General features: G+C 35.3%; 103 protein-coding genes and 4 tRNA genes (2 of these 107 cut by a window edge). 43 read left to right on the top strand and 64 right to left on the bottom strand.

Annotated features, from left to right (window positions below):
* Together galE and ACZ1JT_RS07790 are read right to left on the bottom strand one after the other, a co-directional pair.
* Positions 1–189, bottom strand: partial view of a UDP-glucose 4-epimerase GalE gene (galE, locus tag ACZ1JT_RS07795; RefSeq protein ID WP_465093277.1) — the start only. The gene continues 828 nt to the left of window position 1, outside the view; 189 of the gene's 1,017 nt are visible here — the first part of the coding sequence; the start codon lies at positions 187–189; its stop codon lies off the left edge, out of view.
* 18 nt (positions 190–207) lie between these two features.
* The gene (locus ACZ1JT_RS07790; protein ID WP_465093276.1) at positions 208–1,338 is read right to left on the bottom strand and encodes a DegT/DnrJ/EryC1/StrS family aminotransferase; all 1,131 of its coding nucleotides are present in this window, start codon (positions 1,336–1,338) and stop codon (positions 208–210) included.
* A gap of 99 nt (positions 1,339–1,437) precedes the next feature.
* Between ACZ1JT_RS07790 and ACZ1JT_RS07785 the strand changes: the two genes are divergently transcribed.
* The 3 genes from ACZ1JT_RS07785 to ACZ1JT_RS07775 all read left to right on the top strand — a co-directional run bounded on the left by ACZ1JT_RS07785 (position 1,438) and on the right by ACZ1JT_RS07775 (position 5,281).
* Complete coding sequence (locus ACZ1JT_RS07785) at positions 1,438–2,676, top strand: 3-deoxy-D-manno-octulosonic acid transferase (protein WP_465093275.1); 1,239 nt, start codon at positions 1,438–1,440, stop codon at positions 2,674–2,676.
* 38 nt (positions 2,677–2,714) lie between these two features.
* Positions 2,715–4,883 (top strand): S46 family peptidase, encoded by a 2,169-nt coding sequence (locus ACZ1JT_RS07780; RefSeq protein ID WP_465093274.1) that lies wholly within the window; start codon positions 2,715–2,717, stop codon positions 4,881–4,883.
* Positions 4,884–5,065: 182 nt separating this feature from the next.
* Positions 5,066–5,281, top strand: coding sequence for a hypothetical protein (locus ACZ1JT_RS07775; protein ID WP_465093273.1), 216 nt, complete (start codon positions 5,066–5,068; stop codon positions 5,279–5,281).
* A gap of 202 nt (positions 5,282–5,483) precedes the next feature.
* On the opposite strand, the gene ACZ1JT_RS07770 is transcribed toward ACZ1JT_RS07775, so the two are convergent.
* Positions 5,484–7,010 carry a GH3 auxin-responsive promoter family protein gene (locus ACZ1JT_RS07770; protein WP_465093272.1) on the bottom strand — a complete coding sequence of 509 codons (1,527 nt, stop codon included), beginning with the start codon at positions 7,008–7,010 and terminating at the stop codon, positions 5,484–5,486.
* Between the two features lie 87 nt (positions 7,011–7,097).
* Between ACZ1JT_RS07770 and ACZ1JT_RS07765 the strand changes: the two genes are divergently transcribed.
* Positions 7,098–7,895 (top strand): DUF2797 domain-containing protein, encoded by a 798-nt coding sequence (locus tag ACZ1JT_RS07765; protein WP_465093271.1) that lies wholly within the window; start codon positions 7,098–7,100, stop codon positions 7,893–7,895.
* A gap of 33 nt (positions 7,896–7,928) precedes the next feature.
* On the opposite strand, the gene ACZ1JT_RS07760 is transcribed toward ACZ1JT_RS07765, so the two are convergent.
* Together ACZ1JT_RS07760 and sppA are read right to left on the bottom strand one after the other, a co-directional pair.
* Complete coding sequence (locus tag ACZ1JT_RS07760) at positions 7,929–10,565, bottom strand: AsmA family protein (protein ID WP_465093270.1); 2,637 nt, start codon at positions 10,563–10,565, stop codon at positions 7,929–7,931.
* A 102-nt stretch (positions 10,566–10,667) separates the two neighbouring features.
* Positions 10,668–12,434: a signal peptide peptidase SppA gene (gene sppA / locus ACZ1JT_RS07755; protein ID WP_465093269.1), complete on the bottom strand. Its 1,767-nt coding sequence runs from the start codon at positions 12,432–12,434 to the stop codon at positions 10,668–10,670.
* A 124-nt stretch (positions 12,435–12,558) separates the two neighbouring features.
* Between sppA and folK the strand changes: the two genes are divergently transcribed.
* Entirely contained in the window at positions 12,559–13,686 is a 1,128-nt protein-coding gene (gene folK / locus ACZ1JT_RS07750; protein ID WP_465093268.1) for a 2-amino-4-hydroxy-6-hydroxymethyldihydropteridine diphosphokinase, read from the top strand.
* Positions 13,687–13,696: 10 nt separating this feature from the next.
* Here the strand turns inward: folK and ACZ1JT_RS07745 are convergent, their stop codons facing one another.
* Both ACZ1JT_RS07745 and ACZ1JT_RS07740 read right to left on the bottom strand, forming a co-directional pair.
* Positions 13,697–14,230, bottom strand: a complete 534-nt coding sequence (locus ACZ1JT_RS07745; protein ID WP_465093267.1) for an RNA methyltransferase — start codon at positions 14,228–14,230, stop codon at positions 13,697–13,699.
* Between the two features lie 67 nt (positions 14,231–14,297).
* A complete protein-coding gene (locus tag ACZ1JT_RS07740) occupies positions 14,298–14,819 on the bottom strand; it encodes a DUF1573 domain-containing protein (RefSeq protein ID WP_465093266.1) in 522 nt (173 codons plus the stop codon).
* A 123-nt stretch (positions 14,820–14,942) separates the two neighbouring features.
* Here ACZ1JT_RS07740 and mutS point away from each other — a divergent pair, with 123 nt between their 5' ends.
* From mutS to ACZ1JT_RS07710, 6 genes are all read left to right on the top strand, one after another.
* Entirely contained in the window at positions 14,943–17,549 is a 2,607-nt protein-coding gene (gene mutS, locus ACZ1JT_RS07735; RefSeq protein WP_465093265.1) for a DNA mismatch repair protein MutS, read from the top strand.
* A gap of 141 nt (positions 17,550–17,690) precedes the next feature.
* A tRNA-Gly gene (locus ACZ1JT_RS07730) sits at positions 17,691–17,763 on the top strand.
* 16 nt (positions 17,764–17,779) lie between these two features.
* Positions 17,780–17,864, top strand: a tRNA-Leu gene (locus ACZ1JT_RS07725).
* Positions 17,865–18,089: 225 nt separating this feature from the next.
* A complete protein-coding gene (locus ACZ1JT_RS07720) occupies positions 18,090–19,655 on the top strand; it encodes an OmpA family protein (RefSeq protein ID WP_465093264.1) in 1,566 nt (521 codons plus the stop codon).
* 7 nt (positions 19,656–19,662) lie between these two features.
* Positions 19,663–19,791, top strand: a complete 129-nt coding sequence (locus tag ACZ1JT_RS07715; protein ID WP_465093263.1) for a hypothetical protein — start codon at positions 19,663–19,665, stop codon at positions 19,789–19,791.
* A gap of 59 nt (positions 19,792–19,850) precedes the next feature.
* Positions 19,851–20,189 carry a YegP family protein gene (locus ACZ1JT_RS07710; protein ID WP_465093262.1) on the top strand — a complete coding sequence of 113 codons (339 nt, stop codon included), beginning with the start codon at positions 19,851–19,853 and terminating at the stop codon, positions 20,187–20,189.
* Between the two features lie 35 nt (positions 20,190–20,224).
* On the opposite strand, the gene clpX is transcribed toward ACZ1JT_RS07710, so the two are convergent.
* The 8 genes from clpX to ACZ1JT_RS07670 all read right to left on the bottom strand — a co-directional run bounded on the left by clpX (position 20,225) and on the right by ACZ1JT_RS07670 (position 28,536).
* Positions 20,225–21,457, bottom strand: a complete 1,233-nt coding sequence (gene clpX / locus ACZ1JT_RS07705; protein ID WP_465093261.1) for an ATP-dependent Clp protease ATP-binding subunit ClpX — start codon at positions 21,455–21,457, stop codon at positions 20,225–20,227.
* A 34-nt stretch (positions 21,458–21,491) separates the two neighbouring features.
* Entirely contained in the window at positions 21,492–22,154 is a 663-nt protein-coding gene (gene clpP / locus ACZ1JT_RS07700) for an ATP-dependent Clp endopeptidase proteolytic subunit ClpP (RefSeq protein ID WP_465093260.1), read from the bottom strand.
* 81 nt (positions 22,155–22,235) lie between these two features.
* On the bottom strand, positions 22,236–23,561 hold the full coding sequence (gene tig / locus ACZ1JT_RS07695; protein WP_465093259.1) for a trigger factor: 1,326 nt from the start codon (positions 23,559–23,561) through the stop codon (positions 22,236–22,238).
* A 115-nt stretch (positions 23,562–23,676) separates the two neighbouring features.
* A complete protein-coding gene (locus ACZ1JT_RS07690; protein ID WP_465093258.1) occupies positions 23,677–24,018 on the bottom strand; it encodes a phage holin family protein in 342 nt (113 codons plus the stop codon).
* Positions 24,019–24,089: 71 nt separating this feature from the next.
* A complete protein-coding gene (locus ACZ1JT_RS07685) occupies positions 24,090–25,649 on the bottom strand; it encodes a G-D-S-L family lipolytic protein (protein WP_465093257.1) in 1,560 nt (519 codons plus the stop codon).
* 18 nt (positions 25,650–25,667) lie between these two features.
* On the bottom strand, positions 25,668–26,927 hold the full coding sequence (locus ACZ1JT_RS07680) for an OmpP1/FadL family transporter (RefSeq protein WP_465093256.1): 1,260 nt from the start codon (positions 26,925–26,927) through the stop codon (positions 25,668–25,670).
* A gap of 128 nt (positions 26,928–27,055) precedes the next feature.
* Positions 27,056–27,823, bottom strand: a complete 768-nt coding sequence (locus ACZ1JT_RS07675) for an alpha/beta fold hydrolase (RefSeq protein ID WP_465093255.1) — start codon at positions 27,821–27,823, stop codon at positions 27,056–27,058.
* Entirely contained in the window at positions 27,823–28,536 is a 714-nt protein-coding gene (locus ACZ1JT_RS07670) for a pyridoxine 5'-phosphate synthase (RefSeq protein WP_465093254.1), read from the bottom strand. The genes ACZ1JT_RS07675 and ACZ1JT_RS07670 overlap by 1 nt, the downstream gene beginning before the upstream one ends.
* A 93-nt stretch (positions 28,537–28,629) precedes the next feature.
* Between ACZ1JT_RS07670 and ACZ1JT_RS07665 the strand changes: the two genes are divergently transcribed.
* The 8 genes from ACZ1JT_RS07665 to murI all read left to right on the top strand — a co-directional run bounded on the left by ACZ1JT_RS07665 (position 28,630) and on the right by murI (position 36,885).
* Positions 28,630–29,289: a CBS domain-containing protein gene (locus ACZ1JT_RS07665; protein WP_465093253.1), complete on the top strand. Its 660-nt coding sequence runs from the start codon at positions 28,630–28,632 to the stop codon at positions 29,287–29,289.
* A 7-nt stretch (positions 29,290–29,296) separates the two neighbouring features.
* Positions 29,297–30,181, top strand: a complete 885-nt coding sequence (locus ACZ1JT_RS07660) for an NAD kinase (protein ID WP_465093252.1) — start codon at positions 29,297–29,299, stop codon at positions 30,179–30,181.
* Positions 30,182–30,327: 146 nt separating this feature from the next.
* Positions 30,328–31,011, top strand: a complete 684-nt coding sequence (gene porG / locus ACZ1JT_RS07655; protein ID WP_465093251.1) for a type IX secretion system protein PorG — start codon at positions 30,328–30,330, stop codon at positions 31,009–31,011.
* 1 nt (position 31,012) lies between these two features.
* Entirely contained in the window at positions 31,013–31,753 is a 741-nt protein-coding gene (locus ACZ1JT_RS07650) for an isoprenyl transferase (protein ID WP_465093250.1), read from the top strand.
* The gene (gene bamA / locus ACZ1JT_RS07645) at positions 31,686–34,427 is read left to right on the top strand and encodes an outer membrane protein assembly factor BamA (RefSeq protein ID WP_465093249.1); all 2,742 of its coding nucleotides are present in this window, start codon (positions 31,686–31,688) and stop codon (positions 34,425–34,427) included. Before ACZ1JT_RS07650 ends, bamA begins: the two co-directional genes overlap by 68 nt.
* A 35-nt stretch (positions 34,428–34,462) precedes the next feature.
* Positions 34,463–35,503 carry an OmpH/Skp family outer membrane protein gene (locus ACZ1JT_RS07640; RefSeq protein ID WP_465093248.1) on the top strand — a complete coding sequence of 347 codons (1,041 nt, stop codon included), beginning with the start codon at positions 34,463–34,465 and terminating at the stop codon, positions 35,501–35,503.
* Positions 35,504–35,527: 24 nt separating this feature from the next.
* A complete protein-coding gene (locus tag ACZ1JT_RS07635) occupies positions 35,528–36,037 on the top strand; it encodes an OmpH/Skp family outer membrane protein (protein ID WP_465093247.1) in 510 nt (169 codons plus the stop codon).
* Positions 36,038–36,102: 65 nt separating this feature from the next.
* Positions 36,103–36,885, top strand: coding sequence for a glutamate racemase (gene murI, locus ACZ1JT_RS07630; RefSeq protein WP_465093246.1), 783 nt, complete (start codon positions 36,103–36,105; stop codon positions 36,883–36,885).
* Here the strand turns inward: murI and ACZ1JT_RS07625 are convergent.
* Together ACZ1JT_RS07625 and ACZ1JT_RS07620 are read right to left on the bottom strand one after the other, a co-directional pair.
* Positions 36,882–37,400, bottom strand: coding sequence for a gamma carbonic anhydrase family protein (locus ACZ1JT_RS07625; protein ID WP_465093245.1), 519 nt, complete (start codon positions 37,398–37,400; stop codon positions 36,882–36,884). The two genes, murI and ACZ1JT_RS07625, sit on opposite strands and share 4 nt — an antisense overlap.
* Positions 37,401–37,454: 54 nt before the next feature.
* Positions 37,455–38,456 (bottom strand): PorP/SprF family type IX secretion system membrane protein, encoded by a 1,002-nt coding sequence (locus tag ACZ1JT_RS07620; protein ID WP_465093244.1) that lies wholly within the window; start codon positions 38,454–38,456, stop codon positions 37,455–37,457.
* Between the two features lie 208 nt (positions 38,457–38,664).
* Between ACZ1JT_RS07620 and ACZ1JT_RS07615 the strand changes: the two genes are divergently transcribed.
* The 4 genes from ACZ1JT_RS07615 to ACZ1JT_RS07600 all read left to right on the top strand — a co-directional run bounded on the left by ACZ1JT_RS07615 (position 38,665) and on the right by ACZ1JT_RS07600 (position 42,779).
* Positions 38,665–39,564 carry a NifU family protein gene (locus tag ACZ1JT_RS07615; RefSeq protein WP_465093243.1) on the top strand — a complete coding sequence of 300 codons (900 nt, stop codon included), beginning with the start codon at positions 38,665–38,667 and terminating at the stop codon, positions 39,562–39,564.
* Between the two features lie 93 nt (positions 39,565–39,657).
* A complete protein-coding gene (locus tag ACZ1JT_RS07610) occupies positions 39,658–39,861 on the top strand; it encodes a dodecin family protein (RefSeq protein ID WP_465093242.1) in 204 nt (67 codons plus the stop codon).
* A 53-nt stretch (positions 39,862–39,914) separates the two neighbouring features.
* Positions 39,915–41,933 carry a thioredoxin domain-containing protein gene (locus ACZ1JT_RS07605; RefSeq protein ID WP_465093241.1) on the top strand — a complete coding sequence of 673 codons (2,019 nt, stop codon included), beginning with the start codon at positions 39,915–39,917 and terminating at the stop codon, positions 41,931–41,933.
* A gap of 3 nt (positions 41,934–41,936) precedes the next feature.
* A complete protein-coding gene (locus tag ACZ1JT_RS07600) occupies positions 41,937–42,779 on the top strand; it encodes a mechanosensitive ion channel family protein (RefSeq protein WP_465093240.1) in 843 nt (280 codons plus the stop codon).
* Here the strand turns inward: ACZ1JT_RS07600 and tsaB are convergent, their stop codons facing one another.
* The 3 genes from tsaB to ACZ1JT_RS07585 all read right to left on the bottom strand — a co-directional run bounded on the left by tsaB (position 42,780) and on the right by ACZ1JT_RS07585 (position 46,178).
* The gene (gene tsaB / locus ACZ1JT_RS07595; protein WP_465093239.1) at positions 42,780–43,448 is read right to left on the bottom strand and encodes a tRNA (adenosine(37)-N6)-threonylcarbamoyltransferase complex dimerization subunit type 1 TsaB; all 669 of its coding nucleotides are present in this window, start codon (positions 43,446–43,448) and stop codon (positions 42,780–42,782) included.
* A gap of 81 nt (positions 43,449–43,529) precedes the next feature.
* Complete coding sequence (locus ACZ1JT_RS07590; RefSeq protein WP_465093238.1) at positions 43,530–44,840, bottom strand: efflux RND transporter periplasmic adaptor subunit; 1,311 nt, start codon at positions 44,838–44,840, stop codon at positions 43,530–43,532.
* A 3-nt stretch (positions 44,841–44,843) separates the two neighbouring features.
* Positions 44,844–46,178 (bottom strand): TolC family protein, encoded by a 1,335-nt coding sequence (locus tag ACZ1JT_RS07585; protein WP_465093237.1) that lies wholly within the window; start codon positions 46,176–46,178, stop codon positions 44,844–44,846.
* A gap of 149 nt (positions 46,179–46,327) precedes the next feature.
* Between ACZ1JT_RS07585 and ACZ1JT_RS07580 the strand changes: the two genes are divergently transcribed.
* Entirely contained in the window at positions 46,328–47,719 is a 1,392-nt protein-coding gene (locus ACZ1JT_RS07580) for a DUF4403 family protein (protein ID WP_465093236.1), read from the top strand.
* A gap of 58 nt (positions 47,720–47,777) precedes the next feature.
* Here the strand turns inward: ACZ1JT_RS07580 and ACZ1JT_RS07575 are convergent, their stop codons facing one another.
* From ACZ1JT_RS07575 to ACZ1JT_RS07485, 19 genes are all read right to left on the bottom strand, one after another.
* Entirely contained in the window at positions 47,778–47,930 is a 153-nt protein-coding gene (locus ACZ1JT_RS07575; protein WP_465093235.1) for a hypothetical protein, read from the bottom strand.
* Positions 47,931–47,997: 67 nt separating this feature from the next.
* Positions 47,998–48,537: a DUF420 domain-containing protein gene (locus ACZ1JT_RS07570; RefSeq protein WP_465093234.1), complete on the bottom strand. Its 540-nt coding sequence runs from the start codon at positions 48,535–48,537 to the stop codon at positions 47,998–48,000.
* A complete protein-coding gene (locus tag ACZ1JT_RS07565) occupies positions 48,537–49,163 on the bottom strand; it encodes an SCO family protein (RefSeq protein WP_465093233.1) in 627 nt (208 codons plus the stop codon). Before ACZ1JT_RS07565 ends, ACZ1JT_RS07570 begins: the two co-directional genes overlap by 1 nt.
* 2 nt (positions 49,164–49,165) lie before the next feature.
* On the bottom strand, positions 49,166–49,816 hold the full coding sequence (locus ACZ1JT_RS07560; protein ID WP_465093232.1) for a hypothetical protein: 651 nt from the start codon (positions 49,814–49,816) through the stop codon (positions 49,166–49,168).
* 76 nt (positions 49,817–49,892) lie between these two features.
* Positions 49,893–50,243 (bottom strand): cytochrome C oxidase subunit IV family protein, encoded by a 351-nt coding sequence (locus ACZ1JT_RS07555; protein WP_465093231.1) that lies wholly within the window; start codon positions 50,241–50,243, stop codon positions 49,893–49,895.
* 21 nt (positions 50,244–50,264) lie between these two features.
* A complete protein-coding gene (locus tag ACZ1JT_RS07550; RefSeq protein ID WP_465093230.1) occupies positions 50,265–51,242 on the bottom strand; it encodes a cytochrome c oxidase subunit 3 in 978 nt (325 codons plus the stop codon).
* 44 nt (positions 51,243–51,286) lie between these two features.
* Positions 51,287–51,868, bottom strand: coding sequence for a cytochrome c oxidase subunit 3 (locus ACZ1JT_RS07545; protein WP_465093229.1), 582 nt, complete (start codon positions 51,866–51,868; stop codon positions 51,287–51,289).
* A gap of 2 nt (positions 51,869–51,870) precedes the next feature.
* Positions 51,871–52,785, bottom strand: coding sequence for a heme o synthase (cyoE, locus tag ACZ1JT_RS07540; RefSeq protein ID WP_465093228.1), 915 nt, complete (start codon positions 52,783–52,785; stop codon positions 51,871–51,873).
* Positions 52,786–52,934: 149 nt separating this feature from the next.
* A complete protein-coding gene (locus ACZ1JT_RS07535) occupies positions 52,935–55,049 on the bottom strand; it encodes a gliding motility protein RemB (protein ID WP_465093227.1) in 2,115 nt (704 codons plus the stop codon).
* 15 nt (positions 55,050–55,064) lie between these two features.
* Positions 55,065–55,808, bottom strand: a complete 744-nt coding sequence (deoC, locus tag ACZ1JT_RS07530; RefSeq protein ID WP_465093226.1) for a deoxyribose-phosphate aldolase — start codon at positions 55,806–55,808, stop codon at positions 55,065–55,067.
* A 45-nt stretch (positions 55,809–55,853) separates the two neighbouring features.
* Positions 55,854–56,234: a VanZ family protein gene (locus ACZ1JT_RS07525; RefSeq protein WP_465093225.1), complete on the bottom strand. Its 381-nt coding sequence runs from the start codon at positions 56,232–56,234 to the stop codon at positions 55,854–55,856.
* On the bottom strand, positions 56,224–56,604 hold the full coding sequence (gcvH, locus tag ACZ1JT_RS07520; protein ID WP_465093224.1) for a glycine cleavage system protein GcvH: 381 nt from the start codon (positions 56,602–56,604) through the stop codon (positions 56,224–56,226). Before gcvH ends, ACZ1JT_RS07525 begins: the two co-directional genes overlap by 11 nt.
* A gap of 64 nt (positions 56,605–56,668) precedes the next feature.
* Entirely contained in the window at positions 56,669–63,895 is a 7,227-nt protein-coding gene (sov, locus tag ACZ1JT_RS07515; RefSeq protein WP_465093223.1) for a T9SS outer membrane translocon Sov/SprA, read from the bottom strand.
* Positions 63,896–63,898: 3 nt separating this feature from the next.
* Positions 63,899–64,480: a Holliday junction branch migration protein RuvA gene (gene ruvA / locus ACZ1JT_RS07510; RefSeq protein ID WP_465093222.1), complete on the bottom strand. Its 582-nt coding sequence runs from the start codon at positions 64,478–64,480 to the stop codon at positions 63,899–63,901.
* 92 nt (positions 64,481–64,572) lie between these two features.
* A complete protein-coding gene (locus tag ACZ1JT_RS07505) occupies positions 64,573–66,867 on the bottom strand; it encodes an NADP-dependent malic enzyme (protein WP_465093221.1) in 2,295 nt (764 codons plus the stop codon).
* Between the two features lie 63 nt (positions 66,868–66,930).
* Complete coding sequence (gene queG, locus ACZ1JT_RS07500; RefSeq protein WP_465093220.1) at positions 66,931–67,857, bottom strand: tRNA epoxyqueuosine(34) reductase QueG; 927 nt, start codon at positions 67,855–67,857, stop codon at positions 66,931–66,933.
* Positions 67,858–68,880 carry a Holliday junction branch migration DNA helicase RuvB gene (gene ruvB, locus ACZ1JT_RS07495; protein ID WP_465093219.1) on the bottom strand — a complete coding sequence of 341 codons (1,023 nt, stop codon included), beginning with the start codon at positions 68,878–68,880 and terminating at the stop codon, positions 67,858–67,860.
* Between the two features lie 54 nt (positions 68,881–68,934).
* Positions 68,935–69,240, bottom strand: a complete 306-nt coding sequence (locus ACZ1JT_RS07490; protein WP_465093218.1) for a GNAT family N-acetyltransferase — start codon at positions 69,238–69,240, stop codon at positions 68,935–68,937.
* Positions 69,233–69,460 carry a (4Fe-4S)-binding protein gene (locus tag ACZ1JT_RS07485; protein ID WP_465093217.1) on the bottom strand — a complete coding sequence of 76 codons (228 nt, stop codon included), beginning with the start codon at positions 69,458–69,460 and terminating at the stop codon, positions 69,233–69,235. The genes ACZ1JT_RS07490 and ACZ1JT_RS07485 overlap by 8 nt, the downstream gene beginning before the upstream one ends.
* A 90-nt stretch (positions 69,461–69,550) precedes the next feature.
* Here ACZ1JT_RS07485 and ACZ1JT_RS07480 point away from each other — a divergent pair, with 90 nt between their 5' ends.
* The gene (locus ACZ1JT_RS07480; protein WP_465093216.1) at positions 69,551–70,999 is read left to right on the top strand and encodes an APC family permease; all 1,449 of its coding nucleotides are present in this window, start codon (positions 69,551–69,553) and stop codon (positions 70,997–70,999) included.
* Positions 71,000–71,368: 369 nt separating this feature from the next.
* On the opposite strand, the gene ACZ1JT_RS07475 is transcribed toward ACZ1JT_RS07480, so the two are convergent.
* From ACZ1JT_RS07475 to ACZ1JT_RS07440, 8 genes are read right to left on the bottom strand one after another with little or no spacing between them, the layout of a single operon-like run.
* The gene (locus ACZ1JT_RS07475; RefSeq protein WP_465093215.1) at positions 71,369–73,171 is read right to left on the bottom strand and encodes a cytochrome c oxidase subunit I; all 1,803 of its coding nucleotides are present in this window, start codon (positions 73,169–73,171) and stop codon (positions 71,369–71,371) included.
* A 34-nt stretch (positions 73,172–73,205) separates the two neighbouring features.
* The gene (locus ACZ1JT_RS07470; protein ID WP_465093214.1) at positions 73,206–74,351 is read right to left on the bottom strand and encodes a cytochrome c oxidase subunit II; all 1,146 of its coding nucleotides are present in this window, start codon (positions 74,349–74,351) and stop codon (positions 73,206–73,208) included.
* A 20-nt stretch (positions 74,352–74,371) separates the two neighbouring features.
* Positions 74,372–75,733: a quinol:cytochrome C oxidoreductase gene (locus ACZ1JT_RS07465; protein ID WP_465093213.1), complete on the bottom strand. Its 1,362-nt coding sequence runs from the start codon at positions 75,731–75,733 to the stop codon at positions 74,372–74,374.
* A gap of 21 nt (positions 75,734–75,754) precedes the next feature.
* Entirely contained in the window at positions 75,755–76,306 is a 552-nt protein-coding gene (locus ACZ1JT_RS07460) for a c-type cytochrome (RefSeq protein WP_465093212.1), read from the bottom strand.
* A 9-nt stretch (positions 76,307–76,315) separates the two neighbouring features.
* Complete coding sequence (locus ACZ1JT_RS07455; protein WP_465093211.1) at positions 76,316–76,843, bottom strand: DUF3341 domain-containing protein; 528 nt, start codon at positions 76,841–76,843, stop codon at positions 76,316–76,318.
* A gap of 6 nt (positions 76,844–76,849) precedes the next feature.
* Complete coding sequence (gene nrfD / locus ACZ1JT_RS07450) at positions 76,850–78,256, bottom strand: NrfD/PsrC family molybdoenzyme membrane anchor subunit (protein WP_465093210.1); 1,407 nt, start codon at positions 78,254–78,256, stop codon at positions 76,850–76,852.
* Between the two features lie 37 nt (positions 78,257–78,293).
* A complete protein-coding gene (locus tag ACZ1JT_RS07445) occupies positions 78,294–81,347 on the bottom strand; it encodes a TAT-variant-translocated molybdopterin oxidoreductase (protein ID WP_465093209.1) in 3,054 nt (1,017 codons plus the stop codon).
* Between the two features lie 30 nt (positions 81,348–81,377).
* Positions 81,378–82,685, bottom strand: coding sequence for a cytochrome c3 family protein (locus ACZ1JT_RS07440; RefSeq protein WP_465093208.1), 1,308 nt, complete (start codon positions 82,683–82,685; stop codon positions 81,378–81,380).
* A 209-nt stretch (positions 82,686–82,894) separates the two neighbouring features.
* Here ACZ1JT_RS07440 and ACZ1JT_RS07435 point away from each other — a divergent pair, with 209 nt between their 5' ends.
* Entirely contained in the window at positions 82,895–83,284 is a 390-nt protein-coding gene (locus ACZ1JT_RS07435; RefSeq protein WP_465093207.1) for an SPOR domain-containing protein, read from the top strand.
* Positions 83,285–83,339: 55 nt separating this feature from the next.
* Here ACZ1JT_RS07435 and infB read toward each other — a convergent pair whose 3' ends face one another.
* Genes infB through rimP form a run of 3 tightly spaced genes read right to left on the bottom strand, consistent with a single transcriptional unit; the run spans position 83,340 to position 87,883 of the window.
* Complete coding sequence (gene infB / locus ACZ1JT_RS07430; RefSeq protein WP_465093206.1) at positions 83,340–86,102, bottom strand: translation initiation factor IF-2; 2,763 nt, start codon at positions 86,100–86,102, stop codon at positions 83,340–83,342.
* Positions 86,103–86,159: 57 nt separating this feature from the next.
* Complete coding sequence (gene nusA / locus ACZ1JT_RS07425; RefSeq protein ID WP_465093205.1) at positions 86,160–87,404, bottom strand: transcription termination factor NusA; 1,245 nt, start codon at positions 87,402–87,404, stop codon at positions 86,160–86,162.
* Between the two features lie 14 nt (positions 87,405–87,418).
* Positions 87,419–87,883 carry a ribosome assembly cofactor RimP gene (rimP, locus tag ACZ1JT_RS07420; RefSeq protein ID WP_465093204.1) on the bottom strand — a complete coding sequence of 155 codons (465 nt, stop codon included), beginning with the start codon at positions 87,881–87,883 and terminating at the stop codon, positions 87,419–87,421.
* Between the two features lie 167 nt (positions 87,884–88,050).
* Here rimP and ACZ1JT_RS07415 point away from each other — a divergent pair, with 167 nt between their 5' ends.
* Positions 88,051–88,875 carry a universal stress protein gene (locus ACZ1JT_RS07415; protein WP_465093203.1) on the top strand — a complete coding sequence of 275 codons (825 nt, stop codon included), beginning with the start codon at positions 88,051–88,053 and terminating at the stop codon, positions 88,873–88,875.
* A 50-nt stretch (positions 88,876–88,925) separates the two neighbouring features.
* On the opposite strand, the gene ACZ1JT_RS07410 is transcribed toward ACZ1JT_RS07415, so the two are convergent.
* Together ACZ1JT_RS07410 and ACZ1JT_RS07405 are read right to left on the bottom strand one after the other, a co-directional pair.
* A tRNA-Gln gene (locus ACZ1JT_RS07410) sits at positions 88,926–88,996 on the bottom strand.
* Between the two features lie 67 nt (positions 88,997–89,063).
* Positions 89,064–89,134, bottom strand: a tRNA-Gln gene (locus ACZ1JT_RS07405).
* A 165-nt stretch (positions 89,135–89,299) separates the two neighbouring features.
* On the opposite strand from ACZ1JT_RS07405, the gene ACZ1JT_RS07400 reads away from it, so the two are divergent.
* Positions 89,300–92,533: a glycosyltransferase family 117 protein gene (locus ACZ1JT_RS07400; RefSeq protein WP_465093202.1), complete on the top strand. Its 3,234-nt coding sequence runs from the start codon at positions 89,300–89,302 to the stop codon at positions 92,531–92,533.
* A gap of 68 nt (positions 92,534–92,601) precedes the next feature.
* Positions 92,602–93,252: a polysaccharide deacetylase family protein gene (locus ACZ1JT_RS07395; protein WP_465093201.1), complete on the top strand. Its 651-nt coding sequence runs from the start codon at positions 92,602–92,604 to the stop codon at positions 93,250–93,252.
* Here ACZ1JT_RS07395 and ACZ1JT_RS07390 read toward each other — a convergent pair.
* The gene (locus ACZ1JT_RS07390) at positions 93,249–93,545 is read right to left on the bottom strand and encodes a thioredoxin family protein (RefSeq protein WP_465093200.1); all 297 of its coding nucleotides are present in this window, start codon (positions 93,543–93,545) and stop codon (positions 93,249–93,251) included. The two genes, ACZ1JT_RS07395 and ACZ1JT_RS07390, sit on opposite strands and share 4 nt — an antisense overlap.
* Before the next feature lie 73 nt (positions 93,546–93,618).
* Complete coding sequence (locus ACZ1JT_RS07385; protein ID WP_465093199.1) at positions 93,619–94,848, bottom strand: metallophosphoesterase; 1,230 nt, start codon at positions 94,846–94,848, stop codon at positions 93,619–93,621.
* Between the two features lie 157 nt (positions 94,849–95,005).
* On the opposite strand from ACZ1JT_RS07385, the gene polA reads away from it, so the two are divergent.
* The 10 genes from polA to ACZ1JT_RS07335 all read left to right on the top strand — a co-directional run bounded on the left by polA (position 95,006) and on the right by ACZ1JT_RS07335 (position 104,270).
* Positions 95,006–97,846: a DNA polymerase I gene (gene polA / locus ACZ1JT_RS07380; protein ID WP_465093198.1), complete on the top strand. Its 2,841-nt coding sequence runs from the start codon at positions 95,006–95,008 to the stop codon at positions 97,844–97,846.
* Between the two features lie 49 nt (positions 97,847–97,895).
* Positions 97,896–99,200, top strand: coding sequence for a serine hydrolase domain-containing protein (locus ACZ1JT_RS07375; RefSeq protein WP_465093197.1), 1,305 nt, complete (start codon positions 97,896–97,898; stop codon positions 99,198–99,200).
* Between the two features lie 140 nt (positions 99,201–99,340).
* Complete coding sequence (rplM, locus tag ACZ1JT_RS07370; protein ID WP_465093196.1) at positions 99,341–99,796, top strand: 50S ribosomal protein L13; 456 nt, start codon at positions 99,341–99,343, stop codon at positions 99,794–99,796.
* The gene (rpsI, locus tag ACZ1JT_RS07365) at positions 99,796–100,182 is read left to right on the top strand and encodes a 30S ribosomal protein S9 (protein WP_465093195.1); all 387 of its coding nucleotides are present in this window, start codon (positions 99,796–99,798) and stop codon (positions 100,180–100,182) included. Before rplM ends, rpsI begins: the two co-directional genes overlap by 1 nt.
* 138 nt (positions 100,183–100,320) lie before the next feature.
* Positions 100,321–101,085, top strand: coding sequence for a 30S ribosomal protein S2 (gene rpsB / locus ACZ1JT_RS07360; protein ID WP_465093194.1), 765 nt, complete (start codon positions 100,321–100,323; stop codon positions 101,083–101,085).
* 101 nt (positions 101,086–101,186) lie between these two features.
* Positions 101,187–102,008, top strand: a complete 822-nt coding sequence (gene tsf, locus ACZ1JT_RS07355) for a translation elongation factor Ts (RefSeq protein WP_465093193.1) — start codon at positions 101,187–101,189, stop codon at positions 102,006–102,008.
* Between the two features lie 92 nt (positions 102,009–102,100).
* Positions 102,101–102,763 carry a queuosine precursor transporter gene (locus tag ACZ1JT_RS07350; protein WP_465093192.1) on the top strand — a complete coding sequence of 221 codons (663 nt, stop codon included), beginning with the start codon at positions 102,101–102,103 and terminating at the stop codon, positions 102,761–102,763.
* On the top strand, positions 102,756–103,319 hold the full coding sequence (locus ACZ1JT_RS07345; RefSeq protein ID WP_465093191.1) for a DNA-3-methyladenine glycosylase I: 564 nt from the start codon (positions 102,756–102,758) through the stop codon (positions 103,317–103,319). The genes ACZ1JT_RS07350 and ACZ1JT_RS07345 overlap by 8 nt, the downstream gene beginning before the upstream one ends.
* Before the next feature lies 1 nt (position 103,320).
* On the top strand, positions 103,321–104,055 hold the full coding sequence (locus ACZ1JT_RS07340) for a YoaK family protein (RefSeq protein ID WP_465093190.1): 735 nt from the start codon (positions 103,321–103,323) through the stop codon (positions 104,053–104,055).
* Positions 104,052–104,270 (top strand): VF530 family protein, encoded by a 219-nt coding sequence (locus ACZ1JT_RS07335; RefSeq protein ID WP_465093189.1) that lies wholly within the window; start codon positions 104,052–104,054, stop codon positions 104,268–104,270. The genes ACZ1JT_RS07340 and ACZ1JT_RS07335 overlap by 4 nt, the downstream gene beginning before the upstream one ends.
* Positions 104,271–104,273: 3 nt before the next feature.
* On the opposite strand, the gene aat is transcribed toward ACZ1JT_RS07335, so the two are convergent.
* The 3 genes from aat to ACZ1JT_RS07320 all read right to left on the bottom strand — a co-directional run bounded on the left by aat (position 104,274) and on the right by ACZ1JT_RS07320 (position 106,269).
* Positions 104,274–104,897 (bottom strand): leucyl/phenylalanyl-tRNA--protein transferase, encoded by a 624-nt coding sequence (gene aat / locus ACZ1JT_RS07330; protein WP_465095281.1) that lies wholly within the window; start codon positions 104,895–104,897, stop codon positions 104,274–104,276.
* Positions 104,898–105,011: 114 nt separating this feature from the next.
* Positions 105,012–105,386 carry a DUF3127 domain-containing protein gene (locus ACZ1JT_RS07325; protein ID WP_465093188.1) on the bottom strand — a complete coding sequence of 125 codons (375 nt, stop codon included), beginning with the start codon at positions 105,384–105,386 and terminating at the stop codon, positions 105,012–105,014.
* A gap of 10 nt (positions 105,387–105,396) precedes the next feature.
* Positions 105,397–106,269, bottom strand: coding sequence for a flavin reductase family protein (locus ACZ1JT_RS07320; protein WP_465093187.1), 873 nt, complete (start codon positions 106,267–106,269; stop codon positions 105,397–105,399).
* A 137-nt stretch (positions 106,270–106,406) separates the two neighbouring features.
* Here ACZ1JT_RS07320 and ACZ1JT_RS07315 point away from each other — a divergent pair, with 137 nt between their 5' ends.
* On the top strand, positions 106,407–107,561 hold the full coding sequence (locus ACZ1JT_RS07315; RefSeq protein WP_465093186.1) for a sensor histidine kinase: 1,155 nt from the start codon (positions 106,407–106,409) through the stop codon (positions 107,559–107,561).
* A 34-nt stretch (positions 107,562–107,595) separates the two neighbouring features.
* Here ACZ1JT_RS07315 and ACZ1JT_RS07310 read toward each other — a convergent pair whose 3' ends face one another.
* Positions 107,596–107,985, bottom strand: coding sequence for an HIT family protein (locus ACZ1JT_RS07310; protein ID WP_465093185.1), 390 nt, complete (start codon positions 107,983–107,985; stop codon positions 107,596–107,598).
* Between the two features lie 14 nt (positions 107,986–107,999).
* Positions 108,000–108,476, bottom strand: a complete 477-nt coding sequence (greA, locus tag ACZ1JT_RS07305) for a transcription elongation factor GreA (RefSeq protein ID WP_465093184.1) — start codon at positions 108,474–108,476, stop codon at positions 108,000–108,002.
* A gap of 159 nt (positions 108,477–108,635) precedes the next feature.
* On the opposite strand from greA, the gene ACZ1JT_RS07300 reads away from it, so the two are divergent.
* Positions 108,636–109,058 carry a Rieske (2Fe-2S) protein gene (locus ACZ1JT_RS07300; protein ID WP_465093183.1) on the top strand — a complete coding sequence of 141 codons (423 nt, stop codon included), beginning with the start codon at positions 108,636–108,638 and terminating at the stop codon, positions 109,056–109,058.
* Positions 109,059–109,114: 56 nt separating this feature from the next.
* On the opposite strand, the gene ACZ1JT_RS07295 is transcribed toward ACZ1JT_RS07300, so the two are convergent.
* From ACZ1JT_RS07295 to ACZ1JT_RS07275, 5 genes are all read right to left on the bottom strand, one after another.
* Positions 109,115–111,274, bottom strand: a complete 2,160-nt coding sequence (locus ACZ1JT_RS07295) for a TonB-dependent receptor (RefSeq protein WP_465093182.1) — start codon at positions 111,272–111,274, stop codon at positions 109,115–109,117.
* A gap of 226 nt (positions 111,275–111,500) precedes the next feature.
* Positions 111,501–111,902 carry an alternative ribosome rescue aminoacyl-tRNA hydrolase ArfB gene (gene arfB / locus ACZ1JT_RS07290; RefSeq protein WP_465093181.1) on the bottom strand — a complete coding sequence of 134 codons (402 nt, stop codon included), beginning with the start codon at positions 111,900–111,902 and terminating at the stop codon, positions 111,501–111,503.
* Positions 111,903–111,904: 2 nt separating this feature from the next.
* On the bottom strand, positions 111,905–113,464 hold the full coding sequence (locus tag ACZ1JT_RS07285) for a DUF4301 family protein (RefSeq protein ID WP_465093180.1): 1,560 nt from the start codon (positions 113,462–113,464) through the stop codon (positions 111,905–111,907).
* Positions 113,431–114,048, bottom strand: coding sequence for a nicotinamide riboside transporter PnuC (gene pnuC / locus ACZ1JT_RS07280; protein WP_465093179.1), 618 nt, complete (start codon positions 114,046–114,048; stop codon positions 113,431–113,433). The genes ACZ1JT_RS07285 and pnuC overlap by 34 nt, the downstream gene beginning before the upstream one ends.
* A gap of 10 nt (positions 114,049–114,058) precedes the next feature.
* Complete coding sequence (locus ACZ1JT_RS07275; RefSeq protein WP_465093178.1) at positions 114,059–114,784, bottom strand: phosphoglycerol geranylgeranyltransferase; 726 nt, start codon at positions 114,782–114,784, stop codon at positions 114,059–114,061.
* Positions 114,785–114,984: 200 nt separating this feature from the next.
* Here ACZ1JT_RS07275 and ACZ1JT_RS07270 point away from each other — a divergent pair, with 200 nt between their 5' ends.
* Positions 114,985–115,272 (top strand): hypothetical protein, encoded by a 288-nt coding sequence (locus ACZ1JT_RS07270; protein ID WP_465093177.1) that lies wholly within the window; start codon positions 114,985–114,987, stop codon positions 115,270–115,272.
* A 2-nt stretch (positions 115,273–115,274) separates the two neighbouring features.
* Positions 115,275–115,343, top strand: the 5' end (the start) of a protein-coding gene (locus tag ACZ1JT_RS07265) for a group III truncated hemoglobin (RefSeq protein WP_465093176.1). Its footprint extends 321 nt past the window's final position; the window shows 69 of its 390 coding nt (coding positions 1–69); the start codon lies at positions 115,275–115,277; its stop codon lies off the right edge, out of view.

The following is a 115,343-nucleotide window of genomic DNA, read 5'->3' as shown; positions in this document are numbered from 1 at the left end:
TTTTTTATCTCGTAAATCTATTTTTTCAAATAACGGACGGATCTTAGTTATTTTCTCAATCCCATCTAATACTTCTATAGAAGAATTGGAAAGATTATCAACCACAATAGTTTCGTAGCCCATATTTTGAAGCTCCACAACCGTATGCGACCCTATAAAACCCAAACCTCCTGTTACTAGTATTTTCATTATTTACAAATAGTAAGCTTATTTAAAAAACTCTAAAACTGAATCGGTGATAAATTTAATCTGATCCTCTTCCAATTCGGTATGCATCGCTAAAGAAATCACTTCATTAACCAACTGGTTTGTAACCGGAAAATCTTCTTCGCGGTAACGAGCATCCAAATATGCTTTCTGACTGTGCAATGGAATCGGATAATAAATAGCGCATGGCACGCCTTTACTTTGCAAATGTTCCATTAAAGCATTACGATCAGCATCAACAATACGCAAAGTATATTGATGAAAAACATGATCATCACCATTTATGTCGAATGCAGGCGTTACAATGTTTTTATGGTTTGCAAAAGCCGCATTGTATTTTGCAGCTGCATTTCTTCTAGCTGCATTATATCCATTCAAATGAGGAAGTTTTGCATTCAAAACCGCAGCCTGAACACTGTCTAACCTGGAATTAACCCCAACTACATCATGATGATAACGCACGTACATTCCGTGATTAACAATACCTCTCAATGTATGCGCTAAAACATCATCATTTGTAAAAATTGCTCCTCCATCACCATAACAGCCTAAGTTTTTTGATGGGAAAAACGATGTTGAAGCCACATGACCAATAGCCCCTACTTTCTTTTTATCTCCATTGCTATAGGTAAAATTAGCTCCGATAGCCTGGGCGTTATCTTCAATAACATATAAATTATGCTCTTTTGCCAATTGCATAATCGCTTCCATATTAGCTGCACGACCAAACAAATGAACCGGAACAATAGCTTTGGTTTTTGGTGTAATCGCTTTTTTTATAGCTTCAATCGAAATGTTCATGGTATCCCTATCAACATCAACCAAAACTGGTGTTAATTGCAATAACGCAATAACTTCAACTGTAGCCGCAAAAGTAAAATCAGCCGTAATAACCTCATCACCGGGTTTTAACCCTAACCCCATCATTGCGATTTGCAAAGCATCGGTTCCATTTGCACACGGAATCACATGTTTTACATCTAAATAATCCTCTAAAGCTTTTTGAAACTGATGAACTTGTGGACCATTAATATAGGTTGTTGTATCTAAAACTTCTTGAATCGAAGCATTTACAGTATCTTTTATTCTATCGTATTGACTTTTTAAGTCAACCATTTGTAATTTTTTCATTTGAAAAACATATTTGAAACAAGCAAAAATACGAATTAAAGTAGAATGATTTATGGATAACGAAAAGAAACCGTATTTTAGCACAACAAAAGAAAAGCTATGTTTTTTTGCTACAATCTATTGGTTCATTTTGTTGGTTTTTTACTGAAAATCATATCCGTTTTCAGTCCGAAAATCAAACTTTTTGTAAACGGTCGTAAAACGGTTTTTGAAACACTTAGTTCAAAAATAACTGATTCCGACAAAACTATTTGGTTTCATGCTGCTTCATTAGGCGAATACGAACAAGGCTTACCCGTTATGGAAGCCCTGAAAAAACAGTACCCTAATCACAAAATGATTCTAACATTCTTTTCGCCTTCTGGCTATGAAGTTCGCAAAAACAATCCAATTGCCGACGTAACGGTATACCTTCCATTAGACACCAAGAGCAATGCGCAACAGTTTTTAAACCGTGTTCATCCGGAAATGATGTTTTTTATCAAATATGAGTACTGGCCGAATTACCTCAACGAACTCAAAAAGCTAAACATCAAAACCTATTTGATTTCTGGTATTTTCAGAGAAAAACAAAGCTTCTTTAAATGGTATGGCGGATTTTACCGAAACGCCTTAAAAACCTTCGATTACTTTTTTGTACAAAACGAAAACTCAAAAAAACTATTACAAAGTATCGGATTTGCCAATGTGAAAATATCGGGCGACACTCGTTTTGATCGTGTAGTCTCGATTCTGGAAAGAGACAATTCACTTGATTTTATCAAACAATTTAAAAACAACAGCACCACAATAGTAATTGGGAGTTCATGGCCTAAAGACGAAGAAATGCTTATCGACTTTATCAATCAATCTTCCAACGTGAAATTTATTATTGCACCACACAATATTAAATTTGAACAAATTCAAAATCTGAAATCTAAAATCACTAAAAAAACAGTTTTATTCTCCGAAAAAGAAACTAAGATTTTAGAACAATTTGATGTTTTCATTATTGACACCATAGGAATCCTGACCAAAATTTACAGTTATGCCGATATCGCTTATGTTGGCGGCGGATATGGAAACCCTGGAGTTCACAATATTCTTGAACCTGCAACTTTTGGCGTGCCTATTGTTATCGGCCCCAATTACTCTCACTTTGCCGAAGCTACAGCGTTAGTAAACATGGGTGGTTGCTTATCGGTTGCTTCATCCACAGATTTAAAGCAAACTTTCGATTTGTTACTTCAAAATGAAGACGAACGATATGAAAAAGGGCATATTTGTAGCACTTTTGTACAAATGAATAAAGGAGCCACTTCCACAATAATGAACTACATTTGTAACATTACCTTGTAAATACAAACCTATATTATTATAAATCACAATTAAATACTATGAAATTTTTAAGACTTCTAATTATTCTATTCGTTCTTCCCACTTTTGCCCAACAAGGCGGAATGTGGATTCCTTCGTTACTTAAAGGAATGAATGAAACTGAAATGAAAAATTTAGGAATGAAAATCTCAGCCGATGATATTTATTCTGTAAATCATTCTAGCTTAAAAGATGCTGTTCCTCATTTTGATGGTGGCTGTACCGCCGAAGTAATCTCTTCCAAAGGTCTTTTATTAACCAATCACCATTGTGGATACGACAATATTCAAAGTCATTCTTCGGTTGAGCACGATTATTTAACCGATGGTTTTTGGGCTATGAAAATGGAAGACGAATTGCCTAATAAAGACCTATTCGTAACTTTCATTGTTCGCATTGAAGACGTTACCAATAAAGTTCTAGAAGGTGTTTCTAATTTACCTTCGGAAGCAGAAAAACAAAGAAAAATTCAAGATAATATTTCGATGTTAAGCAAATCGTTACCCAAAGAATCTTGGCAAGAAAACAGCATTCGTACGTTTTACGACGGAAACCAATATATTTTATTTGTAACAGAAACTTATCGTGATGTTCGATTGGTAGGCGCACCACCTTCTTCTATTGGAAAGTTTGGTTCCGATACCGACAACTGGGTTTGGCCTAGACACACAGGTGATTTTTCATTATTCAGAATTTACGCAGATAAAAACAACCGTCCAGCAGAATATTCTAAAGATAACGTTCCATACAAACCAAAACATTTCTTCCCAGTATCCATCAAAGGAATCCAAGAAAACGATTTTACCATGGTTATGGGATACCCTGGAAGAACACAGGAGTACTTACCTTCTTATGCTGTAGATCAGATTATGAATTCGTTAGATCCGGCAAGAATTGAAGTTCGTGATCGTGCTCTTAAAGTTCAGGACGGATTTATGCGTAAAGACAACGCTATTAAAATTCAATACGCCTCTAAATATGCATCCGTAGCCAATTATTGGAAAAAATGGATTGGTGAAGTGAAAGGTTTAAAAAAATCAAATGCTATAGGCATCAAACAAAAATTCGAAAAAGACTTAACTGACAAAATCAATAAATCAGGCAAACAAGCAGAATACGGAAACCTGCTATCTGATTTCAAAACCAATTACGAAGCCATTGCGCCTTACGCATTAGCACGTGAATATTATTCAGAAGTAGTACTACGAAATACAGAAATTTTAAATTTCGGTTATCGTTTATACCAATTGGAACAAATTTATAATGCAAAAGGTGAACAAGCATTTAACGACCGCAAAAACAATTTAATTGCAGGGTTTGAAGGTTTGTATAAAGATTTTAACGCTAATGTAGATGAAAAAGTTTTTGAACAACTAATCGATTTATACGCCAACAAATCTCCAAAACAGTTCTTACCATCAACCTTAAACAATATCAATCCGTCGCAATTATCGGCTGATATATTCAAAAACTCGAAATTAACCAACTACAACGGGCTAAAAGAGTTATTAAACGGCGATGCAAAAACTGTTTTAGAAAAACTAAACGAAGACAAAGCCTATGCCTTAGTTAAATCGATTGCAGAAGCATACGCTAAAAATGTAGCGCCTAAATACGATGAAATGAATCTTAAGAACATCGCTTTACAACGCACATACATGAAAGCGATATTAGAATTAAGTCCAAGATCGGCTCGCATCTTCCCAGACGCAAACAGCACATTACGTGTAACCTATGGTAAAGTAAAAGGGTACAAACCAAGTGACGCAGTAGTTTACGAGCCGGTAACATATTTAGATGGTGTAATGGAAAAATACATTCCAGGCGATTATGAATTTGATGTTCCTCAAAAATTAATTGAATTGTACAACACAAAAGACTTTGGTCAATATGCGGCAAAAAACGGTAAAATGCCAGTAGCTTTTATTGCAACCAACCACACAACCGGTGGTAATTCTGGAAGTCCTGCTCTAGATGCACAAGGAAATTTAATTGGTTTAAATTTTGACCGTGTTTGGGAAGGAACTATGAGCGATATTCATTACGATCCGGCAATTTGTCGCAATATCATGGTCGACATTCGCTATGTTTTGTTCGTTGTTGACAAGTATGCGGGTGCAAAACACCTAATTGAAGAGTTAAAATTGGTAAAACCAACAAAAAAAATCAAAAAAAAGGCAAAAAAATAACTTTTTAACTTACAGTTCTTTATGGTTTTAAAAGTCAGAAAACCCAGCAAAATAAAGCACTTTATAAAATAGCTAAAAAAAAATATTGCCTCTTGAAAAAAATATTTTGCAAAAGATATTATCGTATTAAAAAATTTATATCTTTGCTCCGAATTAATAATTAACCTTTATAATTTAGTAAGATGAAAAAAGTTGTTTTAAGCTTAGCATTAGTTGCTACTATGGCAGTTGTTTCTTGTAAAGAAAACAAAACTGAAGAGCCAGTAACTGAAACTACTGAGGCTGCTGTTGAGGCTACTACTGAAGTAGTTGATTCTGCTGCTGCTACTGTTGACTCTGCTGCTGCTGCTGCTACTGAAGCTGCTCCAGCTGCTACTGAAGCTCCAGCTGCTCACTAGTATTTAATACAAGTAAGAAAAAATAAGTCCCGATTAGATCGGGACTTTTTTTTTTGCCTTTTATTCAACTAGCAATTCTGCTTATTTTCCTTTTTTTCTTTATTTACATCACAACGCCAAGGTCCGCAACGCAAACGCTTTGGCCCGCATGACTGCAAAAAGCTGCCTAGCAAAAGGATTACAATTATCTTTTTCATATTTATTAAATTATTTCTGAAAACTGCATTGCTTTCAATTGTTCCAAATAATCTCTTTGATTTGACAACCTAGGTATTTTATGCTGACCACCTAACTTATCTTGCTCTTTCAACCAATCGTAAAATAAATTTTCACGAGCCACATTCAAAACCAAGCGATTCAGTGTCATACTATTGTATCGTTTAGCTTCATAATCCGAATTTAAAGACTGTAAACACTCGTCTAATGTAACGGTAAATTGCTCAACATTTTCAGGAGCATTACGAAATTCAATCATCCATTCATGTGCCCCTTTCTCTTTTCCATCCATAAAAATTGGCGCAACAGTATAATCGATAACCTCAGCACCCGTTAACTGACATGCTTTAGCAATAGCCATATCGGTATTTTCCACCATCAATTCTTCACCAAAAACATTAATATGATGTTTCGTTCTACCCGTTATTCGAATACGATACGGATTAACAGATGTAAATCGAACCGTATCTCCAATCAAATAACGCCACAGCCCAGAATTAGTTGTAATAACCACTGCATAATTTTTATTTAGCTCTACTTCAGATAAGCGTATTACCCTCTGGTTTAAAGTTCCAAAAGTATCCATCGGAATAAATTCATAGAAAATACCATAATCCAGCATTAACAATAAATCACTGGAATTGTTCAAATCCTGAATTGCAAAGAATCCTTCGGAAGCATTGTAAATTTCATAAAATTTAAAATCCGATTTAGGCAACAACTTTTTGTACTGCTCTCGATAAGGCTCAAAAGCAACTCCTCCATGAAAATACACCTCAAGATTCGGCCAAATTTCCAACAGATTTTCTTTGCCGGTTTCTTCCAATATTTTATTTAGTAAAACCAGCATCCAAGAAGGAACACCTGCAAAACTCGTAACATTTTCATTTTTTGTTTCCTGAATAATTGCTTTTAATTTGGTTTCCCATTCGCTCATTAACGAAACTTTATTGCTCGGCGTACTACTAAACTCAGCCCAAAAAGGCATATTTCCAATTAGTATCGCAGACAAATCCCCAAAAAACGTATTATTATCTTCATACAGCTGCTTACTTCCGCCCAAACGCAGGCTTTTTCCGGTAAACAATTCCGACTCTTCATTGTTATTCAAATACAAACACAGTAAATCTTTACTCGCCTTATAATGACAATCCTCTAGGGCTTCATTACTCACCGGAATAAATTTACTCTTTGCGTTGGTGGTTCCGCTCGATTTTGCAAACCATTTAATTGGAGAATTCCAAAACACATTTTGTTCCCCTTTTCGTGTCATTTCTATCAAAGGTTCAATCTCTTCATATGTAGAAACCGGAACGCGTTCAGAAAAAGTTTTATAACTTTTAATAGAAGAAAACTCATGCTTCTTCCCAATAACAGTATTTTGTGCGGTACGAAGCAATGTAAACAACAACTCTTCCTGAACCTCATTCGGATACTTTAAAAAAAGTTCCATCTGATGAATTCTTTTCTTCAGTATCCAAGAAGCAATTGAATTTATAATGGTTAGCGGCATTTGTAATAATTATGAATTATGAATTGTAAATTATACCTTTACAACATTACCAAATATAGCAAAAATTAACATCCAATTTACTCAAAAATGACTTACGAAGGCGTGTTGACAAAAATGGAAACAGAGTTCGCTGAACCTATTCAGTACTATCTGGTTTTCGAAAATAGTTTTTTAAACATGAATCAGTTGTTAAACAAAGAACTTGACATTCGTTTTCAAGGCTATCAGTGTTTAAATTGTGGTAAAAAGAAGAAAATATTTCGTCAAGGATTTTGCTACGATTGTTTTATGTCGAGCCCGGCAGTTGGCGATTGGATAATGAAACCCGAGCTTTCTACGGCTCATCTTGACATTGAAGACAGAGATCTGGAATATGAAAAACGAGTTCAATTGCAACCGCATATTGTGTACCTAGCACTTTCCAGCGAAGTAAAAGTAGGTGTTACTCGTAAAACACAAGTTCCAACACGATGGATTGACCAAGGAGCTATAGAAGCTATTCCTATTGTTGAAGTTCCCAACCGTTACTTGGCTGGAATTACTGAAGTTGCTTTAAAAAATCATTTCGCAGACAAAACCAATTGGCAAAAAATGCTGAAAAATGAAATCCCAAACACGGATTTAATTTCTGAAAGAAGCAAACTCAAAGAATTACTCCCACTAGAAGTTCAATCGTATTTCGATTCTACTCCAGAAAAATTATACCATTTAAACTATCCCGTACTGGAAAATCCTAAAAAAGTAAACAGTTTAAATTTAGACAAAAGCCCTGAATACAAAGGAAAGCTAACCGGAATTAAAGGACAGTATCTAATTTTTGCAGACGGCACTGTTTTCAATATTCGAACGTTCGAAGGCTATGTTGTAAAAATAAGTTTATCATAACATAAAAAAAGCCCCAAACATGGGGCTTTTTTTTTATGGTGTTTCTTGTTTAGGTTCTTCTTTTTTCTTTTTACCAAACAAATCTTTAATAGCGCTCGTTGCCGTATTTTTGATATTGTCTTTTACTTTAGGAACGGTAGTTTTAGTTGTGTCCTTAGGTGCAGCTGCATCTGTAGTTGTACTATTATCTTTAGTACCGCCACCAAAAAGATTTCCTAATGCCGTTGTTCCTTGGTTCATCAACTTATCTTTTTGATATTGAATAAGCTGATTGGTCACATTGGTAACCGCCTGTTTCATATCTGTTGAAATTTTCGGACTCTTAAAATTACCCGTCATTGTTGCATTTACAGGCACATTATCTAATTTTCCTTGCTCAGCAGGAGTTAATTTTGCTAACAACTTGCTTACTTCAGGACCTAAATATTTTGCAGGAACATCAAATTTTAAGTCATAATTCATGGATTGATCAAAACCATGTGTACCGCCAACAGTAACTTTAACATCTTGGTATTTCAAATCGATTGGTTTCAAATTAACCTTACCATTACTAAACGACAATGCCGCTTTTACATCGTTCAAGTTTAATTTACTTACATCGATAAACTTCACATTAGAAGACAATGATGATAGTAATTGCGAGTTTTGTGAATTCACTTTTGTACTTAACAATTGCCCTAGTAAATCACCAGAAACTGTTTTTAAATCGGGTGTCATTTCAATCGCATCTAAATTACCCGACAAATTAATGGTCGAATTCAATTTACCTTCAATTACACCCGCAATCGGCGCGATTGATTTCAACATATCCAACTGTGTAAACGATTTAGCAATATCAACTTTATCCAACCCTAAATTCATTTTAAATGTTGGTGTTTTTCCTTTGGTCGACACAACTCCGTTTAAGCCAATAAATCCATCGAAAATACTCGTTTTAACATTCTGCAAAGTAACCGCCTCATCTTTGATAATCATTTTACCTGAAACCTCTTTTAACGTCAAGTTATCATACACAACCGTATTAGCTTTTGCTGTAATGGCACAATCTAAAAACGCAGGGATTTTAACAGCTTCTTTTTTTGCAGCACTTCCAGAAGAAGGTGCCGTTGGTGTCATAAAATCGCTAACTAAAAGCTGATTGGAATTCATATTGAAATTTCCTTTTAAAATTTGATTTTTAAAAACAAATCCGTAGAAATTATCCAAACTTCCGTTAACACTCAAATCGGATTTACCTGTTTTAAGATCAAGCTGATTTAAACGAATTTGATTTGGGTTGAAAGCCACAACAGCTTGCGAAATTTGAACCGGTTTGGCCATTTCTGGACCTGTATAATTAAATCCAGTTAACGTAATGTTACCAGAGTTCTGAATGTTTTGATACTGACTGGTTTCAACCGATTTCATGTCGAACTTCGTAACTACATCGGCTTTTAAAATTCCTGATAACGGCTTGTCTAACTTAACCGGATAAGCTTTAGTTACATTCGCTAAATTAACTACACCTTTCAACTCGGCATTAACTAATGCATTTTCAGCTATATTACGAATGTTTGCTTTAGCATTAAACACATCTTGATCGATGCGGAATGACAATTTATCCAAATTAACATAGGTATCGTTCATCAAACCGGTTTCATTAATAATCTTAGTATCTATTATGATATTTTGAACCGATTTTGGCAAATCAGGATATTGAAACGAAGCATTATTAGACGCAATCTCAACATTGAATTTCGGAATTGTAGTATCGGTCAATTCGCCATTTACCTTACCATCAACTGTAAACTCACCCGTAGTTTTTACACCTTTCAAATTTCCAGCATAGGCTTCTGGAATTAAACCCAAAAAGTTTTTAAAATCGGAAGTTGGTGTTTTAAATTTCAAGTCGTACACCTGACCCTTTTCTACCATTTGAATAAACCCAGAAAACTCTAAAGGCAGCTGATTAATTAGTGCTTTATTGTCTTTAAACTCATATTTTTGATTTTTCAAATCAATTCCTAAAATAGCATCAAGACTTAAGGCTACATTCTTCATGTAGTTAACTTTGTCCATATCTAAAGACAGATTAGCCGTGGTTTTGGTATTTAAATCCAGTTTTTCCTGAGCAAAATTCCCAGTTCCTTCATGGTTTAAATTAGCAATAACCATTTTAATTTTCGATTTTTCATCGATATAGCTGAAACGTAAATTTTCTACCGAATATTTTTGAATATTCATGGCAAAAGGTTTGCTATCTGATTTTTCTTCAGGCTTATTGTCTTTTAAAGCAATATCAAAATTACCAAGACCATCTTTATTGAAAATGATATTAACCACACCGTCTTTAGATGAAAATCCTTCAATATTCATAGCTTCACCTTCGCCTTTGAACAATTCTTTTACAGACATTTTCAAATTTACTTCTCCAGCGTACAAAAGTGTATCACCTTCAAAAGGTGCTTTGTTGATAATACTTAACTTATCAATTGTCACACTGGCATTGGGGAAATTTTTAAACAAACTTAAAGCAACGTCATCAAATGCCACTTTAGCATCTACGTTTTCATTAATGGTTTTAGCCACCAACTCTTTAATTTTATCTTTAAATAAAAATGGCGCTGCGGCCAAAGCTATTATAACAACCAATAACGTAATACCGGTTATTTTTAAAATTTTCTTCAACATAATTATTGTGAATTTATCTTACGAAATTACTACAAAAATTAAACCAACTTACTTAATGAAAACATAAATAAGTTGGTTTGACAAAAAAATAATATGGATAGACTATTGGATATTCAACTCAAAAGGCATAACTACCTGATTTCCTTTGCGTTGATTTACTTTTCTGATTTGATCTAAAATTTGATAATTTTCTTCGCCTAATTGTTCTTTCAACAAAGTTTCTCTGGATTGAAACATTGAAATTCCCGTAAAGCTACTAAACAAATCTTCGAAGGTTTTTTCGTATTCTGGGTAATTTTTAAATTTATAATCTTTAATTTTTGCTAATGTTGCCGCGTGCTGAATTGCTGCATCCATCCCACCAATTTTATCAACTAACCCTATTTTAATTGCATCGGCTCCTGTCCAAACTCTACCTTGCGCAATAGCGTCTACTTGTGCAGTGGTCATTTTTCTGCCATCAGCAACTCGTTTCAAGAAAGTGTTATAAATATGTTCGATACTTTCGGTAACATAACCTTTAAAATTATCATCTATCGGCTCAAAAACACTATACCCAGATGCATTGGCATGAGTTTTAACTTGTTCAGCATTAATTCCCCATTTTGTTGCCAGCGGTGTAATATTTGGCAACATGCCAAACACACCTATAGAACCTGTGATTGTATTTTGTTCAGCAAAAATGGTGTTGGCATTACATGAAATATAATACCCTCCTGAAGCCGCTAAATTACCCATAGATACTACAACAGGTTTTACTTTTTTAGTCAATTCGATTTCTCTCCAAATCAATTCTGACGTTAAGGCACTTCCACCCGGAGAATCAACTCTAAGCACGATTGCTTTTACACTTTCATCGTTTCGAGCATCTTCTAAGGAACGTCGCATTGAACCTTCACCTATATAGTCTACATCACCTTCACCCGATTTAATTTCACCCTGTGCATAAATGATAGCGATTTTATCTTTTTTACCAAAATCAACACTTGAAGTTGCCACATTTTTAGCATAATCCAGAATACTCACTTTATTGTATTCTTCATTTTTATCAACTTTCAACGCTTTACGAATCCCGTTATGGTATTCATCTTCGTAACCAATCTTATCGATTAAATGTTTTTGAAACGCTAATTCTGGAGTACGAGCACCTAATGAATTTGCAATAGAATTCAAACTATCTACTGGAATTTTTCTGCTTACTGAAATATCATTTACAACAGTATTCCAAATCGAATTAAGCAACACCGACATCTGTTCGCGATTCGCTGGGCTCATTTCGTTTTCTAAAAAAGGTTCAACAGCACTTTTGTATTTTCCATGACGAATCACTTCCATTTTCACTCCCGCTTTTTCTTGAAAATCTTTAAAAAATAAAATTTCAGCAGATAATCCTTTAAAATCAAGTTCTCCAACAGGATTTAAATAAATGGTGTCGGCCACAGAATTTAAATAATATTCCTTTTGCGAAAACGCATTAGCATAAGCCACAACAAATTTTCCGGTTTTTTTGAACTCCTCTAATTTTCTTCGGATTGCCTTGCTTTGTGCCAAACCAATAACCGATTCGTCATTTAAAATTGAAATTCCTTTGATATTATCATCGGTTTTCGCGGCTTCCAAAGCATTTAACACATCTGAAACTCCGTTATGTTTTGAATCGAAATATTCGAAATCGGTAAATTTAAATTGCCCTCCATAGTCATGAGTTACGTCTTTTAGATCCAATTCTAAAACCGAATTATTCTCAATTCGCACTTTATCCCCATCACCCCCAAAAAGAGCTCCGATAAAAAGCATTCCAAAAAAGAACAGCATACAAAAAACAAACAATCCGACAACTGTTGCCAATACATTTCCTAAAAATCTCATTGTAATTTATTTTAAGCAATAAGTAGCTAAAATGTTAAAATTGTTACAGCTTAAAAATCAAATAAGTTATTAACAGTGACTAAAAAAGCAAGCATTTCTAAATTAGTTTTAGTTATTTTGCCTTATGCTCAGCCAGAATAAGATTGTAGTATCAATAGGAAGTAATCAAGGAAATCGTTTGGAGAATATTCAAGCGGCTATTGCATTGATTCACAAAACTATTGGCACCGTAATAAAAACATCAAAGCTATACGAAACACCATCATGGGGTTTTGAAAGTGATGCTTTTTACAACTGTGCTGTCTTGGTACATTCGTCATTTTCTGCAGAAAAGATATTACACAAAATGCTTGAAGCCGAGCAAAAACTGGGAAGAATACGAAATAATGCCGAAGGCTATCAAGCGCGAATTATTGACCTTGATATTATTTCATTTAATGAAGAAATAATTGAGACCGAATCGCTTTGCATTCCGCACCCACAAATGCAAAATCGTTTATTTGTTTTACTTCCGATGGCGGATTTGAAAACAGATTGGAAACATCCAAAATTCAACAAAACACTACCCGAATTAATTACTACCTCACCAGACGATAGTGATTGCAAAATAGTGTCCGATTTACCATCACCAATTGAAAGCATCAATTTACGCCCGTATAACTACATCGCTATAGAAGGTAATATTGGCGCTGGAAAAACAACGCTATCTAGTAAGATTGCCGAGGATTTTAATGCTAAACTAGTTTTAGAACGCTTTGCCGACAATCCTTTTTTGCCAAAATTTTATAAAGATCAAAATCGGTATGCATTTCCATTAGAAATGTCGTTTTTGGCCGATCGTTATCAACAATTATCAGATGATCTAGCGCAATTTGACTTGTTTAAAGATTTTATTGTTGCGGATTACCACATATTCAAATCGTTAATTTTTGCAAAAGTCACACTTGCAGAAGACGAATATCGATTGTATAAAACCATGTTCGATATTATCCACAAAGAAATGCCTAAACCAGACATTTACGTGTATTTGTATCAAAACACCGAACGATTACTCACTAATATTCGCAAAAGAGGCCGATCGTACGAACAGGAAATCCCAGCCGAATATTTAGAGAAAATCAATAAAGGTTATTTGGATTACATCAAAACACAAACCGATTTAAATGTGGTAATTGTTGATGTTTCTGAAATGGATTTTGTTAACAATCAAGAAGATTATATAAAAATCCTTGAAGCACTACATTCAAAATAAGCTATCGAAGTTACAGCTTTGTTAGTTTTTGGAACAAATCCCAAACCACAATTCCAGCACTAACTGAAATATTCAATGAATGCTTGGTTCCCAATTGCGGGATTTCGATCACACCATCACATTCATGAATAGCATTTTGTGATACGCCTTTCACTTCGTTTCCAAAAACCAAAGCATACTTTTTATCTTTTTCTAACGAAAAATCATTCAACATAACTGAATTTTCAACCTGTTCAATGGCATACACCGCAACCGTATCCTGCTTAAGTTTTTGAATAACTTCTAGAACATCTTTAGCATATTCCCACGAAACGGTTTCAGTAGCACCTAATGCTGTTTTATGAATTTCTTTGTTTGGTGGCACTGCAGTAATTCCACACAAATAAATTTTTTCAACTAAAAAAGCATCAGAGGTACGAAAAACAGAACCTATGTTGTGCAAACTCCTAATATCGTCTAACACTATAATTATAGGCGTTTTATCGGCCTGTTTAAATTCTTCAACATTTTTACGTTCCAGTTCGCTATTGGCTAGTTTTCTCATATCTGTGCATTAAAAAAGCCCTCAAAAATAATCATTTTGAAGGCTTTCTATAGAATTTCAGCAAAAATTAGCTTTTTACTTCTTGTATTTTATTTACATCTTCTTTAACAGCCGGAGCTTTTACCTCACCTTTGATAGTAAGTACTTTTGGTGTATCAGAAACATTAGTTGTTAAAGTTACATTTTTAGAGAAACCTCCAACACGGTGTGTATCGTATTTTACTTTAATAACCGCTTTTGCTCCAGGTGCAATTGGCTCTTTTGGAGCTTCAGGCACTGTACAACCACATGATCCTTGAGCGTTTTTAATAATTAACGGTTGATTTCCGTTGTTAACCAAGACAAATTCTCTTTGTCCGTTAGCATCTTGATCGATAACGCCATAATCAATCACTTCGTTTTCAAAAACCATTCCTGGTCCTTCAACAGTTGGCATTGCAGCCTTAACTTCTTTTGCAGCTTTTTTAGCCTTTTTAGCTTTTCTGCTTTTTCTTAATTCTGATTTCGCTTTCGATTCAGTTGTTGCTTCTTGAGCATTTGCCGCGATTCCAAAAACAAAGAATGCAGCCAATAGTACTATTTTTTTCATAATAAGGTGTTTTAGTGTTTTTTTGAAAAACAAATCTATCAAAAAAAACTAATCAAATAGCATACCAAATTGACTTTTAACATTATAAACTTCATGTATATTTGCAAATAAACCGTAATTAGAATGTCTGCTAAAGAAAAAACACCCAAAGAGACCCCTTTAATGAAACAATACAACGAGATAAAAAGCAAATATCCCGATGCGTGTTTATTATTTCGAGTAGGTGATTTTTATGAAACTTTCGGAGAAGACGCCGTAAGAGCTTCAGGCATTTTAGGCATTACTTTAACCAAAAGAGGTGCTGGTTCTGATTCTGAAACGGCATTGGCTGGTTTCCCACATCATTCTTTAAACACTTATTTGCCTAAGCTGGTTAAAGCTGGGCTTCGAGTAGCCATTTGCGATCAATTGGAAGACCCAAAAATGACGAAAACGATTGTGAAAAGAGGTGTAACCGAATTAGTAACTCCTGGCGTTGCATTGAACGACGAAGTTTTACATTCTAAATCAAACAACTTTTTAGCATCTATTCATTTTGGTAAAAAAAATATAGGCATTTCATTTTTAGATGTTTCAACTGGAGAATTTCTTACGGCTCAAGGAAACGCAGAGTACTTAGATAAATTGCTTCAAAATTTCAATCCGAGTGAAGTTTTAGTTCAAAAGCATTTTAAAAACCAATTTAAAGAAAGCTTTGGGGAAGAATTCCACACTTTTTATTTAGAAGATTGGATTTATAAAGAAGATTATGCTTTTGAAAGTCTAACCAACCATTTCCAAACAAACTCACTAAAGGGATTTGGCATTGAAGAATTACAGGAAGGCATTATCGCTTCGGGCGCTATCTTGTATTATCTTTCCGAAACACAGCACAACAAAATTCAGCACATCACAAACATTCATCGCATTGCAGAAGATGCGTATGTATGGATGGACAAATTTACCATTCGAAATTTAGAACTTTACCACAGTTACAATCCAAATGCCGTTACACTATTAGATGTAATAGACCGTACGCTTTCGCCAATGGGAGGGCGATTGTTAAAAAGATGGCTCGCATTACCTTTAAAAGACGCTGCAAAAATTCAAGGTCGCCATGAAGTAGTTGACTATTTTAAAGCCAATCAAGAAGTATTACAGCAAATGCAGTATCAAATCAAACAAATTTCCGACTTGGAACGTTTGATTTCAAAAATTGCAACCGGAAAAGTTAGTCCAAGAGAAATGGTTTATCTATGTAATTCGTTAGATGCAATAATTCCGATGAAAATTGCCGCCTTAGAAAGCACTAACGATGCACTAAAAACCATTGGAGACAATTTACACGCGTGTGATTTATTACGAGAAAAGATAAAAACCACTTTAAATCCTGATGCGCCAGTTGCCATTAACAAAGGAAATGCAATAGCAAAAGGAATACACCCAGAATTAGACGAACTCCGAAATATAGCTTTTTCAGGCAAGGAATACTTAGAAGCATTGGAAATTCGTGAAAGTGAAAAAACAGGTATTCCATCATTAAAAGTTTCATTTAATAACGTATTTGGCTACTATATTGAAGTTCGAAACACCCACAAAGACAAAGTACCATCCGAATGGATTCGAAAACAAACTTTAGTAAGTGCCGAACGCTATATCACTGAAGAACTAAAAGAATATGAAACCAAAATTCTAGGCGCTGAAGAGAAAATTCACAAATTAGAAACCGAATTATTCGAACAATTGGTGCAATGGACTGCCACATATATCAAACCGGTACAATTAAACGCAAATCTAATTGCGCAACTTGACTGTTTGTGCTCTTTCACCCAATTAGCTATCGAAAACAATTACGTACGACCAGAAATAGATGAAAGTTTTGAATTAGACATCAAAAATGGTCGTCACCCTGTTATCGAAAAACAGTTACCTGTTGGAGTACCTTATATCTCCAATGATGTTTTTTTAGATAATGAAACACAACAAATCATAATGATAACCGGACCTAACATGTCGGGTAAATCGGCTATTTTACGCCAAACTGCATTAATTGTCTTGTTATCACAAATGGGAAGTTTTGTCCCTGCTGAAAATGTACGCATGGGAATAGTGGATAAAATTTTTACGCGCGTTGGTGCCAGTGATAACATTTCCATGGGCGAATCGACCTTCATGGTAGAAATGAATGAAACCGCCTCTATCTTGAACAACATTTCGAACAGAAGTTTAGTTTTATTAGACGAAATTGGTCGTGGAACCTCTACATACGATGGCATCTCTATTGCCTGGTCTATTGCAGAATACCTACACGAACATCCCAACAAACCCAAAACCCTTTTTGCTACACATTACCATGAACTCAATGAAATGGAAACTACATTTGAGCGTATTCAAAATTTCAATGTTTCGGTAAAAGAATTAAAAGACAACGTGCTTTTCATTCGAAAATTAGTAAAAGGAGGAAGTGCTCACAGTTTTGGTATTCATGTCGCTAAAATGGCCGGAATGCCTCAAACTGTAATCAGCAAAGCACAAAAAATCTTAAAAAAACTAGAAAAAGACCATTCCAGTGAGGCGCTTTCCGGAGTTAAGTCTGAAAAAGATGAATTGCAATTAAGTTTTTTCAATTTAGATGATCCACTTTTGGAAGAAATCAAAGAAGAAATAGTAAATTTAGACATCAACACCCTTACTCCAGTTGAGGCTTTGATGAAATTGAATGAAATAAAACGCATGTTAGGTAAAAAATAATTAATTTTAAATCGTTATATTTCAATGAAATAACTTTTTTTAATTATTTTTTTCAGCATAAAGTCTTGCAAAATTAAATTTATATATTACATTTGCACTCGCAATACGAAAGTAGTGCAGTTCTTTTGACAAATTGATAATGCGAAAATAGCTCAGTTGGTAGAGCGCAACCTTGCCAAGGTTGAGGTCGCGGGTTCGAACCCCGTTTTTCGCTCAATTCCAAATATAATGCTCGAGTGGTGGAATTGGTAGACACGCTGGACTTAAAATCCAGTGGACATTATGTCCGTGCGGGTTCAAGTCCCGCCTTGAGTACAAAAGCCTTAAACAAATTGTTTAAGGCTTTTTTCATTTTAATACTTTTCTTACCTCGTTTGTTATATTTGTAAACAATTTATTTTGTTTTGTTAAATTACACTTAATCGTTTATTTGTGTATTTTATCGATTTCTTAATGATTATATAATATAAGGTGTACCTTTGCACTCGATTTTAAGGATTATATAAAAAATACTTCCAAAACAAATAATATATCAACAAAATGAGAACTAGAGTTTTGTTATTTTTAGTAACTGTTTTAACACCTGCAATGCTTATCGCACAAGGAGGACAAAACGTTCAAAAAAGCAACGCAGCCTTAACCACTGCAAAAATTGAGACCACTGGTCTTAACTTCATCACTAACGATTCAGGAATCAATACTGAACTTTCCGAAATCGGTTCAACCTTTTTTATGGACAAATACTTAGTATTATCTAACAAAAAAAGAGGTTTTGCCAAAGTAACAGTTAACGAAAACAACACAGCAAACAACAACTTGTTTTGTGTTAACATTGACAAATACGGAAATTTATCATACCCAATTGTTTTTTCAAGAATTTTAGATGCTGAAACAAACGAAGGTGGTGTTGCTTTTTCACCAGACCAAAAAACAATGTATCTAACTCGTGCTAAAGCTGAAAACACAAATCAATTTGAATTGTATAAAGCAACTTTAGATTTAGAAATCAAAGGGTACTGGAAAGATGTTCAAAAACTTGACATTAACGGTGATTACTCTATCGAAACACCATACATGAGTGTAGATGGTACAAAAATGTTTTTTGCCTCTGATATGAAAGGTGGATTTGGCGGATTTGACATTTATGTGGCTGATGTATTGGCTGATGGCACAATAACCAATCCGGTAAATTTAGGCCCGACTGTAAATAGTGCTGCAAACGAGAAATATCCTTACGCAAACGGAAGATATCTATATTTTTCCTCTGAAGGTCATGAAAATTACGGCGGATATGATGTTTTTAGAACATCGATTACTGAAACCGGAATAGCAAACCGTTGTAATATCGGAAACACTTTAAACACCGCTAACGACGAAGTAGCTTTCATTTTAAGCGCACCCACTAAAGGTTATATTTCATCAAACAAAAACAGCAATAACGAAGACTACAACGTATACAAATTTGAAGTAACACGTTTAGAACAAAAATTAAACGCTACTGTTGTAGAACTTAAAACAAAGACAGCATTACCAAATGCGCAAGTAATCGTTAAAAACGAATTTGGAGAAATTGTTAAAGAAACAACTTCAGATGATAATGGAAAAATTGCTTTTGCAGTTGAGCCACTTACACAATATACAATTGTTACGAAAAAAGACGGTTACGATGTAAACGAGAAAATTTTCAAAGCTTGGAGTAATACCAACAACAATTACAGCGATGTAATTGCCATGAACCAAACCAAAGCAGAAATCATTGAGAACGCTATTGTAATTGAGAACATTTATTTCGATTTCAACAAAGCTACAGTTAAGAAAGAATCTGAATTATCTTTAAACAAGATTATTGAAGTATTGAATGCAAATCCAGAAATGAAAATTGCAATTAATGCACACACTGATGCAAAAGGTTCTGATAAATACAACATGACTTTATCTGAAAAACGCGCCAAAGCTGCTGTTGACTACTTAGTTAAAAAAGGTATTGCTAAAGATCGTTTAGAGCACAAAGGATATGGTGAAACACAATTGAAATTCAACTGTGGAGACAACTGTTCTGAAGAACAAGACAGCAAAAACAGAAGAATTGAATTCCTTATCAAATAAATTCATGATGAAAAAGATAATCGCAATTGGATGTATCGGATTATTATTTACTTCTTGCTCAAGCGGATGGAGCTGTAAAGCACGATATGTAAAATCTGACATTCAAAAAACAAAAACAACAAAATCTGTTGCTTAACAAAAAAGTCCCGAAATATCGGGACTTTTTTGTTAGTTTTACCCCAATAAACAATCAAAATGGGCACCTTTGTAATTAGCAAGAAAGAGAATGGTTTATTTAAATTTGAGTTCAATTCCAGAAAAGGAAAAACTTTACTGACCAGTCAGAGTTACAAAAGCAAAGAAGACTGCACTGAAGATATTGCGTTATTGAAGAAAAAATGCGAATTACTATCCTTTGTAAAATTCAAAGCACCATCGGGCAAATTCTTCTTCAAGCTAATTTTAAACGGTCATATACATGGTATTAGCAGAAAATTTACCACAGAGCTTTTATTAAGCAAAGGGATTGACGAAATTAAAAATGGTTTTATTATCTCTGAGATATTAGATTTCTCTGAAGAGATATTTTTTTAAAAATAAAAAAGTCCCGAATTATCGGGACTTTTTTATTACGATGCAGCTTGTAAACGCTGCAATAAATTTTTACTTAAAGAATGCTCTGCATAATCGCGATCAATAATAAGTTCTTTTTCATCTGAACCTGGTAAATCGTACATCGCATCTGTTAGAATTGCTTCACACAACGAACGCAATCCTCTAGCGCCTAATTTATATTCTAAAGCCTTCTCAACAATAAAATCCAAAGCTTCATCATCAATGCTAAACGCAACATCATCCATGGCAAACAATTTAGTATACTGTTTGATAAGTGCATTTTTTGGCTCAGTTAAGATAGCTCTAAGCGTAGCTCTGTCCAAAGGATCCATGTGAGTAAGCACGGGTAAACGTCCAATAATTTCAGGAATCAAACCAAAATCTTTAATGTCTTTTGGAATAATGTATTGTAATAAGTTTTCCTTATCTATAGAATCTGAACTTTTAGACGAACCATATCCAACCGCTTGACGGTTTAATCGTTTCGAAATAACACGTTCGATACCATCAAAAGCACCACCCGCTATAAAAAGAATATTTTGTGTATTAACTTCTACAAACTTTTGATCTGGGTGTTTTCTACCTCCTTTAGGCGGCACATTTACAACAGTTCCTTCCAAAAGCTTCAATAACGCCTGTTGCACCCCTTCTCCGGACACATCTCTAGTTATTGAAGGATTATCACTCTTACGAGCAATTTTATCAATCTCGTCGATAAAAACAATACCTCGCTCAGCTTTAGCCACATCATAATCGGCAGCTTGAAGCAAACGCGTAAGTATGCTTTCAACATCTTCACCCACATATCCAGCTTCTGTTAATACGGTAGCATCAACTATTGCCAATGGAACATTTAACATTTTAGCAATTGTTTTAGCTACCAATGTTTTACCTGTTCCGGTTTGACCCACCATAATAATGTTGCTCTTTTCGATCTCAACCTCATCTTCCAACTGCTTTTGCATCAATCGCTTGTAATGATTGTATACCGCAACCGAGAGCACCTTTTTGGTTTGCTCTTGCCCGATGACATATTGATCTAGAAAAGCGCGGATTTCCTTTGGCTTACTTAAAACCAAATCTGCCAGCAATCCAGCGCTCCCGCTTTGCTTAAGCTCTTCTAACACAATACCATGAGCCTGTTCAATACATTTATCGCAAATATGGGCATTAATCCCAGCAATTAATAAATTAGTTTCCGGCTTTTTCCTTCCACAAAACGAACACTCTAATACTTCCTTAGCCATATTATCCTTTTCTATTTCAGCAAGTTACTGAAATTTATTTATTTCTCGTCAAAACTTCATCAATCATGCCGTATTCTTTTGCTTCTTCGGCAATCATCCAATAATCACGCTCACTATCTTTGTACACTTTATCGAAAGGTTGTTTTGAATGTGTTGAAATAATTTGATACAATTCATCTTTTAATTTCAACATTTCTTTCAAATTAATTTCCATATCGGTAGCCACCCCTTGAGCACCTCCTGATGGTTGGTGAATCATCACTCTTGAATGCGGTAAAGCAGAACGCTTACCATCGGCACCAGCACATAATAAAACTGCCCCCATAGAAGCTGCCATTCCAGTACAAATTGTAGCTACATCCGGTTTTACAAACTGCATGGTGTCATAAATTCCTAAGCCTGCATAAACACTACCACCTGGCGAGTTGATGTAAATACTAATATCTTTAGAAGCATCAACACTTTCTAAAAACAACAATTGCGCCTGAATAATGTTTGCCACATAATCATCAACGCCTGTCCCTAAGAAGATAATGCGATCCATCATTAAACGTGAAAAAACGTCCATAGAAGCCACATTAAGTTGACGTTCCTCAATAATATAAGGCGTCATACTTCCTACAATTTTATCGTAATATAAGCTATTCACCCCATGGTGTTTTGTAGCATATTTTTTAAATTCTTTTCCGAAATTCATCTTGAATACAATTTATTTTAGTTAAAAAAAGCGTCAAACTCAAAGTCTGACGCTCAAATATAACTATTTTTTTGCGAAAATTTATTCGCCGTACATTTCTTTAATAAAGTCTTGGTATGAAACTTCTTTCGACTTAGCAGAAACCTTGTCTTTAAATAAGTTTACCATTTTTTCACTCATGATTTGCTCCGAAAGACGTTTTACTTCATCTTGGTTTGACAACACGCGAGCAACAATATTTTCAACATCAGCATCAGTTGGATTCATTTGTCCGAATTGTGCCATTTGTTTTTTGATTAATGTTGACGTAAATGCTTTCAAATCGTCAAAAGTAATTTGCAGATTGTTGTCAGTAATGATTTTTCCTTCAATTAACTGATAACGCAATCCACCTTCAGATTTTGCATATTCTTCTTCAGCTTGCTCTTCCGTTAATGGATTTTCACCTACCGTTTGAATCCATTTTTTTAAGAAACCAGCTGGTAAGTCAAATTTTGTGTTTTCGATTAAAAATTCAGTAACATCATTTAAGAATTTTTGATCTGCTTGAACAGCAAATTGTTGCTCTGCATCTTCTTTAATTTTTCCTTTTAAAGCTTCAACAGAAGTTACGTTTCCAGCACCAAACAACTTATCGAATAATTCTTGGTTCAATTCAGCTTTTTCAGAAGTATTGATTTCTTCAATTGTAAAATTAACTTCAACATCTAAACCATGAACATCATCATGATCCACTTTTAGATAATCCATTAATTTATGGTCATCATCAAAAAGACCTTTAGTTCCAACAGTAACTACATCACCAACTTTTTTTCCGATGAATTTTTTAACATCCGTTTTTCTTTTGAAAATATCTAAATTGATGTTTGTAGGATTGTTAATTCCTTTTTCTTCGTTTGAAAAAGTTCCACGTAAATCGTCACCTTCTTCAACTTTATCTTTAGAAATTAATTTCCCGTATTGTTTTTGAATACGCTCTACTTGCTCGTCTAACATTTTGTCGTCGGCAACGATAGTGTATTTTGTAATTTTATTTTTTGCAGCTAAATCTACTTTAAAATCTGGAGCAAGTCCTAATTCAAATTCAAATTTGTAATCATCTGCATCCCAGTTGAAATCTTCAGTAACTTTAGGAAGTGGATTTCCTAAAATATCTAGTTTTTCTTCAACCAAATAATTGTTTAATGAATTTTGCAACAACTTGTTCACTTCATCTAAAAGAACAGCCTTACCATATTGTTTTTTAATCAAGCTCATAGGCACCGCTCCTTTACGAAATCCTGGGATGCTTGCATTTTTACGGTAATCTGCTAACACTTTTTCCACCTGGTCTGCATAATCTTGTTTTGTAACCTCAACCGTTACTACTGCATTTAACGCGTCTACGTTGTTTCTTGTAATATTCATTATTCTATATTTTTTACATACTAAAATTGGGTTGCAAAATTATAGAATTTTTACAACCCAACCAAGTTTTTAACTCATTGTCTTTCAATGAAATTAAAATTATTTAAAAACGCAATTAATCCTTTACAAAAAGATTTAAAAACCACTGACTTAAAGACAGGATTACACTAAAAATAAAAGCGTGAATAAAAGAGTCTACTCGAAACTCGTCTATCAAATAATCGGCAAGCAAAACCATACCTGCATTAATAACTAAAAGAAATAATCCTAGCGTTAAAAGTGTAATTGGTAATGTAAAGAAAACCAAAATAGGCTTTAAAAAAGTATTCAACAAACCCAACACCACAGCTACAATTAATGCTGCTTTAATACTATCGACATGTATGCCGGGAAGAAAATGTGCTAAAACCACAATTAATACTGTGGTAATCAACAAACGAATTAATAGATTTTTCATAAGAATAAATTAAAGTATAAAAATAAAAAAAGCGCTGAAATATCAGCGCTTTTTAATAAACTTATTCAATATTAGTTCGTAGGAACAATATGTATTCCAGGGAAATATGAAGGGTTATGCAATGGAATATTGGCATGATAATGTGCATTAATCACCTTGATAATTTCATTTGCAATTACCGCATATCCTCTAGCATTAGGATGTACCCCATCTAACGAAAATAACACTTGACCTTCTGTAGTCGACCCACTGAAATAATTAGCTGTATACATCTGACCTGTTTCAACGCGTAATCCACTAACCAAACGGTTCATAATTGCATTCATATCAGCAACTGCCAATCCGTTTGCATTAGCTATTGCAACAATCGAGTTATTGAATGCCATAGTTGCATTTGAAATTGCAGTTTTTTCTGTTGGAATTAAAACCCATTTATCAGCTAAAGGATAAGTTACACCATTAATATTAGCTGGAGCTGGAGCAGATGCATTAGTTGTTCCAATATAAGAAGACGCAGGCAATACGATTAAATCATCAGCCGCAGATTGTCTTGCTTTTCCAAAAATAGCACCAAAAGCAGCAGCCGTTGGAGCTCCTAATGATGGTGTTAAAGCAGCAGTAATTTCAGCAGATCGATCAATAGCCATCTCATCTGTAATTAATACTGGATTTGCAGACGTAGTAGACAACAAGCGAACACGCCCTGGCTCACCATAAGCAGAAAAAATACCATTTAAAGGACCATACAATTGCACATTTAACATATTAATGTTAGCGTCTCCTCCAAGTGCAGCAGGCGACAATGGTTTGTAAGGTACCGTTGTAAAATATGGAATTGATGTTACACTAGGAATTGTACAAACAACCCCTTTAGCTCCACCAGAAGTTAATGTAGTAATAATTGTATTGTAAACACTAGCAAAAACATTAGCGTTAGTAATATCATTACCACCATAAGTTGCAGGATTTAAATTACCAGCAGCATTTTGATCAACACCAGCTCCACCAGAAGTAGCGAAAGCCAATACGTCGTTAGCACCAATCCAGTTCGTAAAGAAAGTTGGATTCATACTCATAGCATCACCTAAAACGGTTGCTGTTGGAGAAGTTGCATGTCTCACAAAGTATGGGTTAGCCATACCAAGAGAAACCACCGCAACATTACCGTATCCAGAAGCCAACAAATGGAAAGATTTTGCACCAGGAACACCCATGTTATTATAAGCAGTGGCCTGTAAATTAGAAACTTCAATTGTTGGAGTTCCAACTAAATTTTCAGGTCTTTGATCTCCCGCATCAATAACTAATCTTGTTGTAGCAATTGGAATACCCCCTAAAGTTAAACCTCCTAAATTATCAACATCGTCAGCATATGAAGGCTGTGTAAAAGAACCACCTCCAACAGCAGCAAATTTTTGCGCCAAAAGATTTGGATATGAATTCATTTGACCACTTTTATATACAGTCCCATCCATATAACCAGCTGTCAATGAATTACCCACCGCAACATACGTTGAGAAATCAGCATCACCAGCAGTATAGTTTGCAGTTACATCGTTTTCAAATTCGGGCTCACACGAAGCAAATCCCATAGCTGCCAATACAGCTAAATATATAAATTTATTTTTCATTTTACTTTTCATTTAGAATTAGAAACTATAAGTCAAACCAAGTCCAGGTGCAAATACAGAAGACTTATATGTTCCTTTAAAAGGAAGATTATCTCCAGTACCAGCTGTTGGATCTACATAATGATCGTAAGAATTTTGTATCTCATCAAAATGTAAATACAAGAACGAAGCATCAATTCCTAGTTTTTTGTTAAACTGGTATGTTAAACCTCCTGTGAAACCCATCGCATCATTACGAGGTGTTTCTGGTGCAAAATAACCATCTTGAACAGGACTTTCATCAATATACCAACCACCTCTAAAAGTAAACTTATCGTTTGCTTTGTATTGAGTACCTACTCTATATGTATTAGTATTTTTATAATTTCTTGGATTTACAGATTTAGGCACATTGTTGTCGAAATCAACAATTAATGCATCATAAACTTTCCATAATGTTCTGTTGTAATCAAATGCCACCAACCATTTTTTAGTTAGATTTAACGATAAACCTGCAGTAATTTCAGCTGGCAAAGGTAAATTTGCTGAAAAAGTAGTGTTAGTGAATGTTCCTTGTGCAATTGGTGGAACATCGTTAAATGTAGCATCTCCTCCACGAGCTTTCATGATAATTTCAGAACGATAGTTAAATCCTAAACGCATTTCTTTACAAGGATTAAACATAAATCCAGCAGTATATCCCCAAGCAGAAATACCTTTTGCATCTAAAGTAACATCAGAAGGTTGTCCGTTATTAGAAAGAAGTGGATTTGGCGATAAATTTCTATTAAATTCAACAGAACCCGTTACATAAATTGGACCTCCACCAAAACTAAACTCATCACTAACTTTAACTGCAACTGTTGGTTGAATATAAATTGCTTTCAAGTCGATATTGTTCACCAAATGTGCTCCAGCCCAATCTTGATCCCATTTAACAGCACTACCATAAGGTGTGTAAACTGCTAAACCAGCCGTTAACCACTTATTAATTTTATACGATGCATACACATTAAATGGTGTACCCATATTCTCTGTAGAAGCCGTTGTGTTATACTGTTCGTTTTTAAAATTTGTTTTTGCAAAAAGTGCACTTGCTCCAACTGATAAATTAAATTTATCCTCTAAAAAAGCTAATCCGGCAGGGTTAAAAAATGCCGATTCAGCACTATTAACTACAGCAACACCAGTGTGCCCCATTGCCATTTGTTTCTGACCTTGCAAACTCACACGATACCCTCCTGCGAATGCCGTAGTACCTGCTAAAGCCATTAAAGTTAAAGATAATAGTTTTCTCATAATGTAATAAATGTGTTAGTTTTTCTTTCGCTTTTAATAAAACTCATCCAAATTTATAACAAAATATGGATTTTACAATTTTTTTAAGAAAAATGTTATGCTTTCATACTACTTCCTAAAAAAGCCTGTTATTCCTTTAGGTAATCCAACGTAAAGGCATAAAAATCGGTGGGATTTTCGGCATGCAACCAATGTCCAGAATTTTTCACAGTAATAATCTCAGACATTGGAAAATGGTGTCGAATTGTTTCAAAGTCGGAATCCAATATATAATCCGATTTATCTCCTCTCAAAAACAAGGTTGGTTTGTCAAAACGATTTTCAAAAGGCAAAGCCTCACCAATCATTTCAACCTTTCTATTAAACACATCTAAATTAAATCGAAACGCCAATTGCCCTGGTTCTTTCCAATACAAACTTTTTAAAAGAAACTGTCGCGTTCCAAAATCGGAAACATATTCTGCCAACATTGCTTCAGCTTCGGCCCTATTAGGCTTCGTGTCAAAATCTACCGCATTCAAGCCCGCCAATATTTTTTGATGATGTGGTGAATAATACTTCGGCCCAATATCTGCAACAACTAGCTTTTCAACCCGATCTGGAAATTCGGTAGCCAACAACATTGCAACCTTACCCCCCATAGAGTGACCTATTAATTGCATTGTACCTATTTGGTGTGTATTACAATAGGCTATTACATCATCCACCATACTTTGATACGTGAATTCTTCACTATGAGGGCTTTTTCCATGATTTCGCATATCCAACATATGAACTTGAAAACCATTTGCTGCAAACTGAGTCCCTAAGGTCTTCCAATTGTCAGACATTCCCAAAAAACCATGAATAATCAACAAAGGTTTTCCCTCTCCTTCAATTCTCGAATACAATTCCATTATTTCAATCTTTGCAAATACATATTAATCACATTTTCTAGGCCTAAGTATATCGATTCTGAAATTAGGGCATGACCGATAGAAACTTCTAACAAATTAGGTATGTTTTCCTTGAAAAATTTAATATTATCCAGACTCAAATCGTGTCCGGCGTTAATCCCTAGTCCCAACTCGTTTGCCAGTATAGAAGCTGTGACATAAGCATCAATTCCATTTTTATTTCCTAAACCATATTGATGAGCAAATTCTTCGGTATACAATTCAATTCGATCTGTACCGGTGGCTTTAGCACCTTCAATCATTTTTAATATCGGATCCACAAAAATTGACGTTCTGATTCCATTTCTTTTGAACTCCGAAATCACATCCTTTAAATAATCTTGATGCGTAATCGTATCCCAACCCGCATTTGATGTTAACGCTCCAATAGCATCCGGAACAAGCGTAACCTGAGTAGGCTTGCACTCCAAAACCAAATCAATGAAATTATGCTGTGGATTTCCTTCAATATTATATTCTGTATGAACTACCGAAACCAAATCTCTAGCGTCTTGATATCGTATATGACGTTCATCGGGTCTTGGATGAACTGTTACTCCATGCGCCCCAAATTTTTGAACATCGCGAGCCACTTGCAACAAATCAGGCACATTTCCACCTCTGGCGTTACGCAACGTCGCTATTTTATTAATATTTACTGATAATTTTGTCATGTTAAAAAAATTTACTTACAAAAATACAAAGTATATTTAAGCTGGAATGTCCTAATTTTTGATTATTTTGCAGTCGATTTCGATTTTAATTCTATGACAGAAATTACAGACTACATACTCAATGAAATTAATCCTTTGAATGTTGGTGACAGCATTGGAAACGCTCAGGATATTTTTTTAGAATATCCTTTCTCACATTTTCCCGTTACCGAAGAAGGTATTTACATCGGATGTATTAATTCGGAAGATGTTGAATTGCTGGATGCCGCTAAAAAGGTAAACGATTTTCGCTATAATTTTGAACGCTTTTTTGTTCGTAATACCATGAGTTGGCTAGATGTACTGGAAGTTTTAGCCAAAAACGAAGCTAATATCGCACCCGTACTAGACGAGAACAACACTTACATTGGGTATTATGAAATGGCCGATGTTATCAAGTTTTTTCATGATACCCCATTCGTAAAAGAAAACGGAAATATTTTAATTGTTGAAAAAGGCGTTCGTGATTACAGTATGGGCGAAATAGCTCAAATTGTTGAAAGTAATAATGCTAAAATTCTAGGAGTCTTTATTTCATCTATACACCAAGACAAAATTCAAATTACTGTTAAAATAAGTTTAGGCGGCATTAACGAAATCATCCAGTCGTTTAGACGATACAATTACGAAATTATCAGTGACCATCAAGAAGATGCATATCTAAAAAATCTAAAAGACCGTTCCGATTACTTGGACAAATACTTAAATATTTAATTAAGAAATGAAATTAGCGTTATACGGACAAACTTGTCAAGAAAACACGAAAGATATTATAGCCCGAATTTTAACTGTTGCTGCAAACAACAATGCAGAAATTGTTTTTGAAGCTAATTTCCATTCCTTACTTCTTGACAAAAAAGCATTAGACCAACCAAAATCTGTTTTTAACAATCATTCCGAATTAAACGACGATTTTAAATTCTTCTTAAGTCTTGGAGGCGACGGTACTATGTTGCGCGCAGCTACTTTTGTAAAAAGCAAAAACATTCCTATTGTAGGTATTAACGCCGGAAGACTAGGATTTCTAGCTAATGTTCAAGAAGAAGCCATTGAAAAACTATTACCGTTACTTTTCTCAAACACCTATAAATTATCACAACGAACTTTATTAAGTCTGGAATGTTATCCTGATCCTTGTGATATTTTTGATTTGAATTTTGCATTGAACGAAATTACCGTAGCTCGAAAAAACACCACCTCAATGATTACCATTGAAACCTGTTTAAACGGAGAATACTTAACTTCATTCTGGGCTGATGGTTTAATTATTTCAACACCTACAGGATCAACAGGATACAACTTAAGTTGTGGCGGCCCGGTTATAGCACCAGAGTCGAAATGTTTGGTTATTACCCCAATAGCACCACACAATTTAAACGTACGCCCATTGGTTATTTGTGATGAAACCGAAATAAAATTACGTGTATCCGGCAGAGAACCCCAATTTTTAATTTCCATGGATTCAGGAACAAAGGCCATTGACAATCATAACGAAATCTACATTAAGAAGGCACCATTTACGATTAACCTTGTCGAATTTCCAAACGAAACCTTCCTCAAAACCTTACGCAACAAACTGCTTTGGGGCGAAGACAAGCGCAATTAATATTTTTATCCCCAAAAATACTACACTGGCTTTCTATGCGTTTAATAATAACAAATTCAAAAAATCAACATTATTAAACGTGAAAATATAACAATAGCAACGGTTTAGAAATCAATATTCTTATATTTGCACACTATTTTTAAAAAATGAACAGACTTATAACTGTAATTTTCTTTCTTTTGCTGTTTTCTAAAGTAGACGCTCAAATAAATGAATTGGGTATATTTTTAGGAGGAAGCAACTATATTGGAGATGTTGGAGCAACAAATTACATTGCGCCGAAAGAAATGAGTTTGGGTCTTTTGTACAAATGGAATCGAAGCACAAGACATTCTTGGCGTTTTTCATACAACCAAGCTAAAATTTCAGCAAACGATGCTAATGCTGATGCACCTTCACGTAAAAAAAGAGGGTTTAGTTTTGAAAATGAAGTGAAAGAGATTTCGGCAGGTTTAGAATTCAATTTTTTTGATTTCAACTTACATGAAAGCGGAGCAATAACAACTCCATATGTACATACAGGGCTTAGTTATTTTCAATATGATGAATTGTATGTTGTAAACGGACAAACAAAAATTGATAAAAAGGGATATGCTTTGGCAATTCCAATGACGGTTGGGATAAAAACCAGACTTGCCGACAAGTTTGTTTTAGGAATAGAAACCGGTGTTCGCTATACATTTACAGACAATCTGGATGGAAGCAACCCGAAGAAAGATGAGTTAAAACAGTTTCAATTTGGAAACTTGAACAGTAACGACTGGTATGTATTTACCGGAATAACATTGACGTACACTTTTGGTGTAAATCCATGCTATTGTGCAGAATAAAATGAGTTTAAAAGAACAAATAAATACAGATAATTTACCCAAACACCTAGCCATCATCATGGATGGAAATGGTCGGTGGGCTAAACAAAAAGGAATGCTCCGCGCTTTTGGTCACGAAAACGGGACTAAAGCAGTACGCGAAACGGTTGAAACGTGTGCTAAACTCGGAATCGAAAACCTAACATTGTATGCTTTTTCTACTGAAAACTGGAATCGCCCGAAACTGGAAGTAGACACTTTAATGCGTTTATTAATTTCTTCGCTTAAAGGTGAAATCACAACACTAAAAAACAACAACATCAAACTAAACGCAATTGGTAATTTAGAAAGCCTGCCCAAAGGGGTTCACAAAGAACTAATTGATGTTATTGAACAAACAAAAAACAATACAAGAATGACATTAACACTCGCGTTAAGCTACGGATCTCGCGAAGAAATTGTTAATGCCGTGAGAAAAATAAGCGATAAAGTTAAAAATAACATAATTTCAATAACCGATATTGACGAATCAATTATTAATCAGCATCTTTACACGCAAAATTTACCAGATGTAGATTTGGTAATTAGAACCAGTGGTGAACAACGAATCAGCAACTTTTTGCTTTGGCAAATCGCTTATGCTGAATTCTTTTTTACTGAAGTTCTATGGCCCGATTTTAGAGAAAAAGATTTGTATGAAGCAATTATCAGTTATCAGAATAGAGAAAGAAGATTTGGAAAAACGAGTGAACAAATTAAATAATACCAAAATGTTTCAAAAAGCAACAAAACTATTTTTTGCTGTTTTACTATTAGGAAATATATCCATTTTAAAGGCACAAGAAAACAATACTCTTGAAGCTGGAAAACAATATATACTTGCCGATATTGAAGTAACCGGAAAAATAAGCTACAACAAACAAACCGTAACCACTTTTACCGGACTTGAAAAAGGACAAACTATTACCGTACCTGGAGATGAAATTAGTCAAGCCATAAAAAAACTATGGAAACTTGGTCTGTTTAACGATATCAACTTCTATGTAGACAAAGTCCAAAACGACAGTATTTATCTAGAATTAAACATCAACGAATTACCTAAACTGAATGATGTAAAATTTGTAGGAGTAAAAAAAGGCAAAGTTGAAGGCTTGATCAAAGATAATGATCTTAAAAAAGACAAAGTGGTTAATGAAAACCTTCTAACCACTACTAAAAACTACATCGAAAACAAATACAAAAAAGAGGGGTATTACAACACTAAAGTAACAATAAACACCATACCTGATTCAACCGACACCCGTGTAAACATGGTGGTTTCGGTAGATCGCGGTAAAAAAGTAAAAATTAACGCCATCAATTTTACAGGAAATTCGCAAATCAAAGACTCAAAGCTTAGAGGTGCGATGGCAAATACCAAAAGAAAAGGATTACTTAATCCTATGCGAGTATTCAAATCTTCAAAATTTATTAAAGAAAAATACAACGAAGACTTAACTGCTATCGTAGACAAATACAAAGAAAAAGGATATCGTGATGCTCGTGTTACAGAAGAAACTGTCAACTACGACAAAGAAAAAAACACGGTTGACATCAATATCAATATCGAAGAAGGCAAAAAGCATTATTTTGGAAACATCCGTTTTTTAGGGAATACCATATATAACAATGAACAATTGGAAAACACCTTAGGTATTAAAAAAGGTGATGTTTACAATGGAAAATTACTAGACGAACGTATTTCAAATAAGAAAAACCCTGACGCAGACGACCTTACAAACATGTATCAAAACAACGGTTATTTATTCTCAAATATTAATGCTGTTGAAGTTAAAACTGTTAACGATACAATTGATTTTGAAATTCGTATTACCGAAGGACCAATTGCATATTTCAACAATGTAGCAGTTACTGGAAACGACAAAACTAACGACCGTGTTATTTATCGTGAACTTCGAACAAAACCAGGACAAAAATGGAGTAAAGAAAATGTGGTTCGAACCATACGTGAACTTGGACAGTTAGGATTCTTTGACGCGGAACAACTACATCCTGATGTTAAACCTAATGGAGCAGATGGAACTGTAGATATTACTTATCATGTTGTAGAAAAAGGATCTAGCCAAGTCGAGCTTCAAGGAGGTTATGGAGGTGGTGGTTTCATTGGAACACTAGGACTTTCGTTCAACAACTTCTCTATTCGAAACATGTTTAATAAAGATGCATACAAACCCCTACCAATGGGAGATGGGCAAAAAATGGCATTGCGTTTACAGGGAAGTTCATATTTCCAAACCTATAGCTTATCCTTTTCAGAGCCATGGTTAGGTGGAAAGAAACCAATTAGTTTTTCCACTTCCCTTTCACACAGTAAACAGTTTTTATACAATTACGCTTCACGTGATGTAACAAGAAATCAGAGTTTTAACATTACCACTTTAGCAGTCGGTATGGCAAAAAGACTTTCGGTTCCAGACGACTATTTTGTACTATCAACAGGAGCATCGTTCCAATATTACGATTTACACAATTACAACACAGGTTTATTTACCTTTGGTAATGGTTCTTCCCGAAATCTTACCTTCACTTTGGGCTTATCAAGAAACAGTAAAGGTTTCAACCCAATATATCCAACTTATGGTTCTGAATTTTCAGTAACTGGTAAATTCACCCTTCCATATTCATTAATAAATGGTATTGACTATGGAAATTTACACAATCTAAGAGATTATAAAAGAGTTACTACTCAAAACACACAAACTCCTAACGGAAGTTATGTGCCTGCCGGAACTTACTTAGATGCTAATGGAAATCCAGTAACCAACAACGATTATACATTGGCTGCTGCCGATCAAGGGAAAGTAGATCAAAAACGTTTCAATTGGCTTGAATATTACAAAATTAAGTTCAAAGCAGACTGGTATACAAAAATTTATGATAAATTAGTACTTCGTTCTTTAGGAGAATTTGGTTTTTTAGGCGCGTATAATAAAGATAGAGGACTAGTTCCTTTTGAGAGATATTACTTAGGAGGTGATGGATTAGCCAACTTCTCAATGGATGGTCGTGAGATGATTCAATTACGAGGGTACCCTAATCAATCCTTATCGCCTGTGATTTATAAAAATGGAGTTCCACAACAAATTGGAGGAACCATTTACAACAAATTTTCGTTAGAATTACGTTACCCAATTACACTAAAGCAAGCTGCTTCCATTTATGCATTAACATTTGCAGAAGCTGGAACCTCATATGCTTCGTTTAAAGATTACAATCCATTTGCTTTACAACGTTCAGCAGGGTTTGGATTACGCGTATTTATGCCAGCATTTGGTCTATTAGGAATTGATTTCGGCCATGGCTTTGATGCTATTCCAGGACAGGGTGACCAGAAGAGTGGATGGCAAACGCATTTTATTATTGGACAACAATTTTAAGATTTGGCACGATAGTTGAATTAAACTTTTTAGTTATGAGAAAATATTTTTTGATTGCACTTATAACTTGCGCAACTGTAGCAGTTCAAGCACAGAGTCGCGGTATAAAAGTTGGTTATATAGATATGGATTACATTCTGGAAAAAACTCCAGATTATGCCGAAGCTAAAAACCAATTAGAACAAAAAGCTCAAACCTGGAAACAGGAAATTGAACTAAAAAAGAATGAGATTAATGCTTTAAAAGAAACTCTTAAAAACGAAAAAGTTCTTTTAACTAAAGAATTAATTCAAGAAAGAGAAGAAGAAATTGCGTTCCTTGAAAAAGAACTTATAGATTATCAACAAAAAAGGTTTGGACCAAACGGTGATTTGATGATTCAAAAAGCCACTTTGGTAAAACCAATTCAAGATCAAGTTTTCAATACGGTTCAAGATATTGCGGAACGTATGAAATACGATTTTGTTTTTGACAAATCATCAGATATGACCATGCTTTTTGCAGCAAAACGTTACGACTTGAGTGATCGTGTTCTTCGTGAATTGACACGGGCACAAAAGAAAGAACAAATGTCTAAAAAGCAATTAAAAGAGCAAGAAAAACAAGATGCTCTTGACGATATGGCTGCAGAAAATCCAGATCAAATTGAACGTCAGAAAAAACTTGAAGAGAAAAAAGCTGCTCGCGAAAAACTATTAGAAGATCGTAAAAAAACCGCAGAAGAGAAAAGAAAAGCGTTAGAAGAACGACGTCAAAAAATGTTAGAAGAGCGTGAAGCCAAAAAGAATCCTAACAAATCGGAGGCCGATAAAGAGGCAGACAAGAATGAAGGTGTAAAAGCTGAAGACACAAAAACCGAAGGTGACAAAGAAGAAGTTAAAGGTGAAACAGTTGAAGACAAAAAAGCCGCAGCCGAGGAAAAGAAAAAACAAATAGCCGAAGAACGTCAAAAAACAATTGATGAACGTAAGAAAGCTTTAGAAGAAAAAAGAAAGAAAATATTAGAAGATAGAGAGAAAGCCAAAAAAGAAAGAGAAGAAGCACTAAAGAAAAAATTAGAAGAAAACAAAAATTAAAATTAATTAACTCGATTAAACAAGATGAAACAATTGAAAACTTTACTTATCGCTGCTGCACTATTTATTGGTGCTACTCAAACTATGTCGGCTCAGGCAAAAGTAGCTCACATTGATGTGCAGGAACTAATGACGACAATGCCTGAAATGAAAACAGCTCAAGCACAGGTGAAAAAAATTGGTGAAACTTACGACAAAGAATACCAAACTTTGGTAACAGAATACCAAAATAAAATGAAAAAATACGAGTCTGAAGCATCAACAGTTGGTGAAGCAGTAAACGAAACTCGTGCAAAAGAAATGCAAGATATGGGGCAACGTATCCAACAATTTAGAGAAACTGCTCAAAAAGAATTGCAACAAAAAGAAATGGATCTTGTAAAACCAATTATGGATAAAGCAAGAGCTGCTATCCAAAAAGTAGCGAAAGCAAAAGGATACCAATATGTATTAGATTCTACTAGCGGAAGCGGTGTTATTCTTGCAGACGGTCCAAACTTATTACCGGAAGTTAAAAAAGAATTAGGTTTCTAATAAAATTTTCACAAAACTCAAAAACTGCTCTACTCAATAGAGCAGTTTTTTTTTACATTTGCTTTATGAGTAACACTAAACCTATAGGCATTTTTGACTCCGGTGTTGGAGGTATTTCAATATGGAAGGAAATTCACGAATTACTTCCCAACGAGAACACTATTTACTTAGCCGACAGTAAAAACGCACCTTATGGTCAAAAAAGCAAAGATGAAATTATAGCCTTAAGTATTAAAAATACTCAAGAACTTTTAAAACAAAATTGCAAATTAATTGTAGTGGCTTGTAATACGGCTACAACAAACGCCATAAAAGAATTACGTCAAAAATTCGATGTTCCTTTTATCGGAATTGAACCGGCAATTAAACCCGCTGCCAATCAGTCTAAAACAGAAATAATTGGCATTTTAGCCACTAAAGGAACGCTAAACAGCGAACTATTCCATAAAGCAGTAGAAACATATTCTTCAACTAAAATAGTGGAACAAATTGGGCACGGTTTGGTTCAACTTATTGAAGATGGAAAAATAGACTCGGATGAAATGACATCACTGCTTCAAAGCTATTTAAATCCGATGATTGAGGCGAATATCGATTACTTGGTATTAGGATGTACGCACTACCCTTTCCTTATCCCACAAATCAAAAAAATAATCCCTGAGCATATTAAAATAATTGATTCGGGTGAAGCTGTTGCCAAACAAACCAAAAAGATACTAGACAAGCATCATTTAGCCAATACTGAAACAACAGTAAAAAGTACAAACATATTTTACACCAATGGCAATGCTAAAGTTCTCAAAGAACTTTTAGGGTTTTCTAAGAATGTATTTGAACAGAATTTTTAATCTTCTTTCAGCCAAGAAGAATACATCACATAATTGTTCGAAATGCGTTCAATTTCTCCAGCAAAATCCGAAGCATTTATATCCTTTACCTTCTTAGCCGGTATTCCGGCATAAATTGTTCCCGATTCTACAACTGTGTTTTGGGTAACTACAGAACCCGCTGCAACTATTGAATTGCTCTCAATAACACAATTATCCATTACAATTGCTCCCATACCAATCAAAACATTGTCTTGTACTGTACAGCCGTGCACTATTGCATTATGACCAATTGATACGTTATTTCCAATTATGGTAGGATGCTTTTGATAAGTACAATGAATAACTGCACCGTCTTGAATATTTACTTTGTTACCTATAGAAATAAAATGAACATCACCACGAACTACAGCGTTAAACCATACGCTGCACGAATGTCCAAAACTAACTTCTCCAATAATCGTAGCGTTTTCAGCTACAAAACAATCCTCAGGTATTTGAGGATAGTTGCCTCTAACTTCCTTAATTAATGCCATAATTTCAAAAAAAAGTCCCGAAAATCGGGACTATGAATTAATAATTTATGCTTTTTAGTTAACAGCAGGACAATTACAGTGGTAAGGATCACGCTTACAGTTGAAATTAATCCCCAATGTAATTTGATGAAAACCGCTGCTATCGTATTTAATATCACCTGTTAGGTATGAATAAGTATACGCAAACATGAAGTTTTTATAATTCACACCAATAATTGGAGTGATATATTGTAATTTTTGATTTTTAACAGAACCATCTTTTAAATATTCTGTTCCATCAAAACTTCTTCTGTATGATAAACCTCCCCAAATTTTACCAAATTCTTCCATTGTTTTGTAAACCTTGATGTTAGCATCGATAGCTTTCTCTTTGGTTTGCTGTGTCAATTGAAACATCATCGAAGGCTCCCATTGGATATTATCGCTATCGCCAAAAGTATATCCCATAGTCCATAACAATTTTCTTAAGTTATCACTTTCAACATCAGAATAGATTTGACGTTTGTTTGCAATGGCATTTTTAACAGACACATGAGTATAGAAATCACTTAAGTGGTATGACATCCCCAAATCAACATTAAAATAGGTGTATTTATCACGAACAATACCTTGAACTGTTGGATCTGGATATTCAATAACGTTAAAACGAGTCTCATCCAAAACACTCTGAACAGCACCAGCACTCATACCGAATGATAACATATTCAAATCGCCACCAAATCTAATATGATGTGCGTATGTAATTTTAGCACCTACTTGAGAGTGGTAACCGTTTTTATCATTAAACGCAATGGCACCAAAACCTGAAGTTTGTGAATCTCCTAACGAAGTATTAAAACTCAATGTTTGCAATTTTGGAGCATCTGTAGAACCAAACCATTGCTGACGAGCTGTTAAACGAACTTTAGCACAATTTGCCGCTCCGGCCATTGATGGGTGAATTAAATAATAGTTATCAGAAAGATAATCGGAATACACCGCAATCCCCTCCTGAGAAAACACAAATTGAGTTAAAAACAACCCTACTAATAACGCACCTTTTTTGAAAACATTCATACTTTTTATATTTATGAAAATCGGACTCAATACTTTTTTATCAAAATCGACCAAATATATAACTTTTATTTTCAAAATATAAACAAAATATCCTTTACTAAATTATTTTTTTTAATTCGTTAGTGAAATGTTAATTTATATCTTAAAATTCAAATATAAATAATAGAAGAATATTTCTTTACTAAATTTGCAAAAAATAACAAATCCAATGTTAAAAGTAACAATACGAGAAACTCAAAATCCAAGCATCCTGAAGTTTGAATTCCCTGAATTCATAACTAAAAATCAAAATTTTGAGTTTAAAAACATAGACGAAACCAGTCAATCTCCGTTAGCAAAAAAATTATTCTACCTGCCTTTTGTTAAGACAGTGTATATTTCAGGTAATTTTATTGCTATCGAGAAATTTTCAATTGTAGAATGGAATGAAGTTCAAGAATTGCTTGCAGAAGAAATAGAAACCTTCATCGACAAAGGCGGCAAAATCTTAAACATTGATGAAAATCTCAATAAAAAAATACCCGTAACCGTTTACAGCGAAACCACCCCTAACCCATCGGTTATGAAGTTTGTTGCCAGTAAACTACTTACGAAAACCATGGTGGAATGTAAAAACATTGACGAAACTGCTGCTTCACCACTTGCAAAAGAATTATTCCAATTTCCTTTTGTAAAAGAAGTTTTTATTGACGAAAACTATGTTTCAATATCCAAATACGATATAGCCGACTGGATGGAAATTACACAGGAAATCCGTTCATTTATTAAAACGTACATTGAAAGTGGAAAACAAGTTATAGACGAATCTCAAATTGTAAAAACTACAAACCACGAAAAACAACAAGACGAATATTTCGACAAACTTGATGCTACGTCGCAACAAATCATCAACATTTTGGAAGAATATGTAAAACCCGCAGTACAATCGGATGGTGGCAATATCTCTTTTCAATCGTATGATGAAAAAGAGAAACGCGTAAAAGTTTTACTTCAAGGTGCTTGTAGCGGTTGTCCATCTTCAACATTTACTCTTAAAAGTGGTATCGAAAACATGCTTAAAGAAATGTTGAAAGATCAAGAAATTAAAGTAGAAGCTGTAAACGGATAATTTTGTAGTTCCTCTAAAAAAGTCCCAAATAATTGTTTTTTAAGAAAATACCCTCTAAATTTAGATTTTTATAACCTTAAAATATAGACAATTATGGGCGTAATGAAAGTTATTGAAATCCTTTCCAGTTCAGATGTTAGCTGGGAGGAGGCTACACGAAAAGGTGTTGCAGAGGCATCAAAAACATTAAAAAACATCAAATCGGCATACATACAAGAGCAGAGCGCTGTTGTTAATGACGAAGGAAAAGTAACCGAATTCAGAGTCAATTTAAAACTGACTTTTGAAATAAAATAATTTCAGAAATCACCTTATATTTAAGCGTTCTTTAAGAACGCTTTTTTTATATCATGAACGAACTACAAAACGAAACCAGCCCATATTTACTCCAACACGCCAACAATCCAATTCATTGGAAAGCTTGGAACACAAATTCTTTAAACGAAGCCCGAACCCAAAACAAATTGCTTGTTGTAAGTATTGGGTATTCGGCATGCCACTGGTGCCATGTCATGGAACATGAAAGCTTCGAAGACGAATCGGTAGCCGCAGTAATGAACAATCACTTCGTCTCCATAAAAGTAGATCGAGAAGAACGTCCAGATGTAGATGCTGTATACATGAAAGCAGTACAACTCATGACCAAACAAGGAGGCTGGCCCTTAAACGTAGTATGTTTGCCCGACGGAAGACCTGTATGGGGCGGAACATATTTTCGAAAAGAAAATTGGGTTGACATATTAAATCAGCTTCAAAACCTATACCGAGACAATCCTTCAAAAATGATTGATTATGCTGAAAAACTACATCAAGGGATCCAAATTTTAGGAATTGTTGACAAAAACCCATCAGAAGAAAAAATAGACTCCGACGAAATAAAACCGTTGATTGAAAAATGGTCCAAAAGCTTTGATTGGGAATTTGGGGGTTATGCCCGAGCTCCTAAATTCATGATGCCCAACAACTATTTATTTTTACAACGTTATGGGTATCAGACACATTCTGAAGACCTGTTAAATTTTGTAGACTTAACGTTAACCCGAATGGCCTATGGTGGCTTGTTTGACACAGTAGATGGTGGCTTTTCAAGATACTCGGTTGATATGAAATGGCACGTTCCACATTTTGAGAAAATGCTTTACGATAACGGACAACTAGTAACGCTCTACGCAGAGGCCTATAAAAGAACTCAAAATCCGTTGTACAAAACCGTAATTGAAAAAACACTATCTTTTATTGAACGTAATTTATGGAATACAGAAGGCGCTTTTTATTCGGCGCTAGATGCTGACAGCATTAATAACATTGGCGAATTGGAAGAAGGTGCATTTTATGTTTGGCAAATAGAAGACCTTAAAAAAATTATTAAAGACGATTTTACCCTTTTCAGCACGGTATTCAATATTAATGAGTTTGGATATTGGGAACACGATAATTATGTACTAATTCAAACTGAATCGCTACAAAATCTAGCAGCAAAACTCAACCTTAGCGAAACCGAATTAGCTACCAAGAAACAATATTGGGAAGAACTTCTTTTCACAGAACGCGAAAAACGAAACAAACCCCGTTTGGATGACAAATCGTTAACGTCATGGAATGCCATAATGCTCAAAGGCTATGCAGATGCATTTCTTGCTTTGGGTGATACACATTATCTAGAAGTCGCCGAAAAAAACGCTAAATTCTTATTAGAAAAACAATGGTCAGACGAAGGTTTCCTATGGCATTCTTACAAAAATGGAAAAAGTACCATTAAAGGCTTCTTAGAAGACTATGCTTTCCTAATTGACGCTCTAATAGCCTTATATCAAGCTACTTTAAAAGAAAGCTACATTCTTCAGGCCAAACAACTAACCGATTATTGTTTCGAACATTTTTACAACGAAGAAGAACAATTTTTCGCTTTCACAGCCAAAAACGAACAACAGCTTATTGCACAGCATTACGAAACGGAAGACAACGTTATCCCGGCATCCAATTCGGTTATGGCAAATAATTTATTTTTGCTAAGCATCCTGTTTCATAACTCCTATTACGAAAAAATAACCTTGCAAATGCTTCATCATATGATTCCTGTTATCGATTACGCTTCGGCATATTCGAACTGGATGAATTTATGGCTCAAGCTATCGGAAGACAACAAAGAACTAGCCATTTGTGGCAAAAACGCTAAAGAGTACAATCTAGACATCCAAAAGCAATATTTACCACATGTTGTGATTTTTAGCAGTGACATTAAAAGCAAACTCCCTTTTTTAGAAGACCGTTTTGTTAAAGATACAACAATGTTTTTTGTTTGTCAGAACAAGAAGTGTAACTTGCCACTCGAATCATTAAAAGCCACTTTAGAAGATCTAAAAATCTAACTTATGAAGAAGGAAATCAGTACAGATATTACGAACTTTAATCAGTTATTAGACAAATATTTTCAATTGTTTATTGATTATTCACCCAAATTAATCTCAGCCATTATTTTACTTGTAATTGGGTTATGGGCGGTAAGCCTTATCACCCGATTTTTCAAAAAAGTAATGATAAAACGAGATATCGAACCAACACTGGCTGTATTTTTAGGAAACAGTTTATTTTGGGGATTACGTGCTCTACTTTTTATAACTGTAATTCAACGTTTAGGCATTGAAACCTCTTCATTTGTCGCTATCATTGGAGCCATGGGACTTGCCATTGGTCTTTCCCTCCAAGGATCACTTTCCAATTTTGCCGGAGGAATACTCATCATCTTATTCAAACCTTTTAAAGTAGGAGATCTTATTGAAGCGCAAGGAGAATTAGGTACCGTAAAAGAAATTCAAATATTTACCACTAAAATACTTTCTGCAAGCAATCAGACCATATACATTCCTAACGGAAGTTTAAGCAACGGTACCATCAAAAATTTTTCGCAAGAAGGAATCCGAAGAGCCGATTTAACTATTGGAATTGCTTATAATTCGGATATTCGAAAAGCAAAAGAAGTCATTATGAAAGTTATGACAGATCATCCTAATGTGCTTAAAACTCCAGAGCCTGTTATTGTAGTTCGTGAATTGGCAGATAGTGCTATAACCTTAAGTGTTCGTCCTTGGTGTGATACCGAACATTTTTTAATCGTCACTTCCGATATATTAGAAAACTGTAAAGAAGCTTTGGATGGTGCTGGAATTTCAATTCCGTTCCCTCAAAGAGAACTGCGAATTATCAACGAAAAATAATTATTGCTTTTTGGTTGTCATTACAAAATCTTTCAGATAGAAAGGTTCGAAATACGCCACATCCACAAAATCATTCGCTTGAAATTTAGCAAAACTAAGTTCGCTCATTTCGTTGGACGATGGAAAAACAATTGTTTCATTGTAATGAAATTTTTCTGAATGTAAAACCTCTTTACATTTCATAGCCCCATCACCAACCAAATAAATATTTTCGTTTATATCTTGATATGATGCTTCTGTAATTATTTCAGCCTCTGTTGATCTTGTTTTAGTGTAGTTTTTATCAAAAACAGCCGTAAAAACTTCCATGCGTCGTGCATCAATCATCGGAATTATAAATCCGTTTTCAATAGTAATTTTCCTTGCCAACGTTTCTAAAGTATCAACCGCAATTAAAGGAATCGACAAAGCATAACAAATTCCTTTAGCTGCTGAAACACCAATTCTAAGTCCAGTATAAGAACCCGGTCCTTGACTTACCGCAACGGCATTTAAATCTTGAAAAGTAATATTGGCTTGTTGCAATGCTTCTTCAATAAACACATGCAGCTTTTCGGCATGAGAATACCCTTCATCTGCAATTTCAATGCAAACCACTGTTTTTCCACTTTGAGCAACAGAAACCGAACAATTTCTGGTAGCCGTTTCAATATTTAAAATGTAAGTCATTGTAGTTAAAAAATATTCGCAAAGATACACTTTTGAAATGCCAATAAAAAAATCCCAAACCTACAAGTTTGGGATTTCATATTACGATTTAGATTTATCTTTATCGGAGCCTTTTTCTTTCAGCTTCACTTTATCATCCGGATTAAGTTCTTTTGTAACTGTGGTATAGGGTCCAACTATCACAACATCCCCTTTTTTAAGTCCGCTTAACACCTCAATATTCGTATCGTCCTGGATACCGGTTTTAATTACACGAAGTTTGGCTTTATCTCCAACTTTAACAAAAACACATTCGTATTTTTTATCGGTAGATCCTTTAATTTTCTCTTCTTGTTCTTTTTCCAACTCGGCAACTACATCTTTTTTAGTAGCAGTTGTATCTGACTTCATCACAACAGAACTAATTGGAACTGCCACTACTTTTTCTTTTCGATTCGTTATAATATCAACAGTTGCAGTCATTCCAGGGCGAAATGGTGAATAGTTAACCGGTTTTCCTGTCATTAAATCCTGATACGATTCTTTAACGATTCGAACTTTAACTTTAAAATTAGTAACCTGATCTGCTGATGTGGTAGCTACTGATGAATTTGAAATACTGGTTACTATTCCTTTGAATTCTTTTTTCAAGTAAGCATCTACTTCAATTTTAGCCGAATCACCTACCGTAATTTTAACAATATCATTTTCATTAACGTCTACTTCAACTTCCATATTATTTAAGTTGGCAACGCGAAGCAATTCGGTACCTGCCATTTGCTGTGTTCCTAAAACACGCTCACCCAACTCGACATCAAGTCTGGAAATTGTTCCGTCAGCCGGAGCATAAATTGCCGTTCTTCCTAAGTTGTCTTTGGCTTCCGTTACCGTTGCAGATGCACTTTGAACGTTGAAATAAGCCGACTGCTTGTTTGCTTGAGCTACTTCATAAGAGGAAACAATTTTATCCCACTCCGATTTAGAAATTACCCCTTTTTCGAATAATTTTTTATTTCTTTCATAATTAGCTTTAGCCTCTTTAAGCTGAGCATCTGCTTGGTTTAAACCAGCTTTTGATGTTGATAAAGACGCAACAGTTCTATTTACCCCAGAAACATAAATATCAGGGTTTATTTTAACCAACAAGTCTCCTTTCTTTACCGCTTGTCCTTCCTTAACTGGCAAATCAATAATTTCACCAGATACTTCAGAAGATATCTTGACCTCTACTTCGGGTTGAATTTTTCCGGTAGCCGAAACAGTTTCAACAATTGAAATCTCGTCAATTTTTGCAACCTCTACTTCTTTTCCTTCGTCGTTATTCCCAATTTTACCTGATTTTTTTAAGGCAATTAAAGAAACGATAAGTATAACTGTTCCGCCTAGTAATAAATATTTTGTTTTGTTTGTCATGGCTTATTGCTTTTTGTATAATGGGACTCCAAAATAAAATTCTAAAATTTTTGTTCTGAAAATATAATCGTATTTAGTTCGTAACACATCCGAAAGTGCATTTTCCATTGCTACGGAAGCCTGTGAAAAATCGTAAGAATTCATCAAACCAATTTCGAAACGATCTTTAGAAAAATCATATGCTTTAGTTCGAGCCTCTAATGTTTTCTGAGCTGCTTCATACGATTTTTTAGCATTCGAAACATCGTTATAGGCCTGATATACATTGCGTTCTAAATCAAGTTCGGCTTGTTTTAACTGCAAATCGGCTTTTTCTTTACTTATTTTACTTCGTTGAACTCGCCCGCGAGTAGCAAATCCATTAAAAATGGGAACATTCAATTGCAAACCAAAAGCAGTACCATCAAACAAATACAATTGTTCAACAAATTTAAGATTAGCACTTTCAGACCAACGCGTATTATAACCTAAGAAAGCTGACAACGTTGGCAAATAACTTGATCGAGCAATTGAAACATCTTTCTTAGCTACGTCAACATTAGCCATAGCAATTTTAATGTCTTTAACCGCATCTTTTGCCTTGTTCACAATCGTCTCTTGAGATTCATCGGTTATAGCACTTAGCGGAACATCAAAAGCTTCATCGGCAATATCAAAATTAGCATAATCTTCTAACAGCAATGTCTGACACAATGAAATTTTTGAAATCAACAACGCATTTTGAGCATTAACTATTTGCTGCTCCTGACTAGCGTCTGTAGCTTGCAATTCGTAAACATCTCCAGCAGGCAATGAACCCGCATCTATTAATTCTTGTGTTCTTGCTATATTTTCTTTTGCAATTTTATTCTGATTTTGAAGAACTTTCAGCTGCTCTTTATTAAATAAGATTTGCAAATAAGCATTTGCTACCGACAAAGCAATATCGTCTTTCATTTTATCCAAACGATATGTTGTAGCAATTTTATTTAATTTGGCTCGCTGCAAGGTTTTCCAATTTTGCAACCCGTTAAAAAGCGGAATACTCGAATTGGCTCCAGCCGAAAGCGATCTAAAGGTATTGTTTTCGAATTGATTGGTAGCCGGGTTAATATTGGCTCCTGTATTAATACTGTAATTCGCATTCGCATTTAACGTTGGCAAAAAACCTCCAATGGCTTCTAATTTTTCAACAGAAGTAGTTTTTACATCCAATTCCGATTGTTTAATCGAAATGTTATTTTGAATAGCGTAATCTACACACTCTTCCAAAGTCCATTTTTTCGACTGGGCTCCAGCCGTTATGGATAAAAACAAACAAAATGTTAGCAACCAATTTGCTATAGGTAAACTTCTCATAGGCTTGAATTTGACAAGAGCAGCACAAAGATATTGTTTTGTACTCGAACTCTTATCGTAACAAAGTTAATAAGACGCAATTGCTCGAAAAAAGTTACAATAAAAACGCAATAAAATTTTACTTTTACATCGATTTATCAGGAACAAACATGAAAACAATTCTATCAATAACCGCTGTTATACTTTTACTTTCAGCTTTTTCCAGTTGTTCTTCAACTAAAAAAATTGAAGCTTTAAAACCCACACCTAGTGACAATACTCCGACAGTCTACAAAACCACCACATCGTTCATTAGTATGCCGGTTGAAATTCCGATTAAAGAAATTGAGAGCCAGCTAAACAAATCGCTTACAGGTTTAATTTATAACGACACGATTCTTTCGGACGATAAAACCGAAATGAAAATTTGGAAACAAGCTCCTATTAAATTAAATGAAAAAGACGGTAAAATAGAATCGACACTTCCAATGAAAATTTGGATAAAAGTAAAATATGGCACCGACTACTTAGGATTAAACGACACACGAGAAATCAACCTAAACGGAACTATCAAACTTATTAGCAAAGCAACGCTTTCCAATTGGAAACTAACTACTGCTTCGGAGATTGAAGATTTTGAATGGAGTGAAAGTCCCAACATCATTGTGGCCGGAAAACAAGTTCCTATTACCTATTTAGTAAATCCAACATTACGCATTTTTAAATCTAAAATTGCAAAAAAAATAGACGAAGCCATCAACAATACTACCGATTTTAAACCTCAGGTTTTGGCCGTTTTGGAAAAACTAAGCACGCCGTTTCAAACCAGCGAACAGTATGAAACTTGGTTTAAATTAATTCCAAATGAACTGTATGTTACAGACGCAGTTATGTCTAAAAACAACATAACCATGGAAATGGGATTAAAATGCAGCATGCAAACTATAGTTGGGCAACAACCACTTAACACCTTTAAAAAAGAATCTATTGTTTTGAAACCGGTGAGTAAAATGCCAAATAAAATTGAAGCAACAGTAGCCGCTGTTTCTACCTATGAAAGTGCGTCACGAATTCTAACTAAGAATTTCCAAGGACAAACTTTTGCTTCTGGAAGTCGAAAAATAACAGTTCAGAAAGTTGATTTATGGCATAAAGACGGAAAAATGATAATTGCACTAGATATGACCGGAAGTTTAAACGGAACAATTTACTTAAGCGGCTTCCCAAATTACAATTCGGTTACAAAAGAGATTTATTTCGACCAAATGGATTATGTGCTAAACACCAAGGGAGTGCTAACTAAAACTGCCAATTGGCTTTTAAGCGGCATGATTTTACGAAAAATACAAGAAAGTTGCCGCTATTCGATTAAAGGAAACCTTGAAGAAGGAAAGAAGAACATGCAACCATATCTCAACAATTATTCTCCTATGAAAGGTGTTTTTGTCAATGGAAATTTAAATGATTTTGAATTCGATAAAGTTGAACTTACAGACAAAGCCATCATTGCCTTTATTAAAACCTCAGGACAAATGAGTGTAAAAATAGATGGCATGGAGTAAAACACCTGTCTGTTGGCAATAATAAAAAAGCAGTTTCGTTTGAAACTGCTTTTTTATTCTATACTTTTTTCTTTCCGTATCGCAAACGGTAAATTGCATACCCAATAGCCCCAACCAGAATATAAGGAATGGCCATTAAATACACTATTCCATCATTCACAGCTTTGGCCGGAATGCCGGTGTCTTCGCTTTCTAGTGCGGCACGACACATAGCGCATTGAGCATTGACAGATAGACCTACAAACAGCACAAGTATCAACACTAATCCGATTTCTTTTTTAGTGCACATAATAAGGCGATATCATTAAATACACAATCACACCAGTTACCGCTACATACAACCATAACGGAAAAGTGATTTTAGCAATCTTCTTATGGCGTTCAAAGCTTTTTGAAATTGCACGAACATACGTTATCAATACAAAAGGAATTATTACGATTGACAATAAAATATGAGTAACCAAAATAAACAGATACACATACTTAATAACTCCTTCCCCCCCAAATTTGGTTGAGTCAGATGTCATATGATACGCAACATACATTGCTAAAAATGATACTGAACATGCAATAGCTACTTTAATTAAACGCTCATGAAGCGCACGTTTTCCATTTTTAATAGCCCAAACTGCCGTTACCAACAAAATAGCCGTAACACCATTAATTGAAGCGTAAATAGGTGGTAAAAACGACAATGGCTTTACATCATATCCTAAGTCCCTAAGATTAACTCCAAAAAGCAAGGCTACCACCAGAGGAATTGCAACCGATAAAACAACAATCCATGTATTGTATTTATTTTCAACTAATTTTTCCATTATTCTTCCAATAATTTTTTAATATCTTCTTTAATCATATCAATTCCTGGCTGTTCTAATCCGTCGTAATATAAAATAGGATTATCAAATTCATCGCGGCGACAACGAATATTTCCTTTTTTGTCGATTAATGCAAACATGCCTGAATGCTCAAAGCCGCCGTTTACATTTTTATTTTCTCCTGCATACAAATTAAAACCCGATTGTGCCAATTTAAAGATATAGTCTTTATCGCCAGTTAGAAAATGCCAATTATAATGTTTCACACCTAATAACTCGGCATGTTTTTTTAAATGCTCTGGTGTATCTGTAGCGGGATCGATAGATATGGATGCAATTCCGAAATCGGGCTTACCATAAAATTCTTTTTGCAACTGCAACATATTCTGGTTCATTCTAGGGCAAATAGTAGGACAGGTTGAAAAGAAAAACTCAACCACATATACTTTACCCAAATAATCTTGATCCGAAATTTTTTTATTGTTTTGATCGGTTAGTTCAAATTTAGGCACAGGTCCTACTTCGTACAAATCGGATTTTTGAAATTTTGCCACAATTTTTGGTACAGCCCAAATTCCAAAAAGCAATACAATGAAGGAAATACCTATATAAGATTTATTTTTCATCGCTATATTTTTCTTTTATTGTTTCGTTTTAAAGCTAATCGATATTCTGCAAGTATAATTTTTACATCATCAGCCATTTCATTGTGCAAATCGGCTGCCGAAATAGTATTATAGCCCTCACGGTATTCGTTTTCTCCTTTTTTATTCTTTCCTTTTCTGCCACGAAGATTTCGGTCTTTATCAATGATGAATACATTTGGAGTTGCAATATTTTCATTAAGTTTTCCAACCAAATTCAATTTAGCATAAAAGGCTTTAATTTCTTCAGGTTTAGCAAAAACGAAATGCCATCCAGACATATCCGAAATTCGATTCAACTCGGCATTGATGTCTGTAGCGCCTTGCTCTAGTCCTTCTGGAACAATCATTACAATTTGAAAATCTTTAAACTCACGATTTTTATTGTAAATTTTCTGATTCAGATTAAACAAATTCCCTTTTTCTTTAAGGAGTTCAGTTCCTGGAAAACCAAGTATGGTAATTTTTTCAGCCAATTTTACTTCTTTTCCCGAAAGCACTTTCCAGTTAGGCAGTTCCGGAATATTTGGAGTAACCGTTGGAAGCTTTGCGAAGTTATTTACCCCAGAAGCAAAAAAAAGATAGGCACAAATAGGTAATGCAAAAAGAATGGTTAAAACAAGGTACTTCTTCATACTAGCGTTAGATTTGATTGCAAAAATAAAAAAAGGTACGCAAAGCGTACCTTTTTTTAACCTTTAATATACAGTATTAGAAAATCCATTTGTAATGAGATGTTTTAAACACATCATAAACATAATTTCCTTCAACCAACAAGATGAATACTAAATAAAGAATTAAGAAAACTAGCGGCCCTACAATAGACCATCTTAAATTACTTTTCTCACCTTCTAAGTGCATGAAAGCCCACATAATGTAGTATGCCTTAACCACAGTAAGAATAATAAATATCCAGTTTAATAAATTCATTGACAAAAGATTTGTCATGTATAGCGAATGAGGTCTAATAATACCTAAAGCAACCTCTACAATAGTAACTAGAGATAAGAAAGCAAATACGCCCCAAATTCTTTTTACGTTAGATTCGTGTGAATGTCCCATACTAATTAAATCTTTTGAAAATTATACTAAATAGAAGAATGTAAATACGAACACCCATACTAAATCTACGAAGTGCCAGTACAATCCAACTTTTTCTACCATTTCATAACTTCTTCTTTTCTCGTACGTACCAACAATAACATTCAAGAAAATAATGATATTGATGATTACTCCAGAAAATACGTGGAATCCGTGGAAACCAGTAATGAAGAAAAAGAAGTTAGCAAACAATTTATGACCGTATTCGTTGCGGTACATGTTTGCACCTTCAACTACTAATTTAGCTTCTTTTAAACGCTCTAAAGATTGTTCACGAGTTAAAATAGTTTTCTTTTTATCTTTAGTGATATGCTCACCGCGAATCAACAAATCTGGATTTGCTTTGAAACCTTCAACAACTTCTTCTACTGAATAAGTTGAAACTGTAGGCTCACTCATAAACCACATTCCGTCTTTTCTGTCTAATTGTTCTCTTTCTTTTGGCAAGTGTTTAGCAAAATCAGCTAAGGCTACTCTTTCACCTTCGTGATTTACGAACTGAAGAATAGAACCTCCTCTAGTTTCTACTGCTCCAAATTCTCCTTTGATGAAGTTTTTCCACTCCCAAGCCTGAGAACCTACGAAGATTAAACCACCTACAATAGTTAACAACATGTAAATGGCAACTTTGTTTTGTTGCATCTTATGACCTGCATCTACAGCTAAAACCATAGTTACAGAAGAAAAGATTAAGATAAATGTCATTAAAGCAACATAATACATTGGTGCATCAACACCATGTAAAAAAGGAAAGTGTGTAAACACTTCATCGGCAATTGGCCATGTTTCAATGAATTTGAATCTAGAAAAACCATATGCAGCAATAAAACCAGAAAATGTCAAGGCATCTGACACGATGAAAAACCACATCATCATTTTGCCATAACTTGCTCCCATTGGTTGGTTACCGCCGTCCCAAGTTTTTTCGTTAGTAGCTGTTGTAGTAACTGTCGCTCCCATTGTAAAGTTATTTGTTAAAAAGTTCCCAAATTTACATTTTTTTTCTATTTGTAGAAACAGAAAAATAAAAACAAATACAACCACAGAAAATCAAGAAAGTGCCAAAACATCGCACCAAGCTCAATACCAAGGGTTTGAGTGGAATTGTATTTTTGTTTAAAATGATTATAAATTATCACTAAAAGCGAAATCAAGCCCCCAAAAAGGTGGGCTAAATGCACCATTACAACCACATACAAAAAAGAGGTCGTAATTGTACTTTCACTTCCAGTAAAAAAATACCCTGCTTCAATAACTTGTCCAAATCCTTTGAACTGTAAAAAAACAAAAGTAATTCCTAAAGCTAAAGTAGCTAATAAAAATGATGTAGCAGCTGATCTATTGTCTTTTTGAATCGCTTTTTTTGCCAAATGAAATGTAATGCTACTCAATACAATAACAATTGTACTGTATGTAAAGGCACTTGGCAATTTAAAATCGTTCAACCAGTCTGGTCTGGATTTACTAATCACATACGCACTGGTTAATCCTGCAAAAACCATTACAATACTAATCATGGCGAACCATAACAGCATTTTATATGATTTTTCCTTTTTATCTTTTTCTTCCTGAATTGACATATCCATAATTAATGTAAAAATTTATCTACCACATAAACTATTTGCAATAGTGAAATATACGAAACACTTACCAGCATCAATTTTTTTGCTGCTTTTTCATCCATTTCGCGGTATAGTTTAATTGCAAAATACAACATCCAAAGCCCTAAAAGCAAAACAAAACCTGCAGCTACCAAACTTAATTTTAATTCGCCTGTGAATCCGAAAACCGGAAGCAAGGACGCAAGGATAAGCCAAATAGTGTATAGAATTGTTTGCAAAGCCGTTTTTTTGTCTTGTTTCCCAGTTGGCAACATAAAAAATCCGGCTTTTTCATAATCTTTATATAAAAACCAGCCTATTGCCCAAAAATGAGGGAATTGCCAAAAAAATTGTATTAGGAAAAGCGTGCCCGCTTCGATGCCGAAATTATTGGTTGCCGCCACCCAACCCAACATAAAAGGAATAGCTCCCGGGAAAGCCCCTACAAAAACCGATAAAGGCGTAATGGTTTTAAGCGGTGTATATACACTGGTGTATAAAAAAATAGATATCGCCCCAAACATAGCCGTTTTGGGATTGATAACATATAAAATAACCAGCCCTACTAGCGTAAGTAAAATTCCAAGTATAAAAGCATTTTGTTTGGAAATTCGACCAGAAGGCAACGGACGATTTTTAGTACGATCCATCAGCATATCTAAGTCTTTTTCAATAATTTGATTAAAAACATTAGATGCACCAACCATGCAATAACCTCCAACAGCCAACAAAATGAATGTACTCCATTGAAAAGGATTTACATCGGAGAATCCAAGCAAGTATCCAACAATAGATGAAAACACAACACTAATTGCCAGTCCTGCTTTAGTAATTTCTTTAAAATCGATAAATAAATTTACGATTGAAAATGATTTATCCGAAGTATTCAATGCGGTTTTCATTTAAATGCTTAAATCGGCTGCAAATATACTTCAAAAAAAAGCATTTAATAAAATCGAATAGCTTAAAATTAAGCACAACTCATTTTTTAACAGAAAAGGCGAACCTCAGTTCGCCTTTCTATTTTTACAACTCAATATAAAGAATATTATTAGAAATCGCTATACCAGTTAAACAAATCCGATCGCAATCCTATAGAAAACCAAGTAGTATTTGATTTAAAGGTAGTTGCTGTATCCGTTGTTGGGTCAAAATTTCTATAGATTAAATTTCCAAAAACTTTTAAATTCATAACCGGATTTACAGTATATCCAACTTTTAAATCGGCTATCATGATATTGGTTTTATTTCCTTGTCCAATATTCACTCCAGTATCTGCATATCGATCATCTTCATAATCACGATAAATATCACCACCGTAATTTGAATTTGGACCGCTGCTCGCAAAATCAAAACCTTTTACACCATATACCAATTTTGCATCACCAAACCAACGTCCTTTATAATAACGAGCAATAGCAACCAACTCTTTAAAGTTAGCCCCCCATAAATGCCCCATACTTTGATTGTTATGCCCATAATTGGTTAAAATATTACTATGTGAATACACATACGGACGAACATGATTATACTCACCTTGAAGTAATAAATTTTTAACTCCAAAAGCATCATAATATTTAGCTCCTAACTGATATCCATATTTGTTTTTCCAGCTCTTCTTTCCACCTTTCATGTCGCCCAAAGAAAATTCATCTAAAAGAAACTGTCCGTAAAAATTAAGCTTGCTATTCCATTTGTATTTAGACGTTAATCCTAAAGTTGCGTTTCCGCTTCGAGACGACGACGAAAACTCAACCGAACGGTAGAAAATAATCGGGTTGACAAAGTTCAAATCGAAACCTCTATCATTCGTATTCGTCCAAATTACCGACTCAAAAAAGCCCATGTTCCATCGCTTGGAAACATTCCAGCTCAAATAGTGGTTTGCCATGTACTTTGTTGCATAAGTTCTTTCAACCGTAACAGCATCACGCACATCTTTAAGCCACATATACGTATTGGTATATTTAATTTTCCAAAAAGTGGTATTGATTTTCAAAAAAGGATAAGGACTAGCGGCATCACTGGTCAATAACGAACGATATCCATCACCAATAAAATTCCTACCGTATCCTAACTGAAGGTTAATCATATCACTTGGAACAAATGTTAAATTGGCTTCAGCTGACGGAAAATCGAACGAATCGGTTTTGAATTCTTTTGCAATTCCTATACCAGGAATAATTGCTGGATTACCTCCCGCAGGACGAATTGAAACCGCATAAGCATTGTAATAATCTGCAAAACGACCTTGGCTTTCAAAAATTGAAGTTGAAAAAAACAATTGCTTTCCTAAAGCTCCTTGAATTTGCAAACCACGAGTATTCACGTAGGTATTATCTACAATTTTACTATCAAAATCTTTACCCAATCGTAAATCGAAAATAGGATTCATAGTGAACCAATACTTTTCCCCTTGAATGGCAACCAAATTTTCATTCCAAAACTTTCTTGATGTCCAAGAGTTAGCAGTTCGTAGCTGTGATTCGTAATTGCCTTTTAAATCGTAATACTTAGCAACTTCAGCATAAGAGAAAGGCTTTGATGCCGTATGGTTATTAGCTCCTACTATATTCATGGAAGCATCGAAACGTCCATAATTATCGTGTGTAAAAGGTAAATTTAAATAGCTTTTAAACTGTGGATTATCGAATTTTTTATAAACGATATTATCATACTCATTCAATTCGGAATCCGGATTTATGAGATTTTTATTTGAATTGGAATTGGATTTAGCTGCCTTTTCTTCTTCCGACATATACGGAGAAGGTTGTACCAACGGAATTGCAATTTTAACTGTATATTTTGAATATGTAGGTTTTCCAGCATATTTAGCCGACTCAACTTTTGGCAAAATTGAAAACACGCGTTTCGTTTCGTCTACAAGTTCCGGAAAAGCCGCATCGGTATATAAAACTTTAAAAGTTCCTAAAGTATCTACTTCGAAAAGCGTAATAATATTGCCTTTATAATTTTTTTCACTAACCGAATTCGGAACTTTGAAATTCGTATAAATAAAATTTTGCAATGTATTGTAAAAACAAGCTTCTGCAGCCGTTCCAGCAGTTTGACACTCCGGAAAAACAGGCAATTGCTCACGCGTGGTTTGCCCTGTAACCGATTGAACTAAAATTATAGTGAAGAAAAGCTTAAAAAGAGTTTTCATAAGAATCTTAAAAATTTAATAATCGTTTGCCGCTATTTGTCCGTTAGCAATAGCTTTTGCAGAAGAAGTCCCAATTCTTTTCACGCCCAACTGAATCATTTCGATGGCTTCTTCGTATGTACGCACACCACCAGCCGCCTTAACTGGCAGAGGAAATGCGTTTTCTATCATTAGTTTTATAGTTGGCACTGTGGCCCCGTTTGGCAAACCATCTTTAGTTTTATAAAAACCTGTTGATGATTTCACAAAAACATGTTCGTACTGATTTTCTTTAAAATGTGCCATGACAACATTTTTAATTAACGCCGAAAGCTGTACGATTTGATGATCGTTTAAAGCGGCTACTTCAATAATCCATTTTACAATTTTATGGTGTTGCAAACCAAGACGGGTTCCTTCTAAAACTTGTTTTTTAACCAAATCGATTTCACCTCGCTTAAAAGCTTCATAATCTACCACAAAATCCAAATCATCTGCACCATCTTTTATGGCCGTAAGCGCTTCTTTTAATTTATCATCGAGCAACCCATTCCCGTCTGGAAAATCAATCACTGTTCCAATAGTAACTTTAGATTTCTGACTTACAATCATGTCTTTTGCCATCTTCACCATTTCTGGACGAATCATGATGAGTTTAAAATGCTCGTCTATTGCTTCTTGAATGCAAGCTTGAACAATTTTAACAGTATCGGCTTTTGAAACTCCAGCCTGAACTGCTGATTTCAAATAGGTTGAATCTAAATAGTGTCTGATATCCATACGGTAAAAATAAAAAAATCCCACAAACGTGGGAAATTATATGATTTAATTGTTCGATTTGATTTTAGCATTAAAATATCGTAACCCTAAAATTGCAAGTAGGCTTCCTGTGAGATTTGCCAAAACATCAAACACATCTGCATTTCTTGTTGTGGTAAAAAACTCCTGCATCAATTCGATTGAAACACCATAAAAAAAAGTCAAACCAAATACAATAGCTGCAATTGTATTAAAAGTAGCTTTTGGAAAACGTTTTTTTAAAAACAAGAACCATAAAACGGTAAACACCAAATAAAATATAGCGTGGAAAGTTTTATCTTTTCCATAAACACTAACATTTGGTATCGAATTTGAACTAACCAGACAAGCTACTGCAATAGCAACTGTCCAGCAAACGGCCAAATAAAAATTTCGTTTAGGCTCCAATTAATTCTTTATAGGCATCGGCAGACAACAACTCGTCTATTTCACCTGCATTAGAAATCTTAACTTTAACCATCCAACCTTTTCCATATGGATCTGAGTTTACAGCTTCTGGTTCTGTTTCTAATTCCTCATTAAACTCAATAATTTCACCTGATAATGGCAAAAATAAATCCGATACGGTTTTTACAGCTTCAACTGTTCCAAAAACTTCGTCTTTAGCTAAAGTTTGGTCTAAAGTTTCAACTTCAACATAAACAATATCTCCAAGTTCTTTTTGAGCAAAATCTGTAATTCCTACAGTTGCGATATCCCCATCTACACTAACCCATTCGTGGTCTTTTGTGTATTTTAAATTAGTTGGTATGTTCATTGTGTTTTTATTTATTATTTGGCAAATGTACTTTTTTCGGAGTAACAAAAAAATGATTTATTCATTAATTTCCGAAGTTATATCTAAGTGTAAATCCTGAACGAATATTTGTGATCGGATAAGATGTAGAAATAACTGCTTTTGTAAAGGTATGATCGTAATAGAAAATTGCCGTTAAATTTTTACTGAACGAATAATCTGCTGTAAATTTAATCGACCATAAGTTCTGACCACCCCCTAACTGATTATTATTGTAATCCAAATAACGCACAATTGTCTTACTGTCGCGCAATGACAAATCGGCCTTCATATTCAAATCACTTTTAATTACACCCGTTGCATTATCTGCTAATTTCGAATTTATGGTAACATCCTTAATACGATATCCTAAACCAACTATATATTCATTTCCTCGAACTTCTGTAAGAAGGTTGTTATCAAAACTTAATGAAAGTGCTCTATCGCGTTTCATTTCTGCTAAGATTTTAATTGAATTTTTCATTTCAAAATCCAGACGAATCAACGGATTAAACTGCTCTACCAAATTCACATTAGCAATAATAATTTTAGACTGATAATTACCCCCAGCGTCGAAATTGTTTATCCCACCATCGTATTCGAAATTAGAACGATATGAATTGATAGTATAAGATGAGCGATAACCGTGTTGCAGCGAGAAACGTTTAAAATTTTCTTTAAACCATTTGTAGCGCATTAAACCTGTATATTTAATTACCCAGTTTGGTAGCGGAATATCTCTAAACGGACCTGTTTTAACAGAAGCCGCATCACCTCCACTATACGCAGCCAAGAACGACGGCAATAATACCTGCTGACTGTTTTTACCGAAACCAATAGGATAACCTTCTGCATCGATGTTAGCAGGATTAGTTAAGTCAATACCACGAGACTGTGCCAATCGGTTAGCGACTATTAAACGATTGGAACGGAATTCGTTGAATGCTTCTGACATTTTTTCGTCACTCTGAGCAAAAGCCGTTTTAATTAAAATTGTTGATGTTGAATAGTTACCATAATCGTATGGAGAACGCGAATTGTACTGCCCATCTGAAACATCATATTGTTCGGAATAATTTGCAGATTTGGTTCTATTAGCACTTAAATCAATTTTCAAATCGGGAACAATTTCCATTTGAGCTGTAAAATCGAGTGTTTTATTTTTAACCTGAGTAAAGTTTTGATTAAACTGCTGGTAGTCTGTTAACCATCCATTTTTAGCAGCCTCATAACGCACATCTGCCTGACTACCCATAACAAATCCTAATGTAGGCTTAGACGTTCCCAAAAATCCAATTCTAGGCAGATACCCCGGTAAAACAGTACCATTATTTTCGGAATAGTTAATTTGTATATTCTTAACACTCGTTACAATTCCAATTAAACGTTGCGCAAAAACACTTCTGTCGGTTGATTGTTGTTTTGCTACGGCTTTCACCTTTTGACCTGGTTTTGGGGCAGCTGTTTGCTTCGGTGTTTTAACATTTTTCTTGGCCGTTAATCCAACATACTTGTAAAACGAATCCATATTAAACACTGTATTCAACCTGTGAGAATTGGCGTTTTGAATTGTGTTTCCTAACTGATAAATCGTGCCATTATCTTCTATAGTTGCCAATGCATCAGTACTACGTTGCCAGTTAAAGTTACTAGTATAACTGTACGTTGATTTTATAAAACTTAAAGCCGGAATTTTATTAATTGGCAAATCATAATTCATCACAATTTGTTGGTTGTGCTGATTTGGATCACCAATATTAAAATAATCATCCCAAATGGTTAATCCATCAATAGGAATTTTATTTTCGTCTAAATAATTTCTAACAATATTGTTTGTTGCTACTGTATAATTAACACGCAATGACTTGGTCAAATTGTAGTTAAACCCGTATTGATAATTAAAGAAATAATTTCTTCTGTAAAGTGGGGACAGTCCAATTCCATCAACATCGACTTGTCTAAACTTCTGCTGATTGAATTGTCTTGTAATATTTGACGAAAAAGAGATGTTAGAAGGCAAATAATTGAAATTAAAATCGCTTAACATTTTCCAATAACTACTCTTCTTCAAGAATTTGTTATTTTTAAAGGGCTCAACAGCTTTAGGCTTAAAAGTATAAGCGTAATCCGCTTGAGTTTTCAACTGTTGATCTAGCAAGTTTTCAATTTCGAAATCATGATGTTGCATTTCGTTAAACGAATAGGAAAGCGTTAAATTTTCCGGATCGTAAATGTGCTGTTTTTGCTCTGGCCCACGTTCTTTTTTAACACCAATAAAGTTAATACTGGTACGTTTCGTATAATCAATTGCTCTGTTTTCAATATTATCTTTTTCGGCCTGATCTTGCGTAACATCCAAAATTTGTTTCAATTCAATATCTTGATAATACGGATCGAACTTAGGCGTAATAACCTGTTCACCAACAGCATAATTGAAAGGAACAGTTATGCCCCATTTCTTAGGAAGTAATTTACCCAAATTTAAATTAGTTACCACATCATATTGAAAAACATCCTCACGACTACGTTCATTAGGACCTTGCTCCAAAGACCCAAAACCAATAGTTGATTTTCTTCCAGTTGCGGACACGTTGGCAAAATCGGCAAAATTTGTATCCATATTGGCAACAGCTGCCCAACCTCCTTTATTATCCATATCGGACATACGGAGCTCGTTGAACCAAACTTCACCGCGAATAGGATCAGTACCATTTTTATTTTTCACCCCTACCATTAAGGTCCGCACCAACCCAAAATTTGGATTTCCCTTAATACCAAGAGTCAATTTATTAGACGATGACCCTAAAGCACTTTCATTAATAAACTGTATCCCGTCGTTAATATCATCATCAGGCGGTAATGTATTTTGCAACGCCATTATTTTTAATTTGGTCAACAAATCCAATGAAAGATTCATTTCATTTTCAGCGGGCCAAACATCTTCAGGACTACGAGCTGAAAAATCTGTTATTTTAAGTGGAATTTCAATCTGATAGAAGTTTTCAGTAAAGTCGTTACCAAAACGAAGGAAAGCAACCATTTCATCATTGGCTAATTCACCATCGGGATCATTTTTAATTCCTTCTGCATGTAAAAACATTCGCAATTTTTTAAACTGACGCATGTCTACACTAACATTTTTAAAGGCTGCTCTTGCATCTTTTACTTCCAAACCACCTTCTTGAGGCAAAGAAGCATCTTTAGTATAAACACGAAGCGAGAGTGATTGCTCGTTTTGGTTGATAATAGAATTGTTATTGTTCAACTGTTCACGTACAACACCAGGTGGAATAACATACGGAATTGGTGAACGGCTTCCATTTTCCTGAATACTTAATGATGTAATATCAAAACCGGTATTATCATCAGACACATCAGTATCGGTATAATCTAAAGAACTTAAATAACGTCTCCATTCTCCACGAACCAAATCCAATGATCCAAAACGTAAAGTTACTTCGTCTTGAAAATCTGTCATGAACATTCTCATAAAACGAATTGAACGGAAATCGGAAATAGACCCTTCAATGTTTGCAGCCGAAGCTTCCATAATAGGCACTTTATACAAAACCCATTTTACTTTGGTAGTTCCGTTTGTAATTGGCACATTATCATTAACTCGTATATCGGCTACATAATTTTGACCAACAACCGGATTAGGCTGAATTGGAATTTCAAATTTATAATACGCATTTATAGTGTTCATGGTATTATCTCTGTTGATGTCTTCTACATCAGGGAAAGTTGTAGAACCTCTATTACTATCATTAATACTAACCGGTGAGTTTCCTTGAGTTCCATTATAATTTTTATAACGTTGCAAAACACTTCCAGAAGCATTCAAATAATAATTATAGTTATCTCCTGCCGGATCGGATAACCCAGCATAATCAGGGTATTTTATGGCTTCTTCCGCGTCGGTAAGTCCATTTAACCCTAAATCTTGAACCGCTCTGTTACCTTCGTTAGCATCAAATGCATAAATTAAGGATTGAGATGCTGGCATCTTTCCCCAGTTAGTTGTATAGGTTGGTGTAGTTGATCCAGACTCCGGCAAACCGTTTTCGTATAGTTTTCGACCATCTTTCAAAATATCTTCCGACATTTCTCCAAGATTTAGCACCAATTTACCTGTATTCGTTATTGGAGTTGTATCATCCGCATTTTGTCCATAGAAAGGATCCATCAACCAAAACTGAATATACTCCACATTTGTCTGTTCAAAGTTTGTAGACGCAATCGATCGCATAATACCGCCCCAATTGGTCTGTGGATTGGTAAAGCTTCCTGAAGCAGCATAATTCGGATCGAAATTGTAAGGACCTCTTTCTTGCGGATAATAGGTAAGATCCAAAGTACTTACAACAGTTGTTTGACCTTGAGCAATATCGGTATTCGGATATAACTCATCCATATAAATACGACGCACTTTATTCGAATTCAAATCGGCAGCCGAAAGTCCTGAAGGTCGTTGCGAATCTATGTAAAAAACGGGATCAATAGTATACCATGACAATTTTGAACGTCGGTAGCCATAAGATAAATTATCTTCTGCAATTTCCCCTCCATATCCAACTGGCGAACTAGCTAAAAACCACGATTGCGGAGAACGCATATCGATAGTGGTTTGTGAGCCTTCAAAATCATCAATATAAATAGTTGCTTCCCCATTAAATTGATCATTTTTAGACGCTCCAGGCATTAAATATGCAAATTCACCACGAACGGATAAATTAGAAGGTACATCGGTATCAATATTAGGTAGTTTATTTACCAATCGAGTAAACAAAGGCACTTCGGTAGAAAAATTACCATTAACCCCAAATATTGTATTATTTACAGATTCTTGACCGTAATTCGATTTTTGTGTAAAAGGACGTTCCGACATACGTAACAATGTTCCACCTACCAAAAACTTATCGTTTATCTTGTGTTCCACGTTAACCCCAAAGAAACGTCTGGTTTGTTGTCCGAAAACAGCATTGTTTTCTAAAGAAACCTGAATTGGCGTATTTGAAGCTTGAAGTGATGGATCAAGAATTTGAACTCTACCCCTTTGATAATCAACAGTATAATCAATGCCTTCTACTAAAACTCTACCACCAGCTGTTACAACCACTGAACCTCTTGGAACATTAAAAGCACCAATCGAAATACCGTCACCTCCGGTTGATTTGAATCTTCCTTTAAACTGAAACTTATTTTTATCACTTTCTTGTAACGCTAACGCTTGCGTTTTTTGGTATAAACTACGGAAAACGTATTTTTTTTGATTCTGATTATAATCGGATAGTGCATTAGGATCCCCTTGGTAGTTTTCAGAAGGATTACTTGGATCTCTTAATTTGTTGAACAAATGATTTCCAAAAGGCTCTACAGTAGTGAAAATAATTCTACCGTTTTGGGTATCAACAGTCATCCCAGGTACAAAATCAAAAAAACCATCCCCACCCTCTTGCGGATCGTTTGTAAAATTTAACCTATCCATATTCAATACCTTCAACAACGGTGTTTCTGCTACACCTGCCGGCAACTGTAGTGGAATACTTCCAGAGGCATCTTGATAAGGGCGAATATAATTTATTGGTGATGGATCTGTGTATAAAATATTCATTCGAAAATCTTCCTGAGACAATTGAAAAGCACCCGGTATTTGGTATATGTTTTTCATCATCAAGTTCCAAACCGGCTCTTGAATGTTATTCAAACTACTCTTTAACATCTTAAGGACCAAACTCTGTGTACTAGGTAAACCAGAATTCACTTGAGTCGCATCTACCCCATCAGTCCCAAATTCTCCAACCTGAAACACCTGATCACCAACAGTATACTGATAAGCAACTGCTAAAACTTCATCGTTTGCTAATCGCTGAGTTAAAGACACATATCCTAATTGTGGATGATATGTAAACTCATTTGATGACAATTTACGAGCATTTTCAAGTTTTACATAATCACGGCCTTCTGTAACAGAAAGCGGCGCATTAAATCCATTTCCGGCAGTAGCAACATCACGGATTCCTGAATTAAGCAAACCTCCATTACCAATTAATGATGGATCAAGTAAGTTATTTGAGTTTTGTGAAGGAACATTAAATGTTGAACCGTTAAAAAACCCTGGGATACCTTGATCATGAACTCCAACTGTTTGTAATGTAATATCGTTCCCTGAAGCGTCGGTTAGCTGACCTTCTCCTAAATCCTGAAGCGCTATAATATTACGCAGGTTATTATCTGTAGTATTTACTCGGTTTTGCTTGTTGGTTACCCAGACTTCAATACGCGTAATTTGTACACGACTGTTTATTAGGGGATAACTTTTTAAAGCCTCATCGTAATGATTTCTGAAATACTGAGAAAGAAAATAATGCCTGTCAGCATCATAATCCAAAGCAAAGAAATTAAACTCTTGAATCGTTCCACCACCTTGAGAAGTAACTGTTCTTGTTTGTGATTTCTGTTCTGAAAAAATTCCAGTAATAGTTGTTTTTCCGAACTGTAGTTGTGCTTTAACTCCAAAAAGACTTTGTGCGCCTCGAATTAAAGAACTATTTAATGGTAAACTTACATTACCCACTTCAATTTTACGAATGATATCGTCTTCAGTAGGAGTATATTCAAGTTTAATTAAATTTTGGAAAGCAAACGTAGATTGTGTATCGTAGTTAGCGTTAACCGTAAGTCGCGTTCCTACCTTACCTTGCAAACTCATACTGATTCTCTGATCGAAATCGAAGGTAAGTGTTTTTCTATTTCTAGGAGAAAATGAAGGATTATCTTGTTTGGTATACCGAATCCCCAAGTCCATTTCAACAGATCCTTGCGGTTTTACATCGATAGTATTACTCCCGAATATGCTTTCAAAAAAACTGGAGTTTACATAATACCTTGGTAATAAATCTTTTTTAGCAGCCTCTGCACCTTCTTTTTTCCCATCAATTGCGCTTAATTTTTGTTGAAAATAATCACGCATTGATTCTCTAAGTACTAATTCTTCGTATTCTTCAGGTGTAAGGATAATAGGGTAATTGATATTGAAGCCATCAAATGTTTTCGTATAGATGTAACGATTCGAATTAGGGTCGTATGTATAGGCTTCTACAATGCTTCTTGGATTGGCCAACTCCAAATGCCCTAAGTCTACTCCGGTTTTAACAGAGTCTTGGGCTTCTTCATCTACTTGAGCTTGAAGTGCGTTGCTAATAAACAACAAAAAAATGGCTAAGACCCATTTTGTTGACACTAATTTATATATCAAAGACTGCGTTTTCAAGAATTACAAATTTTTTAAAGCCTGTTTAATAATTACTTCAACGGAAGCAGTTGGATTTTCAGTTACAATTTTATCAACAACCTTTTCGGCAGATTTTCGAACAAACCCTAAAACTTCCAATGCAGATAACGCTTCATCTTTATTTGTATTGCGTTCTGCAAATGAAACTTCTTCCAAGTTGTATATTTTCAGTACTTTATCTTTTAAATCTAAAATTATTCTTTGGGCTGTTTTAGCTCCAATTCCCTTTATGGATTGAATGGTAGCCACATCGCCAGAAGCAATAGATTGAATAATTTGTTGTGGTGGCACTGATGAAAGCATTGTTCTTGCTGTACTAGCTCCAACTCCAGAAACCGAAAGCAATAACTTGAACAATTCTCTTTCTGCTTTTTCAACAAATCCAAACAACGTATGAGCATCTTCTTTAATTTGAAGAAATGTAAAAAGTTTCAAATTTTCAGAATCAGGCAATAAGGAAAAAGTATGCAATGAAATATTAATCTGATACCCTACCCCGTTACAATCTATAACAACTTCGGTAGGTGTTTTTTCAACTAATTTACCCTGTATATGTGCTATCATACGTATTTTTCTTCAACCAAAAATAAGAAAAATCTTTTACCGTGATAATCAGAACAGTTAAAGTTCATAATTATCCGACAAAAGATCTTTTTTTATTTATTTGCCAATTGTTTTAATCGTTTTTCTTTTTCTTGAGCATCAACTACAGCAACAGCTGCCATGTTTACCATTTCCTCAACACTTGCTCCTAATTGAAAAATATGAACTGGCTTATCCATACCCAACATAATTGGACCAATTGAAAGTACTTTATTGAGTTCTTTCAACATTTTATAGGTAATATTAGCTGCGTCCAAATTAGGAAATACTAATGTGTTGACTTTTTTATTTGCCAACTTCGAAAATGGAAATTTACTCGACAACATTTCTTGGTTAAGTGCAAAATCTGCTTGAATTTCACCATCCACAATTAAATCCGGATTGTTTTCATGTAACATTTGCACCGCTTTTCTTATTTTAACAGAACTTGCGTCGTTAGACGAACCAAAATTTGAAAATGAAACCATTGCAATTACCGGTTCCATTCCGAACATACGAACTGTTTTGGCGGTCATCAATGCAATTCGGGCTAAATCTTCAGCAGTAGGATTTGGATTGATTGCCGTATCTGCCAAAAATATAGGCCCTCGTTTAGTCATCATCATATTGGTTGTAGCAATACGCTCAACACCTTGTTGTTTCGGAATTAATTCCAACATTGGCTTTACAACCGTTGGGTAACTACGAGAGTACCCGGTTACTAATGCATCTGCCTCTCCTTCATTAACCATCATCGCTGCAAAATAATTACGCTCACGCATCCATTTTTGTGCATCTAATAAGGTTGTTCCTTTTCTTCTTCTAGATTCCCAGTAAGCATTTGCAAAACGATTACGACGTTCTTCTTCCTCTTTCATTTTAGGATCAATGATTGTCACATTCGCGTCGAAACCAATTTCTTCTTTCAACTCTTCAATAACTTCTTTATTTCCTAGCAAAATTGGCTCACCGATTCCTTCTTCTAAAACAATTTGTGCAGCTTTAAGTACATCTAAATGATCTGCTTCTGCAAAAATTACTTTTTTAGGATCCGTTTTAGCTCGGTTGATTAACATTCGAACCATTTTATTATCAGAGCCCATACGCTCCAACAACTCATCACGATATTTGTCCCAATCGGTAATTGGAGCAGTTGCTACTCCAGAATCCATAGCTGCTTTTGCAACTGCTGGTGGAACCTCTGCAATTAAACGCGGATCGAAAGGTTTTGGAATGATATAATCGCGTCCGAAGATCAATTTAGTTTCACCATAGGCGATATTAACTTGTTCCGGAACGGATTCTTTTGCAAGATTAGCTAAAGCCACAACAGCAGCTTTTTTCATTTCTTCATTAATTTTTGTAGCTCTAACATCTAAAGCGCCACGGAAAATAAATGGAAATCCAAGAACATTATTTACTTGATTAGGATGATCTGAACGACCAGTTGCCATAATAATATCTTCTCGAGTTGCAATTGCCAAATCGTAATTGATTTCCGGCCTTGGATTTGCCATAGCAAATACAATTGGGTTTGCAGCCATACCGATTAACATATCTGGAGTTACAATATCTCCAGAAGACAGTCCGATAAATACATCGGCACCTTTCATGGCATCACCCAACGAATCATAATGAACATCGGTAGCATATTTTCGTTGCATGTCGGAAATCTTCGGATCATCTTTTCGCAAAGCACCTTTACTGTTAAACATAACAATATGATTGGCTTTTACTCCGAACGAAACGTATAAATTCGCACAGGCAATAGCAGCCGAACCGGCTCCTGAAATTACCACACGAACTTCTTCCATTTTTTTACCGGCTAACTCAACAGCATTCAATAAAGCAGCAGCCGATATTATGGCTGTACCATGCTGATCGTCATGCATTACCGGAATATTTAACTCTTCGATTAATCGTCTTTCAATTTCGAACGATTCTGGAGCTTTTATATCTTCAAGATTAATTCCACCAAAAGTAGGTGCAATATTTTTAACCGTCTCAATAAATTTATCGACGTCTTTTGTATCTACTTCAATATCGAAAACATCAATATCTGCAAAAATTTTAAACAAAAGTCCCTTTCCTTCCATTACGGGTTTTGAAGCCTCAGGACCGATATCACCCAATCCTAAAACAGCAGTTCCGTTTGAAATAACCGCAACTAAGTTCCCTTTTGCTGTGTATTTATATACATTATTTACATCTTTTTCGATTTCCAAACATGGCTCAGCCACGCCCGGAGAATAAGCTAACGCCAAATCGCGTTGGGTAGCATATTTTTTGGTAGGTACAACCTGAATTTTCCCAGGTGTAGGCTTTGCATGGTATAATAAAGCTTCTCTGCGTTTACTGTCTTTGTGCATGGTTTGTTTGTTTACTAACTGACAAAGATAGAAGACTGAAAAGAATAATTGAAATTTTTGAGCTTATTCTTTCAGAAAGTTGATATTCCTTTTAAGTCCGTCAAACTTTGTTCGCTTGACAGCTGAGTTTTTAAAGACCTTCCGAAAGGTTTCTTCTGTAATTTCATCCCATTCTTTTTTGAAAAATGAAAGTATTTCTGGATTGGGATTAAACAACGGTTCATTGTGTGGTTTTGAGAACCGATTCCACGGGCAAACATCTTGACAAACATCGCACCCAAACATCCAATCATCAAATTTACCCGCCATTGTTGATGGAAGATTATCTTTAAGTTCGATGGTAAAATAAGAAATACATTTTGATCCGTCTACCACATAGGGTGACACAATAGCCTCTGTAGGACAAGCATCTATACAAGCTGTACAACTTCCGCAATGATCTGTGGCAATCGAATCGTATTCTAAATCCAAATCCACTATCAATTCGGCTATAAAAAAGAAAGAACCTACTTGTTTTGATAATAAATTAGCATTTTTACCTATCCATCCCAAGCCACTTTTGGCAGCCCAAGCCTTATCTAGAACTGGAGCAGAATCAACAAAAGCACGCCCATCTACATCGCCAATTTCTTCCTGAATAAATTGAAGTAATGATTTTAGTTTATCTTTTATAACGAAATGATAATCTTGACCGTAAGCATATTTGGAGATTTTATAACTCTCTGGATTTTGAAATTCTGAGGGATAATAATTTAACAACAACGAAATAACACTTTTAGCTCCATCAACCAGCAGAGTTGGATTAAGACGTTTATCAAAATAATTTTCCATATACTGCATTTCTCCATGCATTTGCTTGGTAAGCCATTGCTCTAACCGAGGCGCTTCCTCTTCAAGAAATTCTGCTTTAGCTATTCCACAAGACAAAAATCCGAGGCGTTTTGCTTCGGATTTAATCATTTTAGTGTATTTCGATTTATTTTCAATCATTTAAAACAAACCACCTTGAATGTTGGTTTTTATTTTTCCTAAATGTTTGTATGCTTTTTCTGTCACTTCTCTTCCTCGAGGCGTTCGTATAATAAAACCTTCTTGGATTAAAAATGGTTCATAGACTTCTTCAATAGTTTCCCCACTTTCTGAAACAGCAGTTGCTAATGTTGTTAAGCCAACCGGTCCGCCTTTAAACTTATCAATAATGGTAGTTAAAATTTTATTGTCCATTTCGTCCAAGCCATGTGCATCTACATGTAGTGCTTTTAAGGCAAATTTGGCAATCTCAATATCGATTTTTCCGTTGCCTTTAATTTGAGCAAAATCACGAACACGACGTAAAAGTGCATTTGCAATTCGAGGAGTACCTCTACTTCTTCCCGCAATTTCGATAGCTGCTTCCATAGAAATTGGCACATTTAAAATAGAAGAACTACGTTGCACAATAGTAGTTAGAAGTTCAGTATTATAATATTGTAAGCGACTTTGGATTCCGAAACGAGCCCGCATAGGTGCCGTTAACAATCCCGAGCGTGTTGTTGCCCCAACTAAAGTAAACGGATTCAAATTAATTTGAACTGTACGAGCATTGGGACCGCTTTCAATCATGATGTCAATTTTGAAATCTTCCATAGCCGAATATAAATATTCTTCAACTATTGGGCTTAACCGATGGATTTCATCAATAAACAACACATCACGTTCGTCTAAATTCGTTAGTAATCCAGCCAAATCACCGGGCTTATCCAAAACTGGTCCAGAAGTAATTTTAATTCCAACACCTAGTTCGTTTGCTAAAATATTAGCCAAAGTAGTTTTTCCTAAACCAGGAGGTCCATGAAACAAGGTATGATCTAAAGCTTCTCCCCTAAGGTTAGCTGCTTCAACAAATACTTTTAGATTTTCCAAAACCTGATCTTGCCCCGTAAAATCATCAAAGTTTAACGGACGCAAAGCTTTTTCAATATCGACTTCCTGAGGTGTAAATCGCTCTTTGTTTGGATTTAGATTTTCATTCATACGACAAAGATAGAAAAGTTTATGCGGGGATTTGGTTATTTGTTTATTTGAAAATTAGACATGATAACCCGAGGCGAGAATTTCAGACCACTCCGGGTGACGTTTGATATAAGCAGCAACAAAAGGACAAAGTGGTGCTAAGGTATAATTATGATCTTTAATCCAAGTTAACGTTCGGAGGACCAATTCGGAGCCCACACCTTTTCCCGATAGTTCAGAAGGCACCTCGGTATGGGTTAAAAATACAACATTGTCTACATTAAGGATGAATTCAATAAAAGCCACTACATCTTCAACTTCAAGTTCAAAGCGTTTTTTTTCGTCGTTAATTATTAGGACTGTATTTTGTAAACTATGCATCTTTATCTTTATTATAATAAAAAGAAAGTGCTCCAGAAGGGCATTTTTTCACTTGTTCTATCATTTCATTAGAACTTGCACCGCGAATATTAATCCAAGGTTTTTCTTTTGGGCGAAAAACTTCTGGCAACCCTCGAACACAATTTCCAGAATGCGAACATAAATGCTGTTTCCAAACAATTGTAACTTCACCATTCGTATATTCTTTTTGTTCTTCCATGTTGTAAGAATTTTGCTTTATGAAAGTTACAAAAAATTAAGCATTAAAAAGCACGATTTTATATCTTTAGCAAGATTTAACTAAAATTTTATGCAAAACGAAAAACACGAATTTAAACGTGAATTAGGACTAATAGACGCCACCAGTATAGTTGCGGGCTCTATGATAGGGTCTGGAATTTTTATTGTAACCGCTGCTATGGCTCGCGATGTTGGATCTGCTGCCTGGTTGTTAGTAATCTGGCTGGTAACGGGTTTACTAACCATGAGTGCAGCTTTAAGTTATGGGGAGTTAGCTGGAATGATGCCTAATGCAGGAGGACAATATGTATACATACAGAGAGCTTATGGTAAATTAATGTCGTTTTTATATGGCTGGACAGTATTTACCGTTATTCAAACGGGTGTAATAGCTGCAGTAGCAGTAGCTTTTGCAAATTATACAGCAGTATTCTTCCCTATTTTAGAAAATAAATTACTGACTATTGGAGAAAGCTATTCGTTTACCAACAAACAACTTCTAGCCATTATAAGTGTCGTATTACTTACCTTTATAAATACTAAAGGCGTGAAAAGCGGCAAAATGATCCAATTGGTTTTTACCTCTGCTAAACTTTTTGCTCTTTTTGCCTTAATTATATTAGGCCTAATTGTGGGTTTAAAAACCGATGTTTTGTCTCATAATTTTGAGAATATGTGGGATGCGACAAAAACGGTTTTAAACGAAGAAGGTTCACTAACCATTACTAAGCTTACAGGTGTTGCGCTATTGGGAGCTATGGGAGCAACCATTATTAATTCACTTTTTTCGAGTGATGCATGGAACAATGTAACCTTTATTGCTGCAGAAATCAAAGACCCGAAACGAAACATCCCAAGAAGTTTGTTCCTAGGAACTTGCATCGTAACCATAATATACATTTTAGCTAACTTGGCATATCTAGCGTTATTACCGTTGCACGGAAGTGTTGAGGGCACAAGCGTTATGGAACACGGAATCATGTTTGCCGATCAAGATCGTGTAGGAGCAGCGGCAGCTAATATCATTATGGGAAACATAGGAGTATTTGTGATGGCTGCTTTAATTATGGTATCAACTTTTGGTTGTAATAGTGGCTTAATTTTATCTGGAGGAAGACTATTTTATGCTATGTCGAAAGATGGACTATTCTTTAAAAAAGCAGGGGAACTAAATCGAAATGATGTTCCTGCAAAAGCGCTTTGGTATCAATGCTTATGGGCTTCTGTATTATGTATTTCTGGCAAATATGGAGACTTATTAACCTATTCGACGTTTGCCTCACTACTGTTTTACATTTTAACCATATATGGCATTTTTATATTACGCAAAAAAGAACCTCACATGGAAAGACCATATAAAGCTTTTGGTTACCCAATAATCCCAGCTATTTATATTCTTTTAACAACATCAATTTGTGTAACCTTATTAATTTATGATACAAAAAACACAGGGTTAGGATTTCTAATTGTACTATTAGGAATTCCAGTATATTATTTCACCCAACATAAAAAGAACTAAAATAGTTAGACATCACATTATGGCCAAAAACTAAATTCAATATCTTAAATTGAATTAATAACGCTAAAATTTAAATCATTTTAGCGTTTTTTATTTTTTTCATCTCACAAGGAAACAAAATATTTTAGCGTTAAGAATGTAATAATTGTTAATTGCTGAAAACCTGTTAAGATATATAATGTGCTAATGTAAATCTTGTTTTGAATAACACCGTGAAGGTATTAATTTATACACCTATAAAATTAATGCAATGCATACAAAAGCTCTTCTAACTTTTTACTGGATATAATTTGATTTAGGTAAAAATTATTATTACCCATATCAAACAAAAAAGCCTTTCTAATAGAAAGGCTTTTTTGTTTGTATATCTTAATGATGCAACTGCTCTTCTCCTTCTTTATAAGGAACTATTTGCGGAACAAAGTCTTCATCATGACCTGGCTTGCTATAATCATAAGGCCAACGGTGTACATGAGGAATTTCACCTGGCCAGTTTCCGTGCATGTGCTCAACTGGTGCAGTCCACTCCAATGTATTAGATCTCCATGGGTTTTGAACCGCTTTTTTACCGTAAAAAATACTGTAGAAGAAGTTCCAAATAAAAACCAATTGGAAAGCAGCACCAACCAATGCAAACATAGTGATGATTTTATTAACATCAGCTAAATCGTCAAATAATGGGAATGCTGTATTGGTATAATAACGTCTAGGTAATCCTGCCATACCGATAAAGTGCATTGGGAAGAAAACACCATAAGCACATACTGCAGTTACCCAGAAATGGATGTAACCTAAATTTTTATTCATCATTCTACCATACATTTTAGGGAACCAGTGGTAAACACCAGCAAAGAATCCATAAAGTGCAGAGATACCCATTACTAAGTGGAAATGCGCTACTACGAAGTATGTATCATGAACATTGATATCTAAAGTTGAATCTCCCAAAATGATACCTGTTAATCCACCAGTGATGAATGTAGATACCAATCCGATTGAGAACAACATAGCAGGATTCATCTGTAAGTTACCTTTCCATAATGTGGTAATATAGTTGAATGCTTTGACCGCAGAAGGAATTGCAATTAACAACGTAGTAAAAGTAAACACAGATCCTAAGAATGGATTCATTCCAGAAATAAACATGTGGTGACCCCATACGATTGTAGATAAGAAAGCAATCGCTAAAATAGATGCAATCATCGCACGGTAACCAAAGATTGGCTTACGAGAGTTTGTTGCAATAATTTCAGATGTAATACCTAATGCAGGTAATAATACGATGTAAACTTCTGGGTGACCTAAGAACCAAAATAAATGTTCAAATAATACCGGAGAACCTCCTTGGTAATGTAATACTTCACCAGAAATATAAATATCAGATAAGAAGAATGAAGTACCAAAACTTCTATCGAAAATCAATAACAATGCAGCAGAAAATAAAACCGGGAACGATACAATACCGATTACCGCAGTAATAAAGAATGCCCATACCGTAAGAGGCAAACGAGTCATCGCCATTCCTTTTGTTCTCAAGTTGATAACCGTTACAACGTAATTCAAAGATCCCATTAATGAAGATGCAATGAATATAGCCATAGATACCAACCATAAAGTCATACCTGTACCAGAACCAGGGATAGCCTGTGGTAAAGCAGAAAGTGGCGGATAAATTGTCCATCCTGCAGAAGCTGGTCCAGACTCTACAAATAAAGATATCAACATAATTACAGTAGAAATGAAGAACATCCAGTATGAAATCATATTCATGAAACCAGATGCCATATCTCGTGCTCCTACTTGCAATGGAATTAACAAGTTACTAAATGTACCACTCAAACCAGCAGTCAATACAAAGAATACCATGATGGTACCGTGAATTGTAACTAATGCCAAGTAAATATCATTACGCATTACACCTCCTGGAGCGAATTTTTCACCCAAAAGGAATTTAAAAATTCCGAAAGATTCTTCCGGCCATGCAATTTGCATACGGAACAATAATGACATTGCTACACCAATAATACCCATAATCAAACCTGTGATTAGGTATTGTTTAGCAATCATTTTATGATCGATACTAAAGATATACTTCGTGATGAAGGTATCTTTGTGATGATGTTCGTGGTCTTGTCCGTGATCGTGACTTAAATCGTGTCCTACTGCTGACATATTTTTTTAATTTGAATAGTATTAAAAAACAATTTTATTTTAAAACTTGAGCGATAGCTTTTGTTGTATCAACTACTGCTGGAGCTGCTGTTTCCTTTGGAGCGTTAGCTTCTTTAACTGCAGCACTCAAAGTTCCTTTTTCACTAAGCCATTTTTTGTAATCTGCTTCGCTTTCAACTATAATTTTCATTTGCATGTTATAGTGAGAAGCTCCACAAATCTTATTACATAATAGTAGATAATCAAAATTGTAAGGCTCTAAGGCAGATTTACCTTGAGCAACTAATTCTGCACTTTTCTTAGCTCTAATACTGTTAATTCTTGCCACTTTATCTACCATATCTTGCGACTGACGCATCTCTTCAGTAGTTTTTGTAGGTGTGAATGAGAATTGTGTCACCATTCCTGGAACACAGTTCATTTGTGCTCTAAAATGTGGCATATAAGCAGAGTGCAATACATCTTGAGAACGCATTTTGAAAATAATTTTTCTACCTACTGGCAAATGCAATTCTTGTGTTTGTTTATCATCTTGAGCATTAGGATCAGACAAATCAACTCCCAAAGTATTTACACCTTCAATATAGCGAACATTAGCTTTTCCTAATACATTATCTTCACCTGCATAACGAGCTTCCCAATTAAACTGTTTAGCATAAAGCTCCACAAAAATTGGATCACCTTCTTCTTGATCAACAAACATAATGTTTGTCCATGCATATAATCCATAAAGAATTAAACCAGCCAATACAATAACAGGAATAATTGTCCATATGAACTCTAATTTATCATTATCTGCAAAATATAAAGCTTTAGAATCTTTCTTACCTCTATATTTATAAGCAAAGAAGTGCAATAACGCTTGAGTGATAGTTTGAACAATGAAAATCAAAATCATTGAAATCCACATCAAACGGTCAATTTCTGGTCCGTGCTTTGAAGCAGAACTATCCATCAAAGGCAAATCTCCATATTCAACACAACAATAAATCATAGTAATATAAATGAACACCAAGAAGGCAAACATCAAATACCCGTTTAAATTATTGTCTTTATCATTTGCAACCCCAGTATCATCTGAAGCTGAAATGCCGATTTGAGTTAAATCAAATATCTTAGTCAATTGCCAAACAGCAATCCCTAATAAAACTACTACTAAAAGTACCAATAAACTTGTCATTTGTTTATTACTTTAAAATATTAATAATGGAAATGTTTACTTTCTTCAATTAACGGATTACGTTTTGCAACTAACGGTGCCTTCGCAATAGCCGAGAAAACCACAAAAATAAACAACCCTAAGAAGAACATCAAGGCTCCAATTTCAGCAGCACCAATAAACCATTGGTCGCCAACTGTTGCCGGCATAATCATAACGAAGAAATCAATATAGTGGCCCATAAGGATGATTAATCCAGCCATAACCATAATCCATGTAAGGCGTTTGAAATCGGTATTCATAAGGATTACTATAGGAAGTGCAAAGTTCAAAACTAACATTCCGAAGAAAGGCAGTTTGTAGTCCTCAATACGCGTTACAAAATAAGTAACCTCTTCTGGGATATTGGCATACCAAATTAGCATAAATTGTCCGAACCATAAATAAGTCCAAAAAATACAGAAACCAAACATATACTTCCCTAAGTCGTGAATATGACTTGTATTAACATGTTCAAGATACCCTTTCGATTTCAAGTACATCGTTACAAAAGCTATAACTGTAATACCACTCACAATAAAACTTGCAAAAACATACCATCCAAATAACGTACTGTACCAATGTGGATCTACAGACATTATCCAATCCCATGAAGATATGGATTCTGACACGATAAAGAACGCCAAGAAACCCGCTGCCATTTTGAAGTTCTTTTTATGGAAAGAATTATCAGAAGCATTATCTTGAGCCAATGAATATTTTCTAGAAAGATGACGGTATAAAATCCAACCTCCTAAGAAAACAACTGCTCGGATTAAGAAAAAGGGTACATTCAAATATCCTTGTTTGTTCTGGATAAGCGTATCATGAGCTACAACTTCAGGATCCATCCATACAAATAAATGGTGAAAATGCATTCCTCCTAAAACCAAGAGAACAATAAAAATAATCGCTCCTGGCACTAGGTAGGCGGTAATACCTTCCATCACACGGAACAATATTGGAGACCATCCTGCCTGAGACACCCACTGGATCGCATAAAATGCTAAAACTCCAACAGAAATCAACAAAAAGAAGATACAAGCTACATACAAGGCAGCCCAAGGTTTGTTCTGCAATTGGTGCAATACGTGTTCTACGTGTTTTTGGTGCTCAGCATGCGCAACGGCTTCAGCACCATGATGCGCTTCTGTTTTGTGTGCCTCATCGTGATGTGTTTCCGCAACAGCATGAGCATCGTGAGTCGGGGCAGCCGCATGATTACCATGTTGGCTTTCCGCTAATATTTTTTCTACGTCAGCCGTAGTTTTTGGAGCAGTTAAAAAACCGTATGCAATCCCCAACAACCCTAAAGTCATAAGGATAAAAGCAAATGTTTTTAATTTGTTTGAAAATGTGTACATATTCTAACTTTCAAATGAGTTTTATTTCTTTAATTCGCCTCTTAGTGTCATTACGTGTCTTGCTACCAACCAACGTTCCTCTTGAGATAATTGGTTAGCATGAGAACCCATAGCATTTAAACCATATGTTTCTACATGAAAAACACTTCCTTCTGTAATTTCTCTATCGGCATAACTTGGCACTCCCAAGAATTTCTCTCTTTTTACCAAATTTCCTTTCCCATCCCCTTTTTCACCGTGACAGATTGCACAGTAAATACCAAACAATTCTTTTCCTTTTTCAGGATTTACGGACAAGGAATCAAGTGGGGTTTTTAAGTTGGCTTTTGCAAACTCATACCCAGCAGTAGTGTTTGGAATTTCATAAGGCTGAAATCCTCTTTTGATACTTCCTTTTACTGGTTTTAATCCCTCTTTTCCTCCTTTAAATGCAGAAGATTGGGAATACGTTTCGTAAGCCACTGATTCATACATATTCGGGAAGTATTGATAGTTAGGTTGAGATTTGTCGAAACACGAGGTCGCAACAACCGAAACACCAACCAATACTACTATTTTATATAAAGCTTTCATATTTTTCAATTAATGCTTATCAATTACTTTTACTTCTACGGCTCCAGAGTTTTTATAAAAAGAAACCATGTCGTCTTCATTTCCGTGAACGGCTACTTCCATTAAAAAATGATCGTCTGTAGTTCTTACATCTGGATTTTCAGCTTGTTTGAATGGCCATAACCTACTTCTTAAATAAAAAGTAATAACCATTAAGTGTGCGGCAAAGAAAACCGTAAGTTCAAACATAACCGGAATGAAGGCAGGTACGTTCTGATAGAAGGCAAAACTTGGTTTTCCACCAATGTCCTGAGGCCAATCCTGAATCATGATATAGTTCAATAAAAAACCAGCCACTGTCAAACCGATACATCCATAAATGAATGAAGCAATTGCAATTCGTGTTGGCTCTAAGCCCATTGCTTTGTCTAATCCGTGAACCGGAAACGGCGTATAAATTTCTTCAATATGATGATGTGCCGCTCTTGATGCCTTTACAGCATCCATTAAAATATCATCATCAGTAAATATCGCATGTAAAACTTTGTTTGTACTCATGACCTATTAATGATTATGTGAATGATGTCCTTCTTTTTCTCTTTCTCTTTTGTAGTTATCACCAGAAGATTTCAAAATGGTTTTAACCTCTGCCTGAGCAATTACAGGGAAACTTCTCGAATACAATAAGAACAATACGAAGAAGAAACCAATGGTACCGATGTAAATACCTGCATCTACAAATGTTGGTTGGAACATCGTCCAAGATGACGGTAAGTAATCTCTATGCAAAGAAGTAACTATAATTACAAAACGCTCGAACCACATCCCAATATTTACAAAAATAGAGATAATGAAGGAGAACATGATACTTGTTCTTAATTTTTTGAACCACATAAACTGCGGTGAAAACACGTTACAAGACATCATCAACCAATACGACCACCAGTAAGGCCCAGTTGCTCTGTTCAAGAACGCATATTGTTCGTATTCAACACCTGAATACCATGCTACGAATAACTCAGTAATATAAGCACATCCTACAATTGAACCTGTAATCATGATTACAATATTCATTAATTCGATATGTTGGATTGTGATATAATCTTCTAAGTTACATACTTTTCTCATGATGATAAGTAAGGTATTTACCATCGCGAATCCAGAGAAAACTGCTCCTGCAACGAAATATGGAGGGAAAATCGTGGTATGCCAACCCGGAATTACCGAAGTAGCAAAGTCCATAGATACAATCGTGTGTACAGAAAGTACAAGTGGTGTTGCTAAACCTGCCAATACCAAAGATACCTCTTCGAAACGTTGCCAATCTTTAGCTCTACCCGACCAACCGAAAGACAGAATCGAATAAATTCTTTTATTGAAAGGAGTAACCGCACGGTCACGAATCATAGCGAAATCTGGCAATAAACCTGTCCACCAGAACACTAACGATACGGATAAATACGTTGAAATCGCAAATACATCCCATAGTAATGGGGAGTTAAAGTTAACCCATAACGATCCAAACTGGTTTGGAATTGGTAAAACCCAGTATCCTAACCAAGGACGCCCCATGTGGATAATTGGAAACAAACCAGCCTGAACAACCGAAAAGATAGTCATTGCTTCGGCCGAACGGTTAATTGCCATTCTCCATTTTTGACGGAATAATAATAATACGGCAGAAATAAGGGTTCCAGCGTGACCGATACCTACCCACCATACGAAGTTGGTAATATCCCAAGCCCAACCTACTGTTTTGTTTAATCCCCAAGTTCCGATACCGGTAGAAATAGTGTAAACCATACATCCAACTCCCCAAAGGAAGGCTACTAATGCAATGGAAAATACAGTCCACCAAAGTTTGTTTGCTCTTCCTTCAATTGGACGAGCCACGTCTACTGTTACATCGTGATAAGATTTATCACCTATAACTAAAGGTTTTCTAATGGGTGCTTCGTAATGAGACGACATAATCCTTTATATTGTTTTTATTAATATTATATTACTCTTAGGTATTTCTAACTTTTACGTGGTAGAATACATTGGGTTTGGTTCCAACATGTTCTAATAAATGATACATTCTTTCGTCTTCTATTAATTTAGCGACCTGACTTTCTGTATCGTTCACATCGCCAAATGCCATCGCTCCACTAGTACAAGCTGCAGAACATGCAGTTTGGAACTCACCGTCTTTAACAGCTCTTCCTTCACGTTTCGCTTTTAACTTAGTAGCTTGTGTCATTTGGATACACATTGAACATTTCTCCATAACCCCTCTAGAACGTACGTTAACATCTGGGTTCAATACCATACGACCTAAATCATCATTCATATGATAATCGAATTCGCTGTTTTTGTTGTACAAGAACCAGTTGAAACGACGTACTTTATATGGACAGTTGTTTGCGCAGTAACGAGTACCAACACAACGGTTATAAGCCATATGGTTCTGTCCTTCTCTACCATGTGATGTTGCCGCAACCGGACAAACAGTTTCACAAGGTGCGTGATTACAATGCTGACACATTACCGGTTGGAAAGCTACCTGAGGGTTTTCAGATGGATCTTCCATAGCCGTTAAAGTTGAAATTGAGTCAGACAATCCAGAAGTACCTTCTTTAAGCTCAACATCACCAGCAAATGTATCTTCAGAAGAATAATATCTATCGATACGTAACCAGTGCATATCACGGCTTCTTCTTACTTCCGATTTACCTACAACTGGTACATTGTTTTCTGCATGACAAGCAATAACACAAGCCCCACATCCAGTACAAGCATTTAAGTCGATTGACAAATTGAAATGATGCCCAACTGAACGGTCAAAAGAATCCCAAAGGTCAACTTCTGTTGAAGGCGTTTCTTGATGGTCTAAAGATACCATCGGAATTGGATTCCAAACTTCAGCATCTTTAGTATTGAAAATTTCAAGGGTAGTATCCTTAACAATATCTCCTCTACCCATTAATGTTTTTTGTAACTGAACACAAGCAAACTCGTGATCACCAGCTTCTTTGGTTAATTTAGCACCCGACTGGTTAGCATTAAAGTTTGCATATACTTTGTAAGCATTAACACCAACTTGCATTTCGGTTTTCATAGCCTCTTTACGACCATATCCTAAAGCTAAACCAATTGTTCCAACGGCTTGACCTGGTTGAATAATAACTGGAACATTTTCCAATTTAACGCCACCTACTTCTAACGTTGCATAACTTCCGTTTAAACCACCGTTTGCAACATTATAATTGGTAAGTCCTAAACTTTCAGCATCTTTTTTAGATACTGTAGCATAGTTATCCCAAGAAGCTCTTGTAATTGGATCTGGTAATTCTTGCAACCATGGGTTATTAGCTTGTTGCCCATCACCCATACTTGTTTTAGTGTATAATACCAATTCTAAACCACCCGCATTTTTAGCTTGCGCTAACGTAGAAGCAGCAGAAGCAAAATCAGCAGAACCAGTTCCAGCTACACCAGCTTCGAAAGTATAAACACCATCATGAACTAATTTATTCCAAGAAGTTCCACCAGCAATTGAAGTTCCAACCGATTTTAAATAATCGTAATATGAAACTGTACTACCAGACCAAGATAATAATGCATCTTGGAATTGTTTTGTATCAAATAATGGACGAATGGTAGGCTGAGTAACAGCGTACTGTCCTTTTGCAATCATTACATCACCCCAAGACTCTAAATAATGAGGAGCTGCAGCAACTACCATAGTTTTTACAGCCGTTTCATCTTCTCTTTGAGTGAAAGAAACTGAAAGTTTTACTTTACCTAAACCTGCAGCAAAATCGGCAGCATTTGGTAATGTATATAATGGATTAACACCGTTCATAATAATAGTATGAACCGCTCCTGATTTCATGTCGGCAATCAATTGACTTACAGCCTTATTGTCTCCTTTACGAACCAAACGTGCTGCAGCAGGATTAAATGCTTCTGAGTTTAACGCTTTGTTAATTGCCAATACTAATAATTGTGCATTAACATCGTCTAATCCAGAAACCAATACTCCTTTAGAGCCAGCTGCTTTCAATTGTTGAACAGCTTTTACAACAGCATCTTCTTTAGCGACTTTACTTGCCGAAACTGAAGAACCTGTGATAGCATTGTATATTTTAACTAAAGCTTGTTTTTGCTCTGTAACTGTAAGAGGAATACGTTTATCTGCATTAGCTCCAGATAACGACATATTAGCTTCAATTTGAATATGCTTAGACATTTTTCCATTTTTAGGAACACGTCCTTGAGCATATCCAGCATCGTAACCTCCACCTTGCCAATCACCTAAGAAATCAGCACCAACAGAAACGATAACATCTGCCTTTGAAAAGTCATAATCCGCTAAAGCTCTCTCACCATACACCATTTGAAAAGCATCTAATGCTGTAGATGAAGAAACCGCATCATACACCACATGCTTAGCCGTAGGATTTTTAGCAATAAACTCAGCAATTAATTTATCCGTTGAAGGACTTGCCATCGTATTTGTTAACAATACGATTTGACCACCAGCCGCTTTTGCTTCAGCTAAACCTTTTGCAACTTTAGCATCTACTTCAGCCCAAGAAGCAGCTTTACCGCTAATTTTAGGCTGTTTCAAACGCATACTGTCATACAAAGACAATACTGAGGCATGAACCCTAGCGTTTGCACCAAATTTAGCGTTTGGTAAATTATTATTTTCAACCTTAATTGGTCTACCTTCACGCGTTTTAATTAAAATATTCGCGAAGTCAAAACCATCCATCATTGTTGTTGCATAATAATCTGCAACACCTGGTATGATTTCTTCTGGTTGAACTACATAAGGTATAGACTTAACAACCGGACCTTCACATGCTGCCAACGAAGCAGCCGCTGTAGAAAATCCAACGTATTTCAAAAAGTCACGACGAGTAGTTGATGACGCAGATAATGTAGCTGCATCTCCTAGAAATTCATCCGTTGGAATTTCTTCAACAAACTCATTGTTTCTTAGCGTCTCAACAATAGAGCTGTTTTCATTTAGCTCTTCAACACTTTTCCAGTATTTTTTGTTTGATGCCATTGTATATAGATATTAGCTTCTTATTAATTATTAATAGTGACACTTACCACATTCAAGACCTCCCATTTGAGCAGCAGTCAACTTATCAACTCCATATTTCTTAGAAAGCGCCTCGTGAATTTTTTTGTAGTACTCGTTGTCTTCAACCTTAACATTTGTTTCTCTGTGACAGTTAACACACCATCCCATGGTTAATGGTTGGTCTTGTTTCATAATCTCAAAAGTTTCCACTTTACCGTGACACTTTTGACATTCTACTCCTGCAACAGAAACGTGTTGTGAGTGATTGAAATACACAAAATCAGGAAGGTTATGTACACGAACCCATTTTACCGGTTTAGTGTTACCTGTGTATTTTTGAGCATTTTTATCCCAACCCACAGCTTCATATAATTTTTGAATTTCCCCAGTGTAAAACTCTTTAGTATGCTCTACGTATACAGAATCTTTATCTCCTTGGAACTCATTGATGTTTTTATGACAGTTCATACACACATTCAACGAAGGAATCCCTGAAGTTTTACTTACACGTGCAGAAGAGTGACAATATTTACAGTCGATACCGTTATCTCCAGCGTGAATTTTGTGTGAGAAATGAATTGGCTGAATTGGCTCATAGCCTTTATCAACACCTATTTGCATTAAATACCCGTACACAAAATACATTCCGATTAGAATCATAACTATTGTAGAAACCAATACTAAGAATTGATTTTTAGCAAAAGCTTTCCAAATTGGTAATGATTTTGGAGCCGCAGGCACTTCAACACCATTAGCCGAAGCAATTTTATTAAGCACATTCTTAACAAAGAACAACATCGCTACCAACATTGCCAAAACAAGCGCTAAAACCCCCAAGATTAGGTTATTTGAAACCCCACCTTCTTGAGAAGTAGCACCGTTTGCAGCTACAGCAGGTTTTTCTGCCACAGGAGCAGGCTCTGAAGTATACGCTAAGATGTTATCAATATCCTCATTTGACAATTGAGGAAAAGCGGTCATAGCCACTTTATTAAATTCTTCAAAAACTTTTACCGCTTTTGCGTCACCCGATTTAACCATTTCGCCACTGTTGTGAACCCATTTGTAAATCCATTCTTTGTCATACTTTTCAGCAACACCGCGTAATGCAGGACCGGTCATCTTAGCATCAAGCTTGTGACAAGCCGCACAATTTGCGTTAAAAATAGCTTTACCTTTTACAGGATCACCCGCGCCTGCCGCAGGAGCTGCAGCAGCCTCATCTTGGGCTAAAGAATTCAGAGAAAGCGACAAAATAAGCGCTAAACTGAATAATAATTTTTTAGAAATCGAGTTATGGTTTCCCACTTTTTTCATAGTTAAAATGATTATCGACTATATCTGGCATGATTTTTTATGTTACACATAGCACACACCTTATTCATAAACTGGGACAAAAATACGACTTATGAACTATTATCAAAACCTTAAATTTATCTTAAATTGTAATTTATATCAATTCTAAATAAATTAGCCGTTTTGCCAAACCGATTTAAGTTGTATTTTTGTTTCAAACATACTTCATTATGAGATTTTTAAGACCACAACCTCTATTTATTTTATTTTTAATGACTGCTTTTTTTTCGACAAAAAGCTTTGCACAAAATGGAAATATTAACATTATCCAAGATTCGCGATTTGCAAACTTATTAAATGAAAAAAGAAAAATAAATGCCTCCATAACCGTTAACGACCGCTATAAGGTACAAATTTACTACGGCACTAACGATGAGGCCAAAAAAAGCTTAATTGCCTTTAAAAAAGAGTTTAAAAACCTTGACGGGACCATAATCTACACCAATCCTTCCTATAAAGTTTGGGTCGGTAATTTTAAAACACGTATTGAAGCTGAAAAAAATTACAAAGAGATTTTAAAAAAATATCCAACCGCATTACTCTTACAGCCCAACAAATAAAAAATAAAAAAGGCCCGATTAAAAAATCGGGCCTTTTTATTGTATTAACTTATGTTTATTTAAGTTTCTTTTTAACTTCAACTTCTTGGAAAGCTTCAATTAAATCGTATTCTCTTAAATCGTTGTAGTTTTTAATCTGCATACCACAATCGTATCCTTTAGAAACTTCTTTAACATCGTCTTTAAAACGCTTCAAAGTAGCCAATTCACCTGTGTAAATTACAACTCCTTCACGAATTAAACGAATTCTAGAATTTCTGAAGATCTTACCATCGGTAACCATACATCCGGCAATTGTTCCCACTTTCGAAATTTTGAACAATTCACGCACTTCTGCAGTACCTGTAATTTCTTCTTTCAATTCTGGAGACAACATTCCTTCCATCGCATCTTTTAAATCATCGATTGCATCGTAGATAATAGAATAGTGACGGATATCGATTTCTTCCTTCTCTGCTAATTGTTTCGCATTTCCTTGAGGACGCACGTTAAATCCGATAATAATTGCATCAGAAGCAGAAGCTAACAATACATCAGATTCCGTAATCGCTCCAACACCTTTATGAATAATTCTGATTTGAATTTCTTCAGTCGATAATTTAGAGAATGAATCTGATAACGCTTCAACCGAACCGTCCACGTCTCCTTTTAAGATAATGTTCAATTCTTTAAACTGACCCAATGCAATACGACGACCAATTTCGGCAAGTGTAATATGTTTTTGCGTACGAACCGATTGCTCACGTAACAATTGCATACGTTTAGCCGCAATTTGTTTCGCTTCTCTTTCATCTTCAAATACATTGAACTTATCACCTGCTGTTGGCGCACCATCTAAACCTAAAATTGAAATTGGTGTAGACGGACCTGCTTCTTTTACAGAATTTCCTCGCTCATCGAACATTGCTTTTACCTTACCATGGTTTTTACCTGCCAATACATAATCTCCGATTCGAAGTGTACCAGCCTGAACCAAAATTGTAGTTACGTATCCACGCCCTTTATCTAATTGCGCTTCTACTACTGTTCCTACAGCAGGTTTTTTAGGATTCGCTTTTAAATCTAAGATTTCAGCCTCCAACAATACTTTTTCTAAAAGCTCTTTAACTCCCATACCCATTTTTGCAGAAATATCATGAGATTGGTATTTACCACCCCAATCTTCTACCAAAAGGTTCATAGCAGCTAATTTCTCTTTAATTTTTTCAGGGTTAGCCGTAGGCTTATCTACTTTATTGATAGCAAAAATCAACGGTACTCCAGCTGCTTGCGCATGACTGATAGCCTCTTTTGTTTGTGGCATGATATCGTCGTCTGCCGCAATTACAATAATTGCAATATCGGTAACTTGAGCACCACGCGCACGCATTGCGGTAAACGCTTCGTGACCCGGTGTATCTAAAAACGTAATTTCTTGTCCGTTTTCCAATTCTACCCCGTAAGCTCCAATATGTTGAGTAATACCCCCAGACTCACCAGCAATAACATTCGCTTTACGGATGTAATCCAATAAGGAAGTTTTACCGTGATCTACGTGACCCATTACCGTTACAATTGGCGCTCTGTGTACTAAATCTTCTGGACGATCTTCCACTACTTCGATAGCCTCTTCGATATCGGCAGTAGTAAATTCTACTTCATATCCAAATTCATCAGCAACAATAGAAAGTGTTTCCGCATCTAAACGTTGGTTCATGGTAACCATGATACCCAAAGACATACAGGTTCCAATGACTTTCGTAATTGGCACATCCATCATCGAAGCAATTTCTCCAACCGTTACGAATTCGGTAACTTTTAAAACTTTGCTTCCTTCTTCAATTGCCTGCATTTCATCCTCACTACGCTGACGGTGAGAATCACGTTTATCTCTACGGTATTTAGCCGCTTTTGATTTATTTCCTTTCCCTTGAAGTCTTTCAAGAGTTTCTTTAATTTGGTTTTTAACCTCTTCTTCTGTAGGCTCTACTTTAGCAACAATTGCTGCTTTTCCACCTTTTTTGAAGTCTTTGTTGAATTTACCTTTATTAGCACCACCTTGTTGGTTTGTACCACCTTGTCCAGGAGTTCCCGGAGTATTAGGCTTGGTAATTCTTTTTCTTTTGTTTTTATTCGGATCTGAGTTTTGATTAGCCGCGCCCGTATTAGGTTTATTGCCATCTTTTTTAAACTCTTCCTTCTTCTTTTTAGGTTTATTAAACTGAGAAAGATCGATAGTCTGTCCTGTAAAAGTAGCTCCGGATAATTTTTGATACTGCGTTTCGATTTTTTCATCAACAGCAGGCTCTTCGGTTTTTGCCACTTCTGGCGCAGACTCAGTTTTATCCGCTTTAATTTTTATTTTTTTCTCCTCTTTTGGCTCTTGAACTTCTACCTTAGGCTCTTCAGCTTTAGGCTCCTCCACAGGAATTACTTCAGGTTCTGAAACAGGTTTTTCCGCAACAACTTCTGGTTTTTTAGGCTCAAGTTCAATCTTTCCAACAGCTTTAGGTCCAGAAAGCGAAGCTTTAGCTTTAATTACTTCTTGACGCTGTTTTTCTTCTTCTTTGCGTTTTTCTTCAATTTCTTTTTCGCGTTCAATTCGAAGGGCTTCTTTTTCCTTTTTCTTTTCTTCGCTTACTTCAAGAGACGCTACTTTCTTTCCTTTATCGGCAGAGAACTGATTGCACAAGACGGTATATTCCTCATTGGAAATTTTAGCATTAGGACTCGATTCAATGGTATGACCCTTTTCTTTGAGATAGTCCACAGCTCTGTCCAGAGAAATATTTAATTCCCTTAAAACCTTGTTAATTCGTATTACTCTTTCTTCAGACATATAATCTTTTTATAATTATCGTAATTATGTATGTTGTGTTGTTATTGTTCTTTTGAATTAATCTTCAAATTCTTCTTTAAGGATGCGCATTACATCTAGAACGGTTTCTTCTTCTAAATCGGTTCTTCTTACCAAATCCGCAACATCTTGTTTCAATACGCTTCTTGCAGTATCTAAACCAATTTTAGCAAATTCTTCGATAACCCAAGCATCGATTTCGTCTGAGAATTCAGTTAATTCAACATCATCTTCTTCTTCAGCTAAATTACCTTCACGAATAACATCCAATTCGTAACCCGTTAACAAGCCTGCTAATTTAATATTATGACCTCCACGACCAATTGCTTTGGAAACTTCTTCCAATTTCAAGAAAACTTCAGCCGCTTTCTTTTCTTCATCAATTTTCACTGAAGAAACTTTTGCAGGACTTAAAGCTCTAGTAATATATAATTGCTCGTTAGTTGTATAGTTGATTACATCGATATTTTCGTTTCCAAGTTCACGTACAATTCCGTGAATACGAGAACCTTTCATTCCTACACAAGCACCAACAGGATCAATTCTATCATCGTATGAATCTACCGCTACTTTTGCTTTTTCACCTGGAATACGAACCACTTTTTTAATCATGATTAAACCGTCGAATACCTCAGGAATCTCTTGCTCAAATAATTTCTCAAGGAACAACTCTGAAGTTCTTGACATAATAATTTGCGGCTTATTTCCTTTTAACTCAACGCTTTCAATAATTCCACGAACATTATCACCTTTACGGAAAAAGTCTGATGGAATTTGTTTTTCTTTCGGAAGCACAATTTCGTTACCATCGTCGTCAACCAAAATTACAGCTTTTGGACGTACGTGGTGAACTTCAGCGGTATAAATTTCTCCAACCAAATCCTTAAATTGTTTGTAAAGATTGGTATTATCATGTTCATGGATTTTAGAAATCAAGTTTTGACGTAAAGCCAAAATTGCTCTTCTTCCCAATTGTATTAATTTAACTTCTTCTGAAACCTCTTCGCCAACTTCAAAATCCGGTTCAATTTTACGAGCTTCGGAAAGCGAAATTTCGGAGTTAGAATCTTCCACTTCACCATCAGCCACTACAACTCGGTTTCTCCAAATTTCCATATCTCCTTTGTCGGGATTAATAATGATATCGAAATTATCGTCAGAACCGTATTTCTTTTTCAATGCATTTCTGAACACATCTTCTAAAATCGCCATTAAGGTAACTCTATCGATTAGTTTATCGTCTTTAAATTCTGAAAACGACTCGATTAATGCAATATTTTCCATGCTAACTCTTTGATTTAAAATGTTATTATAACAACTGCTTCTTTAATATCTTCGTATTTTATCTCTGCTCGTTTTTGAACAGTTTCTTTTCCTTTTCCAATTTGTTTAGGCTCACGGGCTTTCCATTCTAAAACGATGAATGCATCATTAGCCTCGGTTAAGGTTGCCTCGATTTTTTCGGTAGCCGTAGTAACCTTCAAACTTCTACCTACATTTTTCTTGAATTGGCGTGGCATTTTCAACGGACTTGTAGCTCCTGCCGAAGCCACTTCCAACGAAAAGTCCTGTTCTTCACGATCTAAGCCGTTTTCAACCACCCTGCTTACATCAATACAATCTTGAAGATTAACCCCATTATCACCATCTAAAGTTACGATAATTTTATAAGCCTCAGAAATTGTAAAATCTATAAGAAAAAGCGATGGACGCTCTGCCAATGCTGTTTCAAGAATATTACCAACTTTTTCTTTAAACGTCATATTTGTATAAAAAGAGGCACGCTCTGCGTGCCTCGTCATTTAGTTCTGCTTGTAATAACGGTGCAAATATACAAATTTTTTTAAATTTTAAAAATCATTGTGAATTCTAAATTAATTTATATCTTTATAAAAAGATTTTTAACACTATTTTCTCACACTTAATAATTATGAAAAAAATTTTAGTACCTACCGATTTTTCAAAACATGCCGAATACGCACTTAAAGTAGCCGCTCAAATAGCCAAAAAAAATAATGGTGAAATTTTCATACTTCACATGTTAGAATTACCTCATGAAGCCAACGACCCATTCCACCAAGGTCACGACATTCCTGAAATCATGTATTTCAAGAAAAGAGCCGAAGAAAAACTAGATGATCTAACTGAGGCAAGCTATTTAGAAGGTATTGATATTTCTGAAATCATCAAAATAGAAGGTACTTTCGAAGGAATTATGGATATCAGTAAGAAAAATGATATCGACTTAATTGTTATGGGATCGCATGGTTCTAACGGCTTTAAAGAAATGATTATCGGTTCAAATACTGAAAAAGTAGTTCGTACTTCTGAAGTTCCCGTATTGGTAATTAAAAAAGAAATGGGCGAATTCGATATCAACAAATTTGTTTTTGCTTCTGATTTCTCTGATGAAGTTAAAGGAACATTCGCAAAAGCAGTTGAGTTTTCAAACAAATTTGGCGCTCACTTGCATTTAGTATCAATCAATACACCAAACAACTTCAAATCTACAGCGGTTGCTGAAAAAATAATCAGTGACTTTGTTTCAGGATTCAATATCAACAATTTCAGCACACACATCTACAATGATGTAAATATTGAAAAAGGAATTTTAAATTTCGCCAACAGTATTGATGCAGATATGATTGGTATGAGTACACATGGCCGTAAAGGTTTAGCGCATTTCTTCAATGGAAGTATCAGCGAAGACCTAGTAAACCATGCTGTTCGACCAGTAGTGACTTTCAAAATATAATCAAACCATTACAATAAAAAAAGCCCCGAAAATACTTCGGGGCTTTTTTGTTGGTCCACTAGGACTCGAACCTAGAATGACGGTACCAAAAACCGGAGTGTTACCATTACACCATGGACCAATACCTTATACAATCGCTTAGAAAATTCAATTTAATAAAAAACCTCCCGTTTCAGAGAGGTTTTTTGTTGGTCCACTAGGACTCGAACCTAGAATGACGGTACCAAAAACCGGAGTGTTACCATTACACCATGGACCAATAAAATCGCCCTAAGACTGATTGCGGGTGCAAATGTAGCACATATTTTATTCAAAGCAAATTTTTACCAAAAAAAATATTAAAAAAAAGTTTTGTGCGTTTCTATATACAAAAAAAGAGTTTCTTTGTATTGAAATTAATCCGCATAATAGACAAACGTTATACATGGTAACATTTAACTTCAAAAAGTGGAACACCATTTTAGGCTGGTTCGCATTTGCAATTGCACTAATAACTTACACATTAACCGTAGAGCCCACATTAAGTTTTTGGGATTGTGGTGAATACATTGCCACCTCAGCAAAATTAGAAGTAGGACACCCACCGGGTGCCCCATTATTCCAGATGATTGGAGCTTTCTTTGCCATGTTTGCTTTTAGCCCTGAAAAGGTTGCCGTCATGGTCAACATGATGTCGGTTTTTTCAAGTGCTTTTACCATTTTGTTTTTATTTTGGTCGAGCACAATTATTTTAAGAAAAATAGTAAGCTCGTTTACCGAATTCAACAACAACAATGCTATTGTTGTTTTAGGAAGTTCATTCGTAGGCGCCTTAGCTTTTACTTTTTCGGATAGCTTTTGGTTTAACGCCGTGGAAGCCGAAGTTTATGCCATGGCTACGTTATTTATTGCAATTATTTTCTGGCTTGCTTTACGCTGGGAAGAAGACATGCATAAACCTAAAGGAAACCGTTGGTTGCTTTTGATTTCGTTAATGATTGGTCTTTCGTTTGGCGTACACTTTATGGCGTTATTAACGATTCCATCAATCGGGTTACTTTATTATTTTAAAAATTACGAAAAAATCACCATAAAAAACTTCATAATTGCCAATCTTTCGGTGGTAGCAGTGTTGTTTTTCTTCTTTAAATTTCTTTTGCCTTATACCCTTGCATTCTTTGGTAAAACAGAAATTTTTATGGTTAACAGCCTAGGATTACCATTTGATTCGGGAACAATTTTTGCTTTTTTACTAATTGTTGCTTTTTTCTATTTCGGATTAAAATACACTCGCAAAAAAGAAAAACCATTTTTCAATACCTTATTACTTTGCATACTTTTTGTACTTATTGGGTTTTCTACATGGATGATGCTACCTATTCGTGCAAATGCAAATGTGGTTATTAACGAAAACAAACCCTCTGATGCTGCTGAAGTTTTAGCCTATTACAATCGTGAACAATACGGGGAACAAAAAACCTTTTACGGCCCATTATTCTCTGAAACCTATGCAGGCTTAGATGAATTAAACCCATATTTGGACGAAAAACCCAACTACGAAAGAGATTACAAGACGGGCACTTATGTAATTGTAAACAATTATGTTAAAGCCAAACAAAATACCAGCGATGCCCATAAAGGAATACTCCCTAGAATGTGGAGCCCAGATCATGCTGAAAACTACATGACATTTACCAAACCGTTAGACTTCAAAATTAACCAACAGGCTTTTGTGGACGAAGATGGAAATTTAATGGAGGACGAATTAGGTCAAATGACAGAAATCGTTTCTGAATTCAGAAAAGGATATGCTGCTGGCAAAATAGACATTGAAGATTACGACAAGTTCTTGAAAGGTTATGGCGATTACCTTATCATCGAAAAACCTTCGTTTGCCGACAATATGAAATTCATGTTTGAATACCAGTTTGGATATATGTATTGGAGGTATTTACTATGGAACTTTGTTGGAAGACAAAACGATGTTCAAGGTAAATACGATACTCAAAACGGAAACTGGCTTAGCGGCATCGATTTTATCGATCAACTTCATCTTGGAACACAGAAAAACCTTCCGGATGATGTAGCGCACAACAAAGCACGAAACACGTATTATTTTTTACCTTTCTTACTTGGTGTACTTGGATTAATTTTTCACGCTTCAAAAGACAAGAAAAGTTTTTACATTTTATTGGTTTTATTCCTATTCAATAGCTTTGCACTTAAGATCTTCCTTAATGAACGCCCTTTTGAACCTCGTGAGAGAGATTATGCCGTTGTAGGATCGTTTTACATATTTGCAATATGGGTTGGTTTTGGGGTTTATGCCCTATACGATGCTTTCAAGAAATATTTACAACCAAAAATAGCAGGACCTGTTATTATTGCCGTTTCGCTTCTAGCCGCTCCTTTTATTATGGCTAAAGAAAATTGGGATGATCACGATCGTTCTGGAAAATATACTGCTATAGCTATGGCTAAGGCTTATCTGGATTCTTGCGAACCCAACGCTATACTATTTACCATTGGTGATAATGACACTTTCCCACTTTGGTATGCCCAAGAAATTGAAGGTCACAGAACCGACGTTCGAATTGTCTGTACAAGCCTTTTTGCTACCGATTGGTATATCGACCAAATGAAAGCCAAGGCCTACAGTTCAGATCCGGTTCCTATTCGTTTTACACACGACCAATATGTTGGCGGTAAACGTGACTTCGTGATTCATAAACCGATTACAGAAAACGGCATGCTGCTTGACGATTTATTAGCTTTCATAGCTTCAGATGATGAAAGAACAACAGTAGAAATGAGAAATGGACACAGAGTTCACTATTACCCTACAGACAAAATTCGCATTCCTGTGGACAAAAATGAGGTTCTTAAAAACAAAGTCGTTTCACCATATCTGAATGATTCTATTGTAGAAAATATCGACATTAATTTAAAAGGCGAGCCAATCTACATCAATAGATTAATGATGTTGGATATCGTTGCAAACAATCATTGGAAAAGACCTATCTATTTCACTGGTGGAGCATTTGCAGACGAAGACTTTATCTGGATGAAAGATTATTTACAACTAGACGGTTTAGTATACAAATTAGTTCCAATTAGAACTCCTCTTGACAAACAAGCCAGTCCTTTAGACATGGGCAGTATTGACACTGAAAAAATGTACAAAACTGTTATGGCTTGGGATTGGGGTAATAGCGGAAGTCCGAGCATCTATCACGATACTGAAACAAGACGAAACTCAATTACATATCGCACCAATTTAGCCCGATTAATGGAAGCTTTAATCAACGAAGGCAAAAAGGATAAAGCCGAAAAAGTAATTAAACTAGCCATGGACAATATGCCAATTGACTATTTTGGTTACTACACCTTTGTTGAACCATTTGCAGGTGGCTATTATGAAATTGGCAAAAAAGAAGAAGCGAGAACAATTCTTAAAAAATTAATGGGTAAATACCAAAGTAACTTAACGTACTACAGTGGTATGAAGCCTACCGAACAAAACGAAGTATACTCAAGTATCATTACCGATATTGAACGCTACCGTAGTTTATTAGAAATCATGAAAGACAGAGGTGATTTAGATTTCTACAACGAAAACAAAGTCAAGTTCAACAGTTACAACAAATTGTTTGAACGCTTTGGCAGAAAAATGGAATAACACACCTTTTCAACACAATTTTCAAAGGCTTTTGAGGTTCATAACCTTGAAAGCCTTATTTTTATGCTATGAATTTATACTGGATAAAGACAAGTCGGATTATAAAAAAAATATTTTCCAATCAGGTTTGGGATATTCCTAATACTGAGAACAAGATATTTTTAACTTTTGATGACGGCCCAACTCCTGAAGTTACCGAATGGGTTTTATCTGTTTTGAAAGAATACGAAGCCAAAGCTACTTTTTTTTGCATTGGAGATAACATTAAGAAATATCCCGATGTATTTCAAAAAATAATCCAGGACGGCAATAAAGTAGCAAACCATACCTTTAATCATTTACAAGGATGGAAAACAAGCAATAAAGTCTATTTAGAAAACATAACGCAATGCACTGAAGAAATCAACAAAAACATACCCACACACTATACAGCTTTTACAAAGTTATTTCGACCACCCTACGGCAAAATAAAACCTTCGCAAGCCGCTAAGCTTAAAAAATTAGGTTATAAAATCATTATGTGGGATGTTTTAAGTGCCGATTTCGACACGGCTATTACAACCGAAAAATGCTTGGAAAATGTAATAAGAAATACAACAAACGGAAGTATTATCGTTTTTCACGATAGCAAAAAAGCTTTTGAAAACCTGAAATACAGTCTTCCAAAAGCTTTGAAATTTTTAAAAGAAAAAGGATATAAATTCGATATAATTACCTAGGCGTTTTCTTGAACCAAAGTAATTAATGTATTAGCATCTAACTCACCGGATTGTCTCCAAACCATTTGACCTGCCTTATAAATCATTAAAGTTGGCAAGCCTTTAATACGTAAAGCCTCAGCCAATTCTTGATTTTTATCCACGTCAATTTTAATCACTTTTGCCTTATCGCCAAGTGCTGCAGCAACATCTCTAATTACAGGATGCATCGACACAGAAGACTCGTTCCAATCGGTATAAAAATCGATTAAAACCGGAACGTGAGTATTAATAAGTTCTCCGAATTTTGACATAAGCGAGAAATTTAAAAAATTAAATAAAAACTTTTGTTCTTAAATAGCCTACAAATATAACATTTTTACTCATTTATGCTATTCTTTCGCCTTTTTTTAGTTGAATTACAGTAATCTCCGGCCAAATACCAACTCTACCTGGATAAGCATGAAATCCAAACCCGCGATTTACGTATATATAACGGCCTAGATTTTCATACAATCCAGCCCATTGCTTGTAAACATACTGTACAGGACTCCATCGTAAAATGCCCGGGATTTCGATACCAAACTGTAAACCATGTGTATGCCCTGACAAAGTAAGCTGGTAATTGTTCTCATGATTTTGTACTTCCACATTCCAATGTGATGGATCATGGCTCATCAAAATTTTAAAATCTTCCGGTTTTACTCCTTGCGATGCTTTCGTTAAATCTCCAGCTTTTTTAAACTTCACTCCCCAATTTTCAACACCAATCAAGGCGATTTCATCCTCCCCATTTCGAAGTTTAACATTTTCATTCAGCAATAACTTAAAATCAATTTGACGGTATAAGTCTTTTATTGCTTCAAAATTTTCTTCTTTTGCTCTGTTAGAAGGCCAATCTACATATTCACCATAATCATGATTTCCTAAAACCGAATATTTACCCAATTTTGGAGTTTCTATTTTTCGGAATGTTTCAACCCAAGGATGCATCTCTGTAGCATGAGTATTTACTATATCCCCTGTAAACAAAACCAAATCCGATTTTTGCTGATTTACCAAATCGATAGCATATTCAATCTTCTCAGGATTATCAAAACTACCGCTATGAACATCCGAAATTTGAGTAATTGTCATCCCATCAAATCCAGAAGGTAAATCTGGAAAAAATAAAGTTTGTTTAATAACCTTGAAATTATATTTTCCTTTAGTCATTCCATACAATAATGAAGTGAATGGAATAGCTGCTAAACCAATAGCAATTTGACTCACAAACTTACGTCTACCAGGAATAGCTTCAGAAATATTATCCGCTTGTGTAAAATAATTGATAATGGTTGCAAACATTCTAAAAATATCTTCCCCTAAAAGAACAATAGCAACCAATAATTTTGGAATAATGGTAATCAACAACAAACCCATTGTAAATAAGGTCTGCTTGTTTTGCCCTACAGTTCGGTCAAACTGACTGAAACCATATATAATATAAACGAACGCTAAAAAACTTGTAATTTGGTAAGCATATAAAATCCACTTCTCCTTAGTTATGGTTTTAAAAGCCTGAAAAGCATAAAGCTCTACCAATAATAATATTACACCTATAAAAACTAAACGCATTTGTCTTTTTGTTTTTGAAACACAAAGTAACGAAGAATGAAGTGCTTAGCGAATAGAATTTAGATTAATTTTAACGTAACACTTTATTTAAGACACAAGTTTTACAAAATTCTTATCACTTTCCTTATTTTTACATTCTAATACTTTTTACAAAATCATGTCTGAACAAAAACGCCTTTTTTTACTAGACGCTTACGCGCTTATTTTTCGTGGCTATTATGCATTTATAAAAAACCCCAGAATAAATTCTAAAGGAATGGATACTTCGGCCATTTTAGGATTTATGAACTCATTGATCGATGTCATCAAACGTGAAAAACCAGATCATTTAGCCGTTGCTTTTGACAAAGGTGGTAGTGCCGTTAGAAGTGAAATGTTCGAAGCATACAAAGCCAACAGAGATGAAACCCCTGAGGCTATTAAAATTGCAGTTCCTTATATTCAAGAATTTTTAAGAGCCATGCACATTCCAATTGTTGAAGAAGCGGGTTATGAAGCAGACGATTTAATTGGAACAATAGCCAAGCAAGCAGAAAAAGAAGGCTACAAAGTTTTCATGGTAACTCCCGATAAAGATTTCGGACAATTGGTTTCGGAAAACATATTTATGTATCGTCCCGCTCGCTTAGGCAACGATATTGAAATTTGGGGCGTAGAAGAAGTAAAAGCAAAATTCGAAATTGAAGACCCGCTTCAAGTTATTGACTTTTTAGGCATGATGGGCGATGCGGTTGACAACATTCCAGGATTACCGGGTGTGGGAGAAAAAACAGCTAAGAAGTTGTTAGCAGAATTCGGTTCAATGGAGAACCTATTAGCCAACACCGACAAACTAAAAGGGGCTTTAAAAGAAAAAATAGAAGCCAATAAAGAACAAGGAATTCTTTCTAAAAAACTTGCTACTATATTATTGGATTGCCCTGTAACATTTAACGAAAACGATTACGAATTATCGAAACCAGACGTTGAAAAAACCGACGCTCTGTTCATGGAATTAGAGTTTCGTCAGTTAAAAACGCAATTCGACAAACTTTTTGGTAGCGGAAAGGAATACGATGAAATTGACAGCTCCTCAAATGGTGACACTCCAAAACCAGCTAAAAAATCAACTAAAAATGACGATCAGTTTTCATTATTTGAAACTGGAGATGCCGAAGCAGAAGTTGGACATCAAGGATATTACAATACACTAGAAAATACAACACATCATTATGAAATCAGCCAAGGAAACTTAGGCGTAAAATTGCTCATTCAAACGTTACTTCAACAAAAAGAAGTGTGTTTCGACACCGAAACCACTGGCATCGATGCTAATCATGCCGAATTGGTCGGAATGTCTTTCTCTTTTGAAAAAGGAAAAGCATTCTACGTTCCAGTTTCAGAAAACAGAGACGAAGCTCAAGAATTGGTAGATAAATTCAAGCCGTTTTTCGAAAACGAAGAGATAACTAAAATCGGCCAGAACATCAAATACGATTTAAAAATATTAGCCAATTACGGTGTTACGGTAAAAGGAAAGCTGTTCGATACCATGATTGCGCATTACTTGATCAATCCGGATATGCGTCACAATATGGATGTTTTAGCCGAAACGTATCTAAAATATTCACCAAAATCTATCGAAACACTTATCGGTAAAAAAGGAAAAAACCAAAAATCGATGCGTGATGTGGCTTTGGAAGATATCAAAGAATACGCTGCCGAAGACGCCGACATTACCCTACAATTAAAAGAAGTATTCGATCCAAAATTGGATAGTGCCGGCACTAAAAAATTATTCGAAGAAATTGAAATCCCTTTAATTACAGTACTAGCCGACATGGAACGCGAAGGGATTCGTTTAGATGTGGATTATTTAAAAGCTATGTCTAAAGATATGGACGTTGAAATAAAAGCCTTGGAGCAAAAGATTTACGAAACCGCCGGTGAAAAGTTCAACTTGGCATCCCCGAAACAGTTGGGTGATATTTTGTTTGAAAAAATGAAAATTGGTGGTGCCAAACAAAAGAAAACCAAAACCGGACAATACGCAACTGGGGAAGAAGTATTAAGCTACCTTGCCAACGAACACGAAATCGTACAACAGATTTTAGAATGGCGCCAAATGGTAAAACTGCAAAGCACATATATTGTTTCTTTACCCGAACAAGTTGACAAAGGCAGCAATCGCGTACATACCGACTATATGCAAACTGTTGCTGCTACTGGTCGTTTGAGTTCGAATAACCCAAATTTACAAAACATCCCAATTCGTACCGAACGAGGCCGATTGATTCGAAAAGCATTCATTGCAAGAGATGAAAACTACACGTTGCTTTCTGCCGATTACTCGCAAATTGAATTGCGAGTAATTGCCGCGATGAGCGGTGAGGAAAACATGATTAAAGCCTTTCAAGAAGGAGAAGACATTCACCGTTCTACCGCAGCTAAAGTTTTCAATGTCGCTTTAGAAGCCGTAACCAAAGAACAACGAAGCAATGCTAAAACGGTAAACTTCGGTATTATTTATGGTGTTTCTGCTTTCGGATTGAGCAATCAGACAAACTTATCACGTAGTGAAAGTGCAGCATTGATTGATGCGTATTACAATACCTATCCGCGTTTGCGAGCTTACATTCAAGAACAAATTTCATTTGCTAGAGATCACGGTTATGTACAAACTGTTTCTGGACGACGTCGTTATTTAAAAGACATCAACTCAGCCAATGCCGTGGTTCGTGGTGCTGCAGAGCGAAATGCAGTTAATGCTCCAATTCAAGGAAGTGCGGCCGACATCATTAAAATAGCGATGATAAACATCCACAAAAAACTGACTTCTGAAAATTGGAAATCAAAAATGCTATTGCAAGTACACGATGAATTGGTTTTTGACGTTCATAACAGTGAATTAGAAAAAATAAAACCGATGATTAAACATGAAATGGAAAATGCTTTTAAACTATCTGTTCCGTTAGAAGTAGACTTAGGAACTGGAAAAGACTGGCTGGAAGCGCATTAATTACTTGTTTACATCGAGATACATCTATCATTAATAAATAACAAAGAGCATGAAAAAGATATTCATCTACTTTCTTTTAACTGTTTCATTTACAATAAGCGCTCAAGAAAACACTCGCTTTCGTAAAATTGACAGTTTACTTACCTATCTGAATCAAAACAATAAGTTCATGGGGCAGTTAAGCATCCGCGAAGGCGATAATGTCGTTTTTTCTAAAGCTTACGGTTTACCAGAAAGTCAAACCAAACCTGATGGATACACCAAATACAAAATAGGCTCTATTACCAAAACCTTCACTGCGGTGATGATTATGCAATTGGTTGAAGAAAAAAGATTAAAGTTAGAAGATAAGCTGAAAAAATTCTACCCTCAAATCCCTAATGCCGACAAAATCACAATTAATGACCTATTACGTCACCGTTCAGGAATTTTAGATTATGTAAATGCTGATTCTAGTGTTAATGTAATGGCAAAGGTTAGTAAAAAAGACATGATTGCTCGAATAGCTTCGTATCAACCTGTATTTGAGCCTAATTCCAAAGCCGAATACAGCAATTCTAATTATTATGTTTTAGGATGTATTATCGAAGATCTTACCAAAACAAATTATGCTACCAACTTAAAAACCCGAATTATCAATAAGCTAAAGTTAAAAAACACTTATATGGTTGATAAGGTTGATATCAATCGTAACGAAGCCTATTCTTATACTTATGATGGTTTGAAATGGAATTTATTTCCGGAATGGGACATGTCTTTACCTTTTGCTGCAGGAGGCATCACTTCAAACGCAAACGATCTGACTGCTTTGTTGCGCGGTCTTTTTAATGAAAAACTAGTAAAGCAAACCTCGTTAGACGAAATGACGCAAATCAACCAAAGCTACGGAATTGGTTTGGTAACTTTTCCTTTTGGTGAGCGCAAGTTCTTTGGCCACACGGGCGGCATTGAAGGATACCGATCGGTAGTAGGCTACTATCCAACGGAAAAACTTGGTGTTTCATTAATTGTTAACGGAGACAATTTCAACCGTAACGATATTATAATTGGAATATTAAGCATCTATTACAAAATGCCGTTTCCGTTTCCGAATCTAACATCAATTAAAGTAGACGAAGCTATTCTAAAAAATTACGAAGGTACCTATGCCTCAAAAGATTTACCACTTAAAATCATCATTAAAACCGAAAAGGGCGAATTAATTGCACAAGCAACTGGGCAAAGCGCATTTCCGCTAAACGCCATTAGCACAACAGAATTCACCTTTGATTCTGCCGGCATTAACATGACTTTCGAAAACAATAAAATGGTTTTGAAACAAGGAGGCATGGAATTCAAATTCACAAAAGAATAATCTTTTTTCGCAGGCAATCAGACATTTGACTGACAATCAAGCAACAAAATATTACACAAGTAGTTTGCATTATTAATAAATAGTTGTACTTTTGCACTCCCTTAATTGGGAATGGAATGTTTAATTAAAATAAAAAAAACGTGGACAATTTAAGCTACAAGACAGTATCGGCGAACAAAGCGACTGCTCAAAAAGAGTGGATCGTGGTAGACGCTGAAGGTCATAACTTAGGTCGTTTTGCTTCAAAAGTAGCAATGCTTTTAAGAGGTAAATACAAGCCAAGTTATACACCGCATGTGGACTGTGGAGATAACGTTATCGTTATTAACGCAGAGAAAATTAACCTAACAGGTAACAAATTGGAGGATAAAACATACATCCGCCACACAGGTTACCCAGGTGGACAAAGAAGTTTAACTGCTAAAGTAATGCAACAAAAAAATCCTGCATTATTAGTAGAAAAAGCTGTAAAAGGAATGCTTCCTAAAAACAAATTAGGAGCTGAGTTATTCCGTAATTTGAATGTAAATGTTGGTTCTGAGCACAAACACGCTGCACAACAACCAAAAACTGTAAACTTAAACGATCTTAAGTAATGGGAGTTATTCACAAAATCGGTAGAAGAAAATGTGCAGTAGCACGTGTTTATGTTTCAAAAGGAACAGGAAACATTACCGTAAACAAAAAAGATTTCGCAACGTACTTCCCTACAGCAACTTTACAATATAAAGTTATGCAACCTCTTGCAATGACAGAGAACGCAGGAAACTTTGACGTAAAAGTTAACGTATACGGTGGTGGTACTACAGGACAAGCTGAGGCTGTTCGTATGGCTATCGCAAGAGCAATGTGTGAAGTAGAAGTTGAAAACAGAGCAATCTTAAAACCAGAAGGATTATTAACACGTGACCCTCGTATGGTTGAGCGTAAGAAATTCGGTCAGAAGAAAGCTCGTAAGAGATTCCAATTCTCTAAACGTTAATATTTATTATTATTTAAAAACACTAAGTTTTTGTTGCTCTCCCATTGAGGTGGGAATTAGTTTAGCATCTAAATGGTTCAGACCGAGACAATCGCTACTCAACCATTGCTAATTCAACAGAACGTAAACTATTACAAAATGGCAAACAAAGTAGAAGTTAAAGAATTACTAGAAGCAGGTGTTCACTTCGGACACATGACTAGAAAATGGGATCCAAACATGGCTCCTTACATCTATATGGAGCGTAATGGTATTCACATTATCAATCTATATAAAACTGCAGCTAAAATTGAAGAAGCTAATGAAGCTTTGAAAAAAATCGCTGCATCTGGTAGAAAAGTACTTTTCGTAGCTACCAAAAAACAAGCTAAAGATATCGTTGCAGAAAAAGCTGCAGCAGCAAACATGCCTTACATCACTGAAAGATGGCCAGGTGGTATGTTGACTAACTTCGTTACTATCCGTAAAGCTGTTAAAAAAATGGCTGCTATCGATAAAATGAAGAAAGACGGTACTTTCGATACTTTATCTAAAAAAGAAAAATTACAAATTGATCGTCTACGTGCTAAGTTAGAAAAAAACTTAGGTTCAATTGCTGACATGACTCGCCTTCCGGCTGCGTTATTCGTTGTAGATATCAAAGCAGAACACATCGCTGTTAAAGAAGCTCAAAAGTTAAACATTCCAGTTTTCGCTATGGTAGATACCAACTCTGATCCACGTCAAGTTGATTTCGTTATCCCAGCAAACGACGATGCTTCTAAATCGATCGACAAAGTTTTATCTTTAGTTTCTGGTGCAATCGTTGAAGGTCTTTCTGACAGAAAGTCTGACAAAGACGAGCAACCAGCTGGAGAAGTAGCTGAAGCAAAAGCTGAAGCAACAACTTCAACTGAAGAATAAAAATAACCTTATCATAAAGTCGTTGTGCTGATGGATGTCTACTTTTGTACCATTCTCACTATAACGACTTTATATTTTTAAACTTTAAAATTTAATACAAAATGGCAACAATAACTGCTGCAGACGTAAATAAATTAAGAACCATCACCGGAGCTGGTATGATGGATTGTAAAAAAGCATTAGTGGAAGCTGATGGAGATTTCGATTTAGCTATCGAAAACTTACGTAAAAAAGGTCAGAAAGTAGCCGCTAACCGTTCAGACAGAGAGTCTACGGAAGGTGCTGCAATCGCTGTTGTAAATGCTGATAAAACTGCTGGTGTAGTAATCACGTTAAACTGTGAAACTGACTTCGTAGGTAAAAATGAAGGTTTCGTGAAATTAGCTACAGATTTAGCTAACCAAGCGTTAAACTATACAGATAAAGATTCTTTCTTAGCTTCAGATTTCGGTGGAATCACAGTTAACGAAAAATTAATCGAGCAAACTGGAGTTATCGGAGAAAAAATTGAAGTAGGTTCTTTCGAACGTTTAGAAGGTTCTTTCGTAGGGTCTTATGTTCACTCTGGTAAAATTGCTACATTAGTATCATTATCTGCTAACGTAAACGGAGCTGACGAAGCTGCTAAAAACGTTGCAATGCAAGCTGCTGCAATGAATCCAATTGCTTTAAACGAGGCTGGTGTAGATGCATCAATCATCGAAAAAGAAATCGAAATTGCTAAAGAACAATTGCGTGCAGAAGGAAAACCAGAAGCTATGTTAGATAACATCGCTAAAGGTAAAATCCAACGTTTCTACAAAGACAACACTTTGGTAAACCAAGACTTCATTAAAGATGGTTCTATGAGCGTTGCTTCTTATGTAAAATCGGTTGATGGTGGTTTAACAGTTACAGGTTTCAAACGTGTAGCTTTAGGATAATCAATCCTCAACTTACTATACAAAACCCCAGTCGTAGGATTGGGGTTTTTTTATTCTCCAAAATGCCGTACATTTGATTTTAAAGCACGTTTATGTTCAAGACGAAGAAAGACATCGTTTACATCATTTTAGCCGGTATTTTCATCACTAATGCCATAGTAGCCGAATTAATTGGCGGCAAGCTCATTCAAATCGGTCCATTCATCATGAGTATAGGCATTTTACCTTGGCCTATCGTTTTTATTACAACCGACATCATCAACGAACATTTTGGCCGTGATGGTGTAAAAAAACTTTCATTTATCACAGCAGGTTTAATTGCTTACTGTATTCTCATTCTTTTCATAGGAACTAAAATACCCGCTTTTGTAACAGGACAAACCGTAAACGACGAACAGTTTTACGCCGTATTTGGACAAGGACTCTTTATTATGATTGCCAGCATAATAGCCTTTTTAGTATCGCAATTGGTCGATGTAAGTATCTTTTGGTTTCTACGAAACAAAACAGGCAAAAAAATGATTTGGTTGCGCAGTACGGGATCAACCATAATTTCGCAATTAATTGATAGTTTTATTGTAACCGGAATAGCCTTTTGGATGACTGGAAAAATCACTACCCAACAGTATCTGAATATGTCGGCAACCGGATACACTTTTAAGCTAATTTTGGCCATAGTATTAACCCCGTTAATTTACCTTGGTCATTATTTAATTGAAAAATACTTACACGAAAACACTACAGCTGATGCCTAACAAGACCCGATGCGCTTGGTGCGAAAAAGATGATTTATACCGAAACTACCATGATACCGAATGGGGTATCCCTGTATATGACGATCAAAAAATATTTGAATTCCTTATACTGGAAACCTTCCAAGCCGGATTAAGTTGGTATACGGTTTTAGCGAAACGCGAAAATTTCCGATTGGCTTTTGACAATTTTGATTACAGAAAAGTATCCCAGTATACTGAAGATAAAATTGAAAGCTTAAAGCAAGATGCAGGCATCATTCGCAACGGCTTAAAAATAAAAGCGGCCGTTAGTAACGCTATTGCTTTTATGGAAGTCCAGCAAGAATTCGGGACGTTCTCCAACTACATTTGGGGATTTGTAGATGGCAAACCTATCGACAACCAATGCAAAACTTTAAAAGATGTTCCAGCCACTACTGAAATATCAGACAAGCATAGCAAAGACTTAAAGAAACGAGGATTCAAATTTGTAGGTTCTACTGTAGTATACGCTCACATGCAAGCCACCGGCATGGTAAACGATCATATAGAAGATTGTTGGACAAGAAACAAATAGAATGTTTAGACATCAAGGAAAAAGAAGAACATTTAGGCATAATTTACGATTGGCTTCTAATTTGTCATTAGTTGCTGGAATCGTAAATAGTGTTGGGGTTTTAGCCATCAATACCCTAACCACCAATGTGACAGGCCATTTTGCTTATTTTTCTGAAGAAATGATTCTTGGAAAATTCACCAAAGCCTTACCCTTCATACTTTATATTGTTTTTTTCTTTTTTGGTGCTTTTTTATCAAATGTTTTTATTGAAATAGCCGCTATTAATAAAAGAAAATTCATTCATACGACACCTGTTGTTATAGAAATAGGATTACTTACTGTTATAGCGTTTTCAAACCAATATGAAATTATTGAAAATGTAAATTATCTCGCTTACATCCTTTTATTTGCTATGGGATTGCAAAACGCATTGGTAACAAAAATTTCGCAATCTGTGGTTCGAACTACTCATTTAACAGGATTATTTACCGATTTGGGCATAGAAACCTCACAATATATTTTCTACCGAAATCATCCAAATCTTTCACTTTTAAAAAGAAATATTTTTTTAAAACTTTCAATTATCACCTTCTTCTTTTTAGGATGCATCTCAGGCACTTTATTGTTTACTTCATTCGGAATCAAAGCCATACTTGCAGCTGCATTGTTATTAACACTAGCACTAATTGCAGACAACCTACTTTTTTATTATAATTTGTTTTTAAGAAAAATGCGAAAACCAAATAAATCATGAATAAAGATCCACTACACGGCGTTACGCTAAAAGTCATTGTAGAAACTCTAGTAGACTACTATGGTTTTGACACTCTAGAGGAGTTGATTCCAATAAATTGTTTCAAGTCAAACCCTTCAGTAAAATCAAGTCTTACTTTTTTGAGAAAGACAGATTGGGCAAGAAAAAAAGTGGAAGAATTATACATCCAAACACTACCAAAAATAAATAAGTAACAATTATTCTTTGGGATTTACTATCATCATAAAGTCATCACGAGCAATTTCTACACATCCTAAACTTTCCAGATGCTCATTATACACTTGGCAATCTAAAAGTGCATAGTTGTTCATCTTAAGATATTCTACCAAATAAACAAAAGCAACTTTACTTGCATTAGCCATTTTAGAAAACATGCTTTCTCCACAAAAAACATGACCTAAATCGACTCCATAAAGCCCGCCAACTAACGTATCATCATACCAAACTTCAATAGATTTTGCATAGCCTTGTTCATGTAGTTTAGAATATGCCGAAATCATATCGTCGGTTATCCAGGTTCCGTTCTGCCCTTCTCTTTTTACCGATTGACAATTAGCAATAACTTCCGAAAAATTCTGATTAAAAGTCACTTTAAAACTATTGCGATTCAAAATGTTACGCATGCTTTTAGATACTTTAAAATCTTCTGGAAAAAGCACCATCCTCCATTCGGGCGCCCACCAAGTAATAGGCTCTCCATCTTCAAACCAAGGGAAAATTCCAGATTTATAAGCTAATAATAAACGTTCGATTGATAAGTCACCTCCAAAAGCAATAATTCCCGAGTCATGAGTTTCAGAAACCGGAGGAAACCAAAGCATATCGTCTAACAGATAAATATTTTTTGCCACAGATAATACTGATTTTTACAAAATAAAAAAGTCAGAAACTCAAGTGACCTCAAACTTCTGACTTTAAATCTCTAAATTATAATTTTAGAAAGGTAAATCGTCGTGTTCTTCTTCGTTGAAGTTTGTTGCTGGTTCAAAAGCTTCCGCTGCTGGCATTGGAGGCATTTGTGCAGCCGGAGCATCAGCTTGCATTTTCTCGATTCTCCAACCTTGAATTGAATTGAAATATTTTGTTTCCCCTTGCGGGTTTGTCCATTCTCTTCCACGCAAATTGATAGAAACTTTTACCGACTCCCCTACACGATAGTTATCCAATAAATCACATTTATCTTGTGTAAATTCAACTAAAATATGTTGTGGATACTGCTCATCTGTAGTTACAACCAACTCTCTTTTTTTAAAACTAGCACTAACTTGTTGTACCCCGTTTATTACTTTTACTTTTCCTGAAATTTCCATGCGTTACTTATTATTTTGCCAAAAGCACTTTCCATGCCATAGCTACTTCGTTATTATTTAAATGTTCTTTTGCTTTTAAAAGCTGCTTTTCCATGTCGTCTGAACTCAAAACCGCCTTAATGGAAAAATCTTCTTTTACAAAGATAGCAATTTCTTCTTCAGTTGGAAGCGCCTCAACGTTTCCTAACTTTCCTAAATCGTTTCCATCAAAAATCGGACTTTCTTTAACAAAATCCGGAACAGCATCTACCCCAATCCCAAGTGTAGTCAAGGGTTTTTCTACTTCAAACAAACCTTGATTAGCTCTCGAATACCAATTACCACCCATTCGAGCTACCAAATCTATCTTGTGCTGATCTATTGTGCCATTAGCATCTAAAACGGCTTCATTGATATGCAATTTCACCACTTCACATATAATAAGATTACCAGCACCACCTTCAGTTCCTAGAGCAATAATTTCGTTCACTTTACATTCAAACTGAACCGGGCTTTCACCTACTCGAAAAGGTTTAACCACATCGGAAGGAACCATTGTCAATCCAGCTTTTTCAAACTCGTTAACTCCGTCTCCGTATTCTGTACTCGACAAAGAAGCTTGCTGAACGATATCGTAAGTAACAATATTAATTACAACTTCACGTGTTGCTTCGGCATTAATTAATGTGTGTTTTATAGTATTATCGCGAACACGTCTAGCCGGAGAAAAAATAAGAATTGGCGGATTAGAACTAAACACATTAAAGAAACTAAATGGAGATAAATTTGGATTACCATTTTCATCCATTGTACTGGCAAACGCTATCGGTCTAGGACCAACCGCTCCTTGCAAATAAGCTTGTAACTTTACTGGTGTGAGTTCTTTAGGATCAACACTAATCATAGTTCTAAAATTTTGACAAAGATACTTTTTTGATAGAAAATTATACCTCAAAAAAACATTTTAAATTGTGAAAGTTTGGGCATCCCGATAAACTTAGTAACTTAGCTACATAGTAACTCAGCTTCTCAAAGCCATATATGAACTTTTCCTCGGACAGACGCAACTTAATTCGTTGGATAATTATTCTCGGTTCCTTTAATTTCTTAGTATTAATACTTTGGAACACCTATACTTTTTTCCAAACTTTCAAAAACGAAGAACGATTAAAGATGGAACTTTGGGCAGCAGCCACAAAGACATTGAATAATGCCGATGAAAACACCGATTTAGAATTGCCGCTTCAAATTCTGAGTAAAAACACCACAATTCCCATTATAAAAACATCGGACAAAGACAGCATCATCGACATGATTAATGTAGATGAAGAAATCATTAAAAGTCCGAATAAATCCATAACCTTTTTAAATCGATTACGATCGGAAAACGCGCCAATTTCGATTGATTACGATGGAAAAAAACATCTTTTATATTACGGAAACTCATCGCTGTTAACCAAATTAAAGTACTACCCTCTTGCCTTGGTATTAATTGGCTTGTTTTTTAGCGGGATGATTTTCAATTTCTACCGCGCCAGTAAAATGGCTACTCAAAATCGTTTATGGGCGGGTATGGCTAAAGAAACGGCACATCAAATAGGAACACCTTTATCTTCATTAATAGGTTGGTTAGAAATTTTAAAATCGGAAAATGTAGAAGAAAGCACTGTCATTGAAATTCAAAAAGACATTAATCGCTTACAAACCATAACCGATCGTTTCTCAAAAATTGGCTCTGAACCCGCGTTGGAAAACAGGGACTTGGTTAAAGAAACAGAACAATCTTTTGATTATTTAAAATCGAGAAGTTCCAAGCAAATTGATTTCAGTTTTAAGGCCCCTCAACATCCAATTATGATTAACTTAAATCCGGTTTTACACAGTTGGACGGTAGAAAATCTAGTTAAGAATGCTATAGATGCCATGAAAGGAAAAGGAAAACTTGCAGTTGTTATTGAAGAAAATGAACGTTTTGTAAAAATTAAAGTTAGCGACACAGGAAGCGGTATTCCAAAAGCAAAATTCAAAAGTGTTTTTGAGCCGGGATTCACTACCAAAAAAAGGGGCTGGGGTCTTGGTCTTTCTTTAACCAAACGTATTGTAGAAGAATATCATGACGGACGAATTAAAGTAGCACAATCCGAAATTGGCAAAGGCACCACCATGCAAATAACCTTTAAGAAAAAAGAAGCATAAAAAAGGCGAAATGTAATATTTCGCCTTTTTAGTCTTATAAATTTTGATTTATTGCTTTTGCTAATGCTTCAAATTCATCCGTTGAAAGTTGTGTTTTACGTTGAAAGCGCATATCGTCCATATCATGAAGCGGAATTAAATGCACATGAACATGCGGCACTTCTAAACCAACTACTGCAACCCCAATACGCTTACAAGGAACCGTTTTTTCAACAGCTTTAGCCACCTTTCTTGAAAATTGCATTAAAGCTAAATAATGCTCTTCTTCCATATCAAACAGCTTGTTAATTTCTTCTTTAGGAATACACAAGGTATGTCCTTTAGCATTTGGATTAACATCTAAAAAAGCTAAAAATCTATCATCTTCAGCCACTTTATAACACGGAATTTCGCCGTTAACAATTTTTGTAAAGATTGAAGCCATGTTTGAAATTTTAATTAATCTCTAGATATTTCTAATATTTCAAATTTTAATGTCCCGTTTGGAACACTAATTTCTGCAATTTCACCAACACTTTTACCCAACAATCCTTTACCTATAGGTGATGTTACAGAAATTTTACCGGTTTTTAAATCGGCTTCACTTTCGGCAACCAGCGTGTATTTCATTTCCATACCATTGGTTTGGTTTTTTATTTTCACTGTAGAAAGCACAAGTACTTTAGACACATCTAATTGTGATTCGTCAATCAATCGGGCATTAGCAACAATATCTTCCATTTTAGAGATTTTCATCTCTAACAATCCTTGCGCTTCTTTAGCAGCATCGTATTCAGCATTTTCAGACAAGTCTCCTTTATCACGAGCCTCAGCAATTGCTTCGGAAGCTTTGGGACGTTCTACATTTTTTAAATGATCCAGTTCGTCTTTTAATTTTTTAAGTCCTTCAGCGGTGTAATAAGATACTTTACTCATATTTTTCATTGTTTATTAAAATAGAAAAAATCCCATCGGAACGGGATTCTTTCTACAAAGATATTGTTTTTATTTTATTTCAATTTCAGGATGCAAAATTGCATAAGTCAAAGTTAATGATTTAAATTTGTTTATTCATTTCTTTTTAAAAATATTCTGATGAAAAAACTAGCAACTTTCTTACTTTTCTTGAGTTTGCTTTCTTGCCATAAAGACAGTGTTATCAACGACAACAATCCTTATTTACCCCAATACGCTGTAAACAAAACTATTAATATTAGTTTACCCTCTTACAGCAACCTACAATTTGCTGGAAACTCAGTGATAGTTAATGGTGCCGATGCCGGGATTAGGGGAATTATTGTATTTAATACCGGAACAGGATACAATGCCTTTGATGCTGCTTGTCCTAATCAACCATTAAGTGGATGCTCTACAATGACAGCGAATGGCGCTATTGCAACTTGTCCTTGCGACAGCAAAGAATACAATTTGTTTTACGGCACTTCTCAAGGAATGCAATATTCAATGCGCAGATACATTGTAGAAATAAACGGAGACAACCTAACCATTCATAATTAAAAAACCCTGACCGAAAGATTCGATCAGGATTTTTCTGGCATTACTGTAACTAAACATTAAAATTTCAAAGTGACACCGGCTAAAAAGTTAATTCCGGCTTGAGGATAATACCCAGTTCCTTCAATTGTTGTTACTTGAGTAGGACTTGTCCAGGTATCGTCGTAGGTATAAAAATAACCATTCGACTCATATTTTTTATTCAATATATTATTCACTAACCCTGAAAACACAACCGACTTAAGCCCTTTGTTTATTTTCCATTCGTAGTTTATATTCAAATCACTTACGGAATATGCTTTTAAAACTGATTTTTCAGAATCTATATTACCCATATATTGCTTTCCAACATATTTACTCAACAAAGACACCTGAAACGATGCAAAAGGCATGTAGGTTAAAGTATTACCGACAATAACATTTGGTGAATACGCAATATTGGTATTTCCTAAGTTTTGAAGCACTCCATCACGTTGAAAATAGAAGTCTTGATTTTTATTCTGACTTAAAGTTACATTAGGACGCAACACCAGTTGCTGCGTTAAGCTAATTACACTTTCAAGCTCTACTCCAACTCTGTAACTCTTACCACTATTGGTAAACACCGGAGCACCAACATCGTTTAAAGCACCTGTCATAACCAACTGGTCTTTATAGCTCATATAAAAAGCATTCGCGGTAAACCTTACTTTTTGAGAATTATATTTCCAACCTAATTCGAAATCCAACAAACGTTCTGGCTTTGTACTACCATTTTCATAATCGTCACGTCTAGGCTCTTTGTTAGCTATACCCGCATACGTATAAAATGTGTTTTTTTGGTTTAACTGAAAATTAAAACCGGCTTTAGGGTTAAAAAATCGGAAGGTATCATTAACCGGATTTGCCTGAACACCACTAGCTTGGTAAAACACCATTCGGTACTGCATATCTGCAAAAAAACTTAGTTGATTGGTTAGCTTTTGAGACAATTTTCCATAGAAATTCACATCATCTTTATTGCCGTAATTGCTGTAGTAACGGTTTGAACCCGGAATGTAATATTGCGTCCAAACTACTTCTCCAAAATGCCTTCCTAGATAACGGTTTGCAGCTCCACCAAATAACATATCGGTATTTGCCGTTTTATAATTTAAGGAATAAGTTGCTCCAAAGAAGTCGTTATCTAACCATCGTTTACGAATCAAATCTGAAACCAAATTCCCTGAATAAACAGGCAAACCATAATCGGATAGCATTTCATCTTCTTTATATTGCTTATAATATCCTTTCCCTAACGTATAATGTAATGCAACATTTGATGTCCAATTAGTACACCATTTTTGCAACCAATGCAATTGAAAATGATTTTGCCAATAATTATCCGATTCATCATCATAGAACTTCATATTCCCATCAGCATCAAAATACATTCCTGCAGGATTAAACGTTCTATCGTTGTTCAACTTGTCCGGATCTTCAATTCCATACCAAGCCTGATATGTTTTTTCTTTACCACCGAAAGCAATAAATTTGATAAGAGTCTTATCAGCTACATAATTAGCATTAAAGAAGTACCCAAACATATTTGTTGATGCACGATCAATATAACCATCGGATGCAATTTGCGAAACCCTACCATTAAATTCAAATTTATCATGAAGTCCCGTTCCAAAAGCTAATGTATGTTTTCGAGTGGCAAAACTTCCAAAAGAATTAGACACATTCGCGTATGCTTTTTCCTGATATGCTTTCGTTTGCATGTTCAAACTAGCACCGAATGCTCCAGCTCCGTTAGTTGATGTTCCAACACCACGTTGCAACTGAATACTTTCTAAAGACGAAGCAAAATCGGGTAAATCAACAAAATACGAACCATGGCTTTCACTGTCGTTAAATGGAATTCCGTTTAAAGTAACATTAATACGAGAACCGTCGGACCCACGAACACGCATATAAGTATAACCTACTCCATTTCCTGCATCGGTAGTCGTTACCACTGAAGGCAAATAATTCAATAAAACGGGAATATCTTGCCCTAAATTACGCGGAGCAATTTCCTTTTTATCGACATTGGTAAAACTGATAGGTTGTTTCGAGTTGGCTCGAAGTGTAGATACCATAACCTCATCCAGCTGATTGGTTTTTGTAGTATCTTGAGGTGTAACATCTTGAGAAAAACTCAAAGATGTTTGCAGCATGATAACAGCGGCTACAATTGTTTTGAATAAAGTTTTCATTCGTAAAAACGATTTACGAATAAAAGGGGCAATTATTCTTTTTAAATTAATTATTAAATGTATTTCATGACTTGACGGCGTGCACTCCATCAAATGTGTCACTATCCCTAAACAGCATTACCTGTTCTAGGTTCTACGGGTATGATCTCAGCTCGTTATTTTGAGCACCCCTTTGAGACGGCGCAAAGATATAACTCTTTATTTTAAAATTGCAAGCGATTGAAACTTAAAATTTTGGTTTCTTTCTACTTTCTTTAAGTTCCGAAGTATTTCGTTTGCTTTTAATTCGCTTCTCAATTACCGAACGTGGTATTTTGGTTGCTTTACGCACTTTTTCTATTTTCAACGCTTCTTCAAGCAACACTAACAATCGTTTTATAACAATTTCTTTGTTCCTCAATTGGCTTCGATCTTCATCACATTGTAAAACCAACAACTGTTCTTTTGTGAGTTTACTGGCCAACTTTTGATGTACACGAACAATTTCCTCCTCAGTAAAAGCTTTTGAATTAGACAAATCTAATGTTAAAACCACTTTTGAGGATACTTTATTTACGTTTTGTCCACCCGCTCCACTACTACGAACAGCCTTAAACTGAAGCTCTGAAATCAATGCATCTTTATTCACAATTATTCGTGTTGGTGTGCCGGTTTCAATAAATCGTTTACTGTTTTAACCGGATTAAACGTAATTAAAGGCACTTCTACAAAAACCGTTATCCAATTAGCCATTGCGCCATTCCACAAACCAGGAAGTTCATAGGCTTTAATATCTTTTCCGTTTTTGGTTTTCTCAACGATAAATCCCGCTTGATGGTCCACAAAATTAGAGAGCGTAAAGGTTTTACCCTCAAAGTTTTTAATTCCACAAACCAAATCTACCGGATTAAAATGAGTAGCTTCCGAAAACAAGCGCTGTTGTTGTTCGTTATGCAAATCGATTTGCGATGACTCAACAATCTGTAATGATATTGTTCCGTTTTCTTGATCCACCCAAAATGGTCCGCCTCCAGGTTCTCCTTCGTTTTTAACCATTCCACAAACACGCATTGGACGATTTAACAACTGAAACAACTCTTCTTTCTGATTGGCTTCGGAATATTTATTAAAATCTTTTGGTAAAACAATATGCAATTGCTCCTTTACAAAATCTATAACCTCCGCACTATCAAAGTTGTTATTTTGAATAGCTTTCAAATGTTTAAATGTTGCTTCTTGCAACTGTAGCAATAAACCGGCTAATGCTTTTTTATAAAATATAATTTCATCGAAGTGGTTATACGCTACATTATCGATATTTCGAATAAAAACCACATCACTGTTTAACTGACTTAAGTTTTCAATTAAAGCACCATGACCTCCAGGACGAAAAAAAAGATTCCCATTATCTAAACGAAACGGCTGATTATCTAATGAAACCGCCAATGTATCTGTAGCAGATTTTTGAAACGAATAGGTAACTTGTACTTCTTTTTCACTATTCGCTACAATATCCTTAAAACTAGACAAATGCTCTTCCGAAACCGTAAAATGAATTTTAGAAGTTCCAGAACGATCTAAATAAACTTGGGCTTCTTCAAGATGTTTTTCGATAGGAGATGTAATTTGAATATCATTTTTATGAAATGGCAACACTCCTTTTGGTTTATTTGCAAAATTAAAACCATCGGCCGACAGCATTCTATTTATAAAGCAATACACCTTTTCATCGGGCGATAATTCATCGTAATTAGAATAGAACAATTTTGTTTCTTCTAAAACCAAATCATAGAAAGGCAATTTTTCCATTCCAACTAAAAAAACCGACAGTTTATTTGCTTTTTGTCTGTTGATGTATGCATTAATCGATTCTTTTCCCAATTGATATTCGTTAAGAAACTCAATTAAAAATTTAAACATTCTACTGGCTGCACCAGATGCCGGCACAAATTTTTCAACGGTATATTGGGCTTGATTGGCTTCAAAAAAAGAAGCGAGTTCCTGAAATTCAGCATCAGAAAACGATAAAATCCCGTCATTTAAAGTAGCGGGCTTATCTAGCGAAATTTTATCAATTCCGTTTTGAAACATTTCGAGTTCTTGCTTCACTTTTTCAAGTGTAATTCCGTACTCTTTTATGTATTCAAAATCGGATGCTGTGAAATTATACTGTTGTATTAAATAGTCTTTTGTTGTAATATTCTCCTCCATTCCAAATATGCTGCAATAGCCAGTCCCGTAAAAATTAAATATTGTAACGATAACATTCCCAGTCCCCTGTATGCATAGATAGGTGTTACTATAAAATCACCTACAATCCACAAAGTCCAGTTTTCTATTTTTTTATTGGCCATATACCACATTCCGGTAAAGAAAATACCCGAAGCCAATATGTCGATATAGTTTTCTTTTTTGATTTCGTAGCCGAATACGGTATAGACACCGAAAACTACAAAAATTGTCAGTACAAACAATGCAATTCCTGTAATTTTTTCGTTACGATTTGTTCTAGAAATGGGCAATGTAGTACCATTGTCCTTTTTCCGAGCCCAATTCCACCAACCGTAAATACTCATTATTGAAAAATACAAGTTAATCATCATGTCACCCAAATAGCCAGCCTTCCATAGCAAATACGTGGTAATTACAGTCGCAATCAAACCTGTTGGATAAACCAGAATATTTTCTTTTCTAGCATAAATCACACTAACAATTCCCAAAACAAACGCAATAAATTCGAGAATAATTTGAGTTAACGAAGCATTTTTATACGCGTCAAAGAAAAAATCTATCATTGTTTTTGTATTACGATTTCAAACTAACCGTTGAAAAAAAAGAGTCATCATTTTCGAAAGCCGTACCAATAACAACCAAATCGGCACCAGCTGCAAAAGCGTCTTGAATTGCTTTTTCCGAACGAATTCCACCACCCACCAGTATAGGAACATTGGTATGTGTTACAACTTTTGCTATCATTTCTAACGGAACTGCCATTTGCGCACCACTTCCTGCTTCCAGATAGATAAGTTTGTTACCAATCCATTCTCCTGCCTGAGCTGTTTGCAAAACATAATCAGAATTCTCTCTGTCTAGCGGGGTTGTTTTACTTACCCTTTCTACCGCAGTTTGTGAACCACTTTCAATTAAAATATATCCGGTAGAAATAACTTCCAGATTGGTTTTTTTCAAAATAGGAACGGCATTTACCTGATGTTCTATTAAATAATCCGGATTTCTACCCGACAAAAGCGTTAAAAACAAAATGCCATCAGCTTTATTCGATATTTGTGAGGGATTACCCGGAAATAACAAAACAGGCAAGTCGGTTATTTTTTTTAAGCGAAGTATCAATTCATCTATACAATTAACCGCTACACTACTACCTCCTACAAAAATGTGAGTCGCTGGCGACAGGTTTATTTTTTCTGCAATTCGCTCTACTACGTTCAAATCAATTTTATCCGGATCCAACAAAACTGCTAAAAGCTTGTTGCCGTTTTTTTTGGCCGATAAAATTTCGTCGTAAATCATTTTGACGCAGAAAATTAATTTTGGTAAAAATAGCCCTTTTTTAAAACACGAAAAATTTAAATCGGATTTTAAACACAAAACATTACAAACACACTGATGCTCTTACAGTTATATGCAAATATTTTTTACTACAACATGACTTTTGTCATAAAATAAAAAAGCTACCCCTTCTAACTTTGTGGTATTAAATAGTAGAAATTATGACACTTTATCAAAAATCATTACACGATTTCCAAAAAGGATATATGGGATTTACAACTTTAGCAATTATTGGACAAAGTTGCTTAGGAGGCGCAGCCGCGATGTATATTTTAGAAAATGGAACTTCTCTTTTTCAAATGTTACAATTAGCTGTAGTTGTTTTAATCTGTAGCATTGTAAACGGAGCCATTTTATCACAACAAAAACCAAAGTTAGTTTTCAACCTTATTATTGCCAGTGCAGCGGTAAGTATTGCCAGCATTATTCTGAACAATTTCATTATGTAGGAATGAAAAAAGATATCGAAAACAGAAATGACCTTTCCTTATTGGTACATACTTTTTACAAAAAGATTCGT

This window comes from Flavobacterium sp. IC2-16, assembly GCF_055521455.1.
This window is presented reverse-complemented; position numbering and strand designations above follow the sequence as displayed.

Coding starts and splice junctions, on each gene's coding strand:
- ACZ1JT_RS07790 (WP_465093276.1), bottom strand. CDS start 1,338: ATGAAAAAATTACAAATGGTTGACTTAAAAAGTCAATACGATAGAATA.
- ACZ1JT_RS07785 (WP_465093275.1), top strand. CDS start 1,438: ATGTTTTTTTGCTACAATCTATTGGTTCATTTTGTTGGTTTTTTACTG.
- ACZ1JT_RS07780 (WP_465093274.1), top strand. CDS start 2,715: ATGAAATTTTTAAGACTTCTAATTATTCTATTCGTTCTTCCCACTTTT.
- ACZ1JT_RS07775 (WP_465093273.1), top strand. CDS start 5,066: ATGAAAAAAGTTGTTTTAAGCTTAGCATTAGTTGCTACTATGGCAGTT.
- ACZ1JT_RS07770 (WP_465093272.1), bottom strand. CDS start 7,010: ATGCCGCTAACCATTATAAATTCAATTGCTTCTTGGATACTGAAGAAA.
- ACZ1JT_RS07765 (WP_465093271.1), top strand. CDS start 7,098: ATGACTTACGAAGGCGTGTTGACAAAAATGGAAACAGAGTTCGCTGAA.
- ACZ1JT_RS07760 (WP_465093270.1), bottom strand. CDS start 10,565: ATGTTGAAGAAAATTTTAAAAATAACCGGTATTACGTTATTGGTTGTT.
- sppA (WP_465093269.1), bottom strand. CDS start 12,434: ATGAGATTTTTAGGAAATGTATTGGCAACAGTTGTCGGATTGTTTGTT.
- folK (WP_465093268.1), top strand. CDS start 12,559: ATGCTCAGCCAGAATAAGATTGTAGTATCAATAGGAAGTAATCAAGGA.
- ACZ1JT_RS07745 (WP_465093267.1), bottom strand. CDS start 14,230: ATGAGAAAACTAGCCAATAGCGAACTGGAACGTAAAAATGTTGAAGAA.
- ACZ1JT_RS07740 (WP_465093266.1), bottom strand. CDS start 14,819: ATGAAAAAAATAGTACTATTGGCTGCATTCTTTGTTTTTGGAATCGCG.
- mutS (WP_465093265.1), top strand. CDS start 14,943: ATGTCTGCTAAAGAAAAAACACCCAAAGAGACCCCTTTAATGAAACAA.
- ACZ1JT_RS07720 (WP_465093264.1), top strand. CDS start 18,090: ATGAGAACTAGAGTTTTGTTATTTTTAGTAACTGTTTTAACACCTGCA.
- ACZ1JT_RS07715 (WP_465093263.1), top strand. CDS start 19,663: ATGAAAAAGATAATCGCAATTGGATGTATCGGATTATTATTTACTTCT.
- ACZ1JT_RS07710 (WP_465093262.1), top strand. CDS start 19,851: ATGGGCACCTTTGTAATTAGCAAGAAAGAGAATGGTTTATTTAAATTT.
- clpX (WP_465093261.1), bottom strand. CDS start 21,457: ATGGCTAAGGAAGTATTAGAGTGTTCGTTTTGTGGAAGGAAAAAGCCG.
- clpP (WP_465093260.1), bottom strand. CDS start 22,154: ATGAATTTCGGAAAAGAATTTAAAAAATATGCTACAAAACACCATGGG.
- tig (WP_465093259.1), bottom strand. CDS start 23,561: ATGAATATTACAAGAAACAACGTAGACGCGTTAAATGCAGTAGTAACG.
- ACZ1JT_RS07690 (WP_465093258.1), bottom strand. CDS start 24,018: ATGAAAAATCTATTAATTCGTTTGTTGATTACCACAGTATTAATTGTG.
- ACZ1JT_RS07685 (WP_465093257.1), bottom strand. CDS start 25,649: ATGAAAAATAAATTTATATATTTAGCTGTATTGGCAGCTATGGGATTT.
- ACZ1JT_RS07680 (WP_465093256.1), bottom strand. CDS start 26,927: ATGAGAAAACTATTATCTTTAACTTTAATGGCTTTAGCAGGTACTACG.
- ACZ1JT_RS07675 (WP_465093255.1), bottom strand. CDS start 27,823: ATGGAATTGTATTCGAGAATTGAAGGAGAGGGAAAACCTTTGTTGATT.
- ACZ1JT_RS07670 (WP_465093254.1), bottom strand. CDS start 28,536: ATGACAAAATTATCAGTAAATATTAATAAAATAGCGACGTTGCGTAAC.
- ACZ1JT_RS07665 (WP_465093253.1), top strand. CDS start 28,630: ATGACAGAAATTACAGACTACATACTCAATGAAATTAATCCTTTGAAT.
- ACZ1JT_RS07660 (WP_465093252.1), top strand. CDS start 29,297: ATGAAATTAGCGTTATACGGACAAACTTGTCAAGAAAACACGAAAGAT.
- porG (WP_465093251.1), top strand. CDS start 30,328: ATGAACAGACTTATAACTGTAATTTTCTTTCTTTTGCTGTTTTCTAAA.
- ACZ1JT_RS07650 (WP_465093250.1), top strand. CDS start 31,013: ATGAGTTTAAAAGAACAAATAAATACAGATAATTTACCCAAACACCTA.
- bamA (WP_465093249.1), top strand. CDS start 31,686: ATGAAGCAATTATCAGTTATCAGAATAGAGAAAGAAGATTTGGAAAAA.
- ACZ1JT_RS07640 (WP_465093248.1), top strand. CDS start 34,463: ATGAGAAAATATTTTTTGATTGCACTTATAACTTGCGCAACTGTAGCA.
- ACZ1JT_RS07635 (WP_465093247.1), top strand. CDS start 35,528: ATGAAACAATTGAAAACTTTACTTATCGCTGCTGCACTATTTATTGGT.
- murI (WP_465093246.1), top strand. CDS start 36,103: ATGAGTAACACTAAACCTATAGGCATTTTTGACTCCGGTGTTGGAGGT.
- ACZ1JT_RS07625 (WP_465093245.1), bottom strand. CDS start 37,400: ATGGCATTAATTAAGGAAGTTAGAGGCAACTATCCTCAAATACCTGAG.
- ACZ1JT_RS07620 (WP_465093244.1), bottom strand. CDS start 38,456: ATGAATGTTTTCAAAAAAGGTGCGTTATTAGTAGGGTTGTTTTTAACT.
- ACZ1JT_RS07615 (WP_465093243.1), top strand. CDS start 38,665: ATGTTAAAAGTAACAATACGAGAAACTCAAAATCCAAGCATCCTGAAG.
- ACZ1JT_RS07610 (WP_465093242.1), top strand. CDS start 39,658: ATGGGCGTAATGAAAGTTATTGAAATCCTTTCCAGTTCAGATGTTAGC.
- ACZ1JT_RS07605 (WP_465093241.1), top strand. CDS start 39,915: ATGAACGAACTACAAAACGAAACCAGCCCATATTTACTCCAACACGCC.
- ACZ1JT_RS07600 (WP_465093240.1), top strand. CDS start 41,937: ATGAAGAAGGAAATCAGTACAGATATTACGAACTTTAATCAGTTATTA.
- tsaB (WP_465093239.1), bottom strand. CDS start 43,448: ATGACTTACATTTTAAATATTGAAACGGCTACCAGAAATTGTTCGGTT.
- ACZ1JT_RS07590 (WP_465093238.1), bottom strand. CDS start 44,840: ATGACAAACAAAACAAAATATTTATTACTAGGCGGAACAGTTATACTT.
- ACZ1JT_RS07585 (WP_465093237.1), bottom strand. CDS start 46,178: ATGAGAAGTTTACCTATAGCAAATTGGTTGCTAACATTTTGTTTGTTT.
- ACZ1JT_RS07580 (WP_465093236.1), top strand. CDS start 46,328: ATGAAAACAATTCTATCAATAACCGCTGTTATACTTTTACTTTCAGCT.
- ACZ1JT_RS07575 (WP_465093235.1), bottom strand. CDS start 47,930: ATGTGTCGTGCCGCACTAGAAAGCGAAGACACCGGCATTCCGGCCAAA.
- ACZ1JT_RS07570 (WP_465093234.1), bottom strand. CDS start 48,537: ATGGAAAAATTAGTTGAAAATAAATACAATACATGGATTGTTGTTTTA.
- ACZ1JT_RS07565 (WP_465093233.1), bottom strand. CDS start 49,163: ATGAAAAATAAATCTTATATAGGTATTTCCTTCATTGTATTGCTTTTT.
- ACZ1JT_RS07560 (WP_465093232.1), bottom strand. CDS start 49,816: ATGAAGAAGTACCTTGTTTTAACCATTCTTTTTGCATTACCTATTTGT.
- ACZ1JT_RS07555 (WP_465093231.1), bottom strand. CDS start 50,243: ATGGGACATTCACACGAATCTAACGTAAAAAGAATTTGGGGCGTATTT.
- ACZ1JT_RS07550 (WP_465093230.1), bottom strand. CDS start 51,242: ATGGGAGCGACAGTTACTACAACAGCTACTAACGAAAAAACTTGGGAC.
- ACZ1JT_RS07545 (WP_465093229.1), bottom strand. CDS start 51,868: ATGGATATGTCAATTCAGGAAGAAAAAGATAAAAAGGAAAAATCATAT.
- cyoE (WP_465093228.1), bottom strand. CDS start 52,785: ATGAAAACCGCATTGAATACTTCGGATAAATCATTTTCAATCGTAAAT.
- ACZ1JT_RS07535 (WP_465093227.1), bottom strand. CDS start 55,049: ATGAAAACTCTTTTTAAGCTTTTCTTCACTATAATTTTAGTTCAATCG.
- deoC (WP_465093226.1), bottom strand. CDS start 55,808: ATGGATATCAGACACTATTTAGATTCAACCTATTTGAAATCAGCAGTT.
- gcvH (WP_465093224.1), bottom strand. CDS start 56,604: ATGAACATACCAACTAATTTAAAATACACAAAAGACCACGAATGGGTT.
- ruvA (WP_465093222.1), bottom strand. CDS start 64,480: ATGATAGCACATATACAGGGTAAATTAGTTGAAAAAACACCTACCGAA.
- ACZ1JT_RS07505 (WP_465093221.1), bottom strand. CDS start 66,867: ATGCACAAAGACAGTAAACGCAGAGAAGCTTTATTATACCATGCAAAG.
- queG (WP_465093220.1), bottom strand. CDS start 67,857: ATGATTGAAAATAAATCGAAATACACTAAAATGATTAAATCCGAAGCA.
- ruvB (WP_465093219.1), bottom strand. CDS start 68,880: ATGAATGAAAATCTAAATCCAAACAAAGAGCGATTTACACCTCAGGAA.
- ACZ1JT_RS07490 (WP_465093218.1), bottom strand. CDS start 69,240: ATGCATAGTTTACAAAATACAGTCCTAATAATTAACGACGAAAAAAAA.
- ACZ1JT_RS07485 (WP_465093217.1), bottom strand. CDS start 69,460: ATGGAAGAACAAAAAGAATATACGAATGGTGAAGTTACAATTGTTTGG.
- ACZ1JT_RS07480 (WP_465093216.1), top strand. CDS start 69,551: ATGCAAAACGAAAAACACGAATTTAAACGTGAATTAGGACTAATAGAC.
- ACZ1JT_RS07475 (WP_465093215.1), bottom strand. CDS start 73,171: ATGTCAGCAGTAGGACACGATTTAAGTCACGATCACGGACAAGACCAC.
- ACZ1JT_RS07470 (WP_465093214.1), bottom strand. CDS start 74,351: ATGACAAGTTTATTGGTACTTTTAGTAGTAGTTTTATTAGGGATTGCT.
- ACZ1JT_RS07465 (WP_465093213.1), bottom strand. CDS start 75,733: ATGTACACATTTTCAAACAAATTAAAAACATTTGCTTTTATCCTTATG.
- ACZ1JT_RS07460 (WP_465093212.1), bottom strand. CDS start 76,306: ATGAAAGCTTTATATAAAATAGTAGTATTGGTTGGTGTTTCGGTTGTT.
- ACZ1JT_RS07455 (WP_465093211.1), bottom strand. CDS start 76,843: ATGAGTACAAACAAAGTTTTACATGCGATATTTACTGATGATGATATT.
- nrfD (WP_465093210.1), bottom strand. CDS start 78,256: ATGTCGTCTCATTACGAAGCACCCATTAGAAAACCTTTAGTTATAGGT.
- ACZ1JT_RS07445 (WP_465093209.1), bottom strand. CDS start 81,347: ATGGCATCAAACAAAAAATACTGGAAAAGTGTTGAAGAGCTAAATGAA.
- ACZ1JT_RS07440 (WP_465093208.1), bottom strand. CDS start 82,685: ATGAAAAAAGTGGGAAACCATAACTCGATTTCTAAAAAATTATTATTC.
- ACZ1JT_RS07435 (WP_465093207.1), top strand. CDS start 82,895: ATGAGATTTTTAAGACCACAACCTCTATTTATTTTATTTTTAATGACT.
- infB (WP_465093206.1), bottom strand. CDS start 86,102: ATGTCTGAAGAAAGAGTAATACGAATTAACAAGGTTTTAAGGGAATTA.
- nusA (WP_465093205.1), bottom strand. CDS start 87,404: ATGGAAAATATTGCATTAATCGAGTCGTTTTCAGAATTTAAAGACGAT.
- rimP (WP_465093204.1), bottom strand. CDS start 87,883: ATGACGTTTAAAGAAAAAGTTGGTAATATTCTTGAAACAGCATTGGCA.
- ACZ1JT_RS07415 (WP_465093203.1), top strand. CDS start 88,051: ATGAAAAAAATTTTAGTACCTACCGATTTTTCAAAACATGCCGAATAC.
- ACZ1JT_RS07400 (WP_465093202.1), top strand. CDS start 89,300: ATGGTAACATTTAACTTCAAAAAGTGGAACACCATTTTAGGCTGGTTC.
- ACZ1JT_RS07395 (WP_465093201.1), top strand. CDS start 92,602: ATGAATTTATACTGGATAAAGACAAGTCGGATTATAAAAAAAATATTT.
- ACZ1JT_RS07390 (WP_465093200.1), bottom strand. CDS start 93,545: ATGTCAAAATTCGGAGAACTTATTAATACTCACGTTCCGGTTTTAATC.
- ACZ1JT_RS07385 (WP_465093199.1), bottom strand. CDS start 94,848: ATGCGTTTAGTTTTTATAGGTGTAATATTATTATTGGTAGAGCTTTAT.
- polA (WP_465093198.1), top strand. CDS start 95,006: ATGTCTGAACAAAAACGCCTTTTTTTACTAGACGCTTACGCGCTTATT.
- ACZ1JT_RS07375 (WP_465093197.1), top strand. CDS start 97,896: ATGAAAAAGATATTCATCTACTTTCTTTTAACTGTTTCATTTACAATA.
- rpsI (WP_465093195.1), top strand. CDS start 99,796: ATGGGAGTTATTCACAAAATCGGTAGAAGAAAATGTGCAGTAGCACGT.
- rpsB (WP_465093194.1), top strand. CDS start 100,321: ATGGCAAACAAAGTAGAAGTTAAAGAATTACTAGAAGCAGGTGTTCAC.
- tsf (WP_465093193.1), top strand. CDS start 101,187: ATGGCAACAATAACTGCTGCAGACGTAAATAAATTAAGAACCATCACC.
- ACZ1JT_RS07350 (WP_465093192.1), top strand. CDS start 102,101: ATGTTCAAGACGAAGAAAGACATCGTTTACATCATTTTAGCCGGTATT.
- ACZ1JT_RS07345 (WP_465093191.1), top strand. CDS start 102,756: ATGCCTAACAAGACCCGATGCGCTTGGTGCGAAAAAGATGATTTATAC.
- ACZ1JT_RS07340 (WP_465093190.1), top strand. CDS start 103,321: ATGTTTAGACATCAAGGAAAAAGAAGAACATTTAGGCATAATTTACGA.
- ACZ1JT_RS07335 (WP_465093189.1), top strand. CDS start 104,052: ATGAATAAAGATCCACTACACGGCGTTACGCTAAAAGTCATTGTAGAA.
- aat (WP_465095281.1), bottom strand. CDS start 104,897: ATGCTTTGGTTTCCTCCGGTTTCTGAAACTCATGACTCGGGAATTATT.
- ACZ1JT_RS07325 (WP_465093188.1), bottom strand. CDS start 105,386: ATGGAAATTTCAGGAAAAGTAAAAGTAATAAACGGGGTACAACAAGTT.
- ACZ1JT_RS07320 (WP_465093187.1), bottom strand. CDS start 106,269: ATGATTAGTGTTGATCCTAAAGAACTCACACCAGTAAAGTTACAAGCT.
- ACZ1JT_RS07315 (WP_465093186.1), top strand. CDS start 106,407: ATGAACTTTTCCTCGGACAGACGCAACTTAATTCGTTGGATAATTATT.
- ACZ1JT_RS07310 (WP_465093185.1), bottom strand. CDS start 107,985: ATGGCTTCAATCTTTACAAAAATTGTTAACGGCGAAATTCCGTGTTAT.
- greA (WP_465093184.1), bottom strand. CDS start 108,476: ATGAGTAAAGTATCTTATTACACCGCTGAAGGACTTAAAAAATTAAAA.
- ACZ1JT_RS07300 (WP_465093183.1), top strand. CDS start 108,636: ATGAAAAAACTAGCAACTTTCTTACTTTTCTTGAGTTTGCTTTCTTGC.
- ACZ1JT_RS07295 (WP_465093182.1), bottom strand. CDS start 111,274: ATGAAAACTTTATTCAAAACAATTGTAGCCGCTGTTATCATGCTGCAA.
- ACZ1JT_RS07285 (WP_465093180.1), bottom strand. CDS start 113,464: ATGGAGGAGAATATTACAACAAAAGACTATTTAATACAACAGTATAAT.
- pnuC (WP_465093179.1), bottom strand. CDS start 114,048: ATGATAGATTTTTTCTTTGACGCGTATAAAAATGCTTCGTTAACTCAA.
- ACZ1JT_RS07275 (WP_465093178.1), bottom strand. CDS start 114,784: ATGATTTACGACGAAATTTTATCGGCCAAAAAAAACGGCAACAAGCTT.
- ACZ1JT_RS07270 (WP_465093177.1), top strand. CDS start 114,985: ATGACACTTTATCAAAAATCATTACACGATTTCCAAAAAGGATATATG.